Source organism: Actinomycetospora chibensis (genome assembly GCF_028737215.1).
GTDB classification, from domain to species: Bacteria; Actinomycetota; Actinomycetes; order Mycobacteriales; family Pseudonocardiaceae; genus Actinomycetospora; species Actinomycetospora chibensis.
Genome location: NZ_JAQZAM010000010.1, coordinates 169,190 through 255,023 on the forward strand (window position 1 = coordinate 169,190; position 85,834 = coordinate 255,023).

Below are 85,834 nucleotides of genomic sequence, written 5' to 3' on the forward strand. Positions count from 1 at the left end.
CGCGACCCGCAGTCCGTCCAGTGCGCCGGCCATTCCGGGTGTCCTCCTCGAGGGTGTGCGATGTGCTCACCTCTCGGGTCCCCGGTCGACGGGCGGCCCGAAACGGTCAGCGCTGCCGCAGCACGAGCCCCGGGGCGAGGGGGCCGGAGACCTCACGGGCGGCGGCCCATCCCGCGAGGGCCGTGGGGTCGACGCCGTGGCGAGCGGCCGCCGCCGGGGCCTCCGCGACGGTCTCCGCGCCCCGCCGGAGCAGCGACGTCGCCCCGCGCGGGTTGCCCCGCTGCTCGTGGGTCAGGCCCACGGCGAGCTGGGCCAGGCCCTTCCAGAGCATCCGCTCGTCGGGTGGCGCGGCCTTCCAGGCGCCCTCGAGCACGTCGTGGGCGTCGAACGGCCGGTCCCGGTCGAGTAGGTCCTGCGCACGGGCGAACACCTCGTCCGGCGGGAGGTCCTCCTCCTCGTCGGGCCGGGGCACGCCCGTCGCGCCGCGGGGCAGCGGGCGACCGCTGGCGTCGCGGGGTCGCGAGTTCTTCGCGCGTCCCGCCTCGTCCCGGTCCCGGTCGGCCACCACGCCGGAGAGCCTAGGACTGCGAGCGCGAGCCCGTCTGCTCGGCGTCGGTCGTCGTCCTCTGGCCGTCCTCGCGGCTCTGGCTGCCCGCGGATCCCTCGCCCTCGGTGACGGCCGGGGAGTCGTCGTCCCCGCCGTCGTCGGCCGACTCCGTCGTCGCGTTCCGCGTGGACATCAGGCTGGTGACGGTGACCACGGCGAGCGTGGCGACGATGACCACCAGCGACAGCCAGGTGGGGATCTCCGGGATCGCCGGGTTCACGTCCTCGTGCAGGTACAGCAGGATCAGCTTGACGCCGATGAAGGCCAGGATGAACGCCAGCCCGTAGCTCAGGTGCACGAGCCGGTCGAGCAGGCCGACCAGCAGGAAGTACAGCGCCCGCAGGCCCAGCAGCGCGAACGCGTTCGCCGTGAAGACGATGTACGAGTTCTGGGTGATCCCGAAGATCGCGGGGATCGAGTCGAGGGCGAACACGAGGTCCACCGACAGGATCACCGCGACGACGATGAACAGCGGCGTGACGCCCCACTTGCCGTTGACCCGCGAGGTGAGCCGGCCGTCGTCGGACTCGCCCTCGTGGTCGCCCTGCTCCTCGTGCACGGTGACGAACCGGCGGACCACCTTGACCGCGCGGTTGTCGTGCATGTCCTTCGGTTCCTGACCGTGCTGCCTGATCAGCGTCCACGCCGTGTACATCAGGAACAGGCCGAAGATGACGAAGACGAACGCGAAGGCGGAGATCACCGCGGCGCCGATGGCGATGAAGATCGCGCGCATCACCAGCGCGCCGATGACACCCCAGAGCAGCACCTTCTGCTGGTGGCGCTTGGGTACGGCGAACTGCCCGAGGATCACCGCGAAGATGAACAGGTTGTCGACCGAGAGGCTCTTCTCGACCAGATAGCCGGCGAAGTACTCGGTGCCCGACTGCGTGCCCATGGTGAACAGCAGGATCACGCCGAAGGCGACGGCGACCGCGACGTAGATGACCGACCAGAGCGTCGCCTCGCGGAAGCTGACCTCGTGCGGGGATCGCGCGTGCCAGATGTCGATACCGACGAGCACGATGATCCCGCCGATCGTGGCTGCCCATGCCCAGAACGGGACCGTCACGCCTGCTCCTTGCCATCGCCGTCGTCGTGCTCGGGGTGTCGCGTTCGCCAACGGACGCGGTGGTCGGTCGGTTCCCCGGTGTGACGATACCGACCCGCGAGCGGTAACGACGCCGATGTCCGGATTCGTGCCGTCTCACACGGACGGGCGGAGAACGAGGTGGGTCGGGGTGTCGGGCCCCGGCATGATCGTCCGTCCCACCAGGGTCCCCCGGGTCGACCGACGGACCCGGAGGTGCGTGTGGGCCCTCGCTGGTCCGCGCTCGCCCTCGCCCTCGCCCTCGCCGGGACGCTGGCCCTCGGGGGCGCCGCGCCCACGCCGCCGCCCCCGGACGGGCGGGTCCTCGACCAGCTCCTCGCCCCGCGCGGCGCGCCGAACCTTCCCGGCACGTCGTACCGCGAGTTCACGACGACCCTGCCCGACCCGCGGGGCGGCCCGATCCGGGGCGACGTCGTCGAGGTGGACCTGACCTCGCCCGCCGTCCGCGTCGACCTGCTGACCCCGCCGACGGTGGCGGCCGTGGCGACGGTGCCCGAGCTCGCCGGGCGCGCGGGGGCGGTCGCGGCGGTCAACGGCGGTTTCTTCGACGAGGGCGGCAGCGGCGCCCCGCTCGGCGCGGAGATCGTCGCCGGGGCGCCGCGCAGCTCCGGGGTGCCCGCGGGTCGGCGACCCGCCCCGCCGGTGCCGCCCGGGGAGGACGCCGACTCGGTGGTCGGCATCGACCGCACCGGGCGCGCGCACCTCGCGCGCGTGCAGTTCCGGGGCCGGCTCGTCGCGGGACGCCGGACGGTGCCGCTGGCGGGCCTCGACGGCTACGCCGTGCCGGTGGACGGCGTCGGGGTGTTCGACCCGGCGTGGGGCGAGGCGTCCCGCGAGGCGGCGACCTGCGGCTCCGACACCGACCCGCGCGCCGGGTGCAGCGCCGACACGCTCGAGGTCCGGGTGGCCGGCGGGCGGGTCACCGCGGTGGGACCGCCCGGCGAGGGCCGCCTGCCCGCCGGGACGCTCGCCCTCGTCGGACGCGAACGGGGCGCGGCGTCGCTGCGCGCGCTGCCCGTCGGCACCCGGGTCGCCGTCGACTACCGCTTCGACGCCGTCGGCGCCCCGCCGCTGCATGTCGCCGTCGGGGCCCTGCCGCTCGCGCGCGCCGGCCGTCCCCTGCCGGGCCTGCAGGCCACCGAGCGCGCACCCCGCACCGCGGTCGGACTGTCGGCGGACGGGCGGCGGCTGTGGCTCGTCACCGTCGACGGGCGTCAGGACGCGAGCGTCGGCACCACCCTCGCCGAGCTCGGACGCCTGCTCACCGACCTCGGCGCGCCCGTCGCCGCGGCCCTCGACGGCGGGGGCTCGACGACCATGGTCCGGCGCGGGCGTGACGAGGACCTCACCGTCGTCAACAGCCCCTCCGCCGACCCCCTGCGCGCCGTGACCGACGCCCTCGCCGTCCTCCCCCGCTGACCTGCACGCCCGGGGGCCACGCTGACCGATACAGCACGCCGATAGGGTCAGGACCCCCCTCTCGATCGGTCTCAGGCCGATCGGGCACCGACGATTCCGACCCCCGCCCGGGAACACGCGGCCCCGTCATGCGGTTCAATGAGACGTCCGGGCCGGGCGCCATGTGCCCCCGGGTCTCATTTAAGAAGGCCTCCAGGGACGATCGTTCGGCTGAAGCCCTGCTGTGCCGCGCGCCGCGAGGCGGCTCATCGCCCGGTCCGGACACCTGACGTACGGCGGCCCCCGCACCCATCAGGGTGCGGGGGCCGTCGTCGTCGCGGGGCGGGATCAGCCGCCCTCGCCCTCCGGGGCCTCCGGGGCCTCCGGCTGGGTGCCCGGCAGCTGCTGGCCGAACTGCTGACCGCACTGCTCGTAGGCCTGCTGGACCGCGGCCGGGTTCGGCTGGTTGTTGGCGTTGGTGACGCAGTCCTGCAGCTGCTGCAGCGAGTTCGCCCCGCCGAAGTTGAGGAACGCGACGGCGAAGAAGATCACCAGGATCTGGGTGATGATGCCGATGATCAGCATGATCACGCCCAGCACCAGCCCGGTCATGGCCGCGCCGCCGTTCGTGGCCTGCAGCGACTTGACCCGGCCCCGGCCGACGGAGCCGAGGATGACGGCCAGGAGCGCCAGGATGATCGTGACGATGCCCAGGAACGGCACCCAGACGATGACGATCGACAGCAGCGCGAGGATGCCGAACACCAGCGCCGCGGTCCCCATGCCGTTGCGGGGCTTGGGCGGCGTGGCCGGCTGCCCCCAGCCCGGCGGGTTGCCGCCCTGGTCTCCGTAGGACTGCTGCCAGCCCTGTTGCCCCTGCTGGCCGTAGCCGTCGCCCGGAGTGGTCACGTCGAACGTCCTCTCGCACCTCGAAGCTCCGGCCGACGGCCGGGCTGGTCATCGTGCCACCGGTACCCGTTATCCCTGGACTCCACGGCGCGGAGAGCCACCGAGAGGGGGGCTTTCCTGACCCTATCGGCGTGCTGTACCCGACCGTCAGGATGGCCGCCAGGCCGGTACCCCGTCAGTGCAGCGACGCCGCGTGGGCGCGGGCCTCGTCCTGGCGGCGCTGCTCGGCGCCGGTCGCGATGGGCGCGCCGATCCAGCTCTCCGGGATGCCGAAGGCGTCGACGAGCGCGCGGGCGTGGGGCCGCAGCTCCTGGCAGAGGCGGTTGACCTCGGCGGTCACGGTCTTGGCCCGCGCGGCCGAGATCCGCCCGTGCTCGAGGAACCAGCCCTTGTCCTCCTCGATGGCCGACAGCGCGTAGAGGTCGCACACCTTGCCCAGCAGGGCCCGCGCGGACGGGTCGACGGCGGCCTCGACACCGCGCACGAAGGCGTCGAGCACCAGGCCGTCGAGGTGGCTGCGCGCCGCGCGCAGGAGGTGGTCCTGCGCGTTGTTGAAGATCGCGAACTGCCGCTCCGCCGACAGGCTCTTGTCGCGCGCGGGACGCAGGCGGCGCACGAGGCCGTCGAGCGTGTGCTCCTCGCGGTCGTCGAGCAACTTGACCTGCCAGGACCGGTCGAGCACGTCGTCCTCGTCGCGACCCGGCGCCACGGCACGCAGGCGCTCGGCGAGCTGGCGCAGCGAGGTGCGCTCGGCGACGGTGTCGAGCACCTGGTCGGCGACGAAGCGCACAGTGCCCAGGGTGTCGAGGTTCCCGAAGTCGTCGGCGTATCCCGAGATGAGGCCCTTCGCGACGAGCTGGAGCAGGACGGTGTTGTCGCCCTCGAACGTCGTGAAGACGTCGGTGTCGGCGCGCAGCGCGCCCAGCCGGTTCTCCGACAGGTAGCCCTGCCCGCCGCACGCCTCGCGACAGGCCTGGATGGTGGCCGTGGCGTGCCAGGTCGTGAGCGCCTTCGTCCCGGCGGCGCGCGACTCGAGCTCGCGCTGACGCTTCTCGTCGACGTCCCCGCCCGCCTCCCGGGTGGTCTGGATGTCGTGGAGCATCTCGACGAGCTCGTTCTGCGCGAACCGCAGCGCGTAGGTGCGCGCCAGGCCCGGCAGCAGCTTGCGCTGGTGGGCCAGGTAGTCGAGGACGGTGATCTCCTCCTCGCTGCCCGGCGCCGCGAACTGCCGCCGCGCCTCGCCGTAGCGCACGGCGATGGTCTGGGCCAGCGACGCGGCGCCCACCGCACTGCCCGAGACGCTCACGCGACCGCGGACGAGCGCGCCGAGCATCGTGAAGAAGCGGCGGTTCTCGCTCTCGATCGAGCTCGAGTACGTGCCGTCCTCGGCGACGGCGCCGTAGCGGTCGAGGAGGTTCTCGCGCGGCACGCGCACGCCGTGGAACGCCAGCCGGCCGTTGTCGACGCCGTTGAGCCCCTGCTTGTGCCCGTCGTCGGTGATCTCGACGCCGTGCAGCACCGCGCCGTCGTCGTCGCGCAGGGGGACGAGGACCGCGTGCACGCCGTGGCGCTGTGGTTCCTCTCCGGGCCCGCCCGTGTAGAGCTGCACGAACACCGCCGCCATCCGCCCGTCGCGGGCGGCGTTGCCGATGTAGTCCTTGCGCGCCGACTCGGTCGGGGTGTCGACGACGAACTCGCCGGTGTCGGCGTCGTAGGTCGCCGTGGTGTGCACCGACTGGACGTCCGAGCCGTGGCCGGTCTCGGTCATCGCGAAGCAGCCCGGGAGCGAGAGGTCCATGACGCCGGGCAGGAAGCGCGCGTGCTGCTCGGCGTTGCCGAGGGCCTGGATCGCGCCCCCGAACAGACCCCACTGCACCCCGCTCTTGACCTGCAGCGACAGGTCGGCGAACGCCAGCATCTCGAACGAGACGACGGAAGCGCCGATGTCCCCGCGCCCACCCACGGCGGTGGGGAAACCGTGCACCGCGTGGCCGTCGTCGGCGAGGCGCCGGAGCATCGCCCAGATCTCCGCGCGGTAGCTCTCGACGTCGAGGCCGGGGTCCACGCGCAGCTCGGCGAAGTCGGGCCGGTCGCGGATCTCGTCGCGCACGGTGTGCCAGCGTCCGTCGAGGGTGCGCCGGACGGCGGCGACGGTGGCCGCGGTGACGTCGTCGGGGGAGGTGCGACTGGACGGGCTACTCACGGGGTCCCTCCGGGGGAGCGGTTCGTGATCCGGGTGTGCCCCGTCAGGACGCGGACGACGCCGCAGCGGGCGTCACAGTGCGCGAGAGCCCCGACCAGGCGAGGTCCGCCAGCTGCCCGGCCAGTTCCTCGCGCTCGAGGTCGGGGCGGGTGGCCAGCCACTGGTCGCCCGCAGCGCGGACCATGCCCACGAGGGCGTGGCCCCACGTCTGGGCGGGCGAGGGATCGCGGTTCTGACGGCGCAGTTCGGTCGAGATGATCTCTGCGATGTGGTCGCCGATGACCGTGCAGAGGTCGCTGACGGGGTCTTCGCTCTCCGGCCGGTCGAGCTTCGGAGGCCGCATGACGTAGCGGTAGACCTCGGGGTCGGCGGCGATGAGCCCCAGGTAGGCGTCGATGCCGGAGACCAGCGTGCGGCGGGGGTCGTCCGACGCCTCGCGCATGGCCGTCTGGAGCTGCCCGACCAGCGTGGCCGCCACGCGGTCGCAGACGGCGAGGTAGAGGTCGTTCTTGTCGGCGAAATGCCGGTAGACGACGGTCTTGCTGGTACGCGCCTGCGCGGCCACCTGGCTCATCCCCACCTCGGCGCCGTGCTCGCGGATGGCCACGATCGTGGCGGCGGTGAGCTCGTGACGCCGGGCGCGGCGGTGCTCGTCCCACCGGCTGGACCGGCGGTCGCGGCGAGGCCGGGTGCCGGACTCGCGCTCGCTGTCGCGCGCGCCACCGACACCCGCGTCGGAGTGATGCGTGGAACGACGGCTCACGTTACCGACGGTACCTGATACTTTCGGGTAACTCCGTCGGCACGGCGCATGTCGCGTGCCCGTGACCGCCCCTGCAGACTCCAGCTGAACTGGGAGGAACAGTGCCTTCCGCACCGTCCCGACCGACGCTCCCCCGCCGTGCGGCGATCGTCGGCGCCAACCGCATCCCCTTCGCCCGGTCCAACGGCGCCTACGCGCGGGCCTCCAACCAGGACATGCTCACCTCGGCCCTCGACGGCCTCGTGGCCCGGTTCGGGCTCGCCGGCGAGCGCCTCGGCGAGGTCGTCTCCGGTGCGGTCCTGAAGCACAGCCGGGACTTCAACCTCACCCGCGAGTCCGTGCTCGGCAGCCGTCTCTCGGCCGCGACGCCGACCTACGACGTCCAGCAGGCGTGCGGCACGAGCCTGCAGACGACGGTGCTCGTCGCCAACAAGATCGCCCTCGGGCAGATCGAGAGCGGCGTCGCCGCCGGCGTCGACACCACGAGCGACGCCCCGATCGAGGTCAACGACGAGCTGCGCCGCGTCCTGCTGGCCGCGAACCGCGCGAAGTCGACCGCAGGCGTGCTCAGGGCGCTCGCCGGGCTGCGTCCCGGCCAGATCGTCCCCGAGATCCCGGCGAACCGCGAGCCGCGCACCGGCATGGCGATGGGCGAGCACGCCGCCCAGACCGCCGCCGCGTGGGGCATCAGCCGCACCGCACAGGACGAGATCACGGTCGCGAGCCACCAGAACCTCGCCGCCGCCTACGAGCGCGGGTTCTTCGACGACCTCATGACCCCCTACCTCGGTCTCACGCGCGACAACAACCTGCGCGCCGACTCGACGCTCGAGGGCCTCGCCAAGCTCAAGCCGGTGTTCAAGCCCGCCGGCTACCCGGACACCGAGGCCACGATGACCGCGGCCAACTCCACCCCGCTGACCGACGGCGCCGCCACGGTGCTGCTGGCCAGCGACGAGTGGGCCGCCGAGCGCAACCTGCCGGTCCTCGCGCACGTCGTCGACGCCGAGACCGCTGCGGTCGACTACGTCCACGGCGACGAGGGCCTGCTCATGGCCCCGACCTACGCCGTGCCGCGGATGCTCGAGCGGAACGGCCTCACGCTGCAGGACTTCGACTTCTACGAGTTCCACGAGGCGTTCGCCTCGACGATCCTCGCCACGTTCGCCGCGTGGGAGGACCCGATCTTCTGCAAGGAGCGCCTGGGGCTCGACGAGCCGCTGGGCAGCTTCGACCGCGCCAAGCTCAACGTCGCGGGCTCGTCGCTGGCCACCGGCCACCCCTTCGCGGCCACCGGCGCCCGCATCGTCCCGACCCTGGCGAAGCTGCTGCACGAGAAGTCGACGCAGGGGGGATCCGGCACCGTGCGCGGCCTGATCTCGATCTGCGCGGCCGGTGGCCAGGGCGTCGTCGCCATCCTCGAGGCCTAGGACCAAGGAGCTACTGAGCAGATGTCCAACGACTGGTACTCCGACTTCGTCAACTCCGGATTCGGCAAGTCGATCGCCGGTTCCGTCGGGCTCCCGCCGGTGCCGCAGCTACGTCGCTACGAGCCCGGCCAGCCGCTGCTGTCGGGTCCGGCGCTGCTGGGCACCGCGACCGCCGACGGCCGCGTCGCCAAGGTCGTGCGCTCGCTGCTCACCGACCTGGGCGTCGAGGTCCACGACGACCCGAACGCCGCCGTCGGCGGGGGCAGCTCGACCTCGAAGGTCGCCGCGGGGATCGTCGACGCGACCGGCCTCGCGTCGCCGGCCGACCTCGCCGAGGTCCAGGCCTTCCTCACCCCGGTCATGCGCCGGATCGGTCCCTCGGGCCGCATCCTCGTGATCGGCGACGTGCCCGCCGAGGCCGGCTCGCCCGCGGTCCGGGCCGCCCGCCGGGCCCTCGAGGGCCTCGTGCGCTCGGCCGGCAAGGAGGCCCGCTACGGCGCGACGGTGAACCTCGTGCACGTCGCGGACGGTGCGGAGAACGACCTCGAGTCGACGCTGCGCTTCTTCCTGTCGTCGCGCTCGGCGTTCGTGCACGGGCAGCGTCTCGACGTAGGCACCGTCCCGGGCTTCTCGGGCTCGAGTCAGGGTGTCGACTGGGACAAGCCGCTCGCCGGGCGGACCGCGGTGGTCACCGGTGCCGCGCGCGGCATCGGCGCCACCGTCGCCTCGACGCTGCGCCGCGACGGCGCCACCGTCATCTGCGTCGACGTGCCGTCGGCGGGCGACGCCCTGGCGCACACGGCCAACGACATCGGCGGGACCGCGCTGCAGCTGGACATCACCGCGGACCACGCGCCGGCCACGCTGCTCGAGCACGCCCAGCGTCACGGCGGGCTGGACATCGTCGTGCACAACGCCGGCATCACCCGCGACAAGCTACTGGCCAACCAGGACCGCGACCGCTGGAACTCGGTCATCGACGTCAACCTCAACGCGCAGCTCGCGATCAACGACGCGCTGCTCGGCTCCGAGGTGTTCCACCGCGGCGGGCGCATCGTCACGGTCTCGTCGATGGCGGGGATCGCGGGCAACCGCGGCCAGACCAGCTACGGCGCCTCGAAGGCCGGCGTCATCGGGATGGTCGACGCGACCGCCCCGCTGCTCGCCGAGAAGGACGCGACGATCAACGCCGTCGCGCCGGGCTTCATCGAGACCGCGATGACCAAGGCCATGCCCGTCGGCACGCGCGAGGCCGGGCGGCGCCTGTCGTCGATGACCCAGGGCGGGCTGCCGGTGGACGTCGCCGAGACGATCGCCTGGTTCGCCCAGGGCGCCTCGTACGCCGTCAACGGCCAGGTCCTGCGCGTCGACGGCCAGAACTTCCTGGGGGCCTGACGTGACCATCGAGACGCTCGACGGCCCACCGACCCTGGGCGTGCTCTACGGACGGGCGCTGCTGACGGCGCGCTCGGGCGGCTCCACGCTGCCCGACCGCCGCCTCGACCTGCCCGGCGTGCGCATCGACGCCGACACGGTGGCCGACTACAACCACGTCTGCGGGTTCTCCGTCGGCGGCGTCGTACCGCCGACCTACCCGCACATGCTGGCGTTCCCGCTGCAGATGCGGCTGATGACCGACCGCGAGTTCCCCCTGCCCGCGCCGGGCATGGTGCACCTGCGCAACGTGATCACCCAGCAGCGTCCGCCGGAGGTCGGCGAGCCCCTGCGCGTCGCCGTGCACGCCGACCACCTGGCCGCGCACCCCAAGGGCGCGCAGGTCGACCTCGTCACCGCGGTGATCGACGCCGACGAGGTCGAGATCTGGGGCTCGCGGAGCACGTACTTCGTGCGCGGGGCGCCCGCGCCCGACGCCGAGCCCTCGGCGCCGCCGGAGCCCGACCCGCACGTGGGCCGGCTCCCGCATGCGGTGTGGCGGATCCCCTCCGACATCGGCCGGCGCTACGCCGCCGTCTCGGGCGACGTGAACCCGATCCACGTCAACGGCCTCGCGGCCAAGGCGTTCGGGATGCCGGGCACCATCGCCCACGGGATGTGGACCAAGGCCCGCGTCCTCGCCGCGCTCGCCGGCCGCCACGGCCCGGCGTTCACGGTCGACGTCGTGTTCAAGGCGCCGGTGCGCGCGCCCTCGACGGTCCATCTCCACACCGCGGAGGCCGACGGGGGCTGGGACGCCAAGCTCGTGAGCCCGAAGGGCAAGGACCACCTCCTGCTGACGCTGCGCGAGGGCTGAACCCGCTCGGTGGCGTGATGCAAGCAGGGCTCCCTAGAGTGGTGCCGTGCTCGGGAAGACGTACGACCGCGAGGTGTGCTCGGCCGCGCGGGCGCTGGAGCTCGTCGGCGAGCGCTGGAGCCTGCTGATCGTGCGCAAGGCGCTCTACGCCGGCGCCCGGCGCTTCGGCGACTTCCGCTCGCTGGGGATCGCGACCAACGTCCTCGCCGGCCGCCTCGAGGGGTTCGTCGAGGCGGGGATCATGGAGCGCACTGACGTGAACGGCCCCGAGTACCTGCTCACCGAGCAGGGCCGGGAGCTCGCCACCGTCGTCGTCGCCCTCACGGCCTGGGGGGACCGATGGCTCGCCCCCGACGGACCGCCCGTGCACTACACGCACACCGGGTGCGGGGACGACGTCACCCCGCGCCTGGTGTGCGGCACGTGCGGCGTCCTCCACGACGCCGACGAGGTGCACGCGCGTCCCGGGCCGGGCATGCCCGCCGAGATCGCGGCGCGCATGGCTCAGAGCGAGATCGTCCCCCCGCGCTCCACGTAGTCGACGCGCTCGGCCCAGCCGCGCCGCTCGACCTCGGCGGTGAACGCCGAGAGCGGCGAGCGGAAGCGGTCGTAGTCGTCGACGTGGATCGGGGTCGCCCGCCGGGGCGCCACCGTCTCCAGCACGTCGGCACCCATCCGCCCGTCCATCGTCACGACGATGCCGCCGGGCAGCGTCGTCCCGCCGAGGTGCAGGACGGCGCGATCGACCTCACCGATGTGCTCGCGAATCCGGCGGATGCCGTCGAACGGCAGCGTGTCGCCCGAGAGGTAGACGCGGCGCAGGGTCTCGCCCGCCGGCGACCGGAACTCCAGCAGGCTCCCCATCACCGGCGGCAGCACCCGCCGGAGCGGGCCCGGCGCGTGCTGCCCCGGCAACGCCGTCACCTCGAGCGTCGCCCCGTCGGGCCGGACGAGCGTGTGCGACTCCCACGTCCGCAGCCCGAGCGCCCGCCGGAAGCCCTGGCGCGACTGCAGCGTGCGGGACGCGGCGGGCGTCGTCACCACCGGCAGCGACCGGTCGAGGGACCGCCGGGCCACGCGGTCCCAGTGGTCGCCGTGCAGGTGCGACAGGACGATGCCGTCGAGCGCGGGCAGCTCGGCCGGGGTGCACGCGGGCTCGGTGAGGCGCTTCGACGTCAGCCCCTTGCCCAGATACGCGCCCTATCGGCGTGCTGTGTTGGATCCACGGTGCAGGAAGTTCGGATCCGTGAGGACGTGAACCCCCCGCACCGCAGCACCGTCGTCGCTGTCCCGACGAAGTAGAGCGAGGACTCGGTCACGGCGCCAGGACGACCTTGATGCACTCGTCCTGCTTCTTCTGGAAGATCTCGTACCCGTGGGCCGCCGACTCGAGCGGGAGCCGGTGGGTCTCGAGGTCGTGGACGCCGAGCGGGTCCTCGTCGGTGAGCAGCGGCAGGATCTCCGGGACCCAGCGCTTCACGTGGGCCTGGCCCATCTGCAGGCTGATGCCCTTGTCGAAGATCTTCAGCATGTTGATCGGGTCGGCGGTGCCGCCGTAGACCCCGGAGAGCGACACGACGCCGGCGCGGCGCACGGCGTCGACGCACCCGACGAGCGCCGCGGTCCGGTCGACGCCCGCCACCTGCAGCAGCGGCGCGGCGATGGCGTCCGGGAGCTTGCCGACCACCTTCTGCGCGATCTGCGGGATCGCCGAGCCGCCGTGGGCCTCCATGCCCACCGCGTCGATCGCGGAGTCGGTGCCGCGCCCGTCGGTGAGGTCCCGGATCGCCGTGGTGACGTCGTCGACGGTGTTCGAGTCCACGACCTCGACGCCGTGGCGGCGCGCCATCGCGTTGCGCTCGGGGACGCTGTCGACGGCGATGACCCGGGCGCCGCGGTAGCGGGCGATCCGCGCGGCCATCTGCCCGATCGGCCCGAGGCCGAACACCGCGACGCTCCCGCCCTCGGGGATGCGCGCGTACTCCACGGCCTGCCACGCGGTGGGCAGCACGTCGGAGAGGTAGAGGAAGCGCTCGTCGGCCGGGCCCTCCGGCACCGTGATCGGCCCGAACTGCGCCTGCGGCACCCGCAGGTACTCGGCCTGGCCGCCCGGGACCTGGCCGTAGAGCTTCGTGAAGCCGAACAGCGAGGCGCCCATCCCCTGGTCACGGTTCTGGGTGGTCTCGCACTGCGAGAACCACTGGCGCTCGCACATCCAGCAGTGCCCGCAGGAGATGTTGAACGGGACGACGACGCGGTCTCCGACCTTCAGGTCGCCGGTCTCCGAGCCGACCTCCTCGACGATCCCCATCGGCTCGTGGCCGAGGATGTCGCCGGCGTCGAGGAACGGTCCGAGGACCTCGTAGAGGTGCAGGTCCGAGCCGCAGATCGCGGTGCTCGTGACCTTGATGATGGCGTCGGTCGGCGCCTGGATCGTCGGGTCCGGGACGGTCTCCACCCGGACGTCGTGCTGGCCCTGCCAAGTCAATGCGCGCATGGGTCGGGCTGCCCGACCATGTTCCGGCTCGAAACGAGGCGCTGCCGCGCACGTGAGTGATGTGGGTCGTCGGGACGACCCACATCGCTCGCGTGGGCCTCCGGCTCCTCACACCTTGACGATCATCTTTCCGGTGTTCTCGCCGCGGAGCATGCCGCGGAAGGCCTCGACGGCCCGGTCGATGCCCTCGACGGTGGTCTCCGCGAACTTCACGCGGCCCTCGGCCACCCACGGGGTGACCTCCTCGAGGAACGGCCGCATGCGGTCGATCGAGTCGGTGACGATGAATCCCTGGATCGACAGGCGCTTCTTGACGATCTGGAAGAGGTTGGCCGGCCCGGGGGTCGGGTTCTCGTCCGTGTCGTTGTAGTGCGCGATCGCTCCGCAGGCGGCGACGCGGGCGAAGTCGTTGGCGCACGCGATGGCGGCCTCGAGGTGGTCGGCGCCGACGTTGTCGAAGTACACGTCGACGCCGTCGGGCATGGCCTCGCGGAGCTGGTCGGTGACCGATCCGTCCTTGTAGTTGAACGCCGCGTCGTAGCCCAGCTCGCCGGTCAGCCAGGCCACCTTCTCGGCGCTGCCGGCGCTTCCCACGACGCGCGAGGCACCCTTGAGCTTCGCGAGCTGCCCGACGAGGCTGCCGACGGCGCCGGCGGCGCCCGAGACGAACACCGAGTCGCCCTCACGGAACGCCGCCTTGTCCAGCAGGCCGACCCAGGCGGTGAGGCCGGGCGCGCCGAGCACGCCGAGGAACGCCGACGGGCTGACGCCGTCGGGCGCCGAGACCTTCTGCACCTGCTTCGCGGGCACGACGCCGTGGGTGCGCCACGCGAGGTTGGCCGTCACGAGGTCGCCGACGGCTGGGCCATCGGGGTCGTTGCTGCGGCTCGCGACGACCTCGCCGACCGAGCGCCCGTCCATGGCCTCGTTCAGCCGGAACGGCGCCACGTACGAGGGGACGTCGTTCATGCGACCGCGCATGTAGGGGTCGACGGAGAAGTGGTGATTGGCGACGAGGACCTCGCCCTCGCCCGGCTCGGGGAGCTCGCGGTCGACGAATGCGAAGTCGTCGGGCTCGGGGAAGCCCGAGGGTCGGCGGACGAGGTGGACCTCGCGGGCGGTCACGGTCCCTGCAGTGGTCGAGCGGCTCATGGAAGCCAGGATGCCCGTCCCACGCGTGTCGATGCCGTGACGCGGGTAGCCCCGGGCTTGAGCCGGGTCCGCTCACCCTCTCGGGTGTGACATGAGTCGACCTGACTCAGGAATGAATCGTTCCCCCCGATCGCTGAGAGGGACAGTGCCGGCGCCCAGCCGGCGTGGACCCCCACTGAGGAGCTTCATGACCAGCGCCTTCGGGCCCGGTGGCGCCGGGTCCGGCCCGTTCGACGACTTCCTCGCCTCCTTCCTGGGCGGGTCGTCCCCCCGAGGTGTCCAGCGCATCGACATCACCCAGCTCATGACCGAGCCGGCCCGCCAGCTCGTCGGCGCGGCCGCGCAGCAGGCCGCCGAGCGGGGCAACACCGACCTCGACGCGTGGCACCTGCTGCTCGTCGTCACCCAGGTGCCGCCACTGCGCCAGCTGCTCTCCGGCGCGGGCGCCGACCCCGAGGCCCTGGCCCGCACCGCCGACGAGCAGCTGCCGCGCGGCGAGGCCCGCACCGAGCCGCCGTCGTTGACGCCGACGGCCAAGCGCACCCTGCTCGACGCGCACCAGATCTCCCGCGCGTTGGGCTCCAGCTACATCGGCCCCGAGCACATCGTGCTCGCGCTGGCCGCGAACAACGACAGCCCCGTGGGCCGCGCGCTCGGCGCCCAGGGCGTCACCCCGCAGTCGCTGCAGCGCTCCGCCGCGTCCGGTGGTCAGCGCCCGAGCAGCGGCCAGGGTGGCCCCGGTGGCGGCGACAACGCCGACTCCAGCACCCCGACCCTCGACCAGTTCGGCGTCGACCTGACCGCGAAGGCGCGGGCCGGTGAGCTGGACCCGGTGGTGGGCCGCGAGGACGAGGTCGACCAGACCCTCGAGGTCCTGTCGCGCCGCACCAAGAACAACCCGGTACTGATCGGTGAGGCCGGCGTCGGCAAGACCGCCGTGGTCGAGGGCATCGCCCAGCGCATCGTCGCGGGGGACGTCCCCGAGCAGCTCGAGGGCAAGCGGATCGTCCAGCTCGACCTGTCGGGCATGGTCGCCGGCACGCGCTACCGCGGCGACTTCGAGGAGCGGATGACCAAGGTGGTCACCGAGATCCGCGAGCACTCCGACGAGCTGATCGTCTTCATCGACGAGATCCACGGCGTCGTCGGCGCGGGTGGCTCGTCCGAGGGCGGCATGGACGCCGGCAACATCCTGAAGCCGGCCCTGGCCCGCGGCGAGCTGCACATCGTCGGCGCCACCACGCTCGACGAGTACCGCCAGTCCATCGAGAAGGACGCGGCGCTCGAGCGGCGGTTCCAGCCGGTGATGATCCCCGAGCCGTCGGTCGCGGACACGATCGCGATCCTGCACGGGCTCCGTGACCGGTACGAGGCGCACCACCAGGTGCGGTTCACCGACGAGGCGCTGACCGCGGCGGCGGAGCTGTCCGAGCGCTACGTCACCGACCGGTTCCTGCCCGACAAGGCGATCGACCTGGTCGACCAGTCGGGTGCGCGCAAACGACTGCGGGCCAAGGGTCCGCACACCGACTCGCGGGAGCTCGAGCGCAAGCTCGAGTCGCTGCAGCGCGACAAGGACCAGGCCGTGGCGGACGAGGACTACGAGCGGGCCGGCGCCCTGCGCGACGAGATCGCGGAGGCCCAGTCGCAGCTCGAGCTCGCCCGCACCGACCGGGCGTCCGGTCAGGTCGGGGTGCTCGAGGTGACCGTCTCCGACATCGCCGAGGTCGTCTCGCGCTCGACCGGCATCCCGGTCAGCCAGCTGACCGAGACCGAGCGGGACCGTCTGCTCGCGCTCGAGGAGCAGCTGCACGAGCGTGTGGTCGGCCAGGACGACGCCGTCGCGGCGATCGCCGAGGCCGTGCGTCGCTCGCGGGCGGGTCTGGGTGACCCCGACCGTCCGATCGGCAGCTTCCTGTTCCTCGGCCCGACCGGCGTCGGCAAGACCGAGCTGGCCAAGGCCCTGGCCGCGCAGATGTTCGGCGACGAGGACCGCATGGTCCGCGTCGACATGAGCGAGTTCTCCGAGCGGCACACCGTCTCGCGGCTCGTCGGGTCGCCCCCCGGCTACGTCGGGTACGGCGAGGCCGGCCAGCTCACCGAGGAGGTCCGCCGTCGGCCGTACTCGGTGGTCCTGCTCGACGAGATGGAGAAGGCCCACCCCGACGTCTTCAACACGCTGCTGCAGGTGCTGGACGACGGGCGGCTGACCGACTCGCAGGGCCGCACGGTCGACTTCCGCAACACGGTGCTGATCATGACCAGCAACGTGGGCTCGGAACTGATCACCACGAACACGCAGGCGCTCGGGTTCGCCCCGTCGAACCAGAGTGCGGACCAGTCGTTGCAGGAGCGGCTCATGCCGCGGCTGCGCGAGTCGTTCCGGCCGGAGTTCCTCAACCGGATCGACGAGGTCATCGTCTTCAAGCGCCTCGACGCCGCGCAGCTGCGCCGGATCACCGACCTGCTGCTCGACGAGACCCGCGAGCGCCTGTCCGCCATGGACGTCGGCATCGCGGTCACCGAGGCCGCCGTCGACCGGCTGGCCGAGCTGGGCTTCCAGCCCGAGTTCGGGGCCCGGCCGCTGCGCCGGACCATCCAGCGCCAGGTCGGCAACCGGCTCTCGGCGATGCTGCTCTCCGAGGAGCTGCACGGCGGGCAGACGGTCACGGTCGACGTGGCCGACGGCGAGCTGACGTTCGCGGTGTCCGACGACCCGGTCGCCGCCACGCCGGTGACCGCCGGCTGAGGCTCGTCCTGCGCGAAGGGCACCTTCGGCCGCTCTCTGCGGCTGGAGGTGCCCTTCGCGTCTCTCGGGGTGACCTGGCGAAGGGCACCTTCGGCCGCTCAAGGCGGCTGGAGGTGCCCTTCGCGCATCTCGGGGTACCTGGCCGGGAGGCACCGTCCGAGCAGGTTCCGAGCAGGAGGAGAACCCCGTGAGCGCGTCCGTGGGCGACCGCATCCGCATGCACTCCAACCACACCGACGTCCCCGACAGGGTCGGCACCGTGGTCGCGGTGCTCGGGGAGGACGGTCCGCCCTACCGCGTCCGGTTCGACTCCGGCGAGGAGACGATCGTGAGCCCGGGCCCCGACGCGACGATCGAGGCCGGGTCCTTCTCGGACAAGGCGGGCCTGGCCGCCGAGAAGGCGGAGGAGAAGGCCGGCGAGCTCGCCGAAAAGGCGGGCCAGGCGGCGAGCGACGCCACCGGGACCGCGGCGCGGGCCGTGGCCGACGTCGCCGACCAGGTCGCCCAGCGCTTCCGGCGCTGAGGCTCGCGGCCGGCCCACGGCGTGTCGCGCCGGCGAGGATGTGGCGATCCTGACGTTCAACGCCAGCGTGGACGCAGGGCTGGCACGGCAGTGCCGGAGGAGCGGCTCAGCTCTCGAGCGCGGACCGGTCGTCGCCGCCCTCGAGGGCCGGCGGCTTGCGGGACACCGACACCCCGCCCATCAGCGCGAGGCCCGTCACGCGTACGCGGGGGCCGTCGGCGCGTCGCGGCACGCCCGAGCCGTCCTCGAACCCGCCCATGAAGCCGAAGCCGTCCTCGATCACCGTGGTGTCGGGGTCGACGGTGACGTCGATGCCGCCCATGATCGCGACGGCCTGGATCGTCACCTCGACGCCGGCCGGGACGCCGCGCAGGTCGAGGCTGATGCCGCCCATGATCGCGATGGCGCCGATCGCGAGCCCGGCGTCGTCGAGGCGCGCGTCGCGGAAGGACAGCTCGGCACCGCCCCAGAACGCGAACACCCGGTGGGTGAGCCCCGGGGTCCACTCGCCACGCTTCTGCGTGCCCGAGAGCACGGCCACCGAGGCCGTCGACGAGGGCCGGTCGAGCCGCCCCAGCGGCCGCCGCACCGAGGCGTCGGTGCCCGGCGCGGCGTCGACGGGCCCGAGGTCGGCGGTGATCGGCGCGAGGTCCCGCCGGAAGATCGCGGCGTAGGCGTCGCGCAGGCGCTCGTCGCCCTCGACCATCGTCAACCGCCCGTCGGCGACCGCGGTCCGCACGACCTCCGCGACCTGCTCCCGCTCGGCGTCGGACGCGCGGATCGGCGGCGGCTCCGCGGGGACGGCCGGAGGACGGGACGGTGCGTTCGCGCCCTGCTCGTCGGGCGTCTGGTCGTCGGACGCCGGCTCGCTCATGGCCGGGAGGATAGGCGGACGCCGGGGTCGACGGGAGCACCGTCGGGCGTCCCGCCCGCCGCGGGCAGGTCGACGACGAACCGCGTCTCGCCCGGGCGACTGGTGATCCGCAGGGTGCCGCCGTGCTCGCCCACCACCGCGGACACGATCGAGAGCCCGAGGCCCGTGCTGCCGGTGGTGCGCGCCCGCCCCGAGTCGCCGCGGGCGAAGCGCTCGGCGACTCGGGGCAGCAGGTCGGCGGGGATGCCGGGGCCGTCGTCGGCGACCGAGAGCCGCACCACGGCGCGTCCGTCGTCGCCGGTCGCGGGGTGCAGGCCGACGGTGACGTGCGTGCCCGGCGGCGTGTGCGTGCGGGCGTTGGCGAGCAGGTTGGCGACGACCTGGTGCAGCCGCTCGGGGTCGCCGACGACCTCGGGCAGGACGGCGTCCTCGTCCTCGTCCCCTCCGCCGTCCTCCCCGCCCACCAGGTCCAACGCCCAGCGGTGCTCGCCGGCCGCGGCGTGGGCGTCGGTGACGGCGTCGACGACGACCCGGGCGAGGTCGACGCGCTCGCGCGCCAGGGGCCGACCGGCGTCGAGGCGGGCGAGCAGCAGCAGGTCCTCGACCAGCGCGGTCATCCGCACGGTCTGCGACCCCATCCGCTCGAGCAGGCCCGCGACCTCGCCCGGCAGCTCGTCGGCGTGGCGCGCGGCGAGCTCGTTGTACCCGCGGATAGCGGCGAGCGGGGTGCGCAGCTCGTGGCTGGCGTCGGCGACGAAGCGCCGCAGCCGGGTCTCGCTCTCCTGCCGGGCGGCGAGGGCGGCGCCCACGTGGCCGAGCATCCGGTTGAGCGCCGCACCGACCTGGCCGACCTCGGAGCGCGGGTCGGCGTCGACGTCGGGCACCCGGTCGGCGAGCTCGACCTCCCCCGAGGACAGCGGCAGCTCCGAGACCCGGCGCGCGGTGGCCGAGACGCGGTGCAGCGGGCGCAGGGTCCACCGGGTGGCGACGGCCGCCGCCACGCCGGCGACCACGACGCCGATCCCGAAGATGACCGCCTCGCGGAGCACCAGCTCGCCGACGGTGTTCTCCAGCGCCTCGGTGGACAGGCCGACGACGGTGACGGTGCCGTCCTCGCCCGCGGCGGCGCCCAGCCGGAAGGTGCCGAGCCCCTCGAGATCGACGGTGCGCGGCGGCTGGCCCGGGGTCATCGCGATCGCGGGCGCCGCCTGGGCGGGGTCGACCGGACGGCTCGCGCCGCGGCGCCCGAGCACCGCCGCGCGGACGATCCGGCCGTCGTCGACGGTGACCTCGAGGGTGTTGGCGGGCCGGTCCGGACCGCCGATGAACCCGCCGCCCGCGTCCGGCGGTGGCGGTCGGGGGTCCGGGTCACCCGGCGGCGGGTCGCTGCGGAAGCGGGCGATCTCCGTGACCTGCGCGTCGAGCTGCCGGTAGAGGTAACCGCGCAGCGAGAGCGCCGCCCCGATCCCGACGACGAGGAAGACCACGGTCAGCAGCAGGACCGTCGTCACCACCAGCCGGCTCTGCAGCGACGGGACACGCCGGAGCACCCGCCGGACGGGCGCCCTCACTCCGCGGCCGGCTTCAGCACGTACCCCGCGCCGCGCACGGTGTGGATCATCGGCGCGCGTCCGGCGTCGATCTTCTTGCGCAGGTAGGAGATGTAGAGCTCGACGATGTTCGACTGCCCGCCGAAGTCGTAGTTCCAGACGCGGTCGAGGATCTGGGCCTTCGAGAGCACGCGGCGCGGGTTGCGCATGAGGAAGCGCAGGAGCTCGAACTCGGTGGCGGTGAGCTCGACCGGCTCGCCGTGGCGAGCGACCTCGTGGCTGTCCTCGTCGAGGGTCAGGTCGCCGACGGCCAGGGTCGCGTCGCCGCGGACGGCGGTCGCGGCCGCCGCGCGCCGCAGCAGGCCGCGCAGGCGGGCGACGACCTCCTCGAGGCTGAACGGCTTGGTCACGTAGTCGTCGCCGCCGGCCGTGATGCCGGCGACCCGGTCCTCGACCGCGTCGCGGGCGGTCAGGAAGAGCACCGGCACGTCGGGGCTGTCGGCACGCAGGCGGCGGAGCACCTCGAACCCGTCGATGTCCGGGAGCATCACGTCGAGGACCACCACGTCGGGACGGAACTCCCGTCCCTGCCGCACGGCGCCCAGCCCGTCGCCGGCGCTGCGGACGTCCCAGCCCTCGTAGCGCAGGGCCATCGACAGCAGCTCGGCCAGCGTCGGTTCGTCGTCGACGACGAGCGCCCGGACCGGCGTGCCGTCGGCTCGGCGCAGGTCGGCACGGGCGGCGGCGTTCATGACACGCAGCCTGTCAGCCGGCCGTCGGCCTCCGCTGGGTGCTTCCTGTGCGCGAGCTGTGAGAGGTGGTCACACAGCGCGAAAGTCCGGTGACGGAACGTCCGAACCGCCCGGTGGTGGTCATCCGTTGGTGTGGGCAGGGGACAGGCCTGGTCCATCGGCGCTCCCCCGTTCCGTCCGGACGGCCGATCTGCAGGGGGACGCTGCATGGGGGTGTCGCGCCGGACGCTGCTCGGCGGCGCGGTCGCGCTCACGGGTGCGGCGGTCGCGCTCCGCGCCCCCTGGGTCGCCGACGCCACCGCGCCGACGACCACCGCCTCCCCCTTCACGCTCGGGGTGGCGTCCGGCGACCCGACACCCGACGGGGTCGTGCTCTGGACGCGCCTCGCCCCCGACCCGCTCGCCCCCGACGGCCTCGGCGGCATGCCGTCCCGGCCGGTGCTCGTGGAGTGGGAGGTCGCGGCGGACGCGGGCTTCCGGGCGCCGCTCGCACGGGGCAGCGCGGTGGCGCGGGCCGAGGACGCCCACGCCGTGCACGTCGAGGTCGCCGGCCTGCGCCCCGCGGCCGAGCACTTCTACCGGTTCCGGGTCGGCACCGAGATCAGCCCGGTCGGGCGGGCGCGGACCGCTCCGGCACCCGGAGCGCGGGTCGACCGCTTCGCGTTCGCGATCGCGAGCTGCCAGAGCCGCCCCGACGGCTACTACAACGCCCACGCGGCGATCGCCCGCGACGACCTCGACCTCGTCGCCTGGCTGGGCGACTACATCTACGAGAGCGCCGCGGTGGGTGTTCCCGGACGCGCCCACCTCCCGGCCCGCGAGGCCGTCTCCCTCGCCGACTACCGCCTGCGCCACGGGCAGTACCGCAGCGACCCCGACCTCCAGGCCGCACACGCCGCCGCCCCCTGGGCCGTGACGATCGACGACCACGACGTGGAGAACAACTGGGCCGGCGACGTGTCGCAGGTCGACGACGAACCCGACAACGACCCCGCGGTGTTCCGGGCCCGGCGCGCCGACGCCTACCGGGCGTTCTGGGAGCACATGCCGCTGCGCCGAGCCCAGCGCCCGCAGGGCCCGGAGATGCGGATGCACCGGCGGCTGACCTTCGGCGACCTCCTCGACCTGCACCTGCTCGACACCCGCCGGTACCGCACCGACCAGGACCCGAAGCGCCCCCGCGACCGCGCCCGCACGATGCTCGGCGCCGAGCAGCGCGCGTGGCTGACGACGGCCCTCGCCGGCCCGACCGCGCGGTGGAACGCCCTCGGCCAGCAGGTCTTCTTCTCCCCGCGCGACCTCACCGCCGGCCCGGCGACCGGGCTGGACGAGGACTCCTGGGACGACTGCGCCGCCGAGCGCGACGCCCTGCGCGACCACCTCGTCGCGGCCCGCACGCCCAACCCCGTGATCCTCACCGGCGACGTCCACGCCGCCCACGCCTGCGACGTGCGGGCGGACTTCACCGACCCGTCGTCGCGCGTGGTGGCCACCGAGCTCGTCACCACCTCGATCAGCTCCGGGGGGAACGGCAGCGCGCGCGGGGCGGGCGACGCCGCGCTGCTCGCCGAGAACCCCCACATCCGCTTCGTCGACCGCCGGCGGGGCTACGTGCGCAACGTCGTCACGCCCCGCGAGTGGCGGGCGGACTTCCAGGTGCTCGACACCGTGTCCACCCGCGGCGCTCCGGCCCGCACGGCGACGAGCGTCGTCATCCCCGACGGCGACCCCGGCGCCCGGGCCTGATCGCCTGCCCGGCGGCTGGTGCACCTGTGGCCGCCGGTCCTCCGGTGCGGCACGGTGGCAGCGCGACCGCGCGCCACTCCGGGAGGCCGACCGATGATCTTCGCTCCGTCCGCGCTGTCGCCCGGGGAGGAGGCGCTGCGCGAGGAGGTGCGCAGCTTCCTCGCCGCGATCCTGCCCGCCGACTTCCGCCCGGGCCTGGGGCTCGGCGGCCGCCACGACCCCGAGTTCACGCGGGTGCTGGCCGAGCAGGGCTGGGTCGGCATGTCGATCCCGGTCGAGTACGGCGGCGCCGGCGCGAGCACCGTGCGGCGCTTCGTGGTGGTCGAGGAGCTGCTGGCGGCGGGCGCGCCGATCGCGGCGCACTGGATCGCCGAGCGCCAGACCGCGCCCGCCCTGCTGCGCTTCGGCACCGAGGAGCAGCGCCGCTGGTTCCTGCCCCGGATCGCGGCCGGCGAGTGCTGGTTCTCCCTCGGCATGAGCGAGCCCGACGCCGGCTCGGACCTCGCGTCGGTGCGCACGACGGCGACACGGGTCGACGGAGGCTGGCGGGTCACGGGCACCAAGGTCTGGACCACCAACGCGCACCTCAACCACTTCGCGGTGGTGCTCTGCCGCACCACCCCGGAGGCGGAGGCCGGCGACCGCCACGCGGGCCTCTCGCAGCTGATCGTCGACCTCGGCGCCGACGGCGTCCGCGTCTCGCCGATCCCGCTCATCGATGGCGAGGAACACGTCAACGAGGTGGTGCTCGACGGGGTGTTCGTCCCCGACGAGCGCGTCCTCGGCGAGGTCGGGAAGGGCTGGGCGCAGGTGACCGCCGAGCTCGCCCACGAGCGCTCCGGACCCGACCGCTACCTGTCGGTGCTCGGCGTGTACCGGGCGTTCCTCGAGGTCTGCCACGACTCCGCCGACGACGTCGACGACACGACGGCCGCCGCGATCGGGCGGATCGGCGCGCAGATGTGGACGATCCGCCAGCTCTCGCTCGCCGTCGCCCGGTCGCTGGAGCAGGGCGAGGCGCCTGCGGTGGAGGCCGCGCTGGTCAAGGACGTCGGCACCACCTTCGAGCAGCAGGTGGTCGAGACCCTGCGCGACGCCGCGGGCGGGGAGATCGATCCGGAGGGCCCGACGATGTTCGAGCGACTGCTGGCCGAATGCGTGCTCAACGCGCCGACGTGGACGCTGCGCGGCGGCACCACCGAGGTGCTGCGCGGCATCGCGGCCAAGGCGCTGACGCGATGACGGTGCTCAGCGACGTCACCGCCGTGCGCGAGGCCGTCGCGGACGTGCTCGCCGACCGGTGCACCCCCGCCGCGCTCGAGGACGCCGAGCGCGACGGCTGGGCCCCCGGGGTGTGGGACCCGCTGCACGCCGGCGGCTTCACCACCGTCGGGGTGCCCGAGGACGCGGGCGGCGCCGGCGGGTCGGTGGCGCAGGCGTGCGCGGTTCTCGAGGAGATCGGCGCGGCCGCCGCCCCCGTGCCGCTCGCCGAGACCGGCCTGCTCGCCGGCCGCCTGCTCGCGCACGCGGCCCTCGTGCTGCCCGACGGGCCGCTGACCACGGGCGTCGGCCCCGTCGCCCTGCGGCACGGGGCGCTCGTGGGGCGCCTGGAGCGGGTGGCGTGGGCGCGGCGGGCCCACCGGATCGTCCTGCTCGCCGACGACCCCGCCGGCGGCCTCGTCGTCGCCGTCGTCGACCCGGCCGCGGCGTCGATCACCCCCGGCCGCAACCTCGCCGGCGAGCCCCGCGACGCCGTGGACCTCGACGGCGTCGTCCCCGAGACCCTCGCGCCGGCCCCGCCCGACGCCCGCGAGGCGCTCGCCCGACGCGGGGCGCTCGCCCGCGCGGCCCTGATCGCCGGCGCGGCACACCGCGTCCGCGACCTGACCGTCGCCTACACCGGCGAGCGCGTGCAGTTCGGGCGCCCGGTGTCGCGGTTCCCGGCCGTCGCCGACCACCTCGTCCGCCTCGCCGAGCAGGCCGAGATGGCGGCGATGGCCGCGCGCGCGGCCGCGATGGGCGCCGGCGAGCACGGGGAGCCCGCCGCGCTGGACGCAGCGGCCGCGGCTGCCGTGGCGTCGGAGGCCGCCGGGCTCGTCGCCGCCGCGGCCCACCAGGCGACCGGCGCCATGGGCGTGACCCGCGAGTTCGCCCTCGGCGTCCTCACCCGGCGGCTGTGGTCGTGGCGCGACGAGTGGGGTGGCGAGCGGGCGTGGGCCATCAGGCTGGGGCGCACTCTCGCGGCCGGGGGCTCGGACGCGCTGTGGCCGACGCTGTCGCGCGGGGTCGGGACGTCGCCCTGATCCGTGTGAGCGCGCCCACGCCCCGGGCCGCCGGGGCGCGGGTACCCGCCTCCATGGACGTCACGGTGTTCGGCGCGACCGGCAAGATCGGCCATCTCGTCGTGGAGCAGCTGCTCGAGGCCGGTCACCACGTCCGCGCGCTGGTGCGCTCCCCCGCGAAGCTCACGATCGAGGACGACCACCTCGAGGTGATCGTCGCCGAGCTGGACGACGCCCCCGCGATCCGCAAGGCCGTCGACGGCGCGGACGCCGTGATCAGCGCACTCGGTCCGGCCATCGACCCGTTCCTGCGCAGCGGCCCGCTCACCGAGGCGACGCGGACGATCGTCGCCGCGATGCACGAGAGCGGCGTCCGGCGCCTCATCGCCCTCGCGACCGTCAGCGTCCCCGACCCCCGCGACCGCCCGGGACTGATCGACCGGCTCGTGCCCGTCGGGATCGGCCTGCTCATCCCCGGCGCGCTGCGCGAGATCCAGGGGATCAGCGAGGTCGTCACCACCTCCGAGCTGGACTGGACGCTCGCACGGATCACCGCGCCGATCGACATCCCGCCCAACGGCACCCTGCGCGCCGGGTTCCTCGGCGGCGACGTCGGGGCGCCGATGGCACGCACCGACGTCGCGGCGTTCCTCGTCGGTCAGCTCACCGACGACCGCTTCGTCGGGGCGTCACCGGCCATCAGCAACTAGGAGCGGCACGTACCGCTCCTCGGGGGTCAGCGACCCGTGCTGGCCCGGCAGGCGCGAGAGCAGGGGTTCCTCCTCCGTGCGCACGACCGCGGCCGTGCCCCGCAGGGCGACCACGGCGTCCGGCACCCGCGCCCGCAGCGCGTGGTCGAGCGGCCCGAACCAGTCCTGCTCGACGGCCTCGGCGCCGGAGCGGATCCACGCGTCGTCACCGAGCACCCCGCGCCATGCGTCCAGGACGTCGTCGGCCGCGCCCGGGCGGGCGTAGACGAGGCGGGCGCGGGGGTCGCCGCCGACGAGGGCGACGCCTCCGAGCAGGTCCGGGTCGGTGTCGGCGTCGTGCGTGCGGTCCACGGTCACCATCCCGTGGTCGGCGGTCACGGCGAGCAGCGCGTCGGCCGGGAGCTCGGTGACGAGCTGCTCGACGAGGTGGTCGAGCTGGCGCAGCTGGAACCGCCAGGCGAGCGACCCCGGGCCGTGGAGGTGCCCGAGCTGGTCGAGGTCCGCGTGGTAGCCGTAGACGAGTTGGCGCCCGGGACGGCGCAGGGCCTCGATCATCTCGGCGGCGAGGTCGCCGAGCGCCCCGACGCCGCGGTAGTCCGCACCGCGCAGGGCCGAGCGGGTCAGCCCCGACTGACGGAAGGCCCGGTGCGAGACGACGGTGGCCCCGATCTCCTGCGCGACGGCCCGCTCGAACGCCGTGGGGTGCGGCTGCACGACCTCGGGCACGAGCTGGTCGCGCGCGTCCTTGCCGTCGGCGGTCCAGGTCAGCGCGTCGAGCAGGAGGTCGTCGACCCGGAACCGGACGCCGAGGGTGCCGTGGGCGCCCGGCGGCAGCCCGGTGCCGAGGGTCGTCAGGCTGATCGGGGTGCTGGACGGGAAGCCGACCGGCAGCGGGCCGTGCTCCGGCAGCCCCGCGAGGAACGGGGCGTCGCGCGCGTGCTCGCGCAGCTGGGCGTGACCGAGCCCGTCGATGAGCAGGAGCCCTGTCGCGCGCGCCTCGGGCAGCGCCAGCCCGGGCACGGTGGGGCCGGCGCCGAGTCCGGCGAGCACCGCCGGCATGACGTCGTGCAGGCCGGGCGCCGCCGGGTCCGGGAGCATCGGCTCGGCGCTCACCGGTCGTCCGGCATCGTCCCGGGGACCACCCGGGCCTCGAGGCGCGCCCAGGTCTCGCTCCACTCCGCCAGCGGCACGAGCAGGCGCTGGAGCACCTGGAGCTGCTGGTCGAACGCGACGAGCTGGCTCTGCATCGCGGCGACGGCGTCGCGCTGGGCCTGCAGCGCCGTGCGGATCGCCCCGAGCTGCGCGGCGGACATCGCGCCCGGGTGGGTGGCGATGTCGGGCAGGGCGGGCAGCTCGCCCAGCGGGTTCGCCGCGCCGGCGGCCCGCACGACGTTGTCCGCCATCCCGCGCAGTCCGGAGACGAGGCTCCAGAGGGGATTCTGACCGCCGGCGGGCTCCTCGCTCATGAGCACGTTCTACCCGCTCGGGGTCGGCCACCTCGCCGGGGAACGCTTCGGTTTCCGAAGCATCTCGCCCGCAGGGTGCCGGGGTCAGCCGCGCGAGCCGAGGAACGCCTCGAGGATGCGGTCGGCGGCGAGGGCCGGGGTCAGCTCGCCGGCCTGGACCTCGCGCTCGAGCTCGCTGCGCATCTCCTTGACCTCGGGATGGTCCTTTAGGCGCCCGAGCACGCGGTCACGCACCATCTGCCAGGTCCAGTCCACCTGCTGACGGGCGCGCTTCTCGGCGAGGCCGCCCTCGGCTTCCAGGTGCTCCTGGTGGCGCACGAGCGCCGCCCAGACGTCGTCGAGCCCCGTGCGCTCGGCGGCGCTGCAGGTCAGGACCGGGACCTTCCACGTCTCGCGCTCCCCACGGAGCATCGCGAGCGCCTGCTCGAGCTCCCGGGCCGCGCGCTTCGCCTCCCGGGCGTGGGGACCGTCGGCCTTGTTCACCGCGATCACGTCGGCGATCTCGAGGATGCCGCGCTTGATGCCCTGTAGGGAGTCGCCGGTGCGGGCGAGGGTGAGGAAGAGGAACGAGTCGACCATCTGCGCGACGGTCGTCTCGGACTGCCCGACGCCGACCGTCTCGACGATGACGACGTCGTAGCCCGCCGCCTCCATCACGACCATCGTCTCGCGCGTCGCCTTCGCCACCCCGCCGAGCGTCCCGGCGGTGGGCGACGGGCGGATGAAGGCGTTGTCGTCTCCTGCGAGCTCGTTCATCCGCGTCTTGTCGCCGAGGATCGAGCCGCCGGACCGCGTCGAGGACGGATCGACGGCCAGCACCGCCACCTTCGACCCCGCAGCGGTGAGCGACGACCCGAGCGCGCCGATGAACGTCGACTTCCCGACGCCGGGCACCCCGGAGATGCCGATCCGGCGCGCCCCGCCGGCGTGCGGCAGCAGCTCGACGAGCAGCTCCTGAGCCGCCTCCCGGTGGTCGGGGCGCGTCGACTCGACGAGCGTGATCGCCCGCCCGATCCAGAGCCGCGAGCCGGACCGGACGCCGTCGACGTACTTGTCCAGATCCATCAGGACGTGCTGTGCCCCAGCCGCTGCGACAGGGTCTCCAGGAGCTGCGTGGCCGCCTCGGCGATCACCGTGCCCGGGCCGAAGATCGCCGCGGCGCCCTTGTCGAGCAGCTCCTGGTGATCACCGGGCGGGATGACGCCGCCGGCGACGATCAGGATCTCCCCGGCCCCGGCCTCGGCGAGCTCGTCGCGGAGCGCGGGCACGAGCGAGAGGTGGCCGGCGGCGAGCGACGAGACGCCGACGACGTGCACGTCGGACTCGACGGCCTGGCGTGCGACCTCGCCCGGGGTCTGGAACAGCGGGCCCACGTCGACGTCGAAACCGAGGTCGGCGAACGCGGTGGCGATGACCTTCTGCCCGCGGTCGTGCCCGTCCTGGCCCATCTTCGCGACGAGGATGCGGGGCCGGCGGCCCTCGGCCTCCTCGAACGCCTGCGCAGCCTGCCTGGCCTGCTCGACGGCGGAGTTCTCGCCCACCTCGTCACGGTAGACCCCGGAGATCGTCCGGACGTCCGAGCGGTGCCGGCCGTAGACCTCCTCGAGTGCGTCGGAGATCTCCCCGACACTGGCTTTCGCCCGCGCGGCGTCGATGGCGAGCTTGAGCAGGTTGCCGTCGAGGCCGCTCTCGCGCGTGCCCTCGTCGGCGGCCCGGGCCGCGTCGGTCAGGGCCTGCAACGAGGAACGCACGGCGTCGTCGTCGCGGTCCTCGCGCAGCTGCTTGAGCCGCTCGACCTGCTGGCGCAGCACGTCGGCGTTGTCGACCTTGAGGACGTCGACGTCCTCGCCCGAGGTCAGCGGGTACTTGTTGACGCCGATCAGCGGCTGGCGCCCGGAGTCGATGCGCGCCTGGGTGCGGGCCGCGGCCTCCTCGATGCGCATCTTGGGCAGGCCCTCGTCGATCGCCTGGGCCATGCCGCCGGTGGACTCGACCTCCTGGATGTGGGCCCACGCACGGCCGGCGAGCTCGCGGGTCAGGCGCTCGACGTAGGCCGAGCCACCCCAGGGGTCGACGGTGCGCGTGGTCCCGGACTCCTGCTGCAGGAGCAGCTGGGTGTTGCGGGCGATGCGCGCGGAGAAGTCGGTGGGTAGCGCCAGCGCCTCGTCGAGGGCGTTCGTGTGCAGCGACTGGGTGTGCCCCTGCGTCGCGGCCATCGCCTCGACGCAGGTGCGGACGACGTTGTTGTAGACGTCCTGGGCGGTGAGCGACCAGCCGCTGGTCTGGCTGTGCGTGCGCAGCGAGAGCGACTTCGGGTTGGTCGCGCCGAACGACGCCACGAGCTTCGCCCACAGCAGCCGCGCCGCGCGGAGCTTGGCGATCTCCATGAAGTAGTTCATGCCGATGCCCCAGAAGAAGGACAGCCTCGGCGCGAACGTGTCGACGTCCAGACCGGCCTGCTGACCCGCCCGCAGGTACTCCACCCCGTCGGCCAGCGTGTAGGCCAGCTCCAGGTCGGCCGAGGCCCCGGCCTCCTGGATGTGATAGCCGGAGATGGAGATCGAGTTGAACTTCGGCATCTTCTCGCTGGTGTAGCTGAAGATGTCGGAGATGATCTGCATCGACGGCTTGGGCGGGTAGATGTAGGTGTTGCGGACCATGAACTCCTTGAGGATGTCGTTCTGGATGGTCCCGGCGAGCTGGTCCGTCGACACCCCCTGCTCCTCGGCCGCGGCGACGTAGAGCGCCATCACCGGGAGCACGGCCCCGTTCATGGTCATCGACACCGACATGCGGTCCAGCGGGATGCCGTCGAAGAGCTGGCGCATATCGAGGATCGAGTCGATCGACACCCCGGCCATGCCGACGTCGCCGGAGACGCGGGGGTTGTCGGAGTCGTAGCCGCGGTGGGTCGGCAGGTCGAACGCGACCGACAGGCCCTTCTGCCCGGCGGCGAGGTTGCGCCGGTAGAAGGCGTTGGACTCCGCGGCCGTCGAGAACCCGGCGTACTGGCGCACCGTCCAGGGCTGCGTCACGTACATCGTCGGGTACGGCCCGCGCAGGTAGGGCGTGATGCCCGGGTAGGTGCGCAGGAAGTCGAGGCCCTCGAGGTCGGCGTCGGTGTAGAGCGGCTTGACCCCGATGCCCTCGGGGGTCTCCCAGACGAGGTCCTCGGCGCCCTTGCCGGTCGAGGCCTCGAGCGCGGCCTCCCAGTCCTCCGAGGGTGCCTGCGGCGCGCCGAGCTCGACGTCGCCGAAGTTCGGGATGCTCATCGCTGACCCTCCAGCTCGTCGAGCGTGTCGCGCAGGACGGCGGCCGCGTCGCAGCCGGCGTAGAGCGTGCCGTCCACGCCGTCCACGTCCTTCTTCCCCGCCAGCAGGATGCGCGTGGCACCCGCCTCGCGCAGGGCGGCCGCGACGTCGGCGGCGTACCGGTCGTAGTTCTTGTCCGACGACGCGATCACCGCGACCGGGGTGCCGGCCTCACGGAACGCGTTCGCGATCTCCGTCGGGTCCGTGCCGCCGGGGCCCTCGGCGGTCTCGATGCCGCCGGCGCCCAGCAGGTTGGCGGTGAACGACACCCGCACGGTGTACTCGGCGAGCTTCCCGATGGTGGCGAGGAAGACGGTGGGCCTCGTGTCGCTCGCGTCCGCCCGGTCCCGGAGCGTCTCGAACACCTCGGCGTAGCGGCGCCGCGGCAGGCCGCCCTCGCCGTGGGTGTCGGGGCGCGGGGCGCGGCGCGGGAGCTCCTCGTGGAGGTTCGGGAACTCGCTGACGCCGGTGATCGGGTCCTGGCGGCGGGCGATGCGCGCCGCGCGCTGCTGCCAGGTCCCGTCGAGGCGGGCGGCGAGGCTCCCGTCGTCCAGCGCGGCCTCGATCCCGCCGTCGCGCTCGATGCGCGTGAACTCCTCCCAGGCCGCGTGGGCGAGCGCGTCGGTGAGCGACTCCACGTACCAGGAGCCGCCGGCTGGGTCGATCACGTGCGCGAGGTGCGACTCCTCGAGCAGCAGCGCCTGAGTGTTGCGCGCGAGGCGGCGGGCGGCCTCGTCGGGACGACCCAGCTCGCTGTCGAAGGGGAGCACCGTGACGGCCGCGGCGCCGCCCAGTCCCGCGCCGACGGCGGCGACGGTGGTTCGCAGCATGTTCACCCAGGGGTCGCGGCGCGTGATCATCGCGGGGCTCGTGACGGCGTGCTGCGCCATCGCGCGGCTGCTCTCCGACGCGCCGCTGACGTCGCCGATGCGGTCCCAGCAGCGGCGCACGGCCCGGAGCTTGGCCAGGGTCGCGAACTGGTCGGCGGTGGCGGCGAGGCGGAACTCCAGGCGGGCGAAGGCCTCGTCGGTGCTCAGGCCCGCCCCACCGTTCTCCTGGCTCTCGGTGAGCGTGCGCAGAGCGGCCACCCCCGCCGCCAGCGCGGCCCCGAGTTCCTGGGCGTCGCTACCGCCGGCGCGGTGGTAGGGCAGGCCGTCGGCGACGACGGTGCGCAGCTGCGGGTGGTTCGCGGCGGCCGTCCTCGCGTGCTCGACGAGGGCGTCGTGGAACGGCTGCTCGAGCGCGGGCCCGCCCTGCGTGCGGTCCAGCAGCGGGTCGTAGCCGAGCGAGCCGGGGATCGCGCCGGCCCCGGCGTGCTCGGCGAAGCGCAGCAGCGCCGCGGCGGCGTCCGGTGTGTCGCGGCCGGCCTCGAGGGCGATCGGCGCGAGGTCGACGAACACGCCCTCGAGCAGGCCGTCGAGCGCCGCAACCGGCGGCCCGCCGGCGTCCCCGAGCACGAGCCAGAGCGACGAGACGCCGTTCTCCAGCTCGGCCATGAGGACGTCGTGGGCCTCGGCGACCTCGACGTCGGCGGGGAACGCGTGCCGTTGGCGCACGAGCCACCCGTCGGCGACCTGCCCCTCGGGGCGGGCGCCGCGCACGAACGGCGACAGGCCGGGGACCCCGATGTCGACGCCCGGGGCGTCCTCGGCGGCGTAGAGCCCGGCGATCGTGATGCCGTCGTCGGTCACCGTGGCCAGCGCGGCCTCGGCCTCCTCGGGCGTCACCTCACGGCCCGACTTCGCCAGCACGCCGGCGACGAGCTCGCGCCACTGCGCGCGGGTGGGGTCGTCGAACTCCCCGGCCAGCGTCAGCTCCTCGGGGCTCTCGTCGAGCTCTGTCGCACCTGAGGTCATGCCCGGGATCGTAGAACCGTCACGCCCGACCGCTTCTCCACCGTGCGACACCCCACCTTTGGCCTGCGGCGTCGGGAGCGCTTGACCGTGTCAGAACACCCGAAAGGGCGCACACGAGCGGAGCTCACACGCGCATGTGGACGCGCTCGCCCTGGCGCCCGAAGAGCGCGAGGACCTCGACCGGCCCCTCACCGGTGGTGCCGAGCCAGTGCGGACGCCGGGTGTCGACCTCGGTCGCCTCGCCCGGGCGCAGCACGAGGTCGTCGTCGCCGTTGATCACGCGGAGCCGGCCGGCGAGCACGTAGACCCACTCCCAGCCCTGGTGGACGGGGAGCTCGTCGGGCGGGGTGTGGCGCGCGGGCGAGAAGACGAACTTGTAGGCCGCGGGCTGACCGGGGCTGCGGGAGAGGCGGTAGATGACGGTGTCCTCGCTGCGCGAGACCGGCGCATCCCGGGCCGGCGTGGCCTCGCGCAGCCCGACGAGCTCGTCGAGCCCGGTGCCGTAGACCGTCGCCAGCGGCAGCAGCAGCTCGAGCGTGGCCCGCCGGCCGCCGGTCTCGAGCCGGGAGAGGGTGCTGACCGAGATCCCGGTGCGCTCGCCCAGCTCGGCGAGCCCCAGACCCTCCCGCCGTCGGCGGGTCGCCAGCCGTGCGCCCAGCCCGTCGAGCACGTCGTCAGTTGTCACGTTTGCCATTCTGGCAAGAATCCTCGTCGTGCGGGGCGGCGCGGAGCAGGCTCGTGAGCATGAACGACGAACCCCTCGACACCCTGGTCCTCGGAGGTGGCGCGGCCGGCCTGTCCGGTGCGCTGACCCTCGCCCGCTCCCGCCGCTCGGTGCTCGTGCTCGACGCCGGCGAGCCCCGCAACGCCCCCGCCGCCGGGGTGCACGCCTTCCTCACCCGCGACGGCCTGCCGCCCGCCGAGCTCGTGCGTCTCGGGCGCGCGGAGGTGGAGTCCTACGGTGGCCGCGTGCGCCCCGGCACCGCCGTCGCCGCCCGGCGCGTCGGCGACCTGTTCGCCGTCGACACCGTCGACGGGGAGACGCTGCACGCGCGGCGCCTGCTCGTCGCCACCGGCCTGGTCGACGAGCTGCCCGACCTGCCCGGCGTGCGCGAGCTCTGGGGCCGCGACGTGCTCCACTGCCCGTACTGCCACGGCTGGGAGGTGCGCGACCAGCCGCTGGCCGTGCTCGGCACCGGGCCGGGGAGCCTGCACCAGGTGAAGCTCTTCCGGCAGCTGACCGCCGACCTCGTCTACCTGCGCCACCACGCCCCGGAGCCCACCGCCGAGGAGGCCGAGGAGCTCGCCGCCCTCGGCATCCCCGTCGTCGACGAGGAGGTGACGGGCCTGGAGATCACCGACGACCGTCTTTCCGGCGTGCGCCTCGCGAGCGGACGCGTCCTGCCCCGCACCGCGCTGGCCCTCGCCCCGCGCTTCGTCGCGCGCAGCGCGGTCCTCGAGGACCTGGGCGTCCCGGTCGCCGACCACCCCTGGGGCGGGCGCTACGCCGCGGCCGAGGACGTCACGGGGCAGACCGCCGTGCCCGGGGTCTGGATCGCGGGCAACGTCGGCGACCTGTCCGCCCAGGTCGTCGCCGCCGCGGCCGCCGGCACGCTCGCCGGCGCCCGCATCAACGCCGATCTCGTCGTCGAGGACACCGCCCGGGCCGTCGCCCGCCACCGCGAGGGAGCCGTCGCATGACCACCCACGAGCAGTACACCGCCGCGTTCTGGGACGAGCGCTACCGCGGCAGCGAGCAGATCTGGAGCGGCGCCCCGAACGCCGTCCTCGTCCAGGAGGTCGCCGACCTCGCACCCGGATCCGCGCTCGACGTCGGCAGCGGCGAGGGCGGGGACGCGATCTGGCTGGCGCAGCAGGGCTGGCGGGTCACCGCGATCGACGTCTCGCAGGTCGCCCTCGGTCGGGTCGCCGCCCGTGCCGAGGCCGAGGGCGTCGCCGACCGGGTGACGACGATGCCGGTCGACCTCTTCGCCGAGGAGCTGCCGGGCCCCCACGACCTCGTCACCGCCCACTTCATGCAGCTCCCCGGCGCCGTGCGGCCCCGCCTCTACCGCGCGATCGCCCGTGCCGTGGCTCCGGGCGGCACGCTGCTGCTCGTCGGCCACGATCCGGAGGGCATGCCCCCCGAGGCGGAACACGACCATCCGCACGACATGTTCGCCACCGCCGAGGAGCTGGTCACCGAACTCGGCGACGCGATCGAGGGCTGGACGATCGAGGTGGCCGAGCGCCGGGGTCGCGACGCGGTCCAGCCCGACGGGCGGCCACGGTTCCTCTACGACGCCGTCCTGCGCGTCCGCCGCTCCAGGTGAGCACTTCCCGCCCCTGTTGGGGGCGGAAAGTGCTCACATGGACAGGCGCGCCTTCTGCACCTTGCCCATGGCGTTGCGGGGCAGGGCGTCGACGACGCGGACCTCGCGCGGGCGCTTGTGGGCCGACAGGCGCTCGGCGACGAAGGCGATGATCTCGTCGGGGTCCACCGGCTCGCCGGCGAGCACGACATGGGCGACGATCCGCTGGCCCAGGTCGTCGTCGGGCTCGCCGACCACCGCGGCCTCGCGGATGCCGTCGTGCTCGAGGAGCGCGGTCTCGATCTCGCCGGCGCCGACCCGGTAGCCGCCGGTCTTGATCAGGTCGACCGAGCGGCGGCCGACGATCCGGTGATACCCGCCGGCGTCGATCACCGCGGCGTCGCCCGTGCGGAACCAGCGGTCCTTCGTCCACGTCTCCGCCGTGGCCTCCGGTCGCCCGAGGTAGCCGGTGAAGAGGCCGGGGCCGCGGACCTGCAGCTCGCCGATGGATTCGCCGTCGTGCGGGAGGAGCTCGCCGTCGGTCTCCTCGTCGGTGGACACGAGCCGGGTCTCGACGCCCGCGACGGGCACCCCCACCCACCCGGGGCGGCGTTCGCCGTCGGCACGGACGGACAAGGTGATCATCGTTTCGCTCATGCCGTAGCGCTCGACGGGCGCCTGGCCGGTGAGCTCGCGCAGCTTCTCGAACACCGGGACGGGCAGGGGCGCGCTGCCGGAGACGAGCAGCCGGGCGGAGCGCAGCACCTCGGCGGCGGCCGGGTCGGCGGCGATCCGCGACCAGATCGTCGGCACCCCGAACAGCAGGGTGGCGCCGTGGTCGCGCACCGCCGAGGCGTAGAGGTCGGGGCGGGGACGTCCGACGTGGACCAGCCGCGACCCGAGCCGCAGCGCGCCGAAGACGCCGAGGACCAGCCCGTGGACGTGGAACAGGGGCAGGCCGTGGGCGAGGGTGTCCTCGGCGGTCCACTCCCACGCGTCGGCGAGACCGTCGAGTCCTGCCGCCATCGCCGTCCGCGAGAGCAGCACGCCCTTCGGTGCGCCGGTGGTCCCCGACGTGTAGAGCACCAGGGCCGGGCCGTCGTGCGGGGCCTCGCGGGCGACGTCGCCACTGCGGCGGCTCAGGTCGACCTTGCGCACCGGCAGGGTGACGTCCGTCGGCCGCTCCCCGATCCAGAGGGACGCCCCGGAGTCGGCCAGCAGGTGCGCGCGCTCGCCGGAGCCGACGTCCGGGGGCACCGGGACGACGGGGGTGCCGGCGAGCAGGCCGCCGACCATCGCGACGATCGCGTGCGCCGTCGGCTCGGCGAGCACCGCGACCGGGCCCTCGGCGGGCCGGTCGACGATCTGGTCGGCGACCACCGAGGCCGCTCCGAGCAGCTCCGGGCCGGACATCGACGTGTCTCCGATGCGGATCGCCTCGGGATCGTCGAGGCCTCCCTCGAGGAGCGCAGCCAGCAGCGTCATGGCGCCCATGATGGGCACCCGCCCGCCGCGGCGCGCGGCTACCCCTGGGCCAGCAGGCCGTCGACGATCACCCGCAGCTTCCACGACGCCCGCGCGTCGCCCCCGCCGCCGGTCAACAGGGGCCGCAGAGCCACGATCGTCGGGAACTCCGCGGGATCCAGGGCGGCGTAGACAGCGTCGATGCGACCCGCGAACGCGGCGCCCATCGCCTCGGTCGTCGCCCGGCCCGGGTCGGCGATCTCGCGCTGCTCGCGGCGCCACGCCGCCTGCTCCAGCGCCGAGGAGGCCACGTACTGCCCGAGGAGGTCGGCGGCCCAGGCGCAGGCGGCGTCGTCGATGCCGCCGACCCGCAGCAGGCGCAGCACCTCCTCGTTGACCCGCAGCGAGTGCGGACCCAGCGGCACCCCGGCGATCGCCGCCATCGCGATGTCGGCGTGCGCGGCGAGCGCCGCGACCATGCGGTCGATCAGCAGCTCGAGGCGGGCGCGCCAGTCGCCGTCGGCGCCGGTCGGGAGCGCGACGTCGGCCAGGGCGAGGTCGTGCACCGCCTCCATCAGCTCGCGGCGGTCGGCGACGTAGACGTAGAGCGACGCCGGCCCGGTCTCGAGCTCCGCCGCCACCCGCCGCATGCTCGCGGCCTCGTAGCCCACCTCGTCGACGACGCGCAGCGCCGCGGCGACCACCGCCTCGCGGCTGAGGGCGGTCTTCGCCGGGCGGGTGCGGGGTCCCGGGGGCACGCGCCGACCCTAGCTTGACGAACGGTGTTCGCGGCGTACGGTGTTCGCGACGAACACTGTTCGTGGACGGAAGGTCCTCGCATGATCCTCGTGACCGGAGCCCGTGGCCACGTCGGCCGCGCCGTCCTCGACGGCCTGCTCGCCGCCGGCGTCCCCGCCGACCGGCTGCGCGCCTCGGGGCGCGACCCGTCCGTCCTCGGCGTGCCCGCGGGCATCATCACGGTCGCCGCCGACCTCGCCGATCCGTCGACGCTGCCCGCGGCGTTCGACGGTGTCGAGCAGGCCTTCCTCTACGCCTCGGGCGACGGCTCCCTCGTGGCCGAGGCGGCGCGCGCCGCCGGGGTGGCGCACGTCGTGCTGCTGTCCTCGCTGTCCGTGCTCGACGACGATCCCGAGGACCGGATCGGCGCGATGCACCGCGGCGCCGAGGCGCCCTGGCACGACGCCGGCGTCACCGCGACGTTCCTGCGCCCCGGCGCGTTCGCGACCAACACCCTCGACTGGGCCGACGGGGTGCGCGCGGGCCTCGTGGAGCTGCCCTGCCCCGACAGCCACGTCACCCCGATCCACGAGGCCGACATCGCCGACGTCGCCGTCGCCGCGCTCACCGGGGGTGCCGTCCGGGGCACGGCGCCGAGCCTCACCGGGCCGGAGTCGCTGTCGTTCCGCGAGCAGGTCGGCGTGATCGCCGCCGAGGTCGGGCGCGAGGTCGAGGTGGCCGGGCTGTCGGCCGACGACTACCGCGAGCGGATGGGCCGGTTCGCCCCGCCCTGGGTCGCCGACACCCTGCTGCGTCTCTGGTCGGCCAGCGACGGCAGGCCCCAGCCGGTGGACGACGTCGCCCCGCTGCTCGGAGCGCCGGGCCGGAGCTTCGCGACGTGGGTGCGCGACCATCTCGACGCGTTCGTCTGAGCCGCGCTACCCGTCCCGGCGCCGCATGCGCCACACGGTGATCCCGACGCCGAGGACGAGGTAGACCAGCGCGCGTCCGGTGCTGGAGACGAGGCCGTCGAGCGGCAGCGGGTCGCGCAGGGCGTCGGTGCCGGCGCTCCAGCCCGAGGTCAGCAGCAGGGGCTGGAGCCACTCCAGCGACGGGATCGCGGCGAGGACGCCGAAGACGATGAGCCCGCCGAGCACGGCCGCCAGGACCACGAGCGGGTGCTCGGTGAACGCCGAGACCGCGAGGGCCACCGCGGCGACCGCGAGGAGCTGGACGACGGTCCAGGCGGCCACGAGCAGGACGCGTCCGAGGGCCTCGCCGAGCCCGAGCGTCGTGCCGGACAGCGTGATCATGGTGCCGCTCGGGCCGCCGACGACGACCAGCCCGGTGATCACGCCGACGACGGCGACCAGCAGGACGGCAAGCACGGCGACGGTCACCACGCCGACCGCCTTCATGACGACCAGCCGGGTCCGCCCGACCGGCGCCAGGAGCAGCCCGCGCAGCGTGCCGTGCGAGGCCTCGCCGGCCAGGGCGTCGGCGGACGCGGTGGCGACGGTGAGGGGCAGCAGCAGTGTGAGGGCGAGCCCCATCGCGGCGATCGGCAGGACCAGGCCGTTGCCGGCCACCGCGGCGACCAGCCCGGGGCCGTCGCGATCACCGTCGCCCGGCCCGCCAGTGAGGGCGATGCCGACCCCGATCGCGACGGGGACGAGGGCCAGGAGCCCGAGCAGCACGAGGGTGCGCGGGCGGCGCAGGACCCAGCGGACCTCGGCGGCCGCGAGCCGCCCGAGCGGGGCCGTGGTCCGGGTGGGGGTGCGGGTCTCGAGGGTCGTCACGCGTCCTCCTCTGTCAGGCGGGCGAAGAGCTCCTCGAGGTGGGCCCGGCGCCGGTGGACCTCCCACACCGCGACGCCCGCCGCGACGAGTGCGGCCACGATCTCCGGCGCCTCGAGCGGGCCGGGCGGCACCGCGACACCGCCCTCGGCGCGGTACGAGGGTGCGCCCGCCTCGCGCAGGGCGAGGATCGCGTCGTCGACGTCGGGGGTGCTGACCACCAGGCCGCCGGTGTCCGCGTCGAGCAACGTCTGCAGCTCGCCCGCCACCAGCAGCGTCCCGGTCTGGAGCACCGCGACGTGGCTGCACACCGCCTCGACCTCGGCGAGCAGGTGCGACGAGAGCAGCACCGTCGCCCCCGACGCGCGGAGCTCGGCGACGACCCGCCGGACGTCACGGGTACCCGCGGGGTCGAGCCCGTTGGTCGGCTCGTCGAGCACCACCAGGCGGCGCGGGACGAGCAGCGCCGCGGCGAGCCCGAGGCGCTGCTTCATCCCCAGAGAGTAGGCGCGGTAGCGCTTGCGCGCGGCGTCGGCGAGCCCGACCCGCTCGAGCGCCGCGTCGACGGGCCCGCGCAGGTCGCCGCCGAGACGGGGCTCGGCGGCCGCGCTGCGCAGCAGGTTGTCGCGGCCGGAGAGGAACGGGTGGAAGCCCGGCCCCTCGACGAGCGCGCCGACGTCCGGGAGCGCCGAGGCCAGGTCGTTCCCGCTGCGCCCGAGGAGCTCCACCGTCCCGGCGGTCGGGCGGGTCAGCCCGAGCAGCATCCGGATGAGGGTGGTCTTGCCCGACCCGTTCGGGCCGAGCATCCCGAGCACGGCGCCGGCCGGGACGTCGAGATCGACGTCGTCGATCGCGACCGTGTCCCCGAAGGTCTTGCGCAGCCCGCGGACCCGCGCGGCGACCGCGTCCGGGGAGGACGCGGTCGCCGGCTGCTGGTCCGTCGGCGCGCTCGTCCCCGCCGTCACCGGGCCAGGGCCTCGGTGAGCACCTGCTGCGGCACCGCACCGGCTGCGATCCGGCCGTCCGCGGTGACGATCACGGTGGCCACGGCGGTGGTGATCACGCGCCCGCTGCCCCACGGGCCGCTGACCGGCGTGCCGAGCGCGGACAGGTCCGGCGCACCCTCGGGCTGCTGGCCCTCCGGCAGCTGACCCTCCGGCTGCTGGCCGTCGGGCTGCTGGCCCGGCTGTCCCTGGGGCGCCCGGCCCACGATCACCGTGTCCCAGCCGTCGCCGACCCGCTGGCCCTGGTCGCCCTCGGGGCGGTCCGGACGGTCCCCGCGGGCCGGCGCGTCCCGGACGGTCGTGCCGGGCGGCGGGGTGAAGGTGAACAGCGACGGATCCTGCGGCCCGTAGGCGATCTCGGAGAAGCCGACCTGCAGCGCCGGCTCGCCCGACCCCTGCGCGAGCACCGTGAGCTGCAGCGGCTGGCGCGTCTCGGCGTCGACGGCCACCCGCACCTCGCGCAACAGCGTGCGCTCGGTGGGCAGCGGGGTCAGCACCAGCTGGTAGGCGGCGCGTCCGGCGACCTCGGCGGTGCCGTCGACGGCGACGGTGCTCGACTGCCGCAGCGTCGCGATGGCCTGCGTCGCGGCGGTGGTCGGGTCCTGGTTGTCGGCGTTGTCCGGACGGCCCTCACCTGCGGGGGCGCGGGTCGCCGTGCGGTCGCGCGAGTCGTAGGCCCAGCGCGTCGTGCCGTCGGACACCAGCGTCCGCTCGCCGTCGGACGACGGGAGCGCGACGCGCCCGCGTCCCTCGCCGCCGGACCAGACGCGCACCGAGGACGTGCCGTTCGCGAGCTGCGGGACGCCGGGGACGGCGGGCAGACCGAGGGCGTTGTCGACCTCGACCTCGCCGGCGAACGGCTGCCGGTCCGCGGTCATCACCGAGGACACGAGGTCCTCGGGACTCACCGGCGGCAGCACCGGGGCCGCCGACGCGCCCGCCGGGGCGACCACGAGACCCACACCGACGGCGCCCACGAGCACCGCACCCAACCCTGCCCCGACCCAGCGCCTGCGACCCATGACCCCATCGTGTCCCCCGCCCGCTGAGACTCCTCTCAGCGTCGACGACGGGGAGGAGGCCTACCGTCGGTGCCGTGCCCCGGGTGCTGGTGGTCGACGACGAGCCGGGGGTGCGCGACGCCCTCGCGCGAGGGCTGGCCGCCGAGGGGATGGAGGTCCGGTCGGTGGCCGACGGCCACGCGGGCCTGCAGGAGGCGTCGACCGGTGCCTACGACGCGGTGGTCCTCGACATCATGCTGCCCGGGCTCTCGGGCTACCGGGTGCTCGAGGCGCTGCGTGCCGGGGGCGTCGCCACCCCGGTGCTGCTGCTCTCGGCGAAGGACGGCGAGGTCGACCAGGCCGACGGGCTCGACCTGGGCGCCGACGGCTACCTGGTCAAGCCGTTCTCGTTCGTCGTGCTCGTCGCCCAGCTCCGCGCGATGCTGCGCCGCTCCGGCCCCGCCACCACCCGCGTGGTGCACGGCGCGCTGGCCCTCGATCCCGCGACCCGGTCGGTGACCTGGGAGGGCCGCGACGTCGAGCTCTCGGCCCGCGAATTCGCGGTGCTGCACGCGCTGGCGGTGCACCCCGACGACGTCCTGACGCGCGACGACCTGCTCGCCGCCGTCTGGGGCGGGGGCGGGTCGGCGAGCCGCAACGTCGTCGAGGTCTACGTCGGCTACCTGCGGCGCAAGCTCGCGGCGGTCGGCGCCGGAGAGCTCGTGCGCACCGAGCGCGGGCGGGGCTACCGGCTGGTCTCCGGGTGACGTCCTGGTGGGCGCGCCGCTCGCTGCGGACGCGGATCACCCTGGTCGTCGGGGTCGTCGCCGTCGTCGCGCTGCTCGCGGTGGGCCGGGTCGCCGGCGGGCTGCTGTTCTCCGCGCTGGTGGAGAGCGGGGACCAGACGCTCACCGAGCGCGCCGTCGCCGCGACGGGAGCGGTCGCCGGCGGGACGACGGTGCCGCCGGGCGTGCGGGTGGTCGACCTGGCGGGGACCCCGGTCGACGGCCGCGGACCGCGCCCCGTGGACGCGGACGCGCTGTCGCGGCTGGCCGCCGGGCAGCCCGTGACCGTCACCGACAGGGCGCTCGGGCCGCAGCGCTGGGTCGCCGTGCCGGTGCCGGCCCCGGACGGGTCGCCGCGTCTGGTCCTGGCGTCGCGCGACCTGGTCGGCGCCGCGAGCCTGGTCGCCGACGCCGCCCGCTGGCTCGCCGTGGCCGCCCTGCTCGGCGCGGTCGGGGTGGGCGTCGCGGCGTGGGTCGCGACGCGCGTGGCGCTGCGCCCGGTGGACCGGATGCGCGTGGCGGCCGCGGCGGTGGCCCCCGGGGAGCGCCTGCCGGTCCCGCCGTCGCGCGACGAGCTCGCTGCCCTCGCCGTCGAGATCAACGCGCTGCTGGCCCGCCGGGACGACGCCGTCGGGCGCCTCGAGCGCTTCACCAGCGAGGCCGCGCACGAGCTGCGCTCCCCCATCGCCGCGCTGCGCGCCCAGGCCGACGTCGCCGTGGCGCACCCGGAGCAGGCGGCAGCCGACGAGATCGGGCGGGACGAGACGTGGCGGTCGGTGGCGCGGGAGGCCGAGCGGCTCTCGGACCTGGTCGGCGACCTGCTGGCGCTGGCGCGCGCGGACGCGGGCGAGCGGATGCCGGCGCGGCCGGTGGACCTCGTCGACGCGGTCGGCGAGGCGCTCGCGCGCCTGCCCGAGGAGCCCCTGGTCGCCATGACCCTGTGGGCCCCGATGCCCGTGACGGTCGCCGCGACGCCGGCCGAGGTCGCGATCGTGCTGGACAACGTGCTCGCCAACGCCCGGCGGCACGCCGCGACCGTGGTGCACGTGTCGGTGGTGCCCGCCGGACGGTGGGTGCGCCTGCTGGTCGACGACGACGGGCCCGGCATCGCACCCGGGGACCGCGACCGGGTCTTCGACCGCTTCACCCGCCTGGCCCCCGAGGCGGGCGAGGGCAGCGGGCTCGGCCTGGCGCTCGTCGCCCGCCTCGTCGCCGGGCGGGGCGGCACCACCCGCGCGACGAGCTCGCCCGACGGCGGGACGCGGCTCGTCGTGCGCTGGCCGGTGGGCTGAAGGACTCGCGGGGGCCCGGTCGAGCAGCGAGGGTCACCCTCGCTGCGTCCCACGCACCCAGGGACGCCCTCGCTCCACGAGGCTCGTCGCGGCCGCCCGGTGTCGGGGGTGAAGGGCAGGATGGTCGGTGTCGCGCTTCCCCCGCGGTGCCGTCGCCCGTTCCTGCCTGCCCCCGGGGAGCCGTCGTGTCCACCCACGCCGATCACCGCCGCGCCCGCGCGCGGCTCGACGCCGAGACCATCGACCGCGCCGCCGCCGTCCTGCGGCGGCGGGTCGCGATCGGTCGCTACGCCGGACTCGCCGGCGACTACGCCGGGTTCGAGGTGTGCGCGCTGCTCGAGGCCGTCGCGCACACCTCGGCCGAGGACCCCCGCTCGTCCCGCGTGCGGGACGCGGCGCTGCGGGCGGCGCGAGCGCTGCTCGCCGACGAACCGGGTGTCCCGTGAGCGGTATGGGCCCGCCGCTCCCGGTGCCCGTCGGTGACCACGGCCAGGGCGACGCCGGCGACGAGGGCCACCTCGCCGAGCAGGGCCAACGGGCCGGGCACCGCGCCCGCGAGCAGCGCGGCGAACACGAAGCCCCACGCGGTCTCGAGGGCCATCAGCTGGCTCACCAGCACGGGCGAGAGCCGCGCGGCCGCGGCGTGCCACAGCCGCACCGCCAGCCACGACGACACGAGGCCGAGGAAGAGCACGACGAGCAGGGCGCGCACCGGCTCGGCGGGCACGCCGCCGGTCGCGAGCAGCCAGATCGCCAGCGGCAGGGCCAGCACGCCGGCGGCGAGGCCCTGGGCGCCGGCGAGCACCGGCCCGAGGTCGGGGCGGTCGGCGAGCAGGCGGTGCGAGTCGAGGCCGTACCAGCTCCAGGACGCCACCGCGACGAGCGCGAGCACCGTGCCGATCACCGCGGACCAGCCGCCGGGGCCGGGCGTCGGCGAGGTGTGCACCAGCACCTGGCCGACGCCGACGAGCACGAGGGCCGGCAGCAGGGCCATCAGGCCCGCGCGCCCCCGGTGGCGGGCGGAGATCAGCGCCATGACCACCGGTACGAGGCCGATGGTCGCGACGGCGATGGTCGGGCCCGCGAGGCGCACGGACAGGGCGACGAGGCCGTAGTAGAGCAGCGAGCCGGTGACGGCGTGCGCGGTCACCCGCACCCACGGGACGTCCGTGCGCAGCACGCGCCGCAGCTGGGGCAACGACACCGCCCCGAACGCCACGAACCTCCCCATCGCCAGCAGCAGCGCAGGCGCGAGCGGCGCCAGCTCCGGCGCCACGAACACCGCGGCCCACCCTGCGCCGGCCAGCACCATCGCGCCGAGCGCCGTCCTCCTCGTCATGCCTCCACGATGCGCGCGCGACCGCGGGTGATGCCGGGCGATCTTCCAGGGTCGACGGCCCGCAGGCGCATGATGGCGTCATGACCGCGCCCCACCGTGCACGATCCGCCCAGCCCGCCCTGGACCGGGTCGACCGCCGCATCCTCGACCACCTCGCCGACCACGGACGGGAGAGCCTCGCCGACCTCGCGGAGGCGGTGTCGATCTCGGCCTCGTCGGCCCAGCGCCGGCTGCGGCGCCTCGAGAACGAGAAGGTGGTCCGCGGCTACCGCGCGGTCCTCGACCCCGACGCCGTCGACCGCGGGCTGGTCGTGCACCTGACGGCGACGCTCGTCGATCACACCGCGAACACCGTCGGCCGCTTCGAGCGCCACATCGTGGACCTCGCCGGGCTCGTGAGCTGCCACCACGTCACCGGCGACGTCGACTACCTGCTGCGCGTCGACGTCGCCGACGTCGAGGCCCTCGACGTGCTGCTGCGGCGCACGCTCGCCCGCGTCCCGGGCGTCGCGCGGTTCACGACGATGGTCGCGACCTCGGGCCTGGTGGACCGGGTCACCCGGATCTAGTCCCCGGCGAGCCGGTCCACCTCTCCCAGCAGGTCCGACACCTGCGTGACGACGCTGAAGCGCTCGCGCGCGTAGCGGGCCGCCTCCGGGCCCTTGCTCTGCTTCCAGCCCTCGTCGAGCGCCCGGGTGACGGCGGCGGCGAGGGAGTCGGCGAGCTCCTGGCGGTCGTCGGTCTCGGGCACGAGCGTGCCGACCTCGTCGGTGACGAAGTCTCGCGGCCCGCCGGAGTCGGCGCCGATCACCGGGGTCTCGCAGGCCATGCACTCGAGGAACACGAGCCCGAACGGCTCGCGGTAGGAGGGGAAGACGCCGACATCGGCGCAGGCGAAGACCGTCGCGAGCTCCTCCTGCTGGCGCGGCCCGAGGAAGTAGGTCCGTTCCAGGCCGAGCGAGGCCGCGAGATCGTGCATCTTCACCTGCTCCTCGACCGGCCCCGAGCCCGCGACGAGGGTCAGCACGCGCCGCCCGCCGCGCTCGTACGAGGCCGCCGCCCGGAGCAGGGCGTCCAGGCGCTTCCAGTCGGCGAACTTGCCGACGAACGCGACGACGGCGTCGAACCCGCCCTCGGGCGCCACCGCCTCCGGCGCCTGCTCGGATCCCGCGGGCGGCTGCGTCGTGACACCGGCGAGCACCTGCGCGCGGTCGGCGTACAGCTCCGGGGCGGGGAAGAAGGCGTGCTGGTTGTAGCCGTTGTGGGAGAGCACCATCCGCTCGCGCGGGAACTCCGGGAAGACCGCCGAGAACGCCTCGATCTGCTCCGAGGAGATCGACGCGACGACGTCGACGCCGTGCTCCGGGCCCGCGGACCAGTCGAAGATCTTCTCCTGCTGCATGAACGGGAGGAACCGCCACGGGAACTCCGCGGGGTTGTCGCCGCGCTGCTCGTGGACGTACATCTTGAGCTCGGTGCCGTGGGCGAAGTCCAGCAGCGGCATGCGCGGGCGTCCCGCCGCCGTCCGCGCCCGGATCACGTCGCGCATGACCACGGCGTTCATGAACGCGTGGTGGGCGATCGCCAGGCCGAACTCGTCGCCGGTGCTCGCCTCGATCTCGTCGATCCACTCGGTGACGAAGGCCGTCAGACGGGCTCGGTACGCGTCGACCTCGTCGGGGTCCATCGCGTGCCACCGGTAGCTCGAGACCGGGGAGATCGACTCGCAGATCGGGATGTCGTGCTCGAGCGGGAACACCCGCACGTCATCGGTGCGCCAGCGCTGCACCCGGGACGGGAACACCGAGTAGCAGCGCACGCCGGGCAGATCGTTGTACGCGGTGTGGTGGGCCTCGTGGAGGATCCCCGAGCCGGGGGCGAACTCGCCGTCGCGCTGCCAGTTGTTGGTGCCGAGCTGGAAGATCAGCCGGTCGCCCATGCGGTGTTCTCCCCCGGGGTCTGCGCTCGTCGAGGCCGCTCGTCGGGGCCGCCCGTCGGATGCAGCCTAGGCGCCGCCTACACCGCCCCCAGGGCGAGGCCCCGGTAGTTCTCGGCCAGCGCGCGCCTGGCGGACTCCGAGGTCGCGATGTGGCGCAGGTGGGCCAGGGCGAGCTGCTCGTCGAAGGGGTCGCCGTCGGGGTCGACGTGCAGCATCGTGGTCATCGTCCAGGAGAAGTGCGCGGCCCTCCAGACGCGGCGCAGCACGGTGTCGGAGTAGGCGTCGATGAGCGTCTCGTCCTTGGTGGCGAACCACTCGGAGAGCGCCTCGGCCAGCACCCGCACGTCGGCGACCGCGAGGTTGAGCCCCTTGGCCCCGGTGGGCGGGACGATGTGCGCGGCGTCGCCGGCGAGGAACAGCCGCCCGTGGCGCATCGGCTCGGTGACCATGCTGCGCATCGGGGTCACCGACTTGTCGGTGATCGGGCCGCGGGCGAGGGTGAACGGTTCCCTATCGGCGTGCTCCCCTGAATCGAGCGCGAAGCGCGCCGCGAGCTCGTCCCAGATGGCCTCGTCGGCCCAGTCGGCGGCGTCGGTGCCGTTGGGCACCTGGATGTAGGCCCGGGTGACCGACGACGAGCGCATCGAGGCCAGCGCGAACCCGGTGCGCCCGCGGGCGTAGATCAGCTCGTGGGACGAGGGCGCCACGTCGGCGAGGATCCCCAGCCACGAGTACGGGTAGATGCGCTCGAAGCGGCGCACGAGGTGGTCCGGGATCGCGCGGCGCGCCGGCCCGTACGACCCGTCGGCACCCACGACGACATCGGCGCGCAGGACGTGCTCGGCGCCGTCGTGGCGGTATCGCACGGACGGACTGTCGGTCTCCACGTCCTCGACCGAGAGCACCTCGGCGTCGAACAGCAGCGGCTCGTCCTGCTCCAGGCGCAGGGCGATGAGGTCCTTGGTCACCTCGGTCTGCGCCCAGATCATCACGTGCTCGCCGGTGAGCTCCTGCATGTCGACGCGCACGCTGCGCCCGGAGAACCGCAGCTCGAAGCCGTCGTGCGGCATGCCGAGCGCGTCCATCCGGGCGTCGGCGCCGACCTCGCGCAGGGCCTCGACCGTGCCGTGCTCGAGGATGCCGGCGCGCTGGCGGGTCTCGACGCGCTGCCGCGGGCGGGCCTCGAGCACCACCGAGTCGACGCCGCGCCGCCGCAGCAGGTGCGCGAGCATCAGGCCGGCGGGTCCCCCGCCGACGATCGCGACCTGCGTGCGGTCCGGGGCGCTCACGTGGGCACCGGGGCGCCGGACACCGAGAGGTCGAGGAACACCGTCTCCCCGGCGCCCTGCATCCGGACGTCGAAGCGGTACCCGGGGCCGGTGACGCCGCCGTCCGGCACGGCCATCAGCGTGGCCCGGCGCTCCTCGTCGAGCTGCGCGAGCAGCGGGTCGGCGGCGTTCGCCTCGACGTGGTTCGGGAAGTAGACGCGGGTGAACAGGTGGTGCAGCAGGCCGCGCGCGAACACCGTCACGGCCAGGTGCGGGGCGTCGCGGGCGCCGGACGGTGCCGCCGGGCGCAAGGTGCGCAGCCGGTAGTCCCCCGCGCGGTCGGTGGCGACGCGGGCGAATCCGGTGAACGAGCGGCCGTCGCGGTGCAGCGCGCCCGGGCGCACCGGCACGCGACCGTCGGGACCGGTCTGCCAGAACTCCAGCAGCGCGTCGGGCACGGCCGCGCCGGCGCCGTCGCGCACCGTGCCGTGCAGTGTGATCGCGCCGGGCGTGCCCATGGGGACGACGTCCCCGCCGCCGTCGAAGGGCAGGCCGAACGCGAAGAACGGGCCGACGGTCTGGGAGGGCGTGAGGTCGAGCATCAGGCTCCGTCCACATCGGGCGGCGTGGCGTGCGTGCCGTCGAGCACGATGTCCCAGCGGTAGCCCAGCGCCCACTCCGGCTGGGTGACGTCGTGGTCGTAGGCGGCGATCAGCCGCTGCTGCGCCTTCTCGTCGGTGACCGACTGGAAGATCGGGTCGAGCCCGAACAGCGGGTCCCCGGGGAAGTACATCTGCGTGACGAGGCGCTGGGTGAACGCCGTCCCGAACAGCGAGAAGTGGATGTGCGCGGGACGCCACGCGTTGGTGTGGTTGCGCCACGGGTAGGCGCCCGGCTTGATCGTCACGAAGCGGTAGCGGCCCTCGTCGTCGGTCAGCGCCCGGCCGCCGCCGGTGAAGTTCGGGTCGAGCGGTGCGGGGTGCTGGTCGCCGTCGTGGCGGTAGCGCCCGGAGGCATTCGCCTGCCAGACCTCGACGAGTTGGTGGCGCACCGGACGTCCGTCGCCGTCGAGGACCCGGCCCGTGACGATGATCCGCTCGCCGAGCGGCTCGCCGGCGTGGTGCCGGGTCAGGTCGGCCTCGATCGGGGCCACGTCGGCCGCGCCGAACACCGGAGCGGCCAGCTCGGTGAGGCTCGGCGGCGTGACGACGAGAGGTCGCTGCGGGGCCCGCAGGGCGGTGCTGCGGTAGGGGCGATAGGCCCGGTCGGGATGGCCGTCGGGCCGCGGCGGCGCCGCCGCGGCCTCGGCGATCTCGGCGGACACCGCCCGCTGCGTCGCGGGCTCCTGCGATGCGCTCACGCCGCCAGGGTGCCTGGCGCCGGCGCCGTGCCAGAATCGAGCTTCCGGCCACCGGAAGGAGCGCAGGGTGAGCCCACAGCGCGACGGTCAGAGCGGACCGTCGGTCACCGGACGCGTGCTCGGGATCCTGTCCGCGTTCGGCCCGGGGGCCGAGGCCCTGTCCCTCTCGGGCATCGCCCGCGCGGCCGGTCTCCCGCTGTCCACGGCGCACCGGCTGGTCGGCGAGCTCGCCGCCTGGGGCGCCCTCGAGCGCGGCGAGGACGGCCGCTACCGGATCGGCCTGCGGCTCTGGGAGGTCGGGGCGCTCGCGCCGCGCAGCCTGGGCCTGCGGGAACGCGCCATGCCCTACCTCGAGGACCTCTACGAGGCGACGCGACAGAACGTGCAGCTCGCGGTGCGCGACGGCCACGAGGTGGTCTACGTCGAGCGCCTCGCGCACCCGGAGGCGGTGCGCGTGTTCACCCGCGTCGGCGGGCGCATGCCCCTGCACGCCACCGGGGTCGGCCAGGTGCTGCTGGCGTTCGCCCACGTCTCGGTGCAGGAGGAGGTCCTCGCCGGTCCCCTGAGCGCGCTGACCCCGCGGACGGTCACCGACCCGCACGCGCTGCGCCGCACCCTGGCCGCCGTGCGTCGCGAGGGCGTGGCCGTCTGCGACGGGTTGGTCGACCTGCTCTCGCTCTCGGTCGCGGCCCCGGTCCGCGGGGAGGACGACCGGGTCGTCGCAGCGATGTCGGTGGTCGTGCCGAGCGCAGGCAGCGACCCGCGCACCATCGTCCCGGCCGTCCGGGCCACCGCCCGCGGGATCTCGCGGGCCCTGGGCTCGCCGTCGGCGCGGCGCCGTCCGTCGGGCGTGGTCACCCCGTTGCCGAGCGCGGCGGGCGCGGACGCCCCGCGCACGGCCGAACGCGGCGCGTGACCGGGCCCACGTCCGATCGTTGGACCGCCGGGCCGGTGATCCACCGGGACGGTCGCGGCCCGGTGACGGGAGGTCCGCGATGCGGCAGGTCGGCCGGGTCCGTGCTTGGTGCGTCGCCGCCGGGGTGGCCGTTGCCCTGACCGGGGCGCTGATCGGGGCCGGGGTGCCCGCCCTGGCCGCGCCGGGACCCCAGCTCCCGCTGCCCGTCCCGCAGCCCGAGCGCGAGTACGCGCCGCTCGACCGGCCCGGGCCCGCTCTGGGCGTGGCGGACGACGACCTCGACGACGCCCTCGACTGCACCGCCGACGTCGACGGCGCGTCGCGCCCGCCGGTGCTGCTGATCCCCGGGACGACGCTGACGGCGCAGGAGAACTTCTCCTGGAACTACGAGCGCGCGTTCGCCGCCGACGACCGCCCGTACTGCACGGTCACGCTGCCGAACCACGCCATGAGCGACATCCAGGTCTCCGCCGAGTACGTCGTCGCCGCGATCCGCGCGATGCACGAGCGCAGCGGGCAGCGCGTCGCGATCGTCGGGTTCAGCCAGGGCGGCATGATCGGCCGCTGGGCGCTGCGCTTCTGGCCGGACACCCGCGTCCGGGTCGCCGAGGTGATCGGCATCGACCCGTCCAACCACGGCACGCTCGACGCCTACCCGGTCTGCGCCGCCGCCGGCTGCGCGCCGGCGTTCTGGCAGCAGCAGACGCTCTCGGCGTTCACCACCGCGCTCAACTCGCGCGCCGAGACCTTCGCCGGCATCGACTACACCTCGATGTGGACGCCGACCGACGAGGTGGTGGTCCCGAACCTCGGACCCGCGCCCAGCTCGGCGCTGACCACCGGTGGGGGCCGGCGCGCCAACATCTCGACCTTCGACGTCTGCCCGGGCCACGTCGCCGACCACCTGTCGATGGGGACCTTCGACGCCGTCGCGTACGCGCTGGTGATCGACGCCCTCGAGCACGACGGCCCGGCGCGGGCGTCGCGCGTCGACCGCGCCGCGTGCCTCGCACCCCTCCACGAGGGCGTGGACCCCGTGACCTTCCCGGCCCGCCTCGCGACCTTCACCGCCGGCGTCGGCGCGCAGGTGGCGCTCTACCCGCACGTGCTCGCCGAGCCCGAGCTCGCGTCGTACACGCTGGGTGCCTCCGGCATGTGAGCAGTTCGGAGTGCTGGAGCACTCCGAAGTGCTCACGTGCGCGGAGCGCACCCCCCGACGGGGGTTTGACCGGGGTCGGTGATCGGCGACACCCCGAGCACCACCACCGCCCGGGAGGACGCCCGCATGCGCCCGTTCGACGACATCGACCGCCTCGCGAAGAACCCCGCCCTCGACAAGGTCGCCGCACCGCTGCGCGACGCCGTCCACAAGGTGCTGCGCCGCCAGGACGTCAAGGACGCGCTGCACGGGGTGTGGATGGGCCACCCGCTGCACCCGATGCTCGCGCAGCTCTCGCTCGGCAGCTTCGTCTCGGCGGGCGTGCTCGACGTCGCGCCCCGCACCCGCCGGCCCGCGACCGTCCTCATCGCGCTCGGGCTGGTCTCCGCGGTCCCGACCGCCGCGGCCGGCTGGGCCGACTACGCCGACGGGCACGAGGAGCAGCAGCGCGTCGGTGTCGTCCACGCCGCCGCCAACGGGGTCATGCTCGCCGGCTACGCGGCGTCGCTGGCCGCGCGCCTGCGGGGACGCGGCGTGCGGGGCGCCCTGCTCGGCTGGGCCGCGCTGACCGTCGGCACCGCAGGCGCCGCCCTGGGCGGGCACATGGCCTATCACCAGGCGATGGGCGCCAACCACGCCGAGGGCTACCCGCACATCGGGCCCGGCGACTGGACCGACGTCGGCACCGTCGACGAGCTGCCCGAGGGCGAGCCCACCCGGCGGATCGTCGGTGACGTCGGCGTGCTCGTCGTGCGTCGCGGCGAGCGGATCCACGCCCTCGCCGACCGCTGCGCCCACGCCTCGGCGCCGCTGCACGAAGGCCGGATCACGAACGGCGAGGGGCCCGCGTGCATCGTCTGCCCCTGGCACGGCAGCGTGTTCCGGCTCGACACCGGCTCCGTGGTGCACGGCCCGGCCACCGCCCCGCAGCCGACGTTCCGCACCCGGGTGCGTGACGGCCGTCTCGAGCTCGCGGTCACCGGCTACGCGGGCGTCCCGGCGAGCTGACCGAACGGGTGCACCCCGCCGGAGCGTCCGGGTGAGCGCCGAGTGGCCACCGGGCGAACCCCGCCCGGCGGTCGCGCGTCCCCCTGCTCCCGCAGCGCGGGGACCGTCGGGCCCGTGTCAGGGTAGAAATCCGGCATCCACCACCTGGTCGACGAGCCCGTCGCCCACGACCCGCCGCGCCCCCCGGGAGCTCCTCCGCATGACGTCCGGTCCGGCTTCGCCCCCCGCCGACCCGCCCGCCACACACACTCCCGCGTCCCCCCAGGGGGACCTGTCCGACCACGTGCGCCACATCGCGCCGCACGTGATGGTCTACCTGTTCGCCTTCGTGCCGTTCGTCGCCCTGATCGCCGCCGTGCCGCTGGCCTGGGGCTGGGGGCTGACGTGGGTGGACGTCGGGCTGACCGCGCTCTTCTACGTGCTGACCATGCTCGGCGTCACCGTCGGGTTCCACCGGTACTTCACCCACGGCGCGTTCCGCGCCAAGCGCGCCCTGCGGATCGCCCTCGGCGTGGCCGGGAGCATGGCGGTACAGGGGCCGATCCGGCACTGGGTCGCCGACCACCGCCGTCACCACCTCTTCGCCGACAAGGAGGGCGACCCGCACTCGCCCTGGGCGTTCGGCACCTCCCCGGTGGCCCTCGTGCGCGGCTTCTGGCACGCCCACATGGGCTGGATCTTCGACCGCTCGCTGACCAACCAGCAGCGGTTCACCCCGGACCTCCTCGCCGACCCCGACATGCGCGCGGTCAACCGCTGGTTCACCCCGCTCACGGTGATCAGCCTGCTCGCGCCGCCGCTGCTCGGCGGGCTCATCACCTGGTCGTGGTGGGGCGCGCTGACCGCGTTCTTCTGGGCGAGCCTCGTGCGCATCGGGCTCACCCACCACGTGGCGTGGTCCACGAACTCGATCTGTCACCTCGTCGGCGAGCGCCCCTGGCGGGCCCGGGACCGTTCGACGAACGTCTGGCTGCTCTCGATCCCGAGCATGGGCGAGTCGTGGCACAACCTGCACCACGCCGACCCCACCTCGGCCCGCCACGGCGTCGGTCGCGGTCAGATCGACATCTCGGCGCGCCTGATCTGGATCTTCGAGAAGTTCGGCTGGGTCAGCCACGTCAAGTGGCCGACGCCCCGACGCCTCGACCGGCTGGCCGCGACCGCCTAGCAGGCGCGGCGGTAGCGGGCGTCGAGGACGCAGTACAGGCCGAACGCCGCGATTCCCAGCGAGATCAGCACGAGCGGGCTCACGCCCTGCCACCGGCTGACGAGCTCGCGCAACGCGGCGTCCAGGCCGCCGACCCGCGCGGGGTCGCCGTGCCACGCCGCGACCGCGAAGAGCACGCCGACGGCGCCGAAGGCGACGGCCCGGGCGACGTTGCCGACCGCGCCGAGCACCACGGCGGCCCGACGCGCCCCGGCCGGCATGTCGTCGACGAGATCGCCCATGAAGGTCCGGGCGACGCCGGTGTAGACCATCGTGCCCGCGATCACCATGACGGTGACCGCGACCGCGCCCACCAGCAGGTTGCCGGCCGGCAGCGCCAGGAGCCACGTCACGAGCTTCTGGGGTCCCGCGCGGCCGTTCTGCTGGTCGCCCAGCACGCTGCGGGCGGCCGCGAGCGCGACGGCGAGCACCGCGACCGCCTTCGACGCGGCGCCCACCCGCTTGCGGAAGCGCTCGCCGCCCGAGACCCACCGGAACCCGGCGACGGTCGCGGCGATCTGCCAGGCGGCGAAGGCCACCAGCCCGGCGACGAACACCACGAGCAGCAGCACCCCGAGCGTGCCGACCGAGGCGACGGCGGCGACGGCGCCCTGCTGGTCGACCTCCGCGGGCGTCCGTCCCAGCGCCAGCCGCAGACCCAGGCCGGCGACGAGCAGGTGGACCGCGCCGTACGCGACCAGGCCCGCGCGGCCGAGGAGCTCGACGAGGCGGCTCGGGGCGTCGCCGCCGCCGTGCAGCGTGCGGTCGACCGCCTCCTCGGCCGCGTCCTCGACGGCCTCCCCGGCCGTGTGCTCGGTGGTCACTCCCACCGAGTCACCCGACGCGCGCGACGGCGAAACCCTCAGAAGTCGGGACCGGTCCCGGGCGGGACGCCCTCGGTGCCGGGAATCCGCTGGAGGTGCACCCGGCGGGCCAGGCGGATCGCCGGGCGGATCAGCAGCTCGACGCTGCCGACGACGAAGAACCAGGTGCCCGCGTAGGTGGTCTCCTCCGAGAAGAACAGGATGCTGCCGATGAGGAACCACAGCGCGATGAGGATGTCGTTGACGATCGACGCCACCTCGTAGCGCCGCCGGATGATCAGCTCCTCGCGGCCGATCGAGAAGATCAGCGGGGGCCTCTCGGTCGCGCCGTCCGCGGGCGGCGGCAGTGGTGCGGTCATGGGGACAGCGTGCCGCGTCGGCGCGTCCGAGGTCAGCTCTGTACCCCGAGCGTGCGAACGTGGCGCTCGGCGGACTCGGCGTCCTCCCGGGCGCGGTCGGCCTCCCGGCGACGGGCGTCGCGCTTGCGGGCGGCGGCGTCGGCGGCGTCCCAGGCGCTCCGGCGGGTCTCCTCGGCGGCCTCGAGCCGGGCGCGCAGGTCGCTCACGGCAGCGTCGGCGTCCTCGGCCTCGCCCGTCGCCGTGTCGGCCTCCTCGGCGGCACGGCGGGCCAGCTCGGCGGCCTCGTCGGCGCGCTCGCGGCTCTCGCGGGCGGCCTGCTCCGCGCGCTCACGCTCCTCGCGCTCCCGGCGTTCGCGCTCCTCCCGCTGGCGCTGTTCCTGCTGGCGCTCCTCCTGCTCGGCGCGCGCCCGGTCCTCCCCGTCCCGGTCGATCGGCTCCTCGGGCCCGGGCGCCGTGGCGTCCCCGGTGCGCGGCGCGCGCGGGGGGCGGCGATCGGGGCGGCGCGTCGAGGGCCGCGACGGCCGCGCCGTGCGGGCGGAGCGGGCGCCCGAGGCGGGGCCGCCGAGCGCGGCGCTGATCCCACCGTCGCCGAGCCCCGGCCCCGCCTCCATCCCGCCCGCGAGCTGCCCGCCCGCCAGGGCCCGCGCGGCGGCGGGATCGGCGAGCGCGGCCCCGATCGTCTTCTCGAGCTCGCGCACGGCCGGGTCCCCGAGACGCACGGCCTCCTCGCGGGCGATGCGCCGGCCCCGCTCGACCAGTGCGTTGATCAGCCCATGGCGCTGGCGGGAGAGCTGGCGCAGCGCGTCGCCCTCGAGCTTCTCCTGGGCCTCGCGCAGCGATCCGCCCAGCTCCTCGAGGCCCTCGACCTCGTCGGGGTACTCGCGGGCCAGCCGGTTGGCCACCCAGGCCGCCACCGACGGCTTGCGCAGCCCGCCGATCTCCGTGGCCAGCTCGCGGTCGCCCGCGGCGCGGACCTGCTTGACCAGCGCGTCGCGCACCCCGATGAACTCCTCGCGCCCCACGCCGTAGAGCAGGTCGGCGGCGTCCTCGAGAGAGGTGGGCAGCTCCTCGTCCGTCTCGTCGGTGGTCTCCGGACCCGGGGGCATGGGGCACACGGTGCCGTACCCCACCGACGGTCGGGAATGCCCCAGGCGGACGGGGACCTGGCCCCACTCCCCTCGAAGGTGTTTCTCCGTAGCGTCCGACGCGGTCCACCACCACAGTGGACACGGAGCGGGAGGTGCGGACGTGCGTCGCTGGCTGGCACGACACCGGTGGACCGCGGGCGCGGCCGCCGAGGAGCCGCCTGCCGACGCCGGCGGTGAGCCCGCGGCGCCCGAGGCGACGGCCGACGTGCCCGACGACGACGTCCGCCCGCCGGTCCGACGCCGCCAGGCCCCCGAGACGCACCTGCCCCGCGAGCAGCGCCTGCCCCGCCCGCCGCGCCGCGCCCGAGGTTCATGATCGACGCGGATTTCCCTGCGGTGAGGGGAGCACGCCGATAGGGGCAGCGTGGACGCAGGGCTGGCACCCGGTGCGGTCAGGTCGCGCGCGGCATCACGACGCGGGCGAGGCCGGGCGCGTCGGCCATGGGGGCGGTGACGGGGCCCTCGAGGATGCTGCCGTCGGGGGCGAAGCGGGAGCCGTGCAGCGGGCAGTCCCAGCTCTGCGCGGCGTCGTTCCACGCCACGATGCCGCCGAGGTGGGGGCACACGGCGCCGAGCTCGTGCTCCACCCCCGCGACGCGGCAGCGGGCGACCTTGCCGCGGGTGGTGGTCTCGATGCGCCCCTCCCCCTCGGCCAGCGGGGTGTCCGACGGCAGGTGCGGGCGAGCCCAGCCGGTGGCCATGTAGCGCCCCACCTGCCCGTTCGCCTTCGCCAGGGCGGGCAGGGCAGACGCGACCGGTGCGCGGTCGGCCCGCAACGCTCCGGACCAGGGGTTGGCGCGCCCCACGACGTGGTCGCGCAGCGCCAGACCGGCCGCGGTGCCGCCGGTCATGCCCCACTTCGCGAACCCCGTCGCGACCAGGACCCGTGACTGCCACGGCATCGGACCCACGAACGGCAGGCCGTCCTCGGGCAGGTAGTCCTGGGCCGACCAGCGGTGGGTGATCTCCCGGACCGGGAACCGTTGCGTGGCCCAGTCGGCGAGCTCCCGCTCGTGCGAGGACGTCGGCGTGCTCGCGCCGACCCGGTGGCCGAAGCCGCCGGTGAGCAGCCGCTCCTCCCCCTCGATCACCGCGGTGCGCAGCGACACCCCCGGCTCGTCGGCCGACAGGTACATCGCCGGGGGCAGCGGCCCGTCGACGCGCACGGCCTGGGCGTAGGACCGGCTGGGCTCGACGCGGGCGAAGTAGAGGCCGCGGTCGAGGATCGGGACGCCGGTGGCGAGGACGACACGCTCGGCGCGGACGTCACCGTGCTCGGTGCGCAACCGCGGCGCGCCGAGGAGCGAGACGCTGCGGACCCGCGTGTGCTCGTACACGAGATGGCCGCTCTCGTGCAGCTCCTGGGCGAGGTCGGCGAGGTAGGGCATCGGGTCGAACTGCGCCTGATCGGCGAGCGTCACGGCCTCCGAGACCTCGAAGGGCAGGCCGACCTCGGTGCCGAGCTGCGCGGGGAAGCCGGCGCGGCGCAGCACCGCGGCCTCGCGCCGGACCGTCTCCGCGGCGGCGGACGAGCGCCCGGAGGTCGCGAACGTCACGGCGGCGCGGCGCTCGAGGTCGCAGTCCGCGCGCCGGGCGCGGTCGAGCAGCCAGTCGAAGCCCGCCCGGTGCGCCGCGAGATAGGCGTCGACGGTCTCCGGGGAGTGCCGGTGGTCGAGCGTCGCGGCGCGCGTGCCCTGCAGCACCGAGATCTTTGCGGTGGTGTTGCCGGACGCGACCGCGCCGATCCGGCGGGCCTCCAGCACCGCGACCTGCAGCCCCTCGCGGGCGAGCAGGACCGCCGTGGTCAGGCCCGTGATCCCGGCGCCCACGACCGCCACGTCGACCCGGCGGTCGCCGCGCAGGACCGGGTAGGTGTCGGGCTCCTCGGCGTGCTCCGGGTCGTGCCACGCGGAGAGCTCGCGGGTGGGCAGGGGCGTGGTGGCCATGGGACGGAGGTGTCCGGCCGCCCGGGACGTCAAACGGCGACCAGCTGCTCCGCGGTGGTCTCGCGCTCGATCTGGTCGCGCAGCGCGGCGAGGGTGCGGGAGAGCAGCCGGGAGACGTGCATCTGCGAGATGCACAGCACCGCGGCGATCTCGGCCTGCGTCTTCTCGTGCACGAACCGCAGGGCGAGCATCGTGCGCTCGCGCTCGGGTAGGTCGCGGACCAGGGACCCGACCAGCGCCCGGATCTCCACGCGGTCGAGCTCACCGTCGACGACCCCGAGGATGTCGACGAGGGCCGAGTCGTCACCGGAGCCGAGGGACTCGTCGAGCGACGCCGGCTGGTACGAGCCGTGCGCGGAGATCGCCTCGGCGACCTCGTCCCGGGTCATGTTGAGGTGCTCGGCCAGCTCCACGGCCGTCGGGGCCCGTCCCAGACGCTGCGACATCGACGCGGTCGCCGAGCCCACGGCGACATAGCGGTCCTTGACGCTGCGCGGCGTGCGCACCGACCAGGCCGAGTCGCGGAAGTGCCGCCGGACCTCACCCATGATCGTCGGGACGGCGTAGGAGAGGAAGTCGCGCTCGCGGCCCGGGTCGAAGCGCTCGATGGCGTGCAGGAGGCCCAGCGAGGCGACCTGCTCGAGGTCGTCGGTGGGCTCACCGCGCCGGGCGAAACGCCGGGCGATGTTGCGCGCCACCGGCAGGAACCCGTGGACCAGCTTCTCGCGCACCCGCTCGCGGCGCGGGTCGTCCTCGGGCAGGTCCGCGTACTCGGAGAGCAGCGGGACGTACTCGTCGTAGTCGGTCGTCCGTCCAGCCATGTGGTCACCCCTCGACGGGGCCCCGGCGTGCTGATCGGCAGATCAGTCAGACGGGGCGCTCGTGGCACGTGAGCTGACCCGGCTGTCTGTCTGAACCGGAGAATGCCTTCGTGAGGTGTCAGTGCCCCGTAGTCCACGAGGTCACACATCGGCCTGGGCACGTCCGCGCGTCCGAGGGGGCCGGCCGATCCGCGGGGAGGTCGGCAGGGGCTCTCCGGTTCGATCTCCCCGGGTGCGGTCGGTGCTCCCGCTCCGGTGGCACTGCCGAGAGATCGACATGGCGAGCTGCGGGCGGGAACCGGTCGCGCCGCGGCGGCGTCGCACCGGGTGTGCGAGGCCCGCTCAGGCGTGCCGCAGCCGGTCCACCAGATCGAGCAGTGCGGCGTCGACCACGTCGTGGTGCGTCCAGTTCACCGCGTGCCCGGCGCCGTCGACCAGCACCAGGCGGGCCCGTGGTCCGAGGGCCTCGGCGATGCGCCGGCCGTGGGTGGCCGGGGTGAGTCGGTCGTCGGTGGCGGTCACCACGGTGGTCGGCACCGACGCCAGGACCGGCAGCGAGCCGGTCTCGTCGTGGGCCAGCAGCGACGACGAGAACGCCGAGCTCACCGTCAGCGGCAGGCTCTCGGTGGCCGCCTGAAGCCGACGCACGTCGTCGTCGGAGGCGTCGGCGGTGAACGCCATGCGGCGCACCAGCCAGCGGCCGAGGGCGGAGTCGCGCCACGGCAGCTGGTCGGCGACCGGCGCGGCCAGCCGGGCCCCCTGGAGCACCGCGGGCAGCACCCCGGCGCGGCGGGCGACCGCGTGCAGGGCGCCGAGCGGCCCGTCGGAGATGAGGTCGCCGGCGGACGTCGCGACGAGCAAGACCCCGGCGACGCGGGTGCCGAACCACTCCGGGTGCTGGCGGGCGAGCGCGAGCACGCTCATGCCGCCCATGGAGTGCCCGCCGAGCACCACCCGCCCGCACGGGGCGACGGCGTCGACGACGGCGGCGAGGTCGCGTCCCAGCTGGTCGATGGTCGCGTTCGCGGGATCGCCCCACCCGGAGCGTCCGTGGCCGCGCTGGTCCCAGGTCACGACCCGCGCGCGATGGGTCAGGGCCTCGATCTGGGGCGACCACTCGTCGGAGTCGACGGTGAAGCCGTGACTGAGCACCACCACCGGGCCGTGGTGGCCGTGGATCTCGACGTGCAGTCCGACGCCGTCGGTGGTGCGCACGCCGTGGACCGGGCGCGGCGGACGGGTGGTGGGGAGCGCTGAAGGGCCGGAGGAGGGGGACGGTGCTGTCCGGGCCGGGGCGATCTCCGTGACCCCTCCCCCGGGGTCGACGGCCACCGCGCCGGCCCGCTCGGAGGGCAGGACGGCCATGTCCCCAGGATCAGCAGCGCACCCCGGTCCCGCACGCCCCGGGAGCGGTGACGTCGACCAGCAGCACCCGGGGACCGACGGACGGTGTGACGCGGTCGGCAGCACCGATCGCGTCTCACCCCCTCGGAGCAGGGACGGTGCCGCTCGACCCGCTCAGTGGCGCGGCTCGACCGCCAGCGTCACGGCCGTGGGGTGGGCGGCGTCGTGCAGCACCTCGCGGGGCTGGCGCACGAGCGTCGTGGCCTCGCCGAGCGGGTCGCCCGTCCCGGGGTGGCGGGAGAACCGGGGGTGGGCGCCGCCCGAGACCTGCACACGCAGGCGGTGCCCGGCGGCGAACCGGTGGCCGGTGTCCCACAGCTCCACGGCCACCTGGCGGCTGCCGTCGGCGCCGGTCGCCGGGTCGCCGGGGGCGAGGCGGACGAGGCCGTCGGTGACGTTCACCGAGCGCCCGCGGGGGTCGACGTCGCACACCCGGACGAACACGTCGAGGTGCTCGACCTCGGCGCGCAGGAACACCGTCGCCGACACCGGCCCGAGGGCGACGACGTCCTCGCCGAGCGGGTCGGAGCTGAACACGGCGACGTCGGTGCGGGCCTCGAGCGCGGTCTGGTCGCGGGGCCCCGACCTCCCGGTGAGGATCGGGCCGCCGACCGCGGGCGTGGGGACGGCCGGGTCGTAGTCGATGCGGGTGCCGGGCCAGTGCACGGCGCCCGCGGTGCGGTCGGGCGGCGGCTGCACCGACAGCGAGTGGTCGGCGCGCAGGAACCAGGTCCGGTGGACCGCGTCGGGCGGCGGCCAGTCGACGAGACGCCGGACGCCCCCGTCGCCGGAGAGCGTCACCGAGACCGGGGCGTCCTCGGTGGTGGCCGCGGCGACCCCGCCGCTGCCGTGGGTGCCGTCGAAGACGCGCTCGAACGCGGCCAGCGACTCGCGCAGGCCGGCGGCGATGCCGGGTGCCGAGGTGTGCACCCAGGGGCCGAGGACGAGGCGCGGGCGGGCGCCCGCGGCCCGCAGCGCGGCGTGGTCGGCGAGCTGCCAGGGCAGGAAGATGTCCTGGAAGCCGCCGGTCATCGTCACGTCGACGTCGGCGCGGGCCACCTCGGCGAGGCCGGCGGTGTAGCCGCGGCGGGCCCAGTACGCCGAGCCGGGGTCGGACTCGCGCAGCCAGTCCTGGAAGAAGTCGACCTGGGCGCCGGTGGCGCGCCGGTCGGCCTCGCGCAGCGGCAGCACGTCGAGGGCGTCGACGAGGGTCTTCCGCCCGCGCAGCAACCGGGTGGACCGCGCGAACGGCCCGGCCGCCATCGACCGCATCATCGCACTCCAGGACAGCGCGTTGTCCAGGGAGAACGATCCGCCGGCGTAGGTCTGGTCCCGGAACGACGACGCGGTGACCAGCGTGCCCATCGCACGCAGGGACCGCCCGGCGGCGGGTGCGAGCGCCCACTGGGTGAGCCCGAGATAGCTGGGGCCGAGGGTGGCCAGCCGTCCGTCGCACCACGGCTGGTCGAGCACCCAGCGGACCGTCTCGCCGCCGTCGGAGGACTCGTCGAACGGCGAGAGCACGCCGTCGGAGTCCGCGGTGCCGCGCACCGACTGCACGACCACCTGCAGGCCGCGCTCGGCGACGAGGCGCCCGAAGACGACGCCGATCCACCCGGCCCGGCCGTAGGGGCTGCGCACCAGCACCACGGGTCCGCGGGAGACGCCGGCCGGGCGGTGGTGGTCGTGGCGCAGGACGGCGCCGTCGGTCATCGGGACCGCGACGTCGCGATCCACCGTGACCCGGGAGGTGCGGGGCGCGGGCAGGCGCATGGCCCGGCGCAGGACGGCGGTCGCGAGGCTCACGCGCGCAGTCTCGCCGATCGGCGCGAGGCCCCGCCCGGCGGCGCCGATCCGCCCGGGGCGGTGACGGTCGTCCACCCCGCGTCCACGACCCGGTGTGGTCCCGCGCGCCCGCGGGGACGACTCTGCCTCCCGTGACCCGGACTCCCCGCGGCCAGGCACCGGACGTCGGTGTCCCCGCCGAGCTGGCCGACCGCATGACCGTGGCCGAGCAGCACGACTGGCTGTCCTCCTTCCTGCGCCGTCACCCGGTGAGCCGTCGCAGCGCACTGCGCGGCTGCGCCGGCGTGCTCGCGGCGACGGGCCTGGCCGCGGCGCCCTGGACGCTCGCCGCGTGCGCCACCGCCGCGCAGGCGCCGGTCGCCGTCGTCGGCCGGCACCTGGCCTACGGTGCCGACCCGCAGCGCCAGATGGCGTTCGCCGGCGAGCTGACCGCGCCGCCGCCCGGCCCCGTGGTGGTCGACCTGGGACGCGACGGCAGCTTCGGCACCACGTTGCCGGTGGACGTGCGCCGGCTGGTGTCCCGGGTGCCGCAGGACGGCGACGCGATCCGCGGCAGCGAGCAGTTCTTCGTCCACGCCCTCGCCGACGGCCTCGCACCGGGCGAGCGCTACCGCTACCGGTTCCGCCTCCCCGACGGCACGACGACCCCGGAGGCCGACTTCGTCACCGCGCCCGGGCGGGGCGCGACGGCGCCGTGGAGCTTCACCGCGTTCGCCGACCAGGGCGTCGACACCGTGCCGCCGAGCGGGCAGGAGGGGTACACGAACGACTACGAGTCGGACGACACCCGGCGGACGATGACGCCGTCGACCTCGATGGTCGACCGCATCGCGCGGCAGCGCCCGGCGTTCCACCTGCTCGCGGGAGACATCTGCTACGCCGACCCCTCGGGCGAGGGGCTCCCGGAACGCCGTGGCGGCAGCGGCTTCGAGAGCTTCGACCCGACGGTCTGGACGACGTACTTCGGGCTCATCGAGCGCAGCGCCGCGTCCACGCCGTGGATGTTCGCCACCGGCAACCACGACATGGAGGCGCTCTACGACGACAACCGGGCCGGCGGCGCGAGCCATGGCTACGGCGGGCACGCGGCGCGCCTCGACCTGCCCCGCACCGGCCCGTCGGGGTGCCCATCGGTCTACACGTTCCGCCACGGCACCGTCGGGGTCATCAGCCTGGACGCCAACGACCTCTCGACCGAGATCCCCACCAACGCGGGCTACTCCGGCGGCGCGCAGACGGCGTGGCTGCGCCGGACGCTGACCGCACTGCGCGCCGACGCGGGCGTCGACTGGATCGTCGCGTTCTTCCACCACTGCGCCTTCGCGACGTCGAAGGCGCACGCCTCCGACGCCGGGGTACGCGCCGCGGTGGCGCCGCTGTTCGACGAGTTCTCGGTCGACCTCGTCCTGCAGGGCCACAACCACCAGTACGAGCGCACGAACCCGATCCGGCGCGGGCGCTCGGTCGTCCAGGCCCCCGACGGCGCCACCGTGCGTCCGGAGACCGACGGCACGACCTACGTGTGCGTCGGCTCCGGCGGGCGACCCCGCTACAGCTGGCTCGACGGCGTGACCGACCGCTACCGCGGCAACCCGGGGCCGGACAGCGGCGTCACCGTCGCCAGCTACCTGGCGCTCGGCGAGGACGCGAAGCAGCCCGACGAGGTCGACTGGTCGCAGGCCCGCTACCTCGACTACGCCTACGTCACCGTCGACGTCGTCCCGGCCCCGGCCGGCGGCGGGGAGACGACCCTGACCGTCCGCGCGACCACCGACACCGGCACCGAGATCGACCGCGTGGTGCTGTCCCGCCGTACGTGAGCACTTTCCGACCTCATCGGGACGGAAAGTGCTCACGTAGCCCGTTCGGTGGAGCCCGGGTGAAGCGGGCATGATGCCGCCGTGCGTCCCCACCCGGTTCTCGACGTCCTGGCCTCCCGGCGCGCCGAGGGTTCCTGCCCGAGCGACCGGACCGACGGCCACCACGTGGCGCTCGCCGTCGAGGGCGGGGGCAGCCGGGCGACCTACTCGAGCGGGATGGTGCTCGCGCTCGAGGAGCTCGGGCTCGCGACCTGCTTCGACGCCGTCTACGGCGCCTCCGCGGGCGCGCTGGCCGGCAGCTGGCTCGTGGGCGCGCAGGCCGCGGTCTGCTGCGCCGGCTGGTACCGGCCGGGGCTCATGGAGCGCGTCACCAACCCCGGGCGCGGCCTGCGCGGCAAGCCCGTCGTCGACGTCGAGTACCTCGTGCACACCGTCGGCGAGAAGGTGATCCCGGTCGACTGGCAGGCCGTGCTCGACGCCGAGGTCCCGCTGCACCCGGTGGCCACCGACGTGGAGACCGGCGAGGCCGTCGACCTTGCCGACACGATCGTCGACAAGGCCTCCCTGCAGCTCGCCCTGCGCGCGAGCGCTGCGGTGCCGCTACTCGCGGGGCTGCCCGTCGAGATCGACGGCCGGCGCTACGTCGACGCCGCCGTCGCCGAGCCGATCCCGTTCCGTACCGCGCTCGCCCAGGGCGCCACGCACGTGCTCGTCCTGCGCACCCGCCGCGCCGACCAGACCGCCGTCGACGCGACCCGTCTGGAGAAGGCGCTGGTCTCGCGGCTCGGCGAGGTCAACGTGCCGGGGCTCGTGCACGTGATGGGGAACCGTCTCGAGAACCGCCGGGCCGACGACTCCCGCCTCGCCCACGCGACGGCGTCGCCCACCGACGAGGCGCCGCACCTGTTCGAGGTCCGTCCACCGTCCGGCGCGGACACCATCAACCCGCTCGAGACCGACCCGGACGTCCTGCGGAGGGGCATCGAGACCGGGCAGGACGCCCTGCGCATCGCCCTCGAGCTCGACGACGACGGCCGGGACGCTCAGGACGCGGAGCTCTCCAGCGCCTGAGCGGCGGTCCGCAGCGGCAGCCCCGCGACGATCCGCGCCGCGTCGGCCCCCGCCAGCCGCACCCGGCCCGGCGGGGCGTCGCCGGCCAGCCGGAGCACGGCCCCGGCGACCAGGGCGTGGCGGACGACCACCGCGCCGTCGGGCCCGAGGCCCACGCCCACCTCGAGCCGCGACTCGCCCGCCGCGTGACGGGCGAGGGCGTCGCCCTCCGTCCCGACCGGCGCCAGGATCGCCGTGGGGATGCCCTGCTCCTCGGCGCCCGCGCACACCTCGCGCACCACGGCGGGCGGGGCGTCGTCGTGCACGGAGACCAGCACCGCGGGCGGGAGCGCGGGGTCATCGGCGCGGTCGATGCGGCCGTGGCAGCCGGGCCCACCCAGGACGGACACCCCGGACAGGGGACTCGTCGCCCCGCTCACGAGGCGGCCGCCTGACGCTGCAGCTTCTCGGGCGCCGGGCCGGCGACGGTGCCGGCGTGCGCGTCCACCAGGCCCGCGGCCACCGCGTTGCGCGGGCCCTCGGTGCCGTGGACGTTGCCGATGCCGCACACGACGCCGTACGGCGCGAGCGCGTCGGCGACCATGCCCGGGATCTCGAAGTCCAGCGCCGACCCGCCCAGCAGCACCACCGAGCCGAGCAGGCGCAGCGACCCCTGCGGGGCGACCTGCGCGAGCGCCCGCAGCGCGTTAACGACGAACACCCGGCGCTTGGCCTCGCGGCGCACGCGGCGGACCTCCTCGAGCGGGCCGCGCACGGGCACCGCCGCGAGGCCCTCGGGGGTCACGGTGACGACCTTCGCGAAGACGTGCGGCGGCAGCGGCTCGGAGAAGAACTGCACCGTGCCGTCCTCGTGGCGGACGTGGAAGAAGCTCTCGACCTTCGCCAGCGGGTGGCGCTTCACCGACTCCGCGGCGTCCCGGTCCTCGAGGCCCAGCTCCGAGTCGATGAGCTTGGTGACGAGCTCCCCGGCCCCGGCGACGTGCACCGCCGACACGGTCCCGTCCCGGTCGAGCAGCGCGGCGTCGGTGGAGCCGCCGCCCATGTCGATGATCGCGATCGGCACCGACGTACCCGGCGTGGTCAGCGCGCCGCGCACGGCGACCTCGCCCTCGACCCCGCCGATGATCGCCTCGCAGCCCAGCTCGTCGGACAGCGCGTCGGCCACCGCCTGCATGCGGCTGCGGCTGGTGCGCACCATCGCGGCGAGCGCCACCGCGTTCTCCCGCGAGACCTCGCCCGCGAGCCCGCCGCGCACCACGGCCGGCACGAGGGTGTCGACGGCGAGGACGTCGCGGATGCGGATCTCCGACGCCGGCTGCCCGGTCACGTCGGTCATCGTGTCGCGGACCTTCGCGAGCATGCCGCCGACGTGCGTGCCGGCCTCGCCGTGCACGTCGTCGAGCGGCGCGACCCGCCCGATCGCCTCCATGATCGCGTCCGCGCCCTCGTCGACGCCGACGTCGAGCGAGCGTCCGGCGCCGGAGAGGGTGAGGGTGCCGACGGGGATGCGCCGGTCGGTGACGTCGCCGGACGGGGTCCGGACGACGACCGCGGAGCGGTTGCCCGAGAGCGCCCGCGCCACCGGGGACACCTGGCGGGTCTGCTCGGCGTCGAGGTCGAACGTCGAGGCGAGCCCGTAGGAGTCCGACAGGGTGCGGATGGTGCGCCCGGGCGCGGCCACCTCGACCGCGGCGAGCATCCCCAGCGGCACCCGGTCGACCGCGGACACCTCGTCGACCACCGGGATCCGCCGCGTCAGGCGGTTGACCACGAGCACCGCGTCGTCGCCGTGCAGCACCGCGGCCACCACGTCGACGCCCTGCTCGACGGCCCTGTTGAGCAGGTGCGCGACGTCGTCGAAGTCCGCGCCGGCCCCCACCACGACGACGACCGGGACCTCCTCCTCGACGCCGGCGAGGTCGTCGAGGGCCACCGTCGTGCCGACCCCGAGACCGTCACCGCCCGGGGTGTCCGGGTTGTGCCCGATCATCGTCGACTCGGTGATGATCGTCTCGGTGATCGTCTCCATCGCGAGGCCGCTGATCACCGGCGTGGCCTCGTTGAGCAGGACGGTGGCGAGCTCACCCGCCGGCCGCCCGGCGGCCTCGAGGGCCCGCCGGACGGCGGTGACGGCACCGGTGGTGTTGTCCGGGGTGCCCTTCACCCCCGTCGTCCGGGTCAGCGAGGACGCCAGCCTCCCGACCGTCCCGTCCCCGACGTCGGCGATACAGGCCTCGGTCGTGGAGTTGCCGATGTCGACGCCGATGACCAGCGACACGCCTGTCCCTTCTCGCTCCCCGTGACGCCCTACCGACGTGGAGCGAGGGTCACCCCCGCTGCGTGGGACGCAGCGAACGTGACCCTCGCTCCACCGGGACGCCCTAGTCCACCTTCGTGATGACCGGTTCGACCTCCACCGCCTCGCGGGAGTGGTCGATGCACTCGAACTCCTTGAGGTGCAGCAGCGCCGCCTTGGCCTGCCAGCGCGGGCGGGCCATCTGGTCGTTACGGGTCGGCACCGGCTTGGGCGACTGCCCCTGCGCGTACTGCGCGGCGTTCGCCCCGATCATGCGGAAGACCTCGGCGTCGAGCAACGGCGCCTGCGGGAAGAGCTCCAGGTTCGACAGCCGCGCCAGATCGCGCTGGTGGAGCACCGTGGTGCCCCGGGACAGCACGCCCACCGCGATCCCCGAGCCCGACAGCTTGGCCCCGTGGTGCGCGATCGCGGCGAGGTCCGCGGTCTTGTAGACCTTGATCACCCGCGCCACGCCGCCGCGCTCCTCGATGCCCGCCAGCAGCTGGCGGATCACCTCGGCGTGCGGCACGTCCACGATCGTCTTCGTGAACGGGTCCCCGAAGGCCGGGGACAGCGCGATGACGACCTCCTCGGGCCGGGTGCCCTTCTCGGCGGGCCCGACCTCGTTGAGCGCGAGCGTCCGGACGGAGTCGACGGGTGCTGCGGTCATACGACCTCCTCCTCGGGGTTCTCGGCGGAGGTGACGTGGCGGAGCTTCTTGAGCTCTTCCCACCGCTCGCCGGTCAGGCGGTAACCGGTGCCGGGGCCGGCGTAGTCGTTGGCGTCGTTGATCGCCGCCAGCGGGGTGAAGTCGCCGGTCAGGACGGCGGCGGTCTGCAGGAGGTCGCCCGAGACACGCTGGCGCAGGACCTGCAGGTAGTTCTCGGCGACGTCGCCGAACCCGGCGCGCTCCAGGAACCGCACCAGGTCGATGCCGGTGATGCCCCGCTCCATGACGCTCCGGGCGCCCTCGAGGTCGGCGAGCACGTCGCGGTCGGGGTAGTCGTCGCTCGAGTTGGCGTAGGTCGCCGCCTCGACCTCCTCGTCGGTGATCGGCGGGAGGTCGAGCTCAACGAACAGCGCCTGCATGGCGCGCGCGGCCTTGTTGCGCACCTGCAGGATCACGTCCTCCCGGACGTGGCGCAGGCCGCCGTCGACCTGCATGTCGCGCTGGATGGTGTTCCAGTCGTCGTAGTCGTCGGTGTCGAGGTTCGACCCCGCGAACATGTTGTCCTTGTTCGGCACCGCGGAGTACCCGGAGCACACGAAGTCGGTGCCCGGCAGCATCTGCGGCAGCAGCCGGCTGGTGCGGCGCATCGCCGAGTGGGAGAACGACTGGTCGTTGCCGGAGGCGCACTCCAGGTCCATCCAGCTGGCGACGAGGTTCTCCGCCGCGACCGCGCGGATGCCGCCCGGCACCGCTCCGGGCACGCCGATGCACGAGATCGAGCCGTTCTGCAGGCCCTGCACCCCGGCGCCCTTGGCCATGAGGATGCAGCGGATCTCCAGGTACAGCATGGAACGGCCCTCGGCGTTGCCCATCTGCACCTCGGAGCCGGTGCCCGACGTGAAGCGCATCTTGATGCCGCGCGAGGCGTAGGCGGAGGCGAGGAACGCCTTCGACCAGGGCGTGTCGTCGCCGTCGACGAACACCGACTCGGTGCCGTAGATCGAGATCGTCTCGGCGTAGGCGGTGATGCCGCGCATGCCGAGGTCGAGCTCGGTGGCCTCCTCGAGCGCGCACTGGGTGAGCACGCCGCCGCGCCCGACCTGGCCGCCGACCTGCAGACCGATCGCCACGAGGGGGGCGTAGCGCACGACGCCGAGGGTGGTCTCCAGCTCGGCGAACCCGCGGACGGCGCCCTCGGCGGCGTCGGCCGCCACCTGGATCGGGTTGTCCTTGGCGCTCGTCGAGTGCGCCTGGTTGGCGGGGGTGCGCCGAGAGCGGGTCTTCTGGATGCCCATCATGATCTCGACGACGTTCATCAGCTTGACGACGTCGAGGATCTTCGCCGGGGTCAGGCTCCGGCCGACGGCGACGACGTCGGCGCGCGAGGTGCGCGGGTCGACGAGCATCCGTGCGATCTCCACCGACTCGGTCGCCATGGCGGACTCGCAGGTGTCCACGTCGATCGCGTGGTCGGCGATGAACGTGTCCATGAAGTCGAACTGGTCGCGGGTGCGGCCGTCGAGCTCGACGATCCGGCCGTCCTCGACGCGCACGGACGGCTGCGGGTCGAAGTCCGACTCCATCGCGACGAGGCCCTTCTCGGGCCACTCCTCGACGAACCCGTCCAGGTTGACGGGTCGGTTCTCCAGGACGTCGGTGCGCTTGGACGTGGTCAGGGACGCGCCCGTTCCCTCGGCGCGGGGTGCGACGGCGGTCATCTCAGGCCTCCTGCGGGGCGAGCGGAGCGACGGGGGATTCTTCTTCCGCGAGCAGGTTGCGGGCCGCGTAGACCTGGGCCGCCTCGCGGACGAGGGCGGCGCACGTGGTGGCGGAGTAGGTGTTCTCGAGCTTCGAGGCGATCTCCTCGAGCTGGGCCGCCGTGGAGGCGTTGGGCCGCAGGGAGTTGTACATCTCCAGGACCTCGGCGTCCGGGATGGTGGTCATCTCCGAGGCACGCTGGAAGTTCTCGGCGAGCTGGCGGCGGCCGGCGGCCGCGGCGAGCTGGCCCTGCAGGGCCAGGGTCTCCGGGCTGATGCGCAGGTCCTCGGACGTGATGTCCCCGGCGACGACCGCGGCCATCGTCAGGTCGTCGAGGGTCTTGCCGGTGGGCGTGTGCAGCAACTCGGGGCGGTGGACCGAGAGCGGGTAGTCCGCGGGGGTCAGTTCGGGTGCCAGATCCGGGTTCGTCGTCATGACGTCTTCTCCTCGGCCGAGGCGGTCGCGGTGGGCACCACGACCTCGGCGGCGGTCGTGGTCGGGTGGCGGCGTACCGGGGTGGGGTTGATCACGCCTTGACGGCCGCGACCGCGGCCTCGGCGACCTGGACGTCCTGCTCGGCGGACCCGGCGCTGACGCCGACGGCGCCCACCAGCTCGCCGTCGCGTTGCACGGGGATCCCGCCGCCGAAGACGACCATCCCGCCGGCGGTCTGCTCGAGGCCGTACAGCTCGGCGCCCGGCTGCACCAGGGGCATGAGCGCGGCCGTCGGCGCCTCCATGAGCAGCGCGGTCGTCGCCTTGCGCTGGGAGATGTCGATGCTGGCCCGGATGGCGCCGTCCTGACGGGCGAACGCCAGCAGGTGGCCGCCGGCGTCGAGGATCGCGACGTTCATCGGCTGGCCGATCCTGTCCGCCTCCGCCAGGCCGGCGTCGAGCATCCGGCGGGCCTCGGCCAGGGTCAGTCCCGGCATCCGGGTCACCTCCGCGCAGTGGTGTGGACGCCCTGCACCGGACCGGCCCACGGGAGGGACCGGTCGGGAGGCGGGCGGCCGGGCACCGCCCGGCGAGGCAGGACGCTAGGAGCGCGGAGGCGTCCCGGACCACGGGGACAGTCCCCACCGGGATCCCTGGGGGATTTCCCCCAGGCCGCCCGGACCAGCGGGCGGGCCCCTAGCGGCCCAGTGCGCTCGCGCCGCCGGCGCCGGCCGTACGGCCGACCACCGCGCCGCGCGTGGCGTCGAGGTGCTCGCGCAGCCGCAGCACGGCCTCGCCGGCGACACCCCGGCCGAGCGCGTCGACGATCGCCTCGTGCTGGGCGAGGATCTCGTTCGGCCGGTGGGGGCCGCGGTCCAGCGAGCCGAGGTTCATGCGCAGCTGCCGGTCGCGCAGCGAGGCGTAGAGCTCGAGCAGGATCATGTTGCGGGCGCTCTCGACGAGCGTGATGTGGAAGCGCCGATCGGCCTCGGCGAAGGCCGGCTCGTCCTCGGCCGCCAGCGCCGCGCGCTGGATGTCGAGCACCTCGTTCAGGGAGTGGGCCACCACGGAGCGGTCGGCCTCCGGCGACGCGCAGAGCTTGGTCAGCGCGTGGCCCTCGACGAGCTCCCGGGCCTCGAGCACCGCCTCGACCTCGCTGGGGGACACCGCCACCACCAGCGCGCCGCGCTTCGGGAACAGCCGCAGCAGGCCTTCGGCCTCCAGCCGCAGGAACGCCTCCCGCACCGGGGTACGGCTCATCGCGAGCGCATCGGCGACCTGACCCTCGGTGATGAGATCACCACCCGGGAGCGACCCGTCGAGGATGCGGGCCTTCGTGTCGCGGTACGCCCGCTCCTTCGCCGACATCCCGCCGGTCGCCGTCACCGCACCGCCCTTGCCCTCGGAGTCGCGGTGACCCTACTCTCATCTCATCGATGCATCTTGTATGCATCCAACCGATCGGGGGCTCCGCGTAGCTGCCGGCCGGGAGCGGTGTCGTGAGGACCGTCGCCGAGGACTCAGGGAGGCCACCGGTGGTCGTACCGGCACCGTCCAGCGTCGTCACCGCCTCCCCCTCACCGGCTGCCACGCCGGACCCGCTGCTGCGGCGCATCGCCGACCACCTGGGCACCCTCACCGGGGGTGACGGCTGGGTCGTGCGCGTCGACGAGGCCACCGGCACCTGGACTGTGCTCGCCGGGCCGGACGCCGAGGGCGTCGCCGTGCCCGCGAGCGTCGTCGAGGAGCTCGTCGCGAGCTGCGACCCGGTGCTTCTCGACGCCCCGGGCGAGCCGGGCGTGCTCGCCGTCCCCGTCCGTCGCGGTCCGCGGGTCGTCGGCGCCTGCGTCGTCACCGCCGGGCGCGGCGGCTTCTCCCCCGCCGACCTCCACCTCGCCGAGCTGTTCGCCGACTACGCCGCCCTCGCGCTCGCCGACGGCGGCGTCCTCGCCGGGCGCACCCTCGAGCAGGCCGTCCGCGAGGAGCTCGCGTGGGTCGAGGCCCGCGGCACCACGCGCGCCGACCTCATGACCGTCGGCGCCGGGACCGTCGCCGACGACGTGGCCGACGAGGTCTTCCGCATGGTGCAGGAGGCCCTGCTCAATGTCGCGGTCCACGCCGACGCCGCGTGCGTGCGGGTCGGCCTGCTGCACGGCCCGGGCACCCTCACCGTGCTGGTCGAGGACGACGGGCGCGGGTTCGACGCGGGCGCCCAGTCACGCCGGCGCGTCGCGGCCACCGGGGCGCAGCTCGGGCTGCGGGCGATGGCCGCGCGGGCGCGTCGGCTCGACGGCGAGCTCGAGATCGACAGCGCGCCGGGACGCGGTGCCCGCCTGCGGCTCACCGTGCCCTGCACCGCGGGCCCGGTGCCCGCCCCCGGCCGAACGCGCACCGGCGTCGTGGTCGCCGCGCGGCGCCCCGTCGTGCGGGCGGGCGTCGTCCGACTGCTGCAGCTCGGCGCGCCCGGGCTGGGCATGGTCTCCGAGGTCTCGCCCACCGGCAGCGCCCACGACCTCGCCGGCGCCTGCCGCCTGCTCGGCCCCGACGTGCTGGTCGTCGAGCACGACCTGCTGGGCGACGACCTCGTCGCCCAGCTCGACGGCCTCGCCGCCCTGCCCGATCCCCCGGCCGTGGTCCTGCTCGCCGACGACTGTCCCGACGACCGGCTTCGTGCCGCCGTCGCCGCCGGCGTGAAGGGCTGCGTCGACCCGGATGCGGGCGCCGAACGTCTCGTCGCCGTCGTCACGGCCGCCGGGCGCGGCGAGAGTCTGCTGGCCGACGACCAGCTCGGTCGTCTCGCCGCCCCGCCCCGCCCGGCCACCGGCATCACGCCCCGCGAGACCGAGGTGCGACGCCTCGTCGCCCGCGGGCTCACCGACCGCCAGATCGCCCGGGCCCTGGCCATCTCCGCCAAGACCGTCGAGAAGCACGTCGGGTCCCTGCTGCGCAAGACCGGCACGCACAACCGGACGATGCTCGCGCGTCTCGGCTGACGGGCGGTCAGCCGACCCCGAGCTGGGCGCGGGCGATCCCGGTGAGCGCCGAGAAGCCCCCGACGGGCCGGAACGACTCGGCGGCCACGGTGAGCGCGAGGTACTCGTCGTCGGTCAGCGTGATCTCCGCGGCCGCGCAGTTGCTCTCGAGCTGGGCGACGCTGGACGCGCCGGGGATGGCGACGACCACCGGGTGGTGGATGGTCCAGGCCAGCGCGACCTGCGACGGCGTCGCGTCGTGCGCGTCGGCGACCGCGCGCAGCGTCTCGATCAGCGGCGTGACGCGGCGCAGGCTCTCCGGCAGGAAGATCGGGTTGAGCGAGCGCACGCGGTTCGCGGGCCGGTGGTCGGCGTCGAACTTGCCGGAGAGCAGACCCTGGGCGAGCGGGCTGTAGGCGAGGATCGCGCGCCCGGCGGTGCGGGCGTAGGGCAGCAGCTCCTTGTCCGGCTCCCGGGAGACGAGGCTGTACTGCACCTGGTTGGAGATCACCTGGGTGCCCAGCGCGGTCTCGGCGCCCTGCCAGCGGTCGAGCGAGTAGTTGCTGACGCCGACCTCGTCGACGACGCCCGCGGCCTGCAGGGTGCGCATGCCGGCCATGGTCGTGCCGTCGCCGATCAGCGGGTTCGGCTGGTGGACCTGGTAGAGGTCGAGCTTGCGGCGCAGCCGGGCGGCGCTGGACGTGCCGCGCTGGACGACGACCTGGTCGACGGGCAGCACCGGGAAGATCTTCGACGCGACCACCGTGGTCTGCGGGTCGGCGTCGGCGCGGTCCAGGGCGTCGCCGAGGATGCGCTCGCTGCGCCCGAGGCCGTAGACCTCGGCGGTGTCGAACACCGTGACGCCGAGATCGAGGGCGCGCGCCACGATCTTCGCGGCCTCGCTGTCGGGGCCGGCGGCGTAGTCCTGCCCGTATCCCCACTCGCGGGAACCGAACTGCCACGTGCCCAGCCCGATGGCCGACCACTTCTTCGCCGTGGGGAGATCGAGGTAGCGCATGTCCCCGTTCTACCCGTCGGCGACCACGGCCCCGCGCACACGGTCGACGGTGAGATCGAGCAGACAGGCGGGCTCGGGCGCGAGCGGGCAGGCGGCCTCCCACCAGCAGACCTGCTCGGTGATGGCCGTCGGCATGCGGTGCGGGCACTCCGGGAGGCCCTGGAGGTTGGTGCCCTCCTCCAGGCCGTAGCGCGTCGCGGCCGTCGGGCCGAAGAGCGCGACCGTGCGGGCGCCGACCGCCGCGGCCAGGCGCACCGGGCCGGTGTCGGGGCCGACGACGACCCCGCCGGCCTCGGCGACGGCGGCGAACTGGGCGGCGAGGCCGCGGAGGTCGGTCGGGGGGAGCTGCTCGGCGCCGTCGACGGGGCCGATCGAGAGGACGGGGCCGGGGAGGGAGTGCGCGAGCTCGGCCCACCGACGGGCGGGCCAGCGCTTGACCGCCATGCCGGCGTCGGGGACGAGGACGGTGGGTGTCGGGTGAGCGGGTGGACTTCCTGACGCTGAGTGCCAGCGTGGCCCCCACGCTGACGTGAGCGCGTGCCGTCCGGCGGCGAGCTCGGCGGGGTCGAGGACGACGCGGGGCGGGCGGATCGTGGCGGCGATGACGCCCTCGGCGGCGAGGATCCGCTGGTAGCGCTCGCCCACCAGCTCGTCGGCGGGCGGGCGGCGCCAGAGATTGCTCACCGCCCGGGTGCCGCGGGCGGCGGCGTCCGCGTCCACGAGGTCGCCGATGCCGTCGAAGCGCGTGGTCGTGACCGTGAGGTCGGGCACGAGGTCGGCGAGCGCCGCCTCCACCGCGGCGCGCTCGTCGTGCTTCTCGGCGGTGCGGACCGCGCCCACGGCAGGGTCGCGCGCGAGCAGCGGGGCGCCGGGGGCGTGGGTCAGGACGGCGAGCTCGGCGTCCGGGTGCGCCTCGGCCAAGGCGTGCACGCTCGGCAGCACCATGATCAGGTCGCCGAGCCCGCCGAGGAGGTCGATCACGAGGACGCGGCGCACTAGGGGAGCACCGCCCGGTAGGTGGCCACGTGCGACGCGGCGAGCCGGTCCCAGTCGCGGCCGCGGACGAGACGGTGCCCAGCGGCCGCGACCCGCGCGCGCAGGTCGTCGTCGCCGAACAGGCGGCGCAGCCCGTCGAGCAGGACGTCGGCGTCGCGCACCTGCGGGGCGATCACCACGGTCCCGCCGTCGACGAGGTCGGGGTCCGCGGGGGCGTCGGGACGGCGGGTGATCAGCGTCGGGAGCCCGTGATCCAGCGCGGCCAGCAGCGCGCCGCTCTTGAGGGTGGCCCCTGCGGTGAACGGGAAGGCCGCGGCGTCCGCGGACTGCAGCGCGGCCGAGACCTCGCCGGCGGGGCGGTGGCCGGTGATCGTCACGCGGTCGGTCGCGCCCGCCCCGGCGATGTGCGCGGTCAGCTCGTCGCGGAACGCCGCGGCCTCGTCCTCCGGCAGGGCGAGCGAGGTGAACCCGCCGAGCACCAGCAGGTGCAGCCGCGGGCGCTCGGCCGCCAGGCGCGCGACGGCGTCGACGAGGTAGCGCAGGCCCTTCACCGGGTGCACGAAGCCGAAGAAGACGACGAGCTCGGCGTCCGCGGGCACGCCGAGGGCGCGCCGGGTGGTGGCCCGGTCGGGGGCGTCCGGGTCGACCTCGACGTTCGGCAGCAGCGGGGCACGGCCGGCCTCGACGCCGAGACGGTCCCGCAGGGTCGCGGCGTGCTCGCCGTTGGTGGTGAGCACCGCCGCGCTGCGCGGGACGAGGCGCCCGGTCTCCCGGTCGGCGAGGCGACGGCGCTCGAGGAACGACCACACGCCGTCGGGCACCCGGGGCGCCCAGGACCACCAGCCGTACTCGTGCAGCGTCGTCACCAGCGGCATCCCCGCGAGGTCGCCGAGCAGGCCCGGTGCGCCGGAGAATCCGAACGCCGAGGGCGCGAACTGCACGTGCGCGACGTCCGCGCCGCTCGCGCGCAGCGAGCGCGCCGCGCGCAGCAGCCCGCGCGCCCCCGGGTCCACGGGCACGTCGACGACGTCCACGCCGTGGCGGTCGAGGGCCTCGGCGAGGTGGACGGTGTAGTCGGCGACGCCGTCGTGCGCGGGGTCGGCGCGCCCGTGGACGAGCGCGACGCGGAGGTCAGCCACCCGCCGTCGGTACCCGATCCCGGCCACTCGCTCACCAGGAGCCTCACCAGAAGCCTCACCAGAAGCCTCACCAGAAGCCTCACCAGAAGCCGAGGCGTATCCCCACCGGCCGGAACGGGTCGGGCGGGTGCTCCCGCTCGGTGAACGCCACCTCGAACCAGGTGTCGCCGTACTCCTCGGGCGCGGCGTCGAGGGTGAACACGAACCGCAGGACGACGTCGCCGCCGCCGGGCTCGAACGCCGCGGGGACCTCGAGCGTGACCAGCTCGAAGCTCCCCGCTCCGGCGCGAACCCGGCGTGCAGCCGGCCCCGCAGGAACCCGAGCGCCCGCTCGGTCAGGTCCGGTCCGCGGGCGAGCGCCCGCTGCGCCAGCGCGTCGCGGGAGGCGTCGGCGAAGACGAGGACCTCGACGCCGCCAGGTGTCTCGGACCCGCGCTCACTCCTCGGCGGGCACGTAGATCGAGCAGGCGTCGAACACGGCCTCGCGCACCGGGTCGTCGTCACAGTCGCGCGCAGGGCGCAGGACGGCGTCCCCCGCGAGCAGGCGCGCGAAGGCGTCGGCGACCTCGCGCAGGTAGGCGCCCTCGGCGACCGCGCGGCCGAAGTGCGCCATGAGGACGAGGTGGACGTCGAGCTCCGCCAGCCGGGCGGTGGACGCGGCGAACGCGGGGAGGTCGGCCTCCGGGGCCTGGGCGTAGGCCGGCCCGGTGTTGACCGTGTCGCCGCCGAACAGCAGGCCGGCCCGCTCGTCGAGGAAGCAGACGGAGTCCGGGCTGTGGCCCGGGGTGTGCAGCACGCGCAGCTCCCGACCGCCCAGGTCGACGACGTCCCCCTCGGCGAGGAGGTCGGGGGTGGGCGCCGGTCCGGGCGCCCACGTGGTCTCGTCGACGCCGGGCGGCAGCGGGCGTGGGTCGGAGTCGGCGGAGAGCAGGTGGAAGAAGTCGCGGTCGAGCGACCGGTAGGCGTCGGCGGCGGCGAGCATCCGGCGGGTGTGGGCGAGGTAGCGGCGCCGCTCCGCCGCGCTCGCGCCCGCCGTCAGCTCGGCGACCCCCGCCGCGTGGATCGCGACGCGGGAGAACTCGGCGTCGCCGCCGACGTGGTCGAGGTGGGCGTGGGTGTGCACGACGTCGACGGGCCGGTCGGTGAGGCCCTCGACCACCGGGCGGATCGGGGCGATCCCGAGCCCGCTGTCGACGAGCACCGCGCGGTCGCGCCCGGCGACGAGCCACGAGTTGACGTGGCCGGGCTCGGCGACCAGCCAGACGTCGCGGGCGACGGGCCGGGTGTGGAACCAGCGCGACCAGCTCACGGGGTGAGCCTGCCAGCACCTTCGGGTACTCGTCGCCGTGCCCGACCTCCCCGCCGACCTCCGGCACCCCGCCGCGCACCGACCCGGGCACGGCGACCCCGAGTGGTCCGCGATGCGCCGCATCCTCGTCGTGCGTCCCGACAACGTCGGCGACGTCCTCATGACCGGACCCGTGTTCCGGGCGCTGCGCGCCGTGGCACCGCACGCGTCGCTCGACCTCCTCGCCTCCCCCGGCGGCACGGCGGCCGCCGCCCTGCTCCCCGAGGTCGACGACGTCGTCACCGCCTCGGTGTCCTGGCAGCAGCTCGACCTCGTCCCGGGCGCCGACCCGGACGCCGACCTCGTCGAGGAGCTCACCGCCCGCGACCACGACGCCGCGATCGTGCTCACGTCGTTCTCGCAGTCGCCGTGGCCGGCCGCCGAGCTCGCCCGCCGCGCCGGCATCGGTGTCCGGGTGGGCACGTCGAAGGAGTTCGGTGGCGCCCTGCTGACCCACTGGGTGCCGGCCCCGCCCGACGAGGTGCACCAGGTCGACCGCATGCTCGGCCTGCTCGCCGCCGTGGGCGTGCCGTCGCAGGGGCACACGCTGCACGCCCGCGTCCCCCTCGACACCCACGTCCCCGCCGCGCTCGACCTCGCCCGCTACGCCGTCGTCGCGCCCGGCGCGAGCTGCCCGTCGCGACGCTGGCCCGCCGAGCGGTTCGCCGCCGTCGTCCGGGGACTCGCCGACGACGGGCTGACGGTCGCGGTGACGGGCACCGAGCGCGAGGCGGAGCTCGTCGCGGCGGTCGCCGGCGACGTGGGACTGCCGGTCACGGGCCTGGAGCTCGGCGACCTGGCGGCGGTGCTCGCCGACGCCGAGGTCGTCGTCGCCAACAACTCCGGCGGCGTGCACCTCGCCGACGCCGTCGGCGCCCCGGTGGTCGAGCTGTTCGCCGGCACCGAGACCGTCGACCAGTACCGGCCGCGGTCCACCCGCGCCGAGGTGCTCACGCGTCCCGTCTCCTGCAGCCCGTGCCGCCAGCTCGTGTGCCCGTTCGACCAGGAGTGCCTGGAGATCGGCCCCGACGAGGTGCTCGCGGCGTCCCGACGGCTGCGTCGCGTGGGCGTGGCGTGATGGTCGAGCACACCGACGACGGCCACTACGTCGTGATCGACGGCCGGCGCTGGCGGGCGACCGACCCGCTGATCCCCGAGGACGACGCCTCCGTCCTGCGCCGCTGGCTCATGGCCGCGCGCCGGGACGTGGGCACCGCGAAGCGCGCGGACGACGCCGACGCGGAGGCGTCCGCGCGGGCGCGGGTGCACGCGGCGAAGACCGCACTCGGCGAGCGGGGCCCGGAGTGGTGGGAGCAGACCGAGGCCCAGCGCCGCGACCGCTGGACCGAAGGAGTGCGACGCGCGGGCGACGAGGGGTTTGCGCCTGCCTCCTGAGTGGGTGCCCGTGTCCGGAGAAGAAGCAGTCACGAGCTGGAGGCACGAGAAGACATGACCACCCCGCCGGTGCAGTCCGACGAGAACCCCGACGACCCGAACCCGGCGCGCTCGAGCGCGACGCTCGCGGCGTTCACCGGGCAGGTGCAGCGTCGGATCGGGCTGGAGACGCAGTCCGAGGCCGAGGTGCTGGTCCGGGCCACGCTGAACGAGCTCGGCAAGGCCGTGAGCTCCGGCCTCGCGCAGGACCTCACGGTCAGCCTGCCCCCGGAGCTGTCCGCGGAGCTGCGCGCCCAGCGCCCGAAGGACGACCAGGCCCGCTCCGTCACGAAGGACGCCTTCGTCGACGCGGTCTCCGGGCGCGTGACGTCCGTGGACGCCGAGAAGGTCGAGCACCAGGTGGAGCAGGTGCTGCACCTGCTGCGCGAGTGGCTGCCCGAGGACCAGGTCGACCGGACCCTCGAGCAGCTCCCGGGCGACCTCGTCGCCCTCGTGCGCTGAGGCTGCCGACACCGAGCCCGACCTCGCCCTCGACTCCGGTGGCGGAACCCGCGCGCAGCGCGGGTTCCGTCACCGAAGTCCGTCGCGGGACCGGTCAGCCGGCGCCCGTGGTGAGACGCGGCTGCTGAGCGCCGCCGTCATCCTGACCACCACCATCCTGGCCGCCGCCACCCTGGCCGCCACCGCCGTTCTCGCCACCGCCGCCGCCGTTCTGGCCGTCCTCGCCACCACCGCCCGGCCCGCCACCGCCCGGCCCGCCACCGCCCGGCCCGCCGCCGTCCGGCCCGCCACCACCCGGCGACGGCTGGACGGGCGCCGGGGGCACGGGCTCCGGCTCCGGCTCCGGCTCCGGCTCCGGGACGACGGGCACGACCGGTGCCGGGCGGGCCGTCCGGCGGGCGGTGGTGGTCTCGTCGTCGACGGTCCGGCGCGGTGAGCGCGTGGTCGTGCGCGTCGTCGTCTCGCCGGTGTCCGTGGTCGTCGCCTCGACCGACGGCGGCGGGCCGAGCACCGGCACGACGGGCGGGGGCGGGACCGCGAGCGAGGCCTGCGGCCCCTCGACCATCGACAGCATCGGCGTCGCGCCGGTCGCGACGCCGACCCCGAGCACGCCCGTGACCGTGGCGGCGACGCCGAGCACCGACCGGCCGAGCACCAGCGGCCACCGCGGCGCCGGGCGCGGACGGGCCGGCCGGACGAGTGCGGTCGTCGGTGCGGCGGCCGTGACGGCGTCGTCGTCATTGGTCACGTCGGGGTAACGACAGCACCCGTCCGGGGGTCACGCCTCGATCAACACGTACTCAGGGTCAGCAACTGCCTCACGGAAGTGGCGACCAGTGGACCACCTTGGTGGTGGTCATCTCGTCGAGGAGCTCCGGGCCGTAGCCGAAGCCCGACCCCGACACACCGCGCGGCTCGGCCGCCCCGCCCGGCGCACCGCCGAACACCCCGTTGATCTTCACGGTGCCGACGGGGAGCTCGCGCCAGGCCTGCTGGGCGTGGGCGATGCTGCCGGTGAGCACGGTCGCGGCGAGTCCGTGCGGGTCGTCGATCGCCTCGGCGAGCCCGTGCGCGAAGTCCTCGACCACCCGGACCGGCGCCACCGGCCCGAAGGTCTCCTCGCGCAGGATCGTCATCGTCGGGGTCAGTCCGGAGAGCACGGTCGCCGGGTAGAAGGCGCCCTCGCCCTCGGGCACGAATCCGCCCGCGTGCACCCGCGCACCGTCCTCGACCGCGGCGGCGACGTGGGAGTGGACGTGCTCGCGGTGCCGGCGGTCCACGACGGGACCGAGGGCCTTCTCGCCCGCCGCCGAGGGCCGGTAGACCCAGCGCCCGGCCTCCTCGGCCAGCGCGTCGAGGAACGGCTCGGCGATCGCCGCGGCGCAGTAGATGCGCTCGACGGACACGCACACCTGGCCGCCGTTGGCGTAGGACCCCAGCGCCGCCTGCTCGGCGGCCCAGCGCGGGTCGACGTCGGCGTCGACGACGAACGGGTCGTTGCCCCCGTTCTCCAGCAGGACGTGCGCGCCCGTGCCGGCGGCGGCCTGGCGGATGGCGCGCCCGGCGTTGATCGAGCCGACGTGGGCGACGAGGTCGATCGACGGGTGCCCGGACAGCACGGCACCGGTCGGGCCCGCCCCGTCGACGATCTCGAGGACGCCCTCGGGCAGGAAGGACGCGACGAGCTCGGCGAACCGTCGCCCCAGGTGGGGGCAGCGCTCGCTGGGCTTGTGCACGACGGTGTTGCCGGTGACCAGCGCCGCGCCGATCAGGCCGCCCGCCACGGCCACCGGGTCGTTCCACGGCGTGATCACCGCGGCGACCCCGCGGGGCTCGGGGACCATGAGGTCGGTCGCGTCCCACGACCCCTGCAGCGAGCGCCCGCGGTGCAGCGGGCCCAGCTCGGCGTACTGCTCGAGCGTCCCGGCCGCGGCCAGCACCCCGCCCAGGGCGTCGTCGTAGGGCCGCCCGGTCTCGGTCTCGTTGAGGCGCGCGAACTCCTCGGCGACGCCCCGCAGCGCCCCGGCGGCGTCGCGCACCAGGCCGGCGCGGTCGCCGGGCGCCGTGCGGGCCCAGGCGTCGCGGGCGGTGCGTGCCCGGCCCACGGCGGCGTCGACCTCGTCGGGGCCGGCGGGGCGGACGCTGCCCACGAACTCCCCGGTCGCGGGGTCGTGGATCTCGATGGCGGTGTCGGTGGGGGTGCTCACGGGGTCGGGTTCCACCTCGGGGCCCCGGGTACGCCTCGTCCGGGCAGCCGGCCGATCACCACGCCCACCGGCTCCTCCGCCCGGTGTCCCGGACCCGGGTACCGTGCGGCCCGGACGCCCGGTGGGAGAAGGCGACGCATGACTCTGGACCGTCTGGACGATCCCGACCACCCCGCCTACGGCATGGGACAGGCCGCGGAGCTGCTCGGGGTCACCGCCGCGTTCCTCCGGAGCCTGGACACCGCGGGACTGGTCAGCCCGGCCCGTTCCGGGGGCGGGCACCGGCGCTACTCCCGCAACCACCTCGCCCGGGTCGTGGCACTGCGCGAGCTGACCGATCACGGTCACACCCTGGCCGGCGCCACGAAGATCCTCGATCTGCGCGCCGATCTCGCCGACGAGCGCGCGCGGCACGCCGCCACCACCGAGGAGCGCGACCGGGCCCGCCGCGAGCGGGACACCGCGCTCGACGAACGCGATACGGCGCGCCGGCAACGCGACTCCGCCCGCCATGAGCCTGACCAGGGCCGGAACGACCGACCTCAGGGTTGAACAGTCGAAAAGCTCTAGCTAGAGTTGTAGGTATCTCGCAGATCGTGGCGAGGGCGCTGGAGCCGGTGAGAGTGGCGACCGGAGGAGGTGTTCGTCATGACGGTCGACGTGCTCGACGGGGCGCAGGGCCTCGAGGAGACACCGCGACGCGGTCGCGGGGGTGTCCCGGCCCCGGAGCCTCTGGTGCTGATCGAGGGCGGGCCCGCTGTGGACCAGGCCGTGTTCGACGCCGAGTTCGTCGCCCTCGTGATGGCCGAGCAGCCCTGGGGCGAGGAACGGCCCGCGCCTCGCGCGACACCTCCGCGGCGCGGCCCGAGGGCCCGCCGTGAGCCCCCGCCGAGATCCTCTCGCGGGGTGTCCGCCGGCGGGGACCTGCCCCGGCTCGGCACGGCGAGGGCCCGGGGTGGCCGTCGACGACCCGTTCCCCGGACGCGGGCGCCTCCGGTGCACCCGCCCGCGACGACCGTCTCGACGAGGAGGTGATGACCCACCGCACACGCGATCCGATCAACGGTCCCTGCTACTGCATGGCCCTCCCGGCGGGAGTCCGGGGCCGACCGGAACGACCGACCCACGGCGGTACGCCGACCCTTCCTCGACTCGGGTCGTTCCGGACGTCGGCCCGGCTCCCGCCGGCAGGCGATGTCGCCCCGCAGCGAGGAGGTGGGTCATGGCGCTGAACCAGGTATGGATCGAGACCCAGGACCACGGGCTGGTCCGCGCCGACCAGGTCGTCGAGGTCCTCGCCCACCAGACGGCGGCGTTCACCGGCAAGCCGGCCCGCTGGCTGCTCGATGTCGTGATCGCGGTCAGTCAGGGTGCGGGTACGACGTCGCAGTGGAACGTCGGAGCGTCGCACCGCACGCTGGCGCAGACGGCCGACGAGCCCGAGGGAGCCGCGCACCGTCTCGTCCGTCTGCTGTGCCAGCTGGACACCCAGGACGCCGCCGGCGTCGTGACGGTGCGGCGCGACCCGACGGCGATCAAGTTCGGCTTCGACGCCTTCGCGGCGTCCTGAGCCGTCGAACTCGCGTCAGACCTGGCCGCCGACCGCCAGCACCAGCGCGAACGAGATGAGGTTGAACGTCGCGTGGGCGGCGACCGGCGGCCAGATCGAGCCGGTGCGCTCGTAGAGCACGGCGTTGACGACGCCGAGCAGCAGCGCGGCGGCGAACACGACGTTGAGGCCGTGGGCCAGCGCGAACACCCCGGCCGAGAGCACGACGGCGACGACCTGCCCGAGGCGCCGCAGGACGCCGTAACCCACTCCCCGGAAGAGCAGCTCCTCACCGAGCGGGACGACGAGCCCGCCGATGAGGACGACCAGGGTCGCGGCCACCGGGCCGCTGAAGAGGGTGAGCGCGGCCTGCGGGTCCGACGCATCCCCCGTGATCGCGACGTAGGCGAGGATCAGGGCACGTGAGACCAGCCACACGACCACGCCGAGTCCGATGCCGACGAGCACCGTGCGCACGGGGACGCGGACCAGCCCGACGGCGGCGCGCGAGCGCACCCGCAGCGAGAGCGCGATGGCGACCGCCGCGAGCGCCGAGACACCCGAGATCGCCACGAGCACGGGGGCGGACGGGACGCCCTCGGAGAGCAGGCCCGCCACGACGGCCAGGGCCAGCTGGACGACCACGTAGGACAGGGCTGCCACGCCGAGCTCGAGCCATCCCAGCGACGGCCGGATGGTGGGCGCGGGGTCGGCGGGGTCGGCGGCGGGAGCCGCGGGTTCAGTCACCCCGGGACCTGCGGGTCTGCCGATCGTTCTCCTTCTGGAGGGCCTCGACGAGCTCGTCCTTGGTCATGTCGGAGCGACCCTCGACGCCCAGCTGCTGGGCACGCTCGTAGAGGTGCTCCTTGCTCGCGTTGGCGTCCACCCCGCCCGCGGACTCACCGCTCGGGTTCGGGCCGCCACTGCGCGCCTGCGAGTCCGACGGGCCCTTCCCCTCCTTGGGCTCCCAGTGGTCGCCGACCTTCTCGTGTGTGTGCTTGAGCGCCGAGTACGCCGTCCGGCTGGCGCGCTCACCCTTGCCGTAGGTCCCCTCGGCAGACTCCTTGGCCTCGGCGTAGGTCTTGCGCGCGCTCTCGGGCGACCGCTGCAGCGTCGACGGGAGATCCTCGAAATCCTCGGGCATGTCCGCGAAGTACCCGGTCAGCCCCGCACGCCCACCTCGAGGTCGGCGACGCTCTGCACCACCTGGCTCGGGCGGTACGGGTAGCGGTCCATCTCGGCGGGGTCGGTGACGCCGGAGAGCACGAGGATCGTGTGCAGCCCGGCCTCCATGCCGGCCACCATGTCGGTGTCCATCCGGTCGCCGATCATGGCGGTGGTCTCGGAGTGCGCGCCGACGGTGTTGAGGCCCGCGCGGATCATCAGCGGGTTGGGCTTGCCGACGAAGTACGGGTCCTTGCGCGTCGCGTGGGTGATCAGCGCGGCCACCGAGCCCGCGGCGGGCAGCGTGCCCTCGGGCGACGGGCCGGTCGCGTCCGGGTTCGTGACGATGTAGCGGGCACCGCCCTGGATGAGGCGGATTGCACGGGTGATCGCCTCGAAGGAGTACGTCCGGGTCTCGCCGATGACGACGTAGTCGGGGTCGCGGTCGGTGAGGATGTAGCCGACGTCGTGCAGGGCCGTCGTCAGCCCGGCCTCGCCGACCACGAAGGCGGTGCCGCCGGGGCGCTGGTCGTCCAGGAACTGGGCGGTGGCCAGTGCGCTCGTCCACAGCGACGCCGCCGGGATCTCGATGCCGCTCGCGTGCAGGCGGGCCTGGAGGTCGCGAGGGGTGTAGATCGAGTTGTTGGTCAGCACGAGGAAGCGCTTGCCGGCCTCGCCGAGCCGGCGGATGAAGTCGTCGGCCCCCGGCAGGGCGTTCTCCTCGTGGACGAGCACCCCGTCCATGTCGATGAGGTAGCTCTCGAGGGGCTCGGTCACGGCGTCTCCCGCAGGTGCGTGTCGAAGAACCGCAGGATGCGGCCCCAGGCGTCCTCGGCCGACGGGCGGTGCAGACCCAGACCGAAGACGGCCAGCGGCGGCGGCGTCGGCTCGAGGGAACTGTGGTTGGCGTCCGGGTAGGTGTGCACGTCGTGCTCGACGCCGAGGGCGGTGAGCGCCGACTCGAGGCGCTCGGGGTGGCCCTTGAGGGACGGGTCCTTGCCGCCGAAGCTCGCGACGACGGGGCAGATGCCCTCGAGCTCGCGCTCGGCGTCGTCGGGCACCCGGCCGTAGTTCGGGGCGGCCGCGGCGAAGTCGTGGCGTGCCGCCGCGATGAGCGCGAAGCCGCCGCCCTGGCAGAACCCGATGACGCCGACGCGGCCCGTGCAGTCCTCGCGCCCGGCGAGCCAGCGGCGCGCCGCCTCGATGTCGTCGAACACCGGGCCGGTGTTCGTGGACATCGACTTCATCGTCGCGGCGATGCAGCGGGGTCCCCCACCGCGGGCGGTGTAGAGGGCGGGCGCCACCGACAGGTAGCCCGCGGCGGCGAGGCGTTCGGTGTGCTCGCGCAGCGTCCCCCGCAGGCCGAAGGCGTCCTGCAGGACGACGACGCCGGGGAACGGGCCGTCGCCGACCGGGGGCACGGCGAGGAACGCGGACTGGTGACTGCCCGCGGAGGCGGGGATGTGCAGGTCGGGCACGTCTGTCGTCCCTCGATCATCTCGGCCGGTGCTGGTGGGGTCGAGCGTGGCAGCATCCCCGCGGCCGAGCGAGACGAAGCGGAGCGGAGCTCGACCATCAGTTCAGCGCAACGAGGGGAGAGCCCGTGAGTGACCCCGAACGGATTCGGGTCGAACAGTCCGACGGCGTGTGCCGGCTCGTGCTGGCGAGCCCCGAGCGTCACAACGCCGTCGACCACGCGTTCGGCCGGCAGTTCCTCGCCGCCCTCTCCGGCCCGGCCCGGGACGCCCGCTGCGTCGAGATCGTCGCCGAGGGCGCGAACTTCTGCGTCGGCGGCGACATCTCCGGGTTCGCCGCGGAGCCCGACCGCAGCCTCTCCGAGCTGGCCGACGCCATCCACGTCGGTCAGCGGGCCCTGCTCGACCTCGCGGCGCCCGTCGTCGTCGCCGTCAACGGCTGGGCGGCGGGCATCGGGCTGTCGTTGGCGCTCTCCGGTGACCTCATCGTGCTCGGCGCGGGCGCCCGTCTGCGGCCGGCGTACGCGGCGATCGGGCTCACCCCCGACGGCGGCATGACCGCGCTGCTGCCCGCAGCGGCCGGCCGGGCGCGGGCGATGGACATGTTCCTCACCAACGCACCGATGGGCGCCGCGGAGGCCCTGGCCTGCGGTCTGGCGTCCCGCGTCGTCGCCGACGAGGACCTGCGCCTCGCGGCCGACGGCATCGCCGAAGGGATCGCGGCCGGCCCGTTCGAGGCGCTCGCCGCGACGAAGCGGTTGGTGCGCCGGGCCGGCGGCGTGCTCACCGACGCCCACCTCGACGCCGAGGCCGCGAGCATCGGCGAGCGCGGGCTCTCCCCGGAGGGCCGCGAGGGCATCGGCGCGTTCCTGGAGAAGCGTCCGCCGCGATGGCCGACGGCCACGTGAGCGATCCGGGTCGTCATGGCGACCTGTGATGTCTCAGCACATCTGACACAGGTCTGTCTCAGCACATCGGAGACAGG

Annotated in this window: 85 protein-coding genes (1 of these 85 only partly in view); 32 read left to right on the top strand and 53 right to left on the bottom strand. The window is 74.8% G+C overall.

Annotation, left to right across the window (positions count from 1 at the left end):
* The 3 genes from PH189_RS17040 to PH189_RS17050 form a co-directional block, all read right to left on the bottom strand.
* Positions 1–33, bottom strand: partial view of a type 1 glutamine amidotransferase domain-containing protein gene (locus tag PH189_RS17040; RefSeq protein ID WP_274190000.1) — the 5' portion only. The gene continues 552 nt to the left of window position 1, outside the view; 33 of the gene's 585 nt are visible here — the first part of the coding sequence; the start codon lies at positions 31–33; the stop codon falls past the left edge of the window.
* 73 nt (positions 34–106) lie between these two features.
* Positions 107–568 (bottom strand): DUF309 domain-containing protein, encoded by a 462-nt coding sequence (locus tag PH189_RS17045; protein WP_337994165.1) that lies wholly within the window; start codon positions 566–568, stop codon positions 107–109.
* A gap of 10 nt (positions 569–578) precedes the next feature.
* Entirely contained in the window at positions 579–1,679 is a 1,101-nt protein-coding gene (locus PH189_RS17050) for a TerC family protein (protein WP_274190001.1), read from the bottom strand.
* Positions 1,680–1,919: 240 nt separating this feature from the next.
* Between PH189_RS17050 and PH189_RS17055 the strand changes: the two genes are divergently transcribed.
* The gene (locus PH189_RS17055) at positions 1,920–3,137 is read left to right on the top strand and encodes a phosphodiester glycosidase family protein (RefSeq protein ID WP_274190002.1); all 1,218 of its coding nucleotides are present in this window, start codon (positions 1,920–1,922) and stop codon (positions 3,135–3,137) included.
* Positions 3,138–3,464: 327 nt separating this feature from the next.
* On the opposite strand, the gene PH189_RS17060 is transcribed toward PH189_RS17055, so the two are convergent.
* From PH189_RS17060 to PH189_RS17070, 3 genes are all read right to left on the bottom strand, one after another.
* Positions 3,465–4,025: a DUF4190 domain-containing protein gene (locus tag PH189_RS17060; protein WP_274190003.1), complete on the bottom strand. Its 561-nt coding sequence runs from the start codon at positions 4,023–4,025 to the stop codon at positions 3,465–3,467.
* 175 nt (positions 4,026–4,200) lie between these two features.
* Positions 4,201–6,228, bottom strand: coding sequence for an acyl-CoA dehydrogenase family protein (locus PH189_RS17065; RefSeq protein ID WP_274190004.1), 2,028 nt, complete (start codon positions 6,226–6,228; stop codon positions 4,201–4,203).
* 43 nt (positions 6,229–6,271) lie between these two features.
* A complete protein-coding gene (locus tag PH189_RS17070; protein ID WP_274190005.1) occupies positions 6,272–6,991 on the bottom strand; it encodes a TetR/AcrR family transcriptional regulator in 720 nt (239 codons plus the stop codon).
* A 101-nt stretch (positions 6,992–7,092) separates the two neighbouring features.
* Between PH189_RS17070 and PH189_RS17075 the strand changes: the two genes are divergently transcribed.
* The 4 genes from PH189_RS17075 to PH189_RS17090 are packed head-to-tail and all read left to right on the top strand — an operon-like array spanning position 7,093 to position 11,210.
* Entirely contained in the window at positions 7,093–8,421 is a 1,329-nt protein-coding gene (locus PH189_RS17075; RefSeq protein WP_274190006.1) for an acetyl-CoA C-acetyltransferase, read from the top strand.
* Between the two features lie 21 nt (positions 8,422–8,442).
* A complete protein-coding gene (locus PH189_RS17080) occupies positions 8,443–9,816 on the top strand; it encodes a 3-oxoacyl-ACP reductase (RefSeq protein WP_274190007.1) in 1,374 nt (457 codons plus the stop codon).
* A 1-nt stretch (position 9,817) separates the two neighbouring features.
* The gene (locus PH189_RS17085) at positions 9,818–10,672 is read left to right on the top strand and encodes a MaoC family dehydratase (RefSeq protein ID WP_274190008.1); all 855 of its coding nucleotides are present in this window, start codon (positions 9,818–9,820) and stop codon (positions 10,670–10,672) included.
* A 46-nt stretch (positions 10,673–10,718) separates the two neighbouring features.
* Positions 10,719–11,210: a winged helix-turn-helix transcriptional regulator gene (locus PH189_RS17090; protein WP_274190009.1), complete on the top strand. Its 492-nt coding sequence runs from the start codon at positions 10,719–10,721 to the stop codon at positions 11,208–11,210.
* On the opposite strand, the gene PH189_RS17095 is transcribed toward PH189_RS17090, so the two are convergent.
* The 3 genes from PH189_RS17095 to PH189_RS17105 all read right to left on the bottom strand — a co-directional run bounded on the left by PH189_RS17095 (position 11,177) and on the right by PH189_RS17105 (position 14,321).
* Positions 11,177–11,863 (bottom strand): MBL fold metallo-hydrolase, encoded by a 687-nt coding sequence (locus PH189_RS17095; RefSeq protein WP_337994167.1) that lies wholly within the window; start codon positions 11,861–11,863, stop codon positions 11,177–11,179. The two genes, PH189_RS17090 and PH189_RS17095, sit on opposite strands and share 34 nt — an antisense overlap.
* Positions 11,864–11,987: 124 nt before the next feature.
* Positions 11,988–13,169: a zinc-dependent alcohol dehydrogenase gene (locus PH189_RS17100; protein ID WP_274190010.1), complete on the bottom strand. Its 1,182-nt coding sequence runs from the start codon at positions 13,167–13,169 to the stop codon at positions 11,988–11,990.
* 108 nt (positions 13,170–13,277) lie between these two features.
* Positions 13,278–14,321 carry an NADP-dependent oxidoreductase gene (locus PH189_RS17105; protein WP_274190011.1) on the bottom strand — a complete coding sequence of 348 codons (1,044 nt, stop codon included), beginning with the start codon at positions 14,319–14,321 and terminating at the stop codon, positions 13,278–13,280.
* A gap of 187 nt (positions 14,322–14,508) precedes the next feature.
* Between PH189_RS17105 and PH189_RS17110 the strand changes: the two genes are divergently transcribed.
* Together PH189_RS17110 and PH189_RS17115 are read left to right on the top strand one after the other, a co-directional pair.
* Positions 14,509–17,070, top strand: a complete 2,562-nt coding sequence (locus tag PH189_RS17110; protein WP_274190012.1) for an ATP-dependent Clp protease ATP-binding subunit — start codon at positions 14,509–14,511, stop codon at positions 17,068–17,070.
* A 187-nt stretch (positions 17,071–17,257) separates the two neighbouring features.
* Positions 17,258–17,593: a DUF1918 domain-containing protein gene (locus PH189_RS17115; protein ID WP_274190013.1), complete on the top strand. Its 336-nt coding sequence runs from the start codon at positions 17,258–17,260 to the stop codon at positions 17,591–17,593.
* Between the two features lie 106 nt (positions 17,594–17,699).
* On the opposite strand, the gene PH189_RS17120 is transcribed toward PH189_RS17115, so the two are convergent.
* The 3 genes from PH189_RS17120 to PH189_RS17130 are packed head-to-tail and all read right to left on the bottom strand — an operon-like array spanning position 17,700 to position 20,769.
* On the bottom strand, positions 17,700–18,467 hold the full coding sequence (locus tag PH189_RS17120) for a DUF1707 SHOCT-like domain-containing protein (RefSeq protein ID WP_274190014.1): 768 nt from the start codon (positions 18,465–18,467) through the stop codon (positions 17,700–17,702).
* On the bottom strand, positions 18,464–20,017 hold the full coding sequence (locus PH189_RS17125) for a sensor histidine kinase (protein ID WP_274190015.1): 1,554 nt from the start codon (positions 20,015–20,017) through the stop codon (positions 18,464–18,466). The genes PH189_RS17120 and PH189_RS17125 overlap by 4 nt, the downstream gene beginning before the upstream one ends.
* Before the next feature lie 17 nt (positions 20,018–20,034).
* Entirely contained in the window at positions 20,035–20,769 is a 735-nt protein-coding gene (locus tag PH189_RS17130) for a response regulator transcription factor (RefSeq protein ID WP_274190016.1), read from the bottom strand.
* Between the two features lie 207 nt (positions 20,770–20,976).
* Here PH189_RS17130 and PH189_RS17135 point away from each other — a divergent pair, with 207 nt between their 5' ends.
* From PH189_RS17135 to PH189_RS17150, 4 genes are all read left to right on the top strand, one after another.
* Complete coding sequence (locus PH189_RS17135) at positions 20,977–22,515, top strand: alkaline phosphatase D family protein (protein ID WP_274190017.1); 1,539 nt, start codon at positions 20,977–20,979, stop codon at positions 22,513–22,515.
* A 93-nt stretch (positions 22,516–22,608) separates the two neighbouring features.
* Positions 22,609–23,757 (top strand): acyl-CoA dehydrogenase family protein, encoded by a 1,149-nt coding sequence (locus PH189_RS17140; protein WP_274190018.1) that lies wholly within the window; start codon positions 22,609–22,611, stop codon positions 23,755–23,757.
* Positions 23,754–24,818, top strand: a complete 1,065-nt coding sequence (locus PH189_RS17145) for an acyl-CoA dehydrogenase family protein (RefSeq protein ID WP_274190019.1) — start codon at positions 23,754–23,756, stop codon at positions 24,816–24,818. The genes PH189_RS17140 and PH189_RS17145 overlap by 4 nt, the downstream gene beginning before the upstream one ends.
* 5 nt (positions 24,819–24,823) lie before the next feature.
* Positions 24,824–25,507, top strand: coding sequence for an NAD(P)-dependent oxidoreductase (locus PH189_RS17150; RefSeq protein WP_274190020.1), 684 nt, complete (start codon positions 24,824–24,826; stop codon positions 25,505–25,507).
* On the opposite strand, the gene PH189_RS17155 is transcribed toward PH189_RS17150, so the two are convergent.
* The 6 genes from PH189_RS17155 to PH189_RS17180 all read right to left on the bottom strand — a co-directional run bounded on the left by PH189_RS17155 (position 25,487) and on the right by PH189_RS17180 (position 32,834).
* Complete coding sequence (locus PH189_RS17155) at positions 25,487–26,605, bottom strand: alkaline phosphatase family protein (protein WP_274190090.1); 1,119 nt, start codon at positions 26,603–26,605, stop codon at positions 25,487–25,489. The two genes, PH189_RS17150 and PH189_RS17155, sit on opposite strands and share 21 nt — an antisense overlap.
* A gap of 11 nt (positions 26,606–26,616) precedes the next feature.
* A complete protein-coding gene (locus tag PH189_RS17160) occupies positions 26,617–26,973 on the bottom strand; it encodes a hypothetical protein (RefSeq protein WP_274190021.1) in 357 nt (118 codons plus the stop codon).
* 84 nt (positions 26,974–27,057) lie between these two features.
* Positions 27,058–28,038: a methylmalonyl Co-A mutase-associated GTPase MeaB gene (gene meaB, locus PH189_RS17165; protein ID WP_274190022.1), complete on the bottom strand. Its 981-nt coding sequence runs from the start codon at positions 28,036–28,038 to the stop codon at positions 27,058–27,060.
* Positions 28,038–30,245 carry a methylmalonyl-CoA mutase gene (gene scpA / locus PH189_RS17170; protein WP_274190023.1) on the bottom strand — a complete coding sequence of 736 codons (2,208 nt, stop codon included), beginning with the start codon at positions 30,243–30,245 and terminating at the stop codon, positions 28,038–28,040. Before scpA ends, meaB begins: the two co-directional genes overlap by 1 nt.
* Entirely contained in the window at positions 30,242–32,140 is a 1,899-nt protein-coding gene (locus PH189_RS17175) for a methylmalonyl-CoA mutase family protein (protein WP_274190024.1), read from the bottom strand. The genes scpA and PH189_RS17175 overlap by 4 nt, the downstream gene beginning before the upstream one ends.
* Before the next feature lie 124 nt (positions 32,141–32,264).
* Entirely contained in the window at positions 32,265–32,834 is a 570-nt protein-coding gene (locus PH189_RS17180; RefSeq protein ID WP_274190025.1) for a helix-turn-helix transcriptional regulator, read from the bottom strand.
* Between the two features lie 50 nt (positions 32,835–32,884).
* Here PH189_RS17180 and PH189_RS17185 point away from each other — a divergent pair, with 50 nt between their 5' ends.
* Positions 32,885–33,841 carry an NAD(P)/FAD-dependent oxidoreductase gene (locus PH189_RS17185; RefSeq protein ID WP_274190026.1) on the top strand — a complete coding sequence of 319 codons (957 nt, stop codon included), beginning with the start codon at positions 32,885–32,887 and terminating at the stop codon, positions 33,839–33,841.
* A complete protein-coding gene (locus PH189_RS17190; protein WP_274190027.1) occupies positions 33,838–34,473 on the top strand; it encodes an SAM-dependent methyltransferase in 636 nt (211 codons plus the stop codon). Before PH189_RS17185 ends, PH189_RS17190 begins: the two co-directional genes overlap by 4 nt.
* 33 nt (positions 34,474–34,506) lie before the next feature.
* Here PH189_RS17190 and PH189_RS17195 read toward each other — a convergent pair whose 3' ends face one another.
* Both PH189_RS17195 and PH189_RS17200 read right to left on the bottom strand, forming a co-directional pair.
* Positions 34,507–35,937 (bottom strand): acyl-CoA synthetase, encoded by a 1,431-nt coding sequence (locus PH189_RS17195; RefSeq protein ID WP_274190028.1) that lies wholly within the window; start codon positions 35,935–35,937, stop codon positions 34,507–34,509.
* 38 nt (positions 35,938–35,975) lie between these two features.
* The gene (locus PH189_RS17200) at positions 35,976–36,674 is read right to left on the bottom strand and encodes a TetR/AcrR family transcriptional regulator (RefSeq protein ID WP_274190029.1); all 699 of its coding nucleotides are present in this window, start codon (positions 36,672–36,674) and stop codon (positions 35,976–35,978) included.
* Positions 36,675–36,755: 81 nt separating this feature from the next.
* On the opposite strand from PH189_RS17200, the gene PH189_RS17205 reads away from it, so the two are divergent.
* Positions 36,756–37,586 (top strand): NAD(P)H-binding protein, encoded by an 831-nt coding sequence (locus PH189_RS17205; protein WP_274190030.1) that lies wholly within the window; start codon positions 36,756–36,758, stop codon positions 37,584–37,586.
* A 6-nt stretch (positions 37,587–37,592) separates the two neighbouring features.
* Here PH189_RS17205 and PH189_RS17210 read toward each other — a convergent pair whose 3' ends face one another.
* The 3 genes from PH189_RS17210 to PH189_RS17220 are packed head-to-tail and all read right to left on the bottom strand — an operon-like array spanning position 37,593 to position 40,476.
* Entirely contained in the window at positions 37,593–38,453 is an 861-nt protein-coding gene (locus tag PH189_RS17210; protein WP_274190031.1) for an ABC transporter permease subunit, read from the bottom strand.
* Positions 38,450–39,415 carry an ABC transporter ATP-binding protein gene (locus tag PH189_RS17215; RefSeq protein WP_337994166.1) on the bottom strand — a complete coding sequence of 322 codons (966 nt, stop codon included), beginning with the start codon at positions 39,413–39,415 and terminating at the stop codon, positions 38,450–38,452. The genes PH189_RS17210 and PH189_RS17215 overlap by 4 nt, the downstream gene beginning before the upstream one ends.
* Positions 39,412–40,476: a LolA family protein gene (locus tag PH189_RS17220; protein WP_274190032.1), complete on the bottom strand. Its 1,065-nt coding sequence runs from the start codon at positions 40,474–40,476 to the stop codon at positions 39,412–39,414. Before PH189_RS17220 ends, PH189_RS17215 begins: the two co-directional genes overlap by 4 nt.
* An 83-nt stretch (positions 40,477–40,559) precedes the next feature.
* On the opposite strand from PH189_RS17220, the gene PH189_RS17225 reads away from it, so the two are divergent.
* Together PH189_RS17225 and PH189_RS17230 are read left to right on the top strand one after the other, a co-directional pair.
* Positions 40,560–41,222 carry a response regulator transcription factor gene (locus PH189_RS17225; RefSeq protein WP_274190092.1) on the top strand — a complete coding sequence of 221 codons (663 nt, stop codon included), beginning with the start codon at positions 40,560–40,562 and terminating at the stop codon, positions 41,220–41,222.
* Entirely contained in the window at positions 41,219–42,532 is a 1,314-nt protein-coding gene (locus PH189_RS17230; RefSeq protein WP_274190033.1) for a sensor histidine kinase, read from the top strand. Before PH189_RS17225 ends, PH189_RS17230 begins: the two co-directional genes overlap by 4 nt.
* Positions 42,533–42,839: 307 nt before the next feature.
* Here PH189_RS17230 and PH189_RS17235 read toward each other — a convergent pair whose 3' ends face one another.
* On the bottom strand, positions 42,840–43,871 hold the full coding sequence (locus PH189_RS17235) for a DMT family transporter (protein ID WP_274190034.1): 1,032 nt from the start codon (positions 43,869–43,871) through the stop codon (positions 42,840–42,842).
* A gap of 80 nt (positions 43,872–43,951) precedes the next feature.
* Here PH189_RS17235 and PH189_RS17240 point away from each other — a divergent pair, with 80 nt between their 5' ends.
* On the top strand, positions 43,952–44,440 hold the full coding sequence (locus tag PH189_RS17240) for an Lrp/AsnC family transcriptional regulator (RefSeq protein ID WP_274190035.1): 489 nt from the start codon (positions 43,952–43,954) through the stop codon (positions 44,438–44,440).
* Here the strand turns inward: PH189_RS17240 and PH189_RS17245 are convergent.
* The 4 genes from PH189_RS17245 to pcaH all read right to left on the bottom strand — a co-directional run bounded on the left by PH189_RS17245 (position 44,437) and on the right by pcaH (position 48,390).
* Complete coding sequence (locus tag PH189_RS17245; RefSeq protein ID WP_274190036.1) at positions 44,437–45,810, bottom strand: glycosyltransferase; 1,374 nt, start codon at positions 45,808–45,810, stop codon at positions 44,437–44,439. The genes PH189_RS17240 and PH189_RS17245 overlap by 4 nt on opposite strands.
* A 77-nt stretch (positions 45,811–45,887) precedes the next feature.
* Positions 45,888–47,099: a 4-hydroxybenzoate 3-monooxygenase gene (locus tag PH189_RS17250; protein ID WP_274190037.1), complete on the bottom strand. Its 1,212-nt coding sequence runs from the start codon at positions 47,097–47,099 to the stop codon at positions 45,888–45,890.
* A complete protein-coding gene (pcaG, locus tag PH189_RS17255; protein WP_274190038.1) occupies positions 47,096–47,680 on the bottom strand; it encodes a protocatechuate 3,4-dioxygenase subunit alpha in 585 nt (194 codons plus the stop codon). Before pcaG ends, PH189_RS17250 begins: the two co-directional genes overlap by 4 nt.
* Complete coding sequence (gene pcaH / locus PH189_RS17260) at positions 47,680–48,390, bottom strand: protocatechuate 3,4-dioxygenase subunit beta (protein WP_274190093.1); 711 nt, start codon at positions 48,388–48,390, stop codon at positions 47,680–47,682. Before pcaH ends, pcaG begins: the two co-directional genes overlap by 1 nt.
* 115 nt (positions 48,391–48,505) lie before the next feature.
* Between pcaH and PH189_RS17265 the strand changes: the two genes are divergently transcribed.
* The 4 genes from PH189_RS17265 to PH189_RS17280 all read left to right on the top strand — a co-directional run bounded on the left by PH189_RS17265 (position 48,506) and on the right by PH189_RS17280 (position 52,689).
* Entirely contained in the window at positions 48,506–49,354 is an 849-nt protein-coding gene (locus tag PH189_RS17265) for an IclR family transcriptional regulator (RefSeq protein ID WP_274190039.1), read from the top strand.
* 79 nt (positions 49,355–49,433) lie between these two features.
* Positions 49,434–50,513, top strand: a complete 1,080-nt coding sequence (locus PH189_RS17270) for an esterase/lipase family protein (RefSeq protein ID WP_274190040.1) — start codon at positions 49,434–49,436, stop codon at positions 50,511–50,513.
* A gap of 78 nt (positions 50,514–50,591) precedes the next feature.
* Positions 50,592–51,521: a Rieske (2Fe-2S) protein gene (locus tag PH189_RS17275; RefSeq protein ID WP_274190041.1), complete on the top strand. Its 930-nt coding sequence runs from the start codon at positions 50,592–50,594 to the stop codon at positions 51,519–51,521.
* A 307-nt stretch (positions 51,522–51,828) separates the two neighbouring features.
* Complete coding sequence (locus PH189_RS17280; protein ID WP_274190094.1) at positions 51,829–52,689, top strand: acyl-CoA desaturase; 861 nt, start codon at positions 51,829–51,831, stop codon at positions 52,687–52,689.
* Here PH189_RS17280 and PH189_RS17285 read toward each other — a convergent pair.
* The 3 genes from PH189_RS17285 to PH189_RS17295 are packed head-to-tail and all read right to left on the bottom strand — an operon-like array spanning position 52,686 to position 55,017.
* On the bottom strand, positions 52,686–53,552 hold the full coding sequence (locus PH189_RS17285; protein ID WP_274190042.1) for a DUF1206 domain-containing protein: 867 nt from the start codon (positions 53,550–53,552) through the stop codon (positions 52,686–52,688). The two genes, PH189_RS17280 and PH189_RS17285, sit on opposite strands and share 4 nt — an antisense overlap.
* A 38-nt stretch (positions 53,553–53,590) precedes the next feature.
* The gene (locus PH189_RS17290; protein ID WP_274190043.1) at positions 53,591–53,911 is read right to left on the bottom strand and encodes a YrhK family protein; all 321 of its coding nucleotides are present in this window, start codon (positions 53,909–53,911) and stop codon (positions 53,591–53,593) included.
* 32 nt (positions 53,912–53,943) lie between these two features.
* Entirely contained in the window at positions 53,944–55,017 is a 1,074-nt protein-coding gene (locus tag PH189_RS17295; protein ID WP_274190044.1) for a hypothetical protein, read from the bottom strand.
* Positions 55,018–55,159: 142 nt separating this feature from the next.
* Here PH189_RS17295 and PH189_RS17300 point away from each other — a divergent pair, with 142 nt between their 5' ends.
* Positions 55,160–55,375 carry a hypothetical protein gene (locus tag PH189_RS17300; protein ID WP_274190045.1) on the top strand — a complete coding sequence of 72 codons (216 nt, stop codon included), beginning with the start codon at positions 55,160–55,162 and terminating at the stop codon, positions 55,373–55,375.
* Positions 55,376–55,451: 76 nt separating this feature from the next.
* On the opposite strand, the gene PH189_RS17305 is transcribed toward PH189_RS17300, so the two are convergent.
* The 4 genes from PH189_RS17305 to PH189_RS17320 all read right to left on the bottom strand — a co-directional run bounded on the left by PH189_RS17305 (position 55,452) and on the right by PH189_RS17320 (position 61,036).
* On the bottom strand, positions 55,452–57,005 hold the full coding sequence (locus PH189_RS17305; protein ID WP_274190046.1) for an FAD-dependent oxidoreductase: 1,554 nt from the start codon (positions 57,003–57,005) through the stop codon (positions 55,452–55,454).
* Between the two features lie 29 nt (positions 57,006–57,034).
* Positions 57,035–57,826, bottom strand: coding sequence for a SigB/SigF/SigG family RNA polymerase sigma factor (locus PH189_RS17310; protein WP_274190047.1), 792 nt, complete (start codon positions 57,824–57,826; stop codon positions 57,035–57,037).
* Between the two features lie 342 nt (positions 57,827–58,168).
* Positions 58,169–59,191 carry an alpha/beta fold hydrolase gene (locus tag PH189_RS17315; RefSeq protein ID WP_274190048.1) on the bottom strand — a complete coding sequence of 341 codons (1,023 nt, stop codon included), beginning with the start codon at positions 59,189–59,191 and terminating at the stop codon, positions 58,169–58,171.
* Positions 59,192–59,344: 153 nt separating this feature from the next.
* Positions 59,345–61,036 carry a CocE/NonD family hydrolase gene (locus tag PH189_RS17320; RefSeq protein WP_274190049.1) on the bottom strand — a complete coding sequence of 564 codons (1,692 nt, stop codon included), beginning with the start codon at positions 61,034–61,036 and terminating at the stop codon, positions 59,345–59,347.
* 131 nt (positions 61,037–61,167) lie between these two features.
* On the opposite strand from PH189_RS17320, the gene PH189_RS17325 reads away from it, so the two are divergent.
* Together PH189_RS17325 and PH189_RS17330 are read left to right on the top strand one after the other, a co-directional pair.
* The gene (locus PH189_RS17325) at positions 61,168–62,856 is read left to right on the top strand and encodes a metallophosphoesterase (protein ID WP_274190050.1); all 1,689 of its coding nucleotides are present in this window, start codon (positions 61,168–61,170) and stop codon (positions 62,854–62,856) included.
* 81 nt (positions 62,857–62,937) lie between these two features.
* A complete protein-coding gene (locus PH189_RS17330) occupies positions 62,938–63,927 on the top strand; it encodes a patatin-like phospholipase family protein (protein ID WP_274190051.1) in 990 nt (329 codons plus the stop codon).
* On the opposite strand, the gene PH189_RS17335 is transcribed toward PH189_RS17330, so the two are convergent.
* The 7 genes from PH189_RS17335 to PH189_RS17365 all read right to left on the bottom strand — a co-directional run bounded on the left by PH189_RS17335 (position 63,900) and on the right by PH189_RS17365 (position 70,471).
* Positions 63,900–64,316, bottom strand: a complete 417-nt coding sequence (locus PH189_RS17335) for a glycerol dehydratase reactivase beta/small subunit family protein (RefSeq protein WP_274190052.1) — start codon at positions 64,314–64,316, stop codon at positions 63,900–63,902. The genes PH189_RS17330 and PH189_RS17335 overlap by 28 nt on opposite strands.
* 26 nt (positions 64,317–64,342) lie before the next feature.
* Positions 64,343–66,205, bottom strand: coding sequence for a diol dehydratase reactivase subunit alpha (locus PH189_RS17340; RefSeq protein WP_274190053.1), 1,863 nt, complete (start codon positions 66,203–66,205; stop codon positions 64,343–64,345).
* A 103-nt stretch (positions 66,206–66,308) separates the two neighbouring features.
* A complete protein-coding gene (locus PH189_RS17345) occupies positions 66,309–66,893 on the bottom strand; it encodes a propanediol/glycerol family dehydratase medium subunit (protein WP_274190054.1) in 585 nt (194 codons plus the stop codon).
* Positions 66,890–68,611 (bottom strand): propanediol/glycerol family dehydratase large subunit, encoded by a 1,722-nt coding sequence (locus PH189_RS17350; protein ID WP_274190055.1) that lies wholly within the window; start codon positions 68,609–68,611, stop codon positions 66,890–66,892. The genes PH189_RS17345 and PH189_RS17350 overlap by 4 nt, the downstream gene beginning before the upstream one ends.
* 1 nt (position 68,612) lies before the next feature.
* Positions 68,613–69,086, bottom strand: a complete 474-nt coding sequence (locus PH189_RS17355) for a diol dehydratase small subunit (RefSeq protein ID WP_274190056.1) — start codon at positions 69,084–69,086, stop codon at positions 68,613–68,615.
* Between the two features lie 91 nt (positions 69,087–69,177).
* On the bottom strand, positions 69,178–69,582 hold the full coding sequence (locus PH189_RS17360) for a GlcG/HbpS family heme-binding protein (RefSeq protein ID WP_274190057.1): 405 nt from the start codon (positions 69,580–69,582) through the stop codon (positions 69,178–69,180).
* A gap of 199 nt (positions 69,583–69,781) precedes the next feature.
* Positions 69,782–70,471 (bottom strand): GntR family transcriptional regulator, encoded by a 690-nt coding sequence (locus PH189_RS17365; protein ID WP_274190058.1) that lies wholly within the window; start codon positions 70,469–70,471, stop codon positions 69,782–69,784.
* A gap of 149 nt (positions 70,472–70,620) precedes the next feature.
* Between PH189_RS17365 and PH189_RS17370 the strand changes: the two genes are divergently transcribed.
* Positions 70,621–72,078 (top strand): LuxR C-terminal-related transcriptional regulator, encoded by a 1,458-nt coding sequence (locus PH189_RS17370; protein ID WP_274190059.1) that lies wholly within the window; start codon positions 70,621–70,623, stop codon positions 72,076–72,078.
* A 7-nt stretch (positions 72,079–72,085) separates the two neighbouring features.
* Here PH189_RS17370 and PH189_RS17375 read toward each other — a convergent pair whose 3' ends face one another.
* The 5 genes from PH189_RS17375 to PH189_RS17395 form a co-directional block, all read right to left on the bottom strand.
* Positions 72,086–73,075 carry an aldo/keto reductase gene (locus tag PH189_RS17375; RefSeq protein WP_274190060.1) on the bottom strand — a complete coding sequence of 330 codons (990 nt, stop codon included), beginning with the start codon at positions 73,073–73,075 and terminating at the stop codon, positions 72,086–72,088.
* A 9-nt stretch (positions 73,076–73,084) separates the two neighbouring features.
* Complete coding sequence (locus PH189_RS17380; protein ID WP_274190061.1) at positions 73,085–74,071, bottom strand: glycosyltransferase family 9 protein; 987 nt, start codon at positions 74,069–74,071, stop codon at positions 73,085–73,087.
* On the bottom strand, positions 74,071–75,210 hold the full coding sequence (locus PH189_RS17385) for a glycosyltransferase family 4 protein (RefSeq protein ID WP_274190062.1): 1,140 nt from the start codon (positions 75,208–75,210) through the stop codon (positions 74,071–74,073). The genes PH189_RS17380 and PH189_RS17385 overlap by 1 nt, the downstream gene beginning before the upstream one ends.
* 79 nt (positions 75,211–75,289) lie before the next feature.
* The gene (locus tag PH189_RS17390) at positions 75,290–75,412 is read right to left on the bottom strand and encodes a hypothetical protein (protein WP_274190063.1); all 123 of its coding nucleotides are present in this window, start codon (positions 75,410–75,412) and stop codon (positions 75,290–75,292) included.
* 234 nt (positions 75,413–75,646) lie between these two features.
* The gene (locus tag PH189_RS17395; protein ID WP_274190064.1) at positions 75,647–76,519 is read right to left on the bottom strand and encodes an MBL fold metallo-hydrolase; all 873 of its coding nucleotides are present in this window, start codon (positions 76,517–76,519) and stop codon (positions 75,647–75,649) included.
* Between the two features lie 37 nt (positions 76,520–76,556).
* On the opposite strand from PH189_RS17395, the gene PH189_RS17400 reads away from it, so the two are divergent.
* The 3 genes from PH189_RS17400 to PH189_RS17410 are packed head-to-tail and all read left to right on the top strand — an operon-like array spanning position 76,557 to position 78,454.
* A complete protein-coding gene (locus tag PH189_RS17400) occupies positions 76,557–77,636 on the top strand; it encodes a glycosyltransferase family 9 protein (RefSeq protein ID WP_274190065.1) in 1,080 nt (359 codons plus the stop codon).
* On the top strand, positions 77,636–77,953 hold the full coding sequence (locus PH189_RS17405) for a hypothetical protein (protein WP_274190066.1): 318 nt from the start codon (positions 77,636–77,638) through the stop codon (positions 77,951–77,953). The genes PH189_RS17400 and PH189_RS17405 overlap by 1 nt, the downstream gene beginning before the upstream one ends.
* Positions 77,954–78,007: 54 nt before the next feature.
* A complete protein-coding gene (locus PH189_RS17410) occupies positions 78,008–78,454 on the top strand; it encodes a DUF2267 domain-containing protein (RefSeq protein WP_274190067.1) in 447 nt (148 codons plus the stop codon).
* Positions 78,455–78,548: 94 nt separating this feature from the next.
* Here the strand turns inward: PH189_RS17410 and PH189_RS17415 are convergent, their stop codons facing one another.
* Positions 78,549–79,202 carry a hypothetical protein gene (locus tag PH189_RS17415; RefSeq protein WP_274190068.1) on the bottom strand — a complete coding sequence of 218 codons (654 nt, stop codon included), beginning with the start codon at positions 79,200–79,202 and terminating at the stop codon, positions 78,549–78,551.
* Positions 79,203–79,272: 70 nt separating this feature from the next.
* Positions 79,273–80,661, bottom strand: coding sequence for an aldehyde dehydrogenase family protein (locus PH189_RS17420; RefSeq protein ID WP_274190069.1), 1,389 nt, complete (start codon positions 80,659–80,661; stop codon positions 79,273–79,275).
* A gap of 138 nt (positions 80,662–80,799) precedes the next feature.
* On the opposite strand from PH189_RS17420, the gene PH189_RS17425 reads away from it, so the two are divergent.
* From PH189_RS17425 to PH189_RS17435, 3 genes are all read left to right on the top strand, one after another.
* Entirely contained in the window at positions 80,800–81,213 is a 414-nt protein-coding gene (locus tag PH189_RS17425) for a helix-turn-helix domain-containing protein (protein ID WP_274190070.1), read from the top strand.
* A 96-nt stretch (positions 81,214–81,309) separates the two neighbouring features.
* Positions 81,310–81,696: a hypothetical protein gene (locus PH189_RS17430; protein WP_274190071.1), complete on the top strand. Its 387-nt coding sequence runs from the start codon at positions 81,310–81,312 to the stop codon at positions 81,694–81,696.
* Between the two features lie 187 nt (positions 81,697–81,883).
* Positions 81,884–82,231 (top strand): hypothetical protein, encoded by a 348-nt coding sequence (locus PH189_RS17435; protein WP_274190072.1) that lies wholly within the window; start codon positions 81,884–81,886, stop codon positions 82,229–82,231.
* Between the two features lie 15 nt (positions 82,232–82,246).
* Here PH189_RS17435 and PH189_RS17440 read toward each other — a convergent pair whose 3' ends face one another.
* Genes PH189_RS17440 through PH189_RS17455 form a run of 4 tightly spaced genes read right to left on the bottom strand, consistent with a single transcriptional unit; the run spans position 82,247 to position 84,852 of the window.
* Positions 82,247–82,957: a CPBP family intramembrane glutamic endopeptidase gene (locus PH189_RS17440; protein WP_274190073.1), complete on the bottom strand. Its 711-nt coding sequence runs from the start codon at positions 82,955–82,957 to the stop codon at positions 82,247–82,249.
* On the bottom strand, positions 82,950–83,354 hold the full coding sequence (locus PH189_RS17445) for a ChaB family protein (RefSeq protein WP_274190074.1): 405 nt from the start codon (positions 83,352–83,354) through the stop codon (positions 82,950–82,952). Before PH189_RS17445 ends, PH189_RS17440 begins: the two co-directional genes overlap by 8 nt.
* 17 nt (positions 83,355–83,371) lie before the next feature.
* Entirely contained in the window at positions 83,372–84,151 is a 780-nt protein-coding gene (locus tag PH189_RS17450) for an HAD-IIA family hydrolase (protein WP_274190075.1), read from the bottom strand.
* Positions 84,148–84,852 (bottom strand): dienelactone hydrolase family protein, encoded by a 705-nt coding sequence (locus tag PH189_RS17455; protein WP_274190076.1) that lies wholly within the window; start codon positions 84,850–84,852, stop codon positions 84,148–84,150. Before PH189_RS17455 ends, PH189_RS17450 begins: the two co-directional genes overlap by 4 nt.
* A gap of 125 nt (positions 84,853–84,977) precedes the next feature.
* Between PH189_RS17455 and PH189_RS17460 the strand changes: the two genes are divergently transcribed.
* Positions 84,978–85,757 (top strand): enoyl-CoA hydratase/isomerase family protein, encoded by a 780-nt coding sequence (locus PH189_RS17460; protein WP_274190077.1) that lies wholly within the window; start codon positions 84,978–84,980, stop codon positions 85,755–85,757.
* Positions 85,758–85,834 lie beyond the last annotated feature (77 nt).

What these genes read in the sequence shown, in the direction of transcription:
- PH189_RS17080 (WP_274190007.1), top strand. Translation starts at nt 8,443, where the DNA reads ATGTCCAACGACTGGTACTCCGACTTCGTCAACTCCGGATTCGGCAAG.
- PH189_RS17100 (WP_274190010.1), bottom strand. Translation starts at nt 13,169, where the DNA reads ATGCGCGCATTGACTTGGCAGGGCCAGCACGACGTCCGGGTGGAGACC.
- PH189_RS17105 (WP_274190011.1), bottom strand. Translation starts at nt 14,321, where the DNA reads ATGAGCCGCTCGACCACTGCAGGGACCGTGACCGCCCGCGAGGTCCAC.
- PH189_RS17110 (WP_274190012.1), top strand. Translation starts at nt 14,509, where the DNA reads ATGACCAGCGCCTTCGGGCCCGGTGGCGCCGGGTCCGGCCCGTTCGAC.
- PH189_RS17120 (WP_274190014.1), bottom strand. Translation starts at nt 18,467, where the DNA reads ATGAGCGAGCCGGCGTCCGACGACCAGACGCCCGACGAGCAGGGCGCG.
- PH189_RS17130 (WP_274190016.1), bottom strand. Translation starts at nt 20,769, where the DNA reads ATGAACGCCGCCGCCCGTGCCGACCTGCGCCGAGCCGACGGCACGCCG.
- PH189_RS17135 (WP_274190017.1), top strand. Translation starts at nt 20,977, where the DNA reads ATGGGGGTGTCGCGCCGGACGCTGCTCGGCGGCGCGGTCGCGCTCACG.
- PH189_RS17140 (WP_274190018.1), top strand. Translation starts at nt 22,609, where the DNA reads ATGATCTTCGCTCCGTCCGCGCTGTCGCCCGGGGAGGAGGCGCTGCGC.
- PH189_RS17145 (WP_274190019.1), top strand. Translation starts at nt 23,754, where the DNA reads ATGACGGTGCTCAGCGACGTCACCGCCGTGCGCGAGGCCGTCGCGGAC.
- PH189_RS17155 (WP_274190090.1), bottom strand. Translation starts at nt 26,605, where the DNA reads ATGCTCCCGGACCCGGCGGCGCCCGGCCTGCACGACGTCATGCCGGCG.
- PH189_RS17160 (WP_274190021.1), bottom strand. Translation starts at nt 26,973, where the DNA reads ATGAGCGAGGAGCCCGCCGGCGGTCAGAATCCCCTCTGGAGCCTCGTC.
- meaB (WP_274190022.1), bottom strand. Translation starts at nt 28,038, where the DNA reads ATGGATCTGGACAAGTACGTCGACGGCGTCCGGTCCGGCTCGCGGCTC.
- scpA (WP_274190023.1), bottom strand. Translation starts at nt 30,245, where the DNA reads ATGAGCATCCCGAACTTCGGCGACGTCGAGCTCGGCGCGCCGCAGGCA.
- PH189_RS17175 (WP_274190024.1), bottom strand. Translation starts at nt 32,140, where the DNA reads ATGACCTCAGGTGCGACAGAGCTCGACGAGAGCCCCGAGGAGCTGACG.
- PH189_RS17180 (WP_274190025.1), bottom strand. Translation starts at nt 32,834, where the DNA reads ATGGCAAACGTGACAACTGACGACGTGCTCGACGGGCTGGGCGCACGG.
- PH189_RS17185 (WP_274190026.1), top strand. Translation starts at nt 32,885, where the DNA reads ATGAACGACGAACCCCTCGACACCCTGGTCCTCGGAGGTGGCGCGGCC.
- PH189_RS17190 (WP_274190027.1), top strand. Translation starts at nt 33,838, where the DNA reads ATGACCACCCACGAGCAGTACACCGCCGCGTTCTGGGACGAGCGCTAC.
- PH189_RS17195 (WP_274190028.1), bottom strand. Translation starts at nt 35,937, where the DNA reads ATGACGCTGCTGGCTGCGCTCCTCGAGGGAGGCCTCGACGATCCCGAG.
- PH189_RS17205 (WP_274190030.1), top strand. Translation starts at nt 36,756, where the DNA reads ATGATCCTCGTGACCGGAGCCCGTGGCCACGTCGGCCGCGCCGTCCTC.
- PH189_RS17220 (WP_274190032.1), bottom strand. Translation starts at nt 40,476, where the DNA reads ATGGGTCGCAGGCGCTGGGTCGGGGCAGGGTTGGGTGCGGTGCTCGTG.
- PH189_RS17235 (WP_274190034.1), bottom strand. Translation starts at nt 43,871, where the DNA reads ATGACGAGGAGGACGGCGCTCGGCGCGATGGTGCTGGCCGGCGCAGGG.
- PH189_RS17240 (WP_274190035.1), top strand. Translation starts at nt 43,952, where the DNA reads ATGACCGCGCCCCACCGTGCACGATCCGCCCAGCCCGCCCTGGACCGG.
- PH189_RS17245 (WP_274190036.1), bottom strand. Translation starts at nt 45,810, where the DNA reads ATGGGCGACCGGCTGATCTTCCAGCTCGGCACCAACAACTGGCAGCGC.
- pcaG (WP_274190038.1), bottom strand. Translation starts at nt 47,680, where the DNA reads ATGCTCGACCTCACGCCCTCCCAGACCGTCGGCCCGTTCTTCGCGTTC.
- PH189_RS17270 (WP_274190040.1), top strand. Translation starts at nt 49,434, where the DNA reads ATGCGGCAGGTCGGCCGGGTCCGTGCTTGGTGCGTCGCCGCCGGGGTG.
- PH189_RS17280 (WP_274190094.1), top strand. Translation starts at nt 51,829, where the DNA reads ATGGTCTACCTGTTCGCCTTCGTGCCGTTCGTCGCCCTGATCGCCGCC.
- PH189_RS17290 (WP_274190043.1), bottom strand. Translation starts at nt 53,911, where the DNA reads ATGACCGCACCACTGCCGCCGCCCGCGGACGGCGCGACCGAGAGGCCC.
- PH189_RS17295 (WP_274190044.1), bottom strand. Translation starts at nt 55,017, where the DNA reads ATGCCCCCGGGTCCGGAGACCACCGACGAGACGGACGAGGAGCTGCCC.
- PH189_RS17305 (WP_274190046.1), bottom strand. Translation starts at nt 57,005, where the DNA reads ATGGCCACCACGCCCCTGCCCACCCGCGAGCTCTCCGCGTGGCACGAC.
- PH189_RS17310 (WP_274190047.1), bottom strand. Translation starts at nt 57,826, where the DNA reads ATGGCTGGACGGACGACCGACTACGACGAGTACGTCCCGCTGCTCTCC.
- PH189_RS17315 (WP_274190048.1), bottom strand. Translation starts at nt 59,191, where the DNA reads ATGGCCGTCCTGCCCTCCGAGCGGGCCGGCGCGGTGGCCGTCGACCCC.
- PH189_RS17345 (WP_274190054.1), bottom strand. Translation starts at nt 66,893, where the DNA reads ATGACCGCAGCACCCGTCGACTCCGTCCGGACGCTCGCGCTCAACGAG.
- PH189_RS17350 (WP_274190055.1), bottom strand. Translation starts at nt 68,611, where the DNA reads ATGACCGCCGTCGCACCCCGCGCCGAGGGAACGGGCGCGTCCCTGACC.
- PH189_RS17355 (WP_274190056.1), bottom strand. Translation starts at nt 69,086, where the DNA reads ATGACGACGAACCCGGATCTGGCACCCGAACTGACCCCCGCGGACTAC.
- PH189_RS17360 (WP_274190057.1), bottom strand. Translation starts at nt 69,582, where the DNA reads ATGCCGGGACTGACCCTGGCCGAGGCCCGCCGGATGCTCGACGCCGGC.
- PH189_RS17375 (WP_274190060.1), bottom strand. Translation starts at nt 73,075, where the DNA reads ATGCGCTACCTCGATCTCCCCACGGCGAAGAAGTGGTCGGCCATCGGG.
- PH189_RS17405 (WP_274190066.1), top strand. Translation starts at nt 77,636, where the DNA reads ATGGTCGAGCACACCGACGACGGCCACTACGTCGTGATCGACGGCCGG.
- PH189_RS17410 (WP_274190067.1), top strand. Translation starts at nt 78,008, where the DNA reads ATGACCACCCCGCCGGTGCAGTCCGACGAGAACCCCGACGACCCGAAC.
- PH189_RS17425 (WP_274190070.1), top strand. Translation starts at nt 80,800, where the DNA reads ATGACTCTGGACCGTCTGGACGATCCCGACCACCCCGCCTACGGCATG.
- PH189_RS17430 (WP_274190071.1), top strand. Translation starts at nt 81,310, where the DNA reads ATGACGGTCGACGTGCTCGACGGGGCGCAGGGCCTCGAGGAGACACCG.
- PH189_RS17435 (WP_274190072.1), top strand. Translation starts at nt 81,884, where the DNA reads ATGGCGCTGAACCAGGTATGGATCGAGACCCAGGACCACGGGCTGGTC.
- PH189_RS17445 (WP_274190074.1), bottom strand. Translation starts at nt 83,354, where the DNA reads ATGCCCGAGGATTTCGAGGATCTCCCGTCGACGCTGCAGCGGTCGCCC.